The sequence below is a fragment of the Chromohalobacter sp. HP20-39 genome, assembly GCF_033052815.1.
Taxonomy (GTDB): domain Bacteria; phylum Pseudomonadota; class Gammaproteobacteria; order Pseudomonadales; family Halomonadaceae; genus Chromohalobacter.
This window is the reverse complement of sequence record NZ_JAWHTP010000001.1, coordinates 1-113782: the sequence shown is the minus strand read 5'-3', so window position 1 is coordinate 113782 and position 113782 is coordinate 1. Positions and strand designations below refer to the sequence as shown.

Here is a 113782-nt window from a genome sequence, read left to right as displayed (position 1 = left end):
GGCCTCCCCCGGAATCTCGCGCACCAAGCGCGGCATCAGAAAGCCGGCGAGGTGGGTGCGTAGCGTCTCGACCAGCGATACCGCCTCGGCATCGGATACGTCGAAATGCGCAGCCCCTTCGACGGGGTCGAGCACATGCAGGTAATAAGGCAGGATCCCCACCTCGAAAAGTCGCTCGGATAACCGGGCGAGCGTCTCGACGTCATCGTTGACACCGCGCAGCAGCACGCTCTGATTGAGCAGCGTGACCCCCGCGCCGCGCAATCGCGCCATGGCCTCGGCGACGTGCGTGTCGATCTCGTTGGGGTGGTTGATGTGCACCACCATTACGGTCTGCAGCCGCGTGGCCGCCAGCCAGTCGAGCAGCGCGCCATCGACGCGGTCGGGAATCACCACCGGCAGGCGCGTATGCAGACGCAAGCGCTTGAGATGCGGAATGTCCGCGAGGCGTTCGGCCAACCAGGCCAGGCGCCGGTCCGGCGAGGCCAACGGATCACCGCCGGAGAAAATGGCCTCGTTGATCGTGGTGTCCTGGCGCAGATAGTCGAGCGTGGACGCCCACTGCGCACGTGAGGGGGAATTCTCGGCGTAGGGAAAATGCCGACGAAAGCAGTAGCGACAATTGATGGCGCAGGCCGGGCTGGCGATGAGCAGCACGCGGTTGCGATACTTGTGGATCAACCCCGGGCGTGGGCGGTGCTCGGCTTCCTCGAGTGGGTCGCTGACGAAACCGGCGACGCTGTCGCTTTCCCGCTCGAGGGGCAGTACCTGGCGTAGCAGGGGGTCGTCGGCATCGCCGTGGCGAATGCGCGATAGATAGGCGTGCGGCACGCGTACTGGAAACAGGGCGTGCCCCTCCTCGGCGCCCGGCAGCCAGGCGGGATCGAGCCCCAGGTGTCGACACAGCGCGTGGGGATCGCGTACCGCATCGCGCAACTGGGCTTGCCAGTCCTGCGAGTGCTGACGCGGGGTCAACGTGGCGCCTTCGGAGGCGTCTTCGCCGGGCGCGGCATTCTCGCTCTGCAAAGCGATGGATGTTCGGGTTATCATGGGCGGCTATTTCCTATGGGCCTCGTGATGGCGGTGGTGTCATCCCATGACGAGGCGCATCGAGCAATCTGCGTAGCGCACGCTACGACGCATGCAACTAGCGAGGCATCATGGCGACGTATTCTACCAATGAATTCAAGGGCGGTCTGAAAGTCATGCTTGACGGGGATCCGTGCAGCATCCTCGAGAACGAGTTCGTCAAGCCGGGCAAGGGCCAGGCATTCAGCCGCGTCAAACTGCGTAACTTGATCACCGGGCGTGTCTGGGACCGGACCTTCAAGTCCGGCGAGTCGCTGGAAGGTGCCGATGTGCTGGAATTGGACATGGAGTACCTCTACAGCGACGGCGACATGTGGCACTTCATGCGCACCGACGGCTCCTTCGAGCAGTATGCGGTAGACAAGAAGGCCATCGGTGATGTCGAAAAGTGGCTCAAGGAGCAGGTCGTCTACACCGTGACATTGTGGAACGACAACGCGATTGCCGTCTCGCCGCCCAACTTCATCGAGCTGGAAGTGGTCGAGACCGACCCCGGCCTCAAGGGCGATACCGCACAAGGCGGCTCCAAGCCGGCCACGCTGTCGTCCGGCGCGGTGGTACGCGTGCCGTTGTTCATCAACGAAGGCGAAGTGCTCAAGGTCGACACCCGTAACGGCGAATACGTCTCGCGGGCTTAAACTGGGCTACGAGCTACGAGCTACGAGCTACGAGCTACGAGCTACGAGCTACGAGCGCCGCTTGCTTAGTTGGCAAGCGGCGCTCATTGTTTTTGCGTCTTGTGGTTAAAGGAGTACCTCCGTGTCTATCGACTGGCAGCCCTCGGCGAGTATCGCGACGCTGCGCGAGCGGGCGCGGCTACTCTCGCGAGTGCGGGCGTTCTTCGCCGAGCGCGATGTACTGGAGGTGGAAACCCCGGTGCTTGGCCATGGCGGCAGCAGCGACCCGCACCTGGCGAGCTTGTCGCTGGAGGCCTCAACGCCGGGTGGGCGCGAACGGTTGTGGTTGCAGACCTCGCCGGAATTCCACATGAAGCGGTTGTTGGCGGCGGGTAGCGGGCCGATCTTCCAGTTGGCGCGCAGCTTCCGCGACGGCGAGGTGGGGCGTCGTCACAATCTCGAGTTCACCATGCTCGAATGGTATCGTCCGGGCTTTTCGCTTTCCGCGCTGATCGACGAGACCCAGGCGTTGATTCGCCACGTGCTGGGGCGCGACCCAGGGCCGTGTCGGCAGCGCCGCTATCGTGAGCTGTTTCGCACCCAGTTGGGGCTCGATCCCTTCACTGCATCGCTGACCACGTTACGCCAGACCACCGAACATGAGACCGGCATGGCCTTGGACGATGCCGAGCGCGATGCGTGTCTGGACGCGCTGATGGCGTTTGTTATCGAGCCGCATCTCGGCCGAGAAGGGCTGGAGGTCGTCGTCGATTATCCGGCCAGTCAGGCGGCGCTGGCGCGGCGTCATCTCGATCCCGAGGATGGCGCCGTCGTCGCCGCGCGCTTCGAGGTCTACTGGCAAGGGGTGGAACTGGCCAATGGTTACGACGAACTCACCGATGCCGAGGAGCAGGCCGCGCGCTTTGTCGAGGACAATCGAGAACGCCAGCGGCTAGGGCACAGTGAGGTGGATGTCGATGTCCGCCTGCTGGCGGCGCTCGAGGCCGGCATGCCATCCGGTAGCGGCGTGGCGCTGGGGCTCGACAGGTTGATACAGCTCGCGCTGGGCAAGGCGAGCGTGGCGGAGGTGATGGCGTTTGCTACGCCACGCTGTTAGGAAACACTGCATAAATGTCTGCACAGACGAATCGCCGCGTTACGCGGTGCTCGAAGGCTCGCCTAACCCCATGTTATGTCTCGCCTTCTGTGCTCCGGGCGCCTTGCGCTTCATTCTGCTCGACGATTTATTCAGCGCTTCCTTAGAGCCGTGCTATTGCAGAACACAGCTTTGACGGAACAAGTCGCCGCGAGGGCGCTGTAAACCATCCCTGGGCGCTACTTTTTGCCATCCCTGGCAAAAAGACCCTCGCTTCGCCTTGCCCCGCCAGTCATGGGGACTCTCTTAGGAAGCGAGCGATTGCCCCATGCTGACCATCAGGCCGTCGGTGCAGACATCGCGAAATGCGACGTCGTGGCCGAAGCACATCACCACGGTGGAACCGAGCTTGAAGCGGCCCATCTCCTGACCCTTCTCGATCACGATGGGCTCGTCGAAGCGTGTCGTCTGCACGCGGCCGCTGAGCGGTGTGATCTGGCCGGCCCACACCGTCTCGATGGCGGCGACGATCATCGCGCCCACCAATACCATCGCCAACGGGCCGTGTTCGGTGTCGAACAGGCACACCAGGCGCTCGTTGCGGGCGAAGAGCCCTGGCACGTGGTTGGCAGTGGCCTGATTGACCGAGAACAGCCGCCCCGGCACATAGATCATTTCGCGCAGGGTGCCTGTCACCGGCATGTGCACGCGATGATAGTCACGCGGCGATAGATAGACCGTGGCGAAGTGGCCGTCCCGAAAGGGCGCGGCGCGATGCGTATCGCCTCCCAACAGGGCGGTCAGCGAATAGGTATGCCCCTTGGCCTGGACGAGAGTGCCGTTATCGATGGCACCGAATTGCGACAGCGTGCCATCGGCGGGGGAGACGATGCCCTCGCCGATGGGCCGCGCCTCGGGGGTGAGCGCGCGGGTGAAGAAGTCGTTGAAGCAGGCGTAGGCCTCGGGATCGCTGTCGACGGCCTGGCTCATGTCGACATCGAAGGTACGAATGAAACGCTGAATGAGCAGGTCCTTGAGCCACGGCGTACGGCTCTCGGCAAGCTTGCCCACCCCACGTGAAATCAGGTGATGGGGCAGGGGGTCTTGAATTCTGGCGAAGAGTTCGTCGCGATCCACGGGCATATCCACGGCAAGGTCGAAAGGCATGCCACGATAGGGGCGTGGCGTCATGGGCGCAATAGCTCCCGGTATGCACGGGGCGCGCGGTGCTTACTTCTCTATCGGTGTATCGTCGCGGTTGCCCCATTCCTGCCATGAGCCGGGGTAGGCGCGCATCTTCTCGAAGCCCAGGGCTTTGCCCACCAGCCAAGTGAAGCCACTGCGATGATGGGTCTGACAATGGGTGACGATTTCCATGTCTGGCGTCAGGCCTTTCGCCTCGAGCTCGGCGATGAGTTCGGCGTAATCGCGCAGGCGCAGGTGGCGTTCGGGGTCCATGGCATCTGTCCACTCGAAATTGACGGCGCCGGGAATATGTCCCATATGGGTGTTCTTGCCTTTTTCTCCGCGATATTCGTCCGGCGAGCGAGCATCCCAGACCGCGAGCTCCCGTTCACCCAGGCGGTCAATGAGTTCTTCACGGCGGATCTGAGCCTGGGGTTGGTGGATCGTCGCCTGGTAATCACTGGGCGTGGGCGTGCTTGGTTCGCGCTCGAAGCGCTGCCCGTCGCCGCGCCAGGCATGAATGCCGCCGTTGAGATAGGAATACCGGGTGTGGCCGATGAGCTCCAGCGTCCATAGCAGGCGCCCGGCCCAGCCGCCGCCTTCGTCGTCATAGGCCACCACGTGAGTGTCGCGGGTCAGGCCAAGTTCGGAAAACAGCGCGGAAAGCGCTTCTTCGTTGGGGACGTCGTTGGGTACCGGGCCATCGCCCGCGAGCAGGCGACGATGGTCGAGAAACACCGCGCCAGGCACATGGCCGTCGGTGTAGCTGTCGGCCTTGAGCGGTACATCGACGATCAATAGTTCAGGGACGCCGAGATGCTCGGCGAGCTGCTCGGGCTCGACGATCAGCGGCAGCAGGTTGTCTTCGGAACTCATGGTCTTCTCCCGCGTGGACGTGGTGCACGTGAATGCTTGTCAGATCATGGCACAGGCCAGAGGCTTTTTGCAGCCATGGCGTGGCAAGCACTGATCAGGCCAGGGGATGAGCATGTCGACCAGCATTGGCTATACTGCGCGACGTTTCATTCCAACCCAACCTGTGTGGAGAACGCGACGTGTTCGAACGACTTTTCGGCATCCGGGCCCAGGGGAGCACCCCGCGCACCGAGATCTTGGCGGGGATCGCAACCTTCCTGGCCTCGATGTACATCATCGTCGTCAATCCGACGGTGCTGAGCGATGCTGGTGTGCCCTTTTCCAGTGCCTTGACCGCCACCGTGCTGGTCAGTTTCTTCGGCAGTGTGATGATGGGATTTTACGCCAAGAATCCGATCCTGGTGGCGCCTGGCATGGGCATCAACGCGCTGTTCGCCTACACCATGGTATTGGGGGCGGGCATGGAATGGCAGACCGCGCTGGGCTGCGTGTTCTGGGCTGGAGTCATCTTTGCGCTGCTGGCGGCGTTCAATGCGCGCCAGTTGGTGATCGATGCGATACCGGCGCAATTGCGTTACGCCATTGCCTGCGGTATCGGGCTGTTCATCACCACCATCGGCCTGGTCAACGCGCAGTTCATCGTGCCCAACCCGGTCACAGTGGTGGGCATGGCCTCGCTCGACCCGGTGCTGGTGACCTTTCTCATCGGCTTCGCGGTCACTGCTTGGCTGGTGGTGCGCAATGTGCCCGGCGCGCTGATTCTGGGGATCGTCTTCACCACGTTGGCCAGCGTGCCGATCGGCCGCCTGTGGGGCGACGGCAGCCGTTACTTTCCCGAGGACATGGCGTCGTCGACGCTGGTCAATTTCAACGGGATCTTCGCCATGCCGGATCTCAGTGGTTTGATGGCACTCGATTTGTGGGGCTCATTATCGGTGGCCTATTGGCCGTTCATCTTCGTGCTGCTGTTCACGACTTTTTTCGATGCGCTTTCCACCTTTATGGGGGTATCCGAGGCGGGTAACCTGAAGGATGCCGATGGCAATCCGCGCAACATTCGGCGCTCGATGATCGTCGATGCCAGCGCCGCGCTGATCTCCGGGCCGCTGGGAACCAGCCCGGCCAATGCCTATGTAGAATCCGCTGCGGGGATCAGTCAGGGCGGCCGTACTGGGCTCGTCGCGGTGGTCGTGGCGGTGTTGTTCCTGCCGTTTCTGTTCCTCTCGCCGCTGCTGTCGTTGGTGCCGGCGATTGCCACGGCGCCGGCCCTGATTCTGGTCGGCGTGTTCATGATGGACCCCATTCGCAAGATCCATTGGCACCAGTTCGACGATGCCATCCCGGCCTTCGTCGCCATGGTGCTGATTCCCTTTACCTATTCGATCACGCACGGGATCGCCTTCGGCTTTCTCACGTTCGTGATCGTCAAGCTGGCGGCGGGTAAGACTCAGGAAATCAAGCCCACCATGTGGGTGCTGTTCGCGCTATCGCTGTTGTTGCTTTTTGAAGGTTGATGTTTGAAGAGCCAACGAAAAAGGCGACCCGATGGGTCGCCTTTTTCTTACGGTTCAAGCTAAATGTTTAAACGTCTAACCAGCCATCGTCGCCGGCGTCATCCCATTCGCCATCGTCCCAGTGGCCATCTTCGTTGGCATCATATGTCGTGTAGATGCCGTCATAGAATTCACCTGAGTCGAGGTAACCATCGGAGTTGGCATCCCAGGTATCATAATCCCAGTCATAACCGAGTTCATTGAACTCGTCTTCATCGATCAGACCATCGCCGTTCAGATCCCAATCGGAAAATTTCCCTTGATCGGAAACCGCGCCATAGAATTCGTCTTTGCTGACCTTGCCGTTACCATCAGCGTCTTGGCTGCTGAATGATGCGAATGCACCGGTAGAGGCAAGTGCCAGTGCGATGCCGAAAATCATTTCCTTGCGCATAAAGAACTCCTTTGTTCCATGTCTCTAGGACATTAAAGCGTTGCGACTGTTATGTCGCTTCTTTCCTAAAGCGACACCCTCATTTGTAGAATTCTTGGAACGCACTGTCAAACTATAGGCCCGAAACTCGATGAGTAAATCTGCTGTCGTAGCCTCGATTTATTAGCCTCTATATTAGGAATAATGATGTTTTTAATCCAGGTTATATAAGTTCAATGCTTCATGGCGGCCGCGTGGTGTTCCATTCGTGCCAGGAAGACATCCATGACGCGTGTGTACAATCGTGAACCAAGATAAGCGTCCTCGACACCGGCATCCAGATTGGGGTTGTCGTTGACCTCGATGACCACGACCCGCTCGCCGATTTGCTTTAGATCGACCCCGTAGAGGCCATCGCCGATCAGGCGCGTGGCCTTCAATGCGGCCTTGAGAATCGACTTGGGTACGTCCGATGGTGGGTGCGTGGTGAAGCTGCCGCTACGCACCTTCGGGCGTGAGTGATCGTAGATCTGCCAGTGCCCGCGTGCCATGTAGTAGCGGCTGGCAAACAGGACCTCGCCATCCAGAATGCCGATGCGCCAGTCGAAATCGGTGGGCAGCCATTCCTGCAGCAACAGCAGCGCGGAGGAGGCGAATAGGCGCGAGGCCTGTTCCTTGAGCTCGTCGAGCGAGGTGATCTTGACCACGCCTTTCGAGAACGCGCCGTCGGGCACCTTGAGCACCATCGGGAAGTCGAGGCTGGTGACCTTGTCCGACAGCTGGACCAGGTCGTCGCGACTCAGGAGTACGCCACGCGGCGCGGGGACGCCACGTGCACCGAGCAGTGCATGCAGGTAGATCTTGTTGGTACAGCGCAGGATCGACTGAGGGTCGTCGATAACCACCAGGCCTTCGTGCTCGGCACGCTTGGCCATGCGGTAGGTGTGATGGTCGAGCCGCGTGGTTTCGCGAATGAACAAGGCATCGAACTCGGCCAGACGGCCTTCGTCCTTGCGGGTAATGAGGCTGACATCGATGCCGCGTCGCCGACCGGCGCGAATGAATTGCTTGAGTGCGCTCTTGTTGCTGGGCGGCATGGCCTCCTGGGGGTCAATGAGGATCGCCAGGTCGAAACGGTAGCGACGTCGCGCCTTGGGCGTGCGCCATACCTTGCGCGAATGACGGTTCAAGGCCGCCGCGAAACGGTCCTGGTCGCTTTCCTGCAAGGCATTGAGGGCCAGGGGCTTCAAGCGCATCAGGCGCCATGTTCCATGACGTTTTTGGAACTTGGCTTCCAGCAAGGGGCACGGCAGACGCTCGAAGAGGCGCCGGGCCAGGCGCCCCAGGCCGTCGTGGTCGGATTCGCCGAACAGCACCGTCAGGCTTAGCTCATCGCCGCTCAGCGCGCCGCGTTTTTCGAGATCGCGCATCATGGGTTCCAGCGATTCGAGCTGAAGGTCGATCAGTGCCTTGCGTGAAAGCTGGTTGAGTGTTTCGACAGAGGGCAGGACACGCTGACCGCGCGCCTGGGCGAGCAACGAGACGTAGTACCCCGTTTCCAGGTAGTCGAGCCGTCGGCAGAGGTTGATGACATTCGTGGCATCGCGTGTCTTGTCGGGCGCGGCCGACTCCAGGGCCAGAAAATCGGCGGCGCTGATGACGTCATCGCTGGGATAGTAGGGCAGCCAGTCGTCGAGGCGGTCGACGACGATACGCAGGCGGGACATAGACCTTCCTTGTGAAGAAAAACCTCAATCGACCTTGAAGCAAGCGTGTCGAGAATGTGCTGTGGACTGCGTCTCGACAATAGCCTCGCCTTGAAATAATTTCTATACACGATTCGCGCCATCCTGTTCGCGCCATTCTGGAGACATTTGCATGTCCTGCTCCCTGCGCGCCGCCACCGTCACCGACCTCGATGCACTCTGCCATCTTGAGGAAATATGTTTCGATGGCGACCGCTTCACACGCCGTCAACTGGCCTATCTATTGGCGCGGGCCAACGCGTATACGCTCGTCGCGTATGCCACGCCGGGCGACGAAGTGGTCGGCTATGCCACGCTGCTATTCCGGCGCAATAGTCGCTTGACGCGTCTTTATTCGTTCTGCGTGGCCCCGCAAGCCCGCGGCGGTGGAGTAGGACGTGCCCTGATCGAAGCGCTGGAGCGTGAGGCCAGGCGGCGTGACATGACGCGCCTGCAACTGGAAGTGCGTGCCGATAATCGCGTTGCGTTGGGGCTTTATCGGCGCATGGGATTTTCCGTGCTGCGCTGGCTCGAAGGCTATTACGTCGATGGCTGCGCGGCCTGGAAGATGGACAAAGCGTTGCCTTCGGCGGGGCAGGCCCAGGTACCACAGGACAAGCTGGGCGAAGGGGAAAGCCGGGACGATGAGTGTCGTGAGCATGCTAGAATCGCGCCCGATCTTAGCCCAGCGAGGAAGTGAACATGCCATCTTTCGATATCGTTTCCGAGTTCGACAAGCACGAGGCCAGCAACGCCGTCGATCAAGCCAATCGCGAGATCCAGACCCGTTTCGATTTTCGGGGCGTGACCGCGAGCTTCGCCTTGGAGGGCGAGACGGTGATCCTCGAAGCCGAGGTGGATTTTCAGCTCAAGCAGATGCTCGATGTGCTGCGCAACAAGCTCATTGCCCGTGGCATCGATGCTCGCTGCATGGACATCAAGGATCCCGTCACCAGCGGCGTGCGTGCCCACCAGGACGTAGTGCTAAAGCAGGGGCTGGAACAGCCGGAGTGCAAGGACATCGTCAAGCGTCTGAAGGAGGCCAAGCTCAAGGTGCAGGCACAGATCCAGGGCGACAAGGTGCGTGTCACCGGCAAGAAGCGCGACGAACTGCAGCAGGCAATCGCCTTGTTGAAGAGCGATGCCGGCCCTGAGCTGGCCCTGCAGTACACGAATTTTCGCGATTGAAGAGGATTCGTCCCGCTACCTTGATACGCATCATCCTTGTGGTCGGCTAGCGTTGCCACCCATGTCTGTGCGCTCGATCCTGTCGCTAAAACAACCGCGACAACACAATAAGACGAGCGACAGGAGAACGATGATGTTTGATCTGGGACGCGGCTTTCTTGCCACGGTCGAGCGGCGCCCGCACGCCGTTGCCATCAGCGATGGCGAGATGCACAAGACCTACGCACAGTGGTATGCGGACATCCAGAGCGTGGCGCGCCACCTCCGGCGGCTGGGGCTCGTCAAGGGTGACCGCCTGCTGGGGGCCATGCACAACCGCTGGCAGATGGCCACCTTGTACTGGGCTTGCCAATTCGCAGGCATCATCGTCACGCCGGTGAACTGGCGTTCGACGACCTTGGATATTCGCTACTACCTGAAGAACTCGGGCGCCGGGGCCATCGCCTATGACGATGCGACCGCCGAGGCGGTGCAGGGGTGCGCCGAGGCGCATCAAATACCGCGGATCGTGGTCGGCGATGTAACGCCCCTGGGGGCGATTGCCTTCGATTCGTTGCTCGGATCGACCGGCGAAACACTGCTGATGGCGACGCCCGACGATTACTCGATGATGCTTTACACCTCGGGGACCACCGGCAGACCCAAGGGTGTACCGCGCCGGCATCGTGTCGAGCGGGCCGCGACGGCCGCGTACGTAGCCCAGAATCTGTATCGTCACGATGAGACCATGCTGGGCGTGATGCCGCTTTATCATGCGACGGGCGTGCGCGCGTTGCAGGCGATGGCGATGGTGGACGGGCGTTTCGTGTGCATTCCCAAGTTCGAGCCAGAGGCGACGCTCGAAGCCATCGAGCGTGAGCGAGTCACCAGCCTTAACCTGGTACCAACGCTCTATCATATGCTGCTCGAAGCGCCGGGATTCGCCCCGCATCGGGTAGCCAGCATCGACAAGATAGGCTTTGCAGGCGCGCCCATGAGCGCGGGCTTGATCGCGCGCGTCGAGGCGGCCTTCCAGCCGAGTCTGTTCGTCAATCAGTATGGTTGTTCGGAACTCTACGCATTGACCGTCGACCAGCATGCCAACCATAAGCCTGGTTCATCGGGACGCGCGGCGCTCAATCAGCGATTGCGGGTAGTCAAGGTGGGCGCCACGTCACCGGAGATGTGCGTGCCGTCAGGCGCGGAAGGCGAAGTCATCGCCGACATGAACGGAGACGAGGCCTTCGAGGGTTACTGGCAGTGTCCCGAGGCCGATAGCAAAGCCGTCAGGGACGGCTGGTACTTCACCGGGGACACCGGGTATTTCGATGACGAGGGAGATTTGTTCGTCACCGGGCGCGTCGATGATCTGATCAACTCTGGTGGCGAAAACATCAGTCCGCTGGAAATCGAGAACGTGCTGTCGTTGCATCCGCAGGTCGAGGAAGTGGCGGTAGTGGGACTGCCAGACGACAAGTGGGGCCAGGTGGTGACGGCGTTCATCAAGGCGCGTAGCGCCATCGATGAGCGGGAGCTCGGGCGTCATTGCCTGGACGCCGGGCTGACGCGTTTCAAATGCCCACGCGGCTACCGTTTCATCGAGGAGTTGCCCAAGTCGCCGGTGGGCAAGGTCTTGCGTCGCATGCTGCGTGTCCCGTCGACTGCGACGCCTAGTGTGCAGGGAGCGCCGACCCGGGAGGCCAACGCCACCATGGGATAATGCCGAGTGCAAGATGAGGGTCGCGGGACACATGACCGGGCGCTGCTGAGACCGCGTCTTGGTCTTGGCCCCTTGCTTTGCGCTAGAATGAATTCACGTGTCCAGTTCTTGGCGATAATCGCCTCGATAGTAAGGGACGATTTCTCCTGGATACGCTATTCGGGCTTCAATGAAAGAGGTAGCGTCGGGCTTCGCTACGCCTGCCAGCGATCTCGCGTGAAGTCCGGCGTTTCCCTCTATCACGGCAAGGTGGCGCAGCGCATGTACGATATACGCAAGCTATTGTTCATCTGCTTGGCTGGCGTCAGCTTCTCTCTGGGCGTGATCGGATTGTTCCTGCCGGTCATGCCCACGACGTGTTTCATGCTGGTGGCGGTCTGGGCGGCTTCGAAAAGCTCACCGCGTTTCGCCAACTGGATTCGTCGTCATCCGCGCTTTGGCCCTTCCATTCTCGCCTGGGAGCGAGAACGCGCCATTCCCCGCCACGCCAAGTGGATGGCGTGCGTCATGCTGGCTGTCTCGATGGGCGTGATCGCTTTCACGGTCGATTCCCTCGCGCTGCGTGTGGCGTTGATCATTGGTCTGACGGGCATTGCGGTGTGGATTTTGACCCGCCCGACGCCGTCGTTGGGACGCTGCCCGGTGTTGTCCTCCTTCGAGGAGTCCTCTTCCAGCCAGCGCCAGGAGTCTCGCTGAGCGCGTGATAGAAGTGTGATGAGCGCAGCGTTGCCCGCACTTTTGAGCCGACTCCACCGGACACCGTACAATGCTTGGCATGTGCCTCGCGTTTTGTGTGCGAGGCGGTGTCTTGGGGGCGAGTGTATGCCCCGATCTCAAGGAGCGTCGATCGATGTCCGAACCGCAAGCGACTCATCTCAAGGATTACTTGCCGCCCGCCTATCGGGTGACGCATACCGAGCTTACATTCGACCTGGCCCCCTCGGCGACGACCGTCACGGCGCGCCTGCATGTCGAGCGCCACCCTGCGCGTGAGGCGGGGCTCCCGCTGCGTTTCGCCGGCGACAAGCTGTCGCTGGTGCGCATCGCCGTGGATGGACAGGAGTTGGAAGCCGATGAGTACGAAGTCGATGACGAGGGCCTGACCATCGCTAGCGTGCCGGAACGCTTCCTGCTGGACACCGAGGTGTCGATCGACCCCGCCGCCAACACCGCCCTCGAAGGGCTTTATGTTTCCAGCGGCATGTTCTGCACTCAGTGCGAGCCAGAAGGCTTTCGCCGCATCACCTTCTATCCCGACCGCCCGGATGTGATGGCGACCTTCTCCACCACGGTGGTAGGCGACAAGACCGAGGCACCGGTGCTGCTCTCCAACGGCAACCCAGTGGAAAGCGGCGAGCTTCCGGGTGGCCGGCATTTCGTCACCTGGGAAGACCCGCACCCCAAGCCGAGTTATCTGTTTGCGCTGGTGGCCGGGAAATTGGAAAAGGTCGAAGACCGCTTCACGACCATGAGCGGACGTGATGTCACGCTGCAGCTTTGGGTCGAGCCGGAGAATCTCGACAAGACCGCGCATGCCATGGCCTCGCTCAAGCGCGCCATGCGCTGGGATGAAGAGACCTACGGCCGTGAATACGATCTTGACCGCTTCATGGTCGTCGCCGTCAACGACTTCAACATGGGCGCCATGGAGAACAAGGGGCTCAACATCTTCAACTCGGCGGCGGTGCTGACGCATCCGCAAACCGCCACCGATGCGGCCTTCCAACGGGTGGAAGGGATCGTCGCCCACGAGTACTTCCATAACTGGTCGGGCAACCGCGTGACCTGCCGCGATTGGTTCCAGCTCTCGTTGAAGGAAGGCTTCACCGTCTTCCGCGATCAGAGCTTTTCCGCCGACGTCAATTCAGCACCGGTCAAGCGCATCGAGGACGTCTCGTTCTTCCGTACGGCGCAGTTCGCCGAAGATGCCGGCCCGACGGCACACCCCGTTCGGCCCGATCATTACATCGAAATTTCCAATTTCTACACCCTGACGATTTACGAGAAGGGTGCCGAGATCGTACGCATGCTGCGTCATCTCCTGGGGTGGGAGTCGTTCCGCCAGGGCTCGGATCTGTACTTCGCGCGTTTCGACGGTCAGGCGGTAACCATCGAGGATTTCGTCGACTGCATGGCGGAAGTTTCCGGGCTCGATCTGAGCCAGTTCATGCGCTGGTATTCCCAGGCGGGTACGCCGGAGATCGACGCCCATGGCGAATACGACTACGCCAAGTGCGAGTATCATCTGCGGCTCTCCCAGCGCACGCCACCCACTCCCGGCCAGGCGGAAAAACAGCCGCTGCACATTCCGGTGCGCATGGGGCTGGTGGGCACCAAGTCGGGGAACGACATGGCGTTGACGCTGGACGGTGAGTCGCTGGGCCACGAGACAGTGCTACACCTGCGCGACACAGAACAGACCTATGTCTTTACCGGGATTGAAGAAGCGCCGACGCCGTCGCTGCTGCGCGGTTTCTCGGCACCGGTCTATCTGCGCTATCCGTATTCGCGCGAAGAGCTATCGTTCCTGCTGACCCATGATGCGGACGATTTCAACCGTTGGGATGCGGGACAGCGGTTGACCATGCTGGCCCTCGACGACCTGATCGCGGCGCATCGCAATGGGGTTGAAAAGGTCATGGATAGCCGCGTCATCGACGCGTATCGGCGCCTTTTGACCACCGAGACCGACGACAAGGCGGTGCTTGCCGAGATGCTGACGCTTCCCTCCGAGGCCTACATCGCCGAGCAGCAGCCGATGGTCGACGTGGATGCCATCCATGCAGCGCGTGTCTTCGTCAAGCAGTCGCTTGCCACGGCTTTGCGCGATGAGTTCCTGGCCATTCATGAAGCCCATCGGAGCGACGAGCCCTACGCGCCGGAGCCGGATCAGATCGCGCGGCGTCGGGTGAAGAATGTGGCGCTCGAATACCTGATGAGCATCGAGGACGACGAGGGTGTGGCACTGGCCGAGGCACAGGTCGTTGCCGAGGACAACATGACCGATGTGCGCGCCGCCTTGACGCTGCTGGTACACAGCTCGCGCAGCGACATCGCCGAGCCGGCGCTCAAGGCATTCGGCGAGAAGTGGGCGCATGATCCGCTGGTGATGAATCAGTGGTTCACCATCCAGGTCACGCGTCCGCAGGAGGATGTGCTGGAACGCGTCAAATACCTGATGGCGCATCCGCTGTTCTCGCTCAAGAACCCCAACAAGGTGCGCGCGCTGATCGGTGCTTTCGCGGCGCAGAACCGCGTCAACTTCCATCGCCTCGACGGCGAAGGCTATCGCTTGCTGGCCGATGTGGTGATCGAACTCAACAGCCTCAATCCCGAGATCGCTGCGCGTATCATCACCCCGCTGACGCGCTGGCAGCGTTTTGACGAGCAACGTCAGGCGTTGATGAAGGCTGAGCTCGAGCGCATTCGTGCCGAGGAACTCTCACCCAACGTCTTTGAAATGGTCGAGCGGGCGCTGGCCGAGGCCTGATAGTCGACGTTGCAAGAAAGTAACGCAAAACGCCGCTGCCTTGGCAGCGGCGTTTTGCGTGGGTGGGTGTCGTATGAGCCGTTGCAGCAAAGCGCCTCAGCGGATGAGCCAGCCGAGCACCAGCAAGCCGAGGAACAGCCATACGAGACCGCCGACGAAGCCACGCCGGAGAAGCGCGCGAATCCCCCTGTAAAGCATCCACACGCCGATGATCAGCACCATCAGGTTGATGAGCGAGGAGGAGACGCCCAGCGAACCGGCGAGGCCGTCGAAAAACCGCTCGATGGCTACCCCCAATCCCGCGAACAACGCCGATAGGGCATCGACGATGACGCGCAAGGCATCGCCGAGAAACTCGCCGAGCCAGTGGAAGAATCTGTCGATCTGCATGTCACATCCTTTTTGTGAGCGTGCTTATGTGGGCGTGGCGCCCATGTGCTATTGAGTGCATGGTTGTGGATTGCGAAAGTTTATCGGGAGTCGGCCGATAACCAAAGAGCGTAAAGCGCATTCATTCACTTGAAGGGAGAAGCTTCATGGATTCATCCGTGAATGCAGCAGTAGGCGCTGCGATGGCGTTGCAGCAGCACAACGCCGCTCAGGAGTCGCAGATGAGCCTGCTCAAGGAGTCGCTCAACAACCAGGCGTCACACGTGTCGCAACTGATGGAAGCGGTTTCCCCCCAGCAGTCGCTGGCCGTGACGGGCACTGTGGGTACGCAAGTCAATACCTACGCCTGAGCCTAGGGGGACTGGTCAAGAATGCCGTGGCGCCAAGCGTCGCGGCATTTTTCATGGCAGTGAGAGCCCGTCGTTGATCCCGCGCAGGCGCTGCATGGCGTGGTTGGGAGAGAACGGTGGCTTGCGCGGGGGATCGTAGACCTCGCCGCGGGTGCCGTTGACGATCAGGTCGATGGCATAGCAGGTGTCGTCGATTACAGCTCGGTAGCCCGTAATCTGTTGAAAGTGGCTCATGCCGGCGTCATCGAGCGTGAAGGCCTGGAAATCATGGCCATCGATACGCGCCGTGGGCTGTGAATGAGCGTTGGGTGGCGGTGTCAGGCAGTTGGAGATCGCGTCGACATCGCGGCTCGCGCCCATACGCCAGTGTGCGGTCGTGACGTCGTTGGACCCCGGCAGTGCCAGCGTAATCAGACGCTCGCCAGATGCTTCATCCGCAATCTGCCAACTGCCGGTATCGAAGTAATCCGATTGTGGCGCGGTGACGCGCTCGAGCGAGGCATCGGCGCGTAGTGTGACCGGGTAGGGTGCCAGCGTATAGTTCGTGGTGTCTTCGTTGGCTGGAATAGACGGCGTTTCACGGGGCCCGGGCGTGCAAGCCGCAAGCGATATGGCGGCTCCGAGCGTGGCTAATATCGTGGTGGCGATGAATATCCGTTTCATGCGCGCATTTCCTTGTGTAATAGCGAACATCTATACCGTATCAGTCTATTGGTCGCCCTTGTAGCGTGACACGGTCTCCTTGGCGGCCTGATGCAATAGGCTGATGTCGATACCCACGGCGATGAAGTCGAATCCCCAGTCGGCATAGCGTCTGGCGTCCGCCTCGATGGGGGCCAGGATGCCGGCGGCCTTTCCTGCGGCGTGAGTGGCGTCCAGTGTGTGTCGAATCATTGCCTGGACCTCGGGGTGATTGGGGTTGCCGATATGCCCGATGTCGGTGGATAGATCGAAGGGGCCGACGAACACGGCGTCGATGCCGGGGGTGGCGGCGATGGCCTCGGCATTGTCTACTCCGCTGCGGGATTCCACCTGCACGATCAGGCACAGCTCTTCATGAGCCGTCGCCATGTAGTCTTCCACTTCCCCCCAGCGCGTGGCGCGCGTCAGGCCACCTCCCACGCCGCGAAAACCCTGCGGCGGGTAACGTGTGGCGGCGACCAGTTGAGCTGCCTGCTCGGCGTTATCGACCATTGGAATCATCAGCGTCTGGGTGCCGATGTCGAGCAATTGTTTGATCAGCGCCGGATCATGGTTGACGGTGCGTACGACCGGGGCACAAGAGTAGGCGGCCACGGCCTGCAATTGAGCGAGGATAGTTGGCACGGTGTTGGGCGCATGTTCGCCATCCACCAGCAACCAGTCGAATCCCGTGGTTGCGAGGATCTCCGTGGCGTAGCCAGTGGCGAAACCGGCCCAGCATCCATAGCGTGTATCGCCGGTCAATGACGCCTTGAAGAGGTTGCGGGGCAGTTGCATGGCGCGTGTCCTTTTCTTTAGATGACTATTGCATACAAAAAACGTAACAGTCTTTCGAGTCACCGGCTATTGCACCAGCGTCTAATACGCGGGGACGGGGCGGTGCTCGAGAACTCGGCGCAGGACGAAGCTCGAGTGCGCGCCGGTGACGCCTTCGATACGCGTGATCTGATTGAGCAGCAGATTCTGGTAGTCATCCATGTCATGGACCACGACCTTGAGCTGGTAATCGGCCTCCTGGCCGGTAATCAGCAGGCATTCCTGCACCTGGGGTAGTGCCGCGACCTTGGCTTCGAAGTTGGCGAAACGCTCCGGTGTGTGGCGATCCATGGAGATATGCAAGAGCGCTGTGAGGCTATGCCCCAGCCGTTTGGCATCCACCAGGGCACGATAGCCAGTGATCAGGCCGTTGTCTTCCAGGGCACGCACACGCCGCAGGCAGGGTGAAGGCGACAGGCCGATGCGCTCAGCCAGTTCTTGATTGTTGATACGCCCATGACGCTGGAGTATATCGAGTATCTGGCGGTCATAGCGGTCGAGCGTCCTCATGTCGGCTGGCGTGCTATCTTTTGGCATTATCACTCTCTTTTAGGTTTTATATTGGAATTATATGCTAAAAATTAGCTTGGTCGAGGCTGAGTTTGCAATCGCCTGCGGGCTGGGGCGGCGTAGAATGTGATCATTGCCGCACGCAATGGGCTCGTTCATTCATTTTCACAGGACTGTTGTCATGAGTTGCTTCGACCATCGCAAGTATCGCCCGGCACCGCGTGTGCCTGCCTTCGACCGCCAGTGGCCGGATCGCGACCTGGCGGCGGCGCCGACCTGGGTCAGCGAAGATCTGCGCGATGGTAACCAGGCGCTACTCGAGCCGATGAGCGTCGAACAGAAGCAGCGTTTGTGGCACCAGATCATCAAGGTCGGCATCAAAGAGGTCATGGTCGGCTTTCCGTCGGCCAGTCAGCCCGATTACGATTTCGTGCGCTGGCTGATTGAGGAGGACCAGATCCCCGACGATGTGACCATCGCGGTATTGGTGCAGTGCCGCGAGCATCTGATCGAGCGGACCTTCGCGTCGCTGGTGGGTGCCAAGCGCGCTATCGTACATCTCTACAATTCCACCTCGACCGTGCAGCGTGAGCGCGTGTTCGAGATGGATCGCCAGGGCATCGTCGATATCGCCGTTCAGGGGGCGAGCTGGGTCAAGGCGCATGCCGCGCGTTATCCCGAGGTCGAGTGGCGCTTCGAATACACGCCCGAGAGTTTCTCCAGCACCGAGATCGATTTCTCGCTGGCGATCTGCGAGGCGGTGATGGATGTCTGGCAGCCGACGCCGGAGCAAAAGTGCATTCTCAACCTGCCCACCACGGTCGAGGTGGGCGGCCCCCATCATCATGCCGATCAGATCGAGTATTTCTGCCAGCATATTAGCCGCCGTGACAGCGTGATCATCTCGGTGCATACGCATAACGATCGCGGCGGTGCGGTGGCATCCGCCGAACTCGCCTTGCTGGCCGGCGCCGAGCGTGTCGAAGGCACGTTGCTGGGCAATGGCGAGCGCACCGGCAATATGGACATCGTTACTCTGGCGATGAATCTCTACAGCCAAGGCATCGATCCCGAGCTCGACTTGTCACGTCCCGACGAGATCATCGAGGTGGTGCAGGAATGCACCGGTATTCCCATGCATCCGCGCCATCCCTGGGTGGGGGAAATGGTCTACACCGCGTTTTCCGGCAGTCACCAGGATGCCATTCGCAAGTCGCTCAAAAAGCAGCAGTCGGACGAGCCGTGGCAGGTGGCGTACCTGCCGATCGATCCGCGCGACATCGGGCGCGATTACCAGGCGGTCATTCGCGTCAACAGCCAGTCCGGCAAGGGTGGCATGTCGTTCCTGCTCGAACGTGATTACGGCATCAGCCTGCCGCGCTGGATGGCGCTGGAGCTGGCGCCGGCAGTACAGGCGGTAAGCGAGACGGTAAGTGGCGAACTCTCTAGCCAGCGTATTCGCGAGGTGCTGACCGAGACGTTCACGCAGCGTACTCCGTTGACACTCATCGGCTATCGCCTGGATCGCGACGCCGACGAATGTGTGACGGTGTCGCTAGACGATGCCGGTCGGGCGGTGCGTTTGAGTGGTCAGGGCAACGGGGTTATCTCTGCGTTCATGACCGCTTGGCAAGCCCATACCGGGCAATCGGTGAGCGTCGTCGACTATAGCGAGCACGCATTGGGCGAGGGCAGTGATGCCGTGGCAATTGCCTTCGTGCAACTCAATGTCGCGGGACAGCGTATCAGTGGCATGGCCGAAGACGGTGATACTGTCAGTGCGTCGCTCAAGGCCGTGTTGAGCGCGCTCAATCGCGCGGGACATCAGGGCGCGATGTCAGGGCTGGCGGCCGAGGCCCAGGCCCCGGCGTAGCACGGCAGTTGGTAATGGCCACGACCGCATGAAGAGGAAGGCGGTCGTGGCGCGTCGAATGACGGCTACTGCTTGGCGAGGCCGATACCCTTCATGATCTCACCGAACTTGGCGTCGCTTTCCTTCATGTAGGTACCGAAGGCCTGTGAGTCCTTCCACTGCACACCGTAGCCTTGTTTGGCCATGAATGACTGATACATCTCGCTTTGGTAGGCATCATGCAGGGCGCTTTCCAATTTGGCGACGAGCTCCTCTTCCATGCCTTGGGGGCCGACGACACCGCGCCAGGCACCAGTGGTGAAGTCACTGTCAACCTGCGAGGCCACGGTGGGGACCTCGGGGAAGCGCTCCAGGGGCTCCTCGGCCATCACGCCGAGGCTGCGTACACGTCCGGCTTCGATCATCGAGCGTGCCTCGGGCAATGACGTAGCGGCCATGTCAATGCCGCCGGAGGCAAGTTCGGTCATGGCGGGCGCGGCTCCCTGACTGGGAACCCAGGTAACCTTGTCGGCGGGCATGCCGAGATCCATCAACAACCCGCCCAGAGCGACATGCCAAATACCCCCCAGGCCAGTGCCAGAGGCAGTGAAGGTGCCTGCCGGGGCTTCGCGGATGGCCGTCATCAAATCGTCAAGGTTTTGGTAGTCGGCGTCCTTGGCGACGCTGAGGCTGGCGGCATCGAAGTTGATCTGGCCGATCGGTGTAAAATCCTCGTAAGTGAGGTCGGTCAAGCCCTGCCAGTGCATCATGTTGATCTCGACCGTGCCGAGGCCGAGCGTATAGCCATCCGGCTTGGCGCGTGCAATGGCCGTGTGTCCGACCACACCGCTGCCGCCCGTGCGGTTGACGACATTGATGGTCTCGCCGAGCTCTTCCTCCAGGGCCTTGGCAATGATGCGCGCTGTGGCATCGGTCCCGCCGCCGGCGGCCCAGGGGACGATCAGCGTGATGGGTTTCTCGGGATATTCGGCGAGCGTGGGGGTAGCGAGCCCCATGGCCAGTGCGGCGGCAAGCCAATACGGTGTACGTGGTGTGGCGCGTCCCATTGTTATTGTCCCTCGTCATGGATCCGGTCAGGCCGGATGGGTGGTGTAAGCCATTTAAGCTTTAACAGGCACTCGGGTGCTTCGCTAATGTCGAAACTCTATACGTCGATAACGTTTAGTTATCATTCCGCGCCGCTGAGCGCTATTCGGCGTCTCGCCCGTGAGGGGAGTAAAACGGCATAGACAAATGGACAAGCTCGGCACGCTGCGTGACACGGCGTGCCAAGCGGGTACTCGCTCAGGTGTCGCTGCGAACCTGCGCGTGGCTGATGAGGGCAAAGATGAAGGTGCCGCCGATCAGGTTGCCGGCCAGCGTCGGCAAGGCGAAGTGGAAGAGATATTCTCCTGGGCTGGCCTGGCCGGCGAACATCAGGTACATCACTTCCGTAGACCCTACGATGATATGCGTGAACCCGCCCAGCGCGACGAGGTAGGTGACGATCAGGATGACCCAGATCTTGGCGCCGCCGGCGGCGGGAAGCAGCCAGACCATGGTGGCGATCATCCAGCCGGCGATGATGCCCTTGGCGAACATCTGGCTGCCGGTATTCTCCATGATGTGATGGCCCAGGCTGAGGAAGGCTCGGTGTGTCTCGGCGTCGAACAAGGGCATATAGAGGATTGCATACGCGGAGATTGCCACGCCCACGAGGTTACCGATGAGCACGACGCCCCATAGCCTCAGTAATTTGAGAAAGCGCATGATACGTGGTGTGCTCATGACCGGCAGCACTGCAGTGACGGTGTTTTCGGTAAAAAGCTGCTGGCGAGCGAGGATGACGACCAGAAAGCCGACGGTGTAGCCGAACGACTCGACGAGGTAGCCGATATCGCTATTCGGTAGGCGTGCGTGCAGCAGTCCCTTGGCGAGCATCGAGAAACTCATTGACAGGCCGGCGGCAATCGCCGACCAGAACAATGCCGAAACGGCGCGCTTGAGTTCCGTCTCGCCTTCTTCCCGGATCGATTCATGGACGGCTGCCGCGCGCGACGGCCTGGGACCGCCGTTGAGATGCAGGTCGTGTTCGTCTTCCTCCACCCGGCTGGGTGGCGTGAGATTGGAGGGCTGGCTCACGCGCACAATCCTTCTGTCGAAATATGAAAAACCGCCGTGGATTCGGTGGTATACAGCGGCAGCCGCTATGCTGACACGATAGACGAAAATGCAGGAGAGGGAAGAGGCGAATGCTGGTGGACACAGGGGTGATACTGATGCACTTGGGTACGGCCTGGCTGGCCGGAAGCCTGATCGGGTTGGAGCGTACCTTTCATGGACGTCCCGCAGGGTTTCGCACGCATGCGTTGGTCTGTGTGGCCTCGGCGTTATTGATGTTGGTGACGGTCTATCAGTGGCAGTGGCTGGGAAGCAGTGTGCCGGAGGAGACGATTAGAACCGACCCCACGCGCATGGCACAGGGCATCATGACCGGCATCGGTTTCCTGGGCGCCGGTGTGATTTTCAAGGAAGGGCTGACGGTGCATGGCCTGACAACGGCGGCATCGATCTGGATAACCTCGGCGCTTGGCATACTCTATGGTATTGGCTTTTGGCTGCCGGGGGCGGTGGCTACGGTGCTGACACTGCTGACGCTATCGTTGTTTCGGCTGGTCGAGGCACGCATGCCGAGCCGAATCTTTGCGCGGTGCATCTTGCGCTTCGATAGTCAGCGGGTACTTGACGAGGCGGAGGTCCATGAGCTGATGCGCGCGCATCGGTTTCACATCGAAAGTCTCAGCTACCGCACGCGCGACCAAGGTCGCCAGTTCGAATATCACATGATGCTACGAACGCACGATCATCATTACATCCCGCCGCTGGCCGCTGACCTGCGCGATAACGAGATGCTGCTGGAGTTTCAATTATCGCCGACCAGCGATTGAAGATACCGAAGTTGCCAGCATCGGCGACTGGATGCTGGCAGGCGAGCCCCACTGCGAAGCCCAGGATGCCACCCACCACAAGGAACGCGATGCTATGCCCGAGCCACGCTTACCAGGTGGAGGGCAGCAATGCCCTGAGGTCGTTGTTCAGGGGGACCTCGAAACTCGAGGCGCCCAGGACATGGCGGTCCGCGATGCGTACCAGGCGGGCGTTGACGAATAGGGAATTCTGGCCCCGTGCATAAGTGCCCAACAAGACCGCCTGGGCATCGTGATTGGCACTAAGGCGTTGTACGTTGCGCGATAGGATCAACTCACCGGTATTTTGTTCGATATAGAGGCTATTGCGCATCTTGACCTCGATAACGTTCATGCCGCCCTGGACGAGCTGTGAGGTAAACATTTCCGACAGTGTGCGCCCGAGCGTCGACGATTGGTCCAGTTGGTCAACGTCGACGAAGGTTGTGGCAATGATCGGCGCTTGCTCGCCGAGGTGCTCGCTGGCGGTGGACATCAACTCGTCGGCGGCCTTGTCAACGCGCGTCAGCATACTGGGCTCTGTGGTCGTCGCCTGACGGTTCTGGAGGAGGCTGCAACCGGAGAGAACCAGCAACAGGATGGCCAATGTCAGGAGGCGTAATGTAAGGCGCTCGGTGCGGCGTTGGGTAGATGACATGTCGAGCGATCTCCTCACCAGTCGGATGATAGCGGCAGGCCGGTGTGGCCGTCGGTTTGAGACGCGCCGTAATGCTCACTATCGCCCGCGTTGATGTAATACATGTTCGAGGACGAATAGCGCAGCGTGTCGTACTGACTGACTTGGGTCGTGATGATTATCTCCTGCTGGCCGGTAGTGGTCCAACTACCGCTGAAGGTATCGGCCAGGGCGGCGGCAGGAATTAGGCTCAAGGCGGGTTCGGTCCAGTGATTGAAAGGAATGGTGGCCACGGCGATGCCAGCGGCCAGCGCGGTCAGTGCACCTTGGGGAGGCCGTATGAAGCCGCGATCATCGTAGCTGATGACCTGAACGTCGAAGCTGACATGCGCACTGCCGTCCGGTTGGGTACGAACGATGGCGCCTTGCTCGACCAGCGCACTGGTGAGCAGCGACCGAAACCCACGGCTGAAGGGAGTCTCCTGATCATGCTTCTCGACATAGAGCGGTTTGCCCCACAAGTCGCGCTTGGCGATGATCTCGCGTGCTTCGTGTTGGGCAAGTACATCCCAATGATGCGCGGCCTGCATGCGGTGCTGCTCACTGATCGGATAGGTCGTGGCGATGGGGGCCTGCGAGGTATTGACCTCGAAGCAGCCGCCCAATAGGACGGCGCTTAGCACGACCCCCCAAGTGCGGAATGACATGGCGTTTCCTGTGCGATGGATGATCGGCGGGCATGAGGCGTTGCGTGGCGCATTGCCTGAACCCTTGAACCCTGAAAGAAAGTATCGGCGGCATTGGCTCGTTCTTTAGCCTGGGTCTGAAAAGTGTCTACGGCTGGCGACCGGAGGGCGATGCCTCGGCGGGCAATGGAGTAGGTCATCGACGAGTTGCATCTTGGTGTGTTCGGGGTAAGGTGGCGTTCTTTTTTGCGGCTGCGGAGGTTCCATGTCGGGTGCCCGTTTGCTTCCCTTGCTGGTGGGCTGCGTGATGTTGTCGCCGCTGGCGATCGATATCTATCTGCCGTCGTTGACGGTGATGGCTGAGGCGTTCGATGCTCCGTTCAATCGGTTGCAATTCACAGTGACATTGTTGCTGTTGAGCGTAGGATTGGGGCAGATAATGGTTGGCCCGCTGACCGACCGCTTTGGGCGTCGTCCGGTGCTACTATGCGGTGTGATGGTCTATATGCTGGGTGCGTTGGTGGGCATGACGGCGACGTCACTCGGGCCGCTTTACGTCTCGCGTGTACTGCAGGGCCTGGGGGCTTGCGCGACCATGACGGTTGCCTTCGCGGCCGTCCGTGACTGCTTCACCGCCGAGCAAGGTGCGAAACTATACAGTTATCTCAACGGTGCACTGTGTATCATTCCCGCGTTGGCGCCGGTCATCGGGGGAAGCCTGGCGGTGACCTTCGGTTGGCGCAGCAATTTTGCGTTCATGTTCGCCTTCGCGACGGTGCTGGGCGTGGCCGCCTTATGGCGCTTCGTCGAGACGCGGCCTCGGGATACGGTCATCGAACGTCGCCTCTATCATTGGGCCCGTTATCGGCCGGTGCTGACCAGCGTTCGTTTCGTCTATTTTGCCGGTCTGGCGGGGGTCATCATGTCGACGATCCTGGTCTACGTGTCGAGCGCGCCGGTCATATTGGTGGATCGCCTGGGGCTTTCGGAGCTGGCGTTCAGCGGTTGGTTCGGCGCCAACGCTCTGGTCAACATCGTGGCGTTTTTCTTCGCGCCTCGTATCATCCATCATCTCGGACGTGTCGGAACCGTGCGCCTGGGGCTGGGTCTGATCATCGTCTCGGGTATCTTGCAGGCGCTGATCGTCACGACGCTGCCGCTTTCGGCCATCGGCTTCATGGGCCCGGTAGGTGTGCTCTCCGTGGGGTTTTCATTGGCGCTGGGGGCGGCCTCGAGCCTGGCACTCGAGCCATTTCGTGAACGCGCCGGGACGGCGGCAGCCTTGCTAGGCGCCTTGCAGTTGGGCGGTGGTGCGTTGTTGGCTACATTATTGCTGGCGACGCCGCTGGCGCCGCAATGGGCCTTGGCAATGATTGCCATCGTGCTGGTCTCACCCTTGCTGTGGCTTTCCTGGCGAGTGGCGCCGGCGGCATGAGTTTGTAAGGATACGAGTGGCAAAGAGGCGTGCCCGAGGCAGAGATCAAGGAGCAGGCATGTTCATCGTATCATTGGAGTATGTGGTCGACCCTGACGCGGTCGAGCCGTATCGCATGGCGCACATGGCCTGGGTGCGTCAAGGATTCGAGCGCGGCGTATTCATTGCCTCGGGGCGTAAATCGCCGCCAAGCGGCGGTATCATTCTGGCTCGGGCGGCCTCGCGGGAGCGTTTGACGACCTGGCTTGATGAGGACCCTTTTATCGTCGCTGGTGTGGCGCAATATCATGTCGAGGAATTCCTGCCGACGACGGTAGGTGATGGTTTCGAGGTGCTCAAGGGAATATGAGGCCCCGGTGGTGCACGATGCACATGACGAGACGAGAGGCAGGTGTGTCTCAAGGAACGAGGATGATGATGCGATGAGTGAAGTAATCCAGCCTGACGCACGTGATGGCGACGCATGGCTGATTCTAAATGGTAAATCCGCTCAGCTTCCGGATGTTCGTGGGGCGGTGGAGCGCGTACGTGAAGAAGGTCACCACTTAGCGGTGCGGGTGACTTGGGAGGCCGGAGATGGTGTGCGTCTGGCGCGGGAGGCCAGTGAAGCGGGTATTCAGCGCATCATTGCCGGTGGCGGCGACGGAACGGTCAACGAGATCGTCGGTGGCTTGATGCAATTGGTTCAGGAGGCACGGCCGACCCTTGGCATTCTACCGCTGGGAAGTGCGAATGATTTCGCGCGCGGCCTGGAGCTGCCTTTAGAGCCACTCGAGGCGCTACGCGTGGCACTGGATGCCAAACCCCACCTGGTAGATGTCGGCAGCTTGGGTGGCGATTATTTCATCAATCTAGCCTCCGGTGGCTTCGGCGCTCAGATCACCAACTCGACACCGGCTCCGCTCAAGCGACTTCTGGGAGGCGGCGCCTACTCGTTGATGGGCATGCTCAAGGCTTGGAATTATCAGCCCTACCGGGGGCGTTTGCGGCTCCCCGAGGGCGAGCGGAATATTCCCTTGTTCTTGCTTGCGCTCGGCAATGGGAGCCAGGCAGGGGGCGGTCAGCAGCTGGCGCCCCTGGCCAAGGTCGATGATGGTTTAATGGAATTACTCATCGTGCGCCATTTTACTTCGCTCAGGGAAATGAAGCAGCTGATCGATGAACTCGAGAACCTTCCCGAAAGCGGTGATTTCGTCGAATACATGCAGGTGCCTTGGGTAGAATTCGAGGGCGAGGCTGCCTTGCCGCTGAATCTCGACGGCGAGCCGTGTTTCCACAAGCATTTTCGTGCCGAGTTGGTGCCCGGGGCCCTTTCCCTGGCGGTGCCCGCCTCCTCCGCACTGCTCTCTCATGGGAGCGTTGGCGGCTGAGACATGCCACATGCACGAGGCGTTCCACGGCGCCGGCGGTTGGAAAGCAGGCTCATGAGCCCCACGTTAAAGTGTAGTGTTACGCTCACGGATACGATGACCCAGAGTGCAAGGCACTGATGAAGCGGTGCGTCACCGAGCAGCCCCAGATCGGGTATGAAGATATTGGCAAGTCCGTTATATAGGGCTTGCTAACCCATGTACCATGAGACCGGATAGCCTCATGGACTTAAGGAGAGAGCCGTCCTGCGGCACAAATGAGCGACTCAAGGAGAGAAATGATGACGTGTAAACAAGGGATGATGAGTGCGTTGGCATTGGTGATGTCACTTGGCCTGACGGCCTGCGATAGCGGTGACGACCCCGCTCAGGAGGCGGCCGATAGTAGTGAACAGGCCGTTGAAGAAACCCAGCAAGCCGCCGATGAGGCTGGCGATCAAATGCAGGAAATGAGCGACAACGCGGCGGAAGAAACGTCCGAGGCCATGAACGAGACGGGAGACGCGCTCGAAAACGCTCAGGAAAATACGGCGGAAGCGGTTGAGCAGGCCGGCGATGAACTGAGTGACGCTGCTGCAGAAACGCAAGCGGCAGCCGATAACATGACCGATCAGGCGGCCCAGGAGATGAATGAGGCCGCCGACGAGATGGACAAGACGGGCGACACTGCGAATTAATCCCCAGGTTGGATAACGCGGATACAAAAGAGCCCACCGTCAGGTGGGCTCATGCGTTCGGAGTCCGGTATCGGTCTCACGACCGCTTGGGCGTCGGTATTAGTCGACCACCTTGATGTTGGACGCCTGCAGGCCTTTCTTGCCCTGTGTGACCTCAAAGCTCACTTTTTGGCCATCCTGCAGCGTTTTGAAGCCTTCAGCCTGGATCTCGGAGAAGTGTGCGAACAGATCATCGCCACCATCTTCCGGAGAGATGAAGCCGTAGCCTTTGGTGTCGTTGAACCATTTGACAGTGCCAGTTGCCATTTCGAATTCCTTAACTTGCGAAGTAGTGATGCAGGCCGACCCATTGGCGACCATGGTACGTGGGTAATACAAGGAGGGAATGCGCAAGGGACATCGAGAATTCGATTAGCAGCTGACGACATTCGACTTGCAAACCTACGCAACGGAGAATGCATGAGCCCCGGGTATGCGTCAAGCTTCTTACTGAAGGGCTTTTCCCGGTATCATGCACCGCATATGCACCATAGATCGAAAACTCGGGGGCGTCCAGAACGTCGGTGCGGTACGCCGTGGGTAACACGCGATGTCTTGATAGAAGGCATTATGTCGGCGCCAAGGACTCGCATGGCGAGTCCGTGCTTGCCAGGCGGCAAGCGTCAACGGCGCGGCGGGAACCTTGGCGTGATCTGGGCGTCTGTCATGGCGATTTCGCACCTTGGAGAAGGGGGCGTATCGAGCTAGTCCCATTTTGGAGGAGTTGTCACGTGTCCCATACCGCCGTCGCTGCGAACGATACGCATAGCAAGGTCGTGGGCTATCTGTTGTGGGTGTTTGGCTTTACCGGCTCGCACCGCTTTTACTATGGCAAGCCCATCACCGGCACGATCTGGTTTTTCACGCTAGGCCTGCTGGGCATTGGCTGGTTGATCGACTTCTTTCTGATTCCGTTGATGGATCGTCAGGCGGATCTGCGTTTTCAGGTGGGCCCTACCAGCTACACCCTTGCCTGGATACTACTGACCTTTTTGGGGATCTTCGGTCTGCATCGCATGTATATGGGGAAATGGTTGACCGGATTATTGTATCTCGTTACCGGTGGGCTGTTCTTGCTGGGTGTTCTGTACGATTTTTGGACGCTCAATGAGCAAATCTCGATGAAGCATGCCAAGCGTGGTCTGTTCGGCTGACAGTATGTTGCCCATCGCTGTCAGCGGACGTTATCGGTCGCATTCAAGGAGTAGTCGCGCATGGAATCGCGCACCAGTCTGACCCAGTTACTAGAAACGCTCGACGAGGCCAATGGTGGCAAGACCATCCGCCTGCAGGATGTCGTAGAGACGTTTCGCTCGCGGGGCTTCGGCCCCTTGATTACATTGCCAGCGTTGATTGCTTTGTTGCCGACGGGTGCCATCCCAGGCGTTCCGTCCCTATGTGGTATGTTCATCACGTTGATCGCCGTGCAGCAATTGTGCGGACGGCGATCTCCGTGGCTGCCGAAAAAACTCCGTGAGCGGGGTGTCAGCCATGCCAAGCTGCATCGCGCGGTGGCGTGGGCGCGGCCCTGGACGCAACGTATCGACAAGCTGCTGGCGCAACGCTTGACAATCTTGCAGCAACCCGCCGCGCACCGACTCGTTGCGGTTATCGTGATGGTATTGGCGCTGGGCATGATCCCCCTGGAATTACTCCCTTTCGCAGCGGCATTGCCGGCGTTGGCGATCACGATTCTCGGGCTGGGCATGGCCGCAGACGATGGCCTGTTGCTGTTGGTCGGATTGCTGGTCACGTTGGGCGTGGCCATATGCGCCTTCTGGCTCTGGTAGAAATGCGTCCCGCATAGTATGTCCGGTACCAGGCGTCGCTATCGCGGCTTTCCACGCTTCCATTTGGGAAACAGGTATGTTCTTCGACACCCAGTTCTGGCCTTTTTTGGTCGCTATCACATTACTTACCCTGACGCCGGGCGTGGACACATTGCTCGTCATCCGCAATACCTCGCGCGGCGGGGTGCGTGATGGCGTGCTGACCAGCATGGCGATCTGCTCCGGGTTGTTCGTGCATGCCACTGTCTCGGCGCTTGGCATCTCGTTGATCCTGTTGCAATCGGCATGGGCCTTTAACGCGCTCAAGCTGCTCGGCGCGGGGTACTTGATCTGGTTGGGAGTCAGGAGCTTGGCCAGCGCTCGCCGAGGTGGTGGCTTGCCGGTGGCCGACATGGGCGTGCACAAGGAGCGAGTCAGTACTTGGGTGTCATTGCGTGAAGGCTTTCTTTCCAATGTGCTCAATCCCAAGACGGTGGTGTTCTACATGGCGTTTCTGCCACAGTTCATTGCGCCAGGCGACCCTGCGCTGGCCAAGTCGTTGTGGCTTGCGAGCGTGCACTTCGTGATCGCCAATATATGGCAGTTGGGGATGGTGCTGATGGTGGGGAGTGCCGCTAGATGGCTGGCCAAACGTTGGGTTTCACGCATGATGGAAGGGGCCACCGGCACGGTGTTGGTACTCTTCGGTGTCAAGCTGGCACTGGCACAGCGTCCCTGAGCACGCCTGAGTCAAGCACCGACGCCCCGCAAGGCAGGGCGTCGGCGCATGCATTCAAGGATTGCGCGCCAAGAGTGTGGCGTCGTAGGCGCCTTCGCGTTCGGCCTGGGTCAATAGAGCAACGCCTTGCGTATCGCCGTGCTTGGCAAGGCTCTCGAAAATGACACGATAGGTTAGTACGGCTTGTACATAGGCGCGGGTTTCGTGAAAGGGAATGCTTTCGACGAAGAGGTCGAAAGCATCGGGCGAATCGCGCAGCCAGCGATCGACTCGGCTGGGACCGGCATTGTAGGCTGCTGCCGCTGCGATGCGGTTGCCCCGATAACGTTCCAGCATGTCGCGAATGTAGGCGCTTCCCAAGCGGATGTTGGTAGCCGGTTCGAAGAGTTCGCCAAGGCTGGGCGCTTCGATATCCAACTGGCGGCTGACATGGTCGGCGGTACTCGGCATCAATTGCATGAGTCCACGCGCGCCGACTGGCGAGACCGCTTGGCGATTGAAGGCACTCTCACGCCGTGAAATCGCCATCAGCAGGTAAGGGTCGACACCATTGCGCTGCCCCCACTGCGTAAAGGCTGCTTGATAAGCGGGAGGAAAGCGCCAAGCGAGCGCATCCCACTGTTCAGCGATAATCGCGCCGTGTATGGAGAGGTTATACCAACCTTTATCGAGTGCATATGCATTGAGCACGGCAGCCTCGGTCGCACTTGCTCGATTAATGGCATGGAACCATTCGCTACGTGCAAGACCAAGTTCGCCAATACGTCGCAGCGCTTCGCTGCGTTTGACGACAGGTCGCATGGCGACCAGTTCTTTTTGCAGTGGCGTCAAGTCAGGCATATTCATGTCGAGGTCATACGGTTGACCGAGCTTGTCGGCAGCGGCGTAAGCGAAGAAGCTGCGGGCGTTGGCGGCAAGCTGCCAAGCGGCACGTGCGGCAGCGGTGTTGCCGCGTTGGTTGAGCGCGCGGCCCAGCCAGTATTGCCAATGCGCTTCCTGGCGGGTGGCTTCCGGCATGGCATCGATCCAGTCGATGACCTCGCCCCAGTCCCGTGCCGCTAGTGCATTGCGTACACGTAGCTCGAAGAGATCGGCATCCGCGAGGCGAGGGAGGATGCTATCGACCCAGCCCGCGTTGTTGTCGATATTGCGGACCATGGAGTAAAACGCCAGGTCATGCTCTATCTCATGGCGCTGCGCATCGTTGAGGGGGATGTGTGGGCTGATTTTGCGCCAGGCTTCGAGAGCAGCTTCCGTGTCGGCGCGCGTGAAGTTATGCATGGCGGCGGTGAACAGCGCGCCGCTGCCTTGTCCTTGGGGACCGATAGCGGTGGGGATCTCGGTGATGGCCGCGTAATTGCTGCGTAGGCGCTCGAGGGCACCGATGCCGGCTTGCCACTGAGGCCCTAGAAGGCCGCTCAGATAATCGACCAACCCACTTTCGCCGTTCTGCCAGGCGAGCGTCAGCCGCGTCCAGATGTCGCCTTCGTCGATGTCGCCGCGTGCGCGCAGCGTATCGAAAAGCGGGTTACATTCACTGGGCTGCGAGTGTCCAACCTGCCATAGCGACCGCCCGCCTTCTGCTGCTTTCTCGGGGGCACGGTCGAGTAATGCCGTGTAGTAGTAACATTGACGGATGGTGCCCGGCGGTTCGCCATCGCTGATGGCCAGCAGGTCAGCGAAGCGCCCATCGCGGCCGAAGGCGATCTGTGCCTGACCACGCATCCAGCTCGATAAGGGCGAGTCGGCATAGCGCGAAAGATAACGCTGTATTTCTAGCGCCGTAACATCCGGCAAACGCGATTTAAGGCGATGGTATTCCACGTAACCCGCCAACACGTGATTGTCGACGGCCGCGTCATCGATGCGTGACCAGCGATGCTCGCGGGCGGCATCGAGCGCGTCCTTCATGGCCCGGTCCTCGGGCACAAGCGTTTGCGTGTCGGGTTGTGCCTGGGCGCTTATGGTGTGAAATGCCAGACTCAGCGTGGTCGCCGAGAGTAGTGCCATCCAACGGCGACGAAATCGCGATGCGAGCATCTTGCATGTCTCCTTGCTTGCCTGGCGGGATAATGATCTGATCATCCTCGCTCAGTGAACACGTCTTGGGTAGTGTTGCCGAAAGACGACACCCGCATGATGACGCCAGCAAGAAAGCAACGCCAAGGAGGCATGCCATGAAATTCATGCGAGAACTGGCCCGCTGGTCGCGGTTCAAGCAACGCAGTGGGGCGCTGATGCGTATCGCCCGCGCGCTGCGAGTATTCGTCCCCATGCTGAGAGACGTGACTGCCGGTCGCTATCGCCCCGTGCCCTGGACGGCGTGTGGTTGGATGGCGGCGGCGCTGGCTTATCTGATCATGCCTTTCGATATCATTCCCGATTTTCTGATGCTCATCGGGGTGGTCGATGACGTCTTCATCGTCGGCTGGTTACTGACTCGCGTCGACGATTCGCTAGCGCCTTATCGCCGCTGGAAGGGCATTGATCCACCCGATACCGCGCCCTGAAGATGAAGTGGCATTACCTCGACCCCATACCCGTCGCGCACGTCTGTGCATTCCCCCCAAGCGCTTGAAAAGTCTCGCGCGGCCCCCATATCGATGCGCATGACGACATCTATCGTCACATTCTTCACCGTTTAACATGCATGCGTTATGGCCACAGGGGAATTTCGACCATGACTACCGCCGCTCAAGCCGAAACAATGGGCTTTCAGACCGAAGTCAAACAGTTGTTGCAGCTGATGATTCACTCCCTGTATTCCAACCGGGAGATCTTTCTGCGCGAGCTGATTTCCAATGCCGCGGATGCCTGCGACAAGTTGCGCTACGAAGCGTTGGACAATGACGCACTGTACGGCAATGACAGCGAGTTGCGCGTCGAGATCGAGCACGATGCCGAGGCGGGCACCGTCACCGTGCGTGACAACGGCATCGGGATGAGCCGCGACGAGGTAATCCAGAACCTGGGCACTATCGCACGCAGCGGCACGGCGGAATTTCTCCAGCAGCTCTCCGGCGAGAAACAGAAAGATGCCAAGCTGATCGGGCAGTTCGGTGTGGGCTTCTATTCCGGCTTCATCGTCTCCGACGAGATCACCGTGCGCACGCGCCGGGTCGATCATCAACAGGGCGTAGAATGGCATTCCCGGGGTGAGGGCGAGTTCGATATCGCCGATATCGACAAGCCTGAGCGTGGCACCGAGATCGTGTTGCACTTGAAGGAAGACGCCAAGGAATTCGCCGACGCCGAACGCCTCAAGCATCTTGTGCGTACCTATTCCGATCACATCGAAGTGCCGGTGCGTATGCCCAAGGTCGAGAAGGCCCACGATGAAGAAGGTAACGAGATCGAGGGCAGCGAAACCGTCACCTGGGAAACCGTCAACGAGGCGACCGCGCTGTGGGTACGGCCCAAGGAAGAAATCAGCGACGACGAATACAAGGCGTTCTACAAGCACGTGGCGCATGATTTCAGCGATCCGCTGATCTGGAGCCATAACAAGGTCGAAGGCACGCTCGAATATACCAGCCTGCTTTACGTGCCGGGGCGTGCGCCGTTCGACCTCTATCAGCGCGAAGGCGTGCGCGGGCTCAAGCTCTACGCGCAGCGCGTGTTCATCATGGATGACGCCGAGCAGTTCCTGCCGCTGTACCTGCGCTTCATCAAGGGCGTGATCGATTCCAAGGATCTGTCGCTGAACATCTCGCGCGAGCTGTTGCAAAAAGATCCCCAGGTCGACAAGCTCAAGTCCGCCCTGACCAAGCGTTCGTTGGACATGCTCAAGAAGCTGGCCAAGGACGAGGCCGCCTATCAGACGTTCTGGAATGCTTTCGGTAACGTACTCAAGGAAGGGCCGGCGGAAGACTTCGCCAACCGCGACAAGATCGCCGAGTTGCTGCGCTTCTCCTCCACGAACACCGACAGTGCCACGCAGGATCAGTCGCTGGCCGGCTATGTGGAGCGCATGAAGGAAGGCCAGCAGAAGATCTATTATCTGGTGGCCGATGGTTTCAATGCGGCCAGCCATAGCCCGCACCTGGAAATCTTCCGCAAGAAGGGCATCGAGGTGCTGCTGTTGCACGATCGTATCGATGAGTGGCTGATGAGCCATCTCACCGAATACGACGGCAAGTCATTCGCCGATGTTGCCAAGGGCGATCTCGATCTCGACGAGATGGCCGACGAGGAAGAAAAGAAAGCGCAGGAAGAGACGGCCAAGGCCAAGGCGCCGTTGCTCGAGCGCGTCAAGGCGGCGCTGGGCGATGAGGTGCAGGAAGTGCGTATCACTCACCGCCTGACCGATTCGCCGGCCTGCGTGGTGCTTTCCGAACACGACATGGGCTATCAGATGCGGCGTCTCATGGAAGCGGCGGGGCAGCCGTTGCCGGAGGTCAAGCCGATCCTCGAGCTCAACCCCGAGCATGGGCTGGTGACACGCCTGGAAGGCGCCGACGAGTCCAGGTTCGACGACCTCGCGCGGGTTCTTCTCGATCAGGCGATCATCGCCGAAGGGGGACACCTCGAGGACCCCGCCACCTATGTCCAGCGTCTCAACAAGCTCTTGAGCAGCTGATTGGAGTTGGCGTTCGCTTACCGGGCCGGCCGCATGAGCCGGCCCGGTTCGTTTTGATGCCAGCAATATTGACTCAACAAGAACGCGCGTTGTTGCTAGACTGACGTCTTCATGTTCAAGGAGTCGTCGTATGCCCATTCGGCACGACTTGTTCTTTTTCCGGCGCTGGCGTGGCGTTATTGCGGTGGCATTGCTGGGGGCGCTTGGCGTGGCGGCGATGCCGCCGCCTCTGGATGCCTATGCCGCTTCCCCCTCGCAAGACGGGCAGACACTCGAAAGCAACGCCGATACGCCGGCCCTCGATCCCGTCGAGGAGATGCCGGACCTGCGCGAATATGTGGCGGGCCCCGAGCGCAAAGCGGCGTTTTTCGAGTTGCTGGTCCCGTTGGTCGAAGCCGAAAACGCTAAGATTCAAGCTCAGCGTGACTGGCTGCTTGAGGTACGTGAACGTCAGGAGGCGCTGAGTGACGCTGAAAAGGCTCACCTGCAACGACTATGTACCGATTACGAGATCGAGTGTGGCACGCCCAATACGTTCGAGTACCTTCTCTCTCGTGTCGACACAGTGCCGCTGGAGCTGGTCGCCATCCAGGCCGTGGAGGAATCGGGCTGGGGGACATCGCGCTTCGCTCGCCAAGGCAATAATTTGTTCGGCTTACGTTGCTTCAGTGATGGTTGCGGCCTGGCGCAAGAAGGGAGCGAGCGTCGCTATCAGCAGTTTGCTAGTGTTCAGGAAAGCATCGAACATTACCTGCATAACTTGAATACGCACCAAGCCTATCTAGCGTTACGCCAAAAGCGTGCCGCTTTGACCGCCAATGGTCAGCCCGTCACCGCCAAGTCGTTAATTCATACGTTGGACAACTACTCTGTCAGTGATGACTATTTCGATATTCTGCTGGCGTTATTGCGTACCAATGGTGACTTGATTCGTCAGCACAGAGATGACGATGACAGCCCAGCCTGAGACATTGCTTCCGTCATGTTCCGACGCCGCTTGCGGGCGGCATTTCAAGTTGTCCAGCACGCTTTTATCGGGCGTTACCGAGCGTGTAAAGTAGGTAGACATGCCCCTTCGCGAGGTCACCATGACGCTCGATGCGCTGCGCTTCGACAATGCCTGGGCGCGTCTGCCCGACGATTTCTTCACTCGGGTCAGCCCCACCACCTGGAAAAACACGCGACTGGTGGACATCAGTCCACATGGTTGTCGCATGCTAGGCCTCGATACCGAGCTTTTCAACGACGATTCCCCTTCGCGAGAGACTCTACGCCAAGTGTTGGGGGGCGAAACCGTATTGCCGGGGATGGATCCTCTGGCGCAGAAATACACCGGCCACCAGTTCGGTGTCTATAATCCCGCCTTGGGGGATGGGCGCGGACTGCTGCTGGGAGAAGTGGCGACTGACGACGGCTTCTGGGACCTGCACCTAAAGGGGGCCGGGCAAACGCCGTATTCGCGTTTCGGCGATGGCCGCGCCGTGCTGCGTTCGACGATTCGCGAATATCTCGCCGGAGAGGCGATGGCGGGGTTGGGCATCCCCACGACGCTGGCCCTGGCCCTGGCGGTCAACGACGAGAAGGTTCAGCGCGAGCGGGTCGAGCCCGGCGCGACCCTGTTGCGCCTGGCCCCCAGTCATGTGCGCTTCGGACACTTCGAATGGTTGTATCAGGCGCGCCGCAACGATGACTTGCGGCGTCTCGTCGAGCATGTCATCACGCGTCACCGCCCGGCCTTGGCGGAATGCGAGGCACCGACGGAGGCGCTGTTCGGCGATACGGTTGCGCGTACGGCACGCCTGATCGCCGCCTGGCAGGCATACGGGTTCGTGCACGCGGTGATGAACACCGACAACATGTCTATTCTGGGATTGACGCTGGACTACGGACCTTATGCCTTCATGGATCGTTACGAGCCCACTCTGGTGCCCAACCATACCGATACCGCGGGCCGTTACGCCTTCGATCAGCAGCCCGGGGTAGGGTTGTGGAATCTCTCGGTGCTGGGTCAGTCGCTGACGCCGTTGGCGGATCCGGAAGCGTTGCGCGCTCAGTTGGCGGAGTACGAACCGGCGCTGCAACAGGAGTATGCGCGCCTGATGCGCGCTCGCCTGGGACTCGAGCAGGTGCAAGAAGGCGATGCCCAACTGGTTCAAGATTGGCTGACGCTGCTGGCCGATGCGGGCGCTGACTATCACCGTGCCTTTCGCGCCCTGGGCGAATGGGCCGTCGATGATGGCGCGTGGCTGCATGACGAGGTTCCGGCCGAAGGCTTGGCAGCCTGGCTGTCGCGCTATCGCCAACGCCTCGATGATGAGCCACGCGATGACGCATCACGGCGTGAGGCCATGCAGTCGGTCAATCCGCTCTATGTGCCGCGTACTCATCTCATTCAGCAGGTTATCGAGGCGGCAGAAAAGGGCGATATGGCGCCATTGGCCGAATTTCGGGCCTTGCTCGCCGACCCCTTTACGTCGCAGCCGGGTATGGCGCATTGGGCGGCCGCCCCGGCGCCGGAAGCCTCTGTGATCTGCCTTTCCTGCTCATCGTGACACCGCAAGTCGTCGTATGACGGCGTCTTGCGACAGCCGTTTCTCGATCAACGCGTGGACTGCTAGCGCTTCTCGAATATAAGGGATCGTAGCGATGAACGTGCAGGCGTGGTGTCGAGATTGTTGAATATCGCTATCCTCAAGCCAGCGTGCATGCTTTCAATATGCGCTAGTATTAACTAAGCGAAGTCGTGAATAATGTATCGTTTATGGCCCGTATAAGGTAATAAGTAGGTCGTAGTCGTGCCGTTAATTCAAATTAAAACAAGGGCTTGTGGGCCATTTTGAAGCATAAGAGCTGTGTTATGGCTATCATAAACCAATGATTATGATGGAAATTTTTGATTTTCCTGTTGATTTTTAAAATGTTTTTCATTAAATAAGCAAGACCATTGATACGAGGTGTATCAGCATTACGGAGCGTGACGCGGCCGTTAATATGGCCGCGTTCCAATGTTCGGTATGACACAGGATTTCATGATGGAGAACCCTATGCGACCAGCCAGGAGCCAAGGATGAACATCAAGAAATATGCGACAAGCGATGCTTGGCAAGGTGCCATCCGGCACGAAACAGGAGGTGTGGCATGAAGATAGGGGCTCCCAAGGAGCGTGCCCAGGGCGAGGCGCGCGTGGCGCTGACGCCGGAAAGTGCCCAGCACATCCAGAAGCTCGGCCATGAATGCGTCATCGAGTCAGGCGCCGGGCGGGCGGCCGGTTTCGACGACGAGGCATATCGCGACGCAGGTGTTGAGGTCGTCGATGGCGGCGCGGCACTGTGGTCGGCAGCCGACGTCGTCATCAAGGTACGCGAACCCGACGAAGAGGAAGTCGGCTATTTGCGCGAGGGGCAAACGCTGATCACCTTCTTCTGGCCGGCCCAGAACGAGGACCTGCTCGAGCGCTGCAAGGCGACCGGTGCCACGGTAATCGCCATGGACATGGTGCCGCGTATCTCGCGCGCCCAGAAGATGGATGCGCTTTCCAGCACCGCCAACATTGCTGGCTATCGTGCAGTGATCGAAGCTGGCAATCAGTTCGGGCGCTTCTTCACCGGCCAGGTCACGGCGGCGGGCAAGGTGCCGCCGGCCAAGGTGCTGGTCGTGGGCGCGGGCGTCGCCGGGCTCTCGGCCATCGGCACCGCAACCAGCCTGGGCGCCGTGGTGCGTGCCTTCGATGTACGCCCGGAAGTCGCCGAGCAGATCGAGTCGATGGGCGCCGAGTTCCTGTTTCTCGACTTCGAGGATAGCCAGGATGGCTCGGGCTCCGGCGGTTATGCGGCCCCCTCGAGCCCCGAGTTTCGCGAGAAGCAGTTGGCGCTATTCCGCGAGCAGGCGCCCGAGGTGGATATCGTCATCACCACCGCGCTGATCCCGGGCAAGCCGGCACCCAAGCTGTGGCTCGAGGATATGGTCCAGGCCATGAAGCCGGGCTCGGTGATCGTTGACCTGGCGGCCGAGAAGGGCGGTAATTGCGATCTCACCGTACCCGACCAGCGCATCGTCACAGACAACGGTGTGGTTGTGGTCGGCTATACGGACTTCCCTTCACGTATGGCGACGCAGGCGTCGTTGCTCTACGCCACCAATATCCGTCACATGCTCACCGATCTGACGCCGGAAAAAGATGGCGTGATCGTTCACGACATGGAAGACGACGTGATTCGTGGCGTCACCGTGGCGCACCATGGCGAGATCACCTTTCCGCCGCCGCCGCCCAAGGTCAAAGCCATCGGACAGTCGGCGCCCAAGGAGAAACCCAAGGAACCGACCCCGGAAGAGAAGAAAGCGGCTGAGCATGCGACCTTCCTCGCCCAGACCAAGCGCCAAGTGGGCATGTTGGTAGCTGGCGGCGTGGTGATGGGCCTGTTGGGCCTGGTGGCACCGGCGTCGTTCATGCAGCACTTCATTGTTTTCGTGCTGGCCTGCTTCGTGGGTTTCCAGGTGATCTGGAACGTCAGCCACTCATTGCATACGCCGCTGATGGCGGTGACCAACGCTATTTCAGGCATCATCGTGCTTGGTGCGGTGTTGCAGGTCGGCTCGGGTAGTTGGCTGGTGGGCTTGTTGGCAGGTATTTCGGTGCTGATCGCCACCATCAATATCGTGGGTGGCTTCTTGGTGACGCGCCGCATGCTCGCCATGTTCCAGAAATCCTAACGCGGCGGAGAAAAGACGATGTTGAGTCAAGGATTGGTGTCCGCCGCAGCGGTGGCGGCAAGTGTATTGTTCATCCTCTCGCTGGGAGGGTTGAGTAATCAGGAAAAGGCCAAGCGTGCCGTCTGGTACGGCATCGTAGGTATGGGGTTGGCGGTGATCTTCACCATGCTTGGCCCCAATGTCGGCGGGTACTGGTGGATGATACCGATGATGGTGATCGGTGCCGGTATCGGCGTCTACCTGGCCAAGAAGGTCGACATGACCGAGATGCCCCAACTGGTCGCGGCGCTGCATAGCTTCGTCGGCTTGGCGGCGGTGTTCATCGGCTTCAATGCCGACTTGGAGCGCCGCCGGGTCATGGCCGCGCAGCTCGCCGGGGAGGCCAGCGAAGGGTTTTCGGCCTTCGCCGCGCTGGTGGCCGAGAAGACGCCGGCCGAGCTGACGTTCCTGCAGGTCGAGGTAGTACTGGGCGTGTTCATCGGCGCGGTGACGTTCACCGGTTCGGTGGTTGCCTTCGGCAAATTGGCAGGCAAGGTGGACGGCAAACCACGCCAACTGCCGGGCGGCCATCTGCTCAATGCCGGGGCGGCAATCATGTCGCTGCTGTTGGCGATCGCCTACCTCAATGGCGCGGGCTTCTGGACGCTGTTGCTATTGGCGCTGCTGGCCTTCTTCATCGGTTATCACTTGATCATGGGCATCGGCGGTGCCGACATGCCGGTGGTGGTCTCGATGCTCAACAGCTATTCCGGCTGGGCGGCGGCGGCCATCGGTTTCACGCTGTCCAACGATCTGTTGATCGTGACCGGGGCGCTGGTGGGTTCGTCCGGGGCGATTCTGTCCTACATCATGTGCAAGGCGATGAATCGCAATTTCGTCAACGTGATTCTGGGCGGCTTCGGGGGTAGCAAAGGACCGGCGGCGGAGATCGAGGGCGAGCAGATCGCCATCGATACCGGTGGCGTGGCCAGTGCACTCAACGATGCCGATAGCGTGATCATCGTGCCAGGTTACGGCATGGCGGTGGCGCAGGCGCAGAATGCGGTCAGTGAGCTGACCCGCAAGTTGCGTGCCGCCGGCAAGACCGTCCGCTTCGGTATTCATCCCGTGGCGGGGCGCCTACCGGGGCACATGAATGTGTTGCTGGCCGAGGCCAAGGTCCCGTACGACATCGTGCTGGAGATGGACGAGATCAATGACGATTTCGCCGAAACCGACGCGGTGATCGTCATTGGCTCGAATGACATCGTCAATCCGGCCGCCGAGGAAGACCCCAACAGCCCCATAGCCGGCATGCCGGTACTCAAGGTGTGGGAGGCCAAGCAGGTCTTCGTCTGCAAGCGTGGCCAGGGCACGGGGTATTCGGGCATTGAGAATCCACTGTTCTTCAAGGACAACACACGGATGCTGTATGGCGATGCGAAGTCGAGTATCGATGCCTTGCTGCCGTTGGTGGATTAAACGAGCTCCCTCGGAAGGTCGAGGAAGAAAGTAAATGCGATGACACCGCCCACGGGCGGTGTCGTCGTTTGCAGGCAGTAGATGATCGGGCGTGCGTGACACGTCAGGTTCGCTACAATGGCGTCATTTCGCAGGCCACCAGGAAACGTCCATGACCGACGAACGTCTTCAAGTCGCCGTGCTTGGCGGCGGCAGCTTCGGTACCGCCATCGCCAGCATCGCCGCCGACAACGGAGCCCGTGTGCGCCAGTGGATGCGCGATCCGGCCCTGATCGAGCAGATCAACCGCGAACACCGCAATTCACGCTACTTGCCGGATTACGCCATGAATCCCTCGGTAGTCGCTTCGGACGATATGCGCGCCGTGTTGGAAGGTGCCGAGGTGGTCTTCATTGCCATTCCCTCGAGCGCTTTTGCCGTCGTTGTCCGTCAGGCTCGGGAGTGGCTAGCGCCTTCTCAAATCCTGGTCAGCACCACCAAGGGGATCCATGAAGAAGGCTTCAAACTGATGAGCCAGATTCTCGAGGAGGAGACCGGCTTTCCGCATATCGGTGTGCTGTCGGGCCCCAATCTCGCCTCCGAGGTTGCCGAGAAACAGCTCACGGCGACGGTCATCGCCAGTGACGATCCCTATACCCGGGCACGGGTACAGTCGGCACTCGGCTGCGATTATTTTCGTGTTTATGCCAGCAACGACCGCTATGGCGTCGAATTGGGCGGTGCGCTGAAGAACATCTATGCCATCGCTGCGGGGATGGCAGCGGCGCTGGGCATGGGCGAAAACACGCGCAGCATGTTGATGACACGCGCGCTGGCGGAAATGAGCCGTTTCGCGGTGGCGCTGGGCGCCAATCCGCTGACCTTCATCGGACTGGCGGGCGTGGGGGATCTCATCGTGACTTGCTCGTCGAAGCTCTCGCGCAATTATCGTGTCGGGTTTGCGCTGGGAGAGAACAGGACGCTCGAAGAAGCCATCGAATCGCTGGGTCAGGTGGCGGAAGGCGTCAACACCGTCAGTCTGGTACGCGAGAAAGCGCGCCGTGAAGACATTTACATGCCCTTGGCCGAAGGGCTTTATCAGGTGCTGTTCAACGGCGTGCCGGCGCGACAGATGGCACAAATGCTCATGCAGCAGGAGCAGAGCAGCGACGTGGAGTTCGTCCTGCCACGACAGGATGTATTCGAGGCGCGTCGGATGGAACCCGGGGCCGAGGAGACTTGAACGTGTCGAGACTTTATATCATGCGGCATGGCGAAGCCGCGCCGGGCATGCCAGATAGTGAGCGGTCACTCACTAAGCAAGGAGAGGCAGAAGCGCGTGCCATGGGGACATGGCTGGACAGCATGCTTGCCGATGACGTGCGCAGGACGCTACGTGTCGTCGCCAGCCCTTACCGGCGGGCTCAGCAGACCGCACAGTGGGTGGCCACTCCCATGGGGCGCCATATCGAGACGCTACCGATCATCACCCCGGACGATCCGCTGGAGCCGCTCATCGACTGGTTGCAGCAAGAAGCCGCACACACGCCGTGTCTGATGGTCAGCCACATGCCGTTGGTCGGTGCGCTGGTCGGGCGACTGGTAGAGGGTGATATGCGTGCGTCGCAGCCCATGCCAACGGCCACCATCGCTACGCTGGAAGCCGATATCTGGGCGGCGGGTTGCGCAACGCTTAAACACTGGCAGTCGCCCCGTGAACTGCTTGGCTAAGGAGAGGAGCGAATGAGTTTTATCGTCATCAACCGTGTTTTCGTCAATTCGGGGTATGAAGCCGAGTTCGAGCGCCGGTTTCAGCAACGCGCCAGCGAGGTCGACAAACAGCCGGGCTTCAAGGCCATGCGAGTCTTGCGGCCTCAGGGCAACCAAACGCCTTATCTCGTCGAGACGGAATGGGAAGATCAGGATGCCTTCCGTGCCTGGGTGGGAAGTGATGACTTCAAGCAAGCCCACGCCAATCCCATGCCCGCCGAAGCTTTTTCCGAGGGCGGTGGTCTCGAGCAATTCGAGATCGTCGAGGGCACCCAGGCTTAATCCTTCAATTACCCGCCGCTACCTCCTTCCCCGGTAGCGGCGACTCCCTATGCTGGGCTTTGTTCTTTATACCTTAGTTCTATCGACTATTGTTGATGTTGTATGACAGCCGGCGCATGCCTATCTTTCTGCTTGTATGATGTATGACATAAAAGCTTGATGTCATTACGCTAAACAAGACAGATGCGGGGGGCTGATGGCGGGCTATGTACGTAAACCGCTGGTGATGCCCACGCCGAATAAAGACAAACAATTCAATGATCTGATCGAAATGACAAGAAACGTATAACGACAATGCTATATCGATAGGAGGCATGTCATGCAATTAAAGAACAATCTGAAGCTGAAAAACTGCCTGTCCGTTGCTGCGGTGGCTAGTGCCGTGGCTCTGATGTCTTCACCTGTTCAAGCCGAACAATGGCGTGGCTGGAATATTCACCCCCCGGGTTATCCAAATAGCGAGGCCTTGGAAAGCTTCGCAAAGGAGGTCGCCCAGAAAACCGATGGACGGGTTGAGCCCAAGATGTACCACAACGCTGTACTCGGTGATCAGCCGGACGCTATCGAGCAAGTACGCAGTGGTGGGTTGGATTTTGCCAACTTCAACATGGGACCGATGGGGCCGATTGTACCGGCGACCAACGTACTGTCGTTGCCATTTATCTTTAATAGTGTTGACGATATGTATCGCATCATGGATGGCGATATCGGAGACCGGTTTGCCGATGCTTTGGAAGAAAAGAATTTAATCGCACTGTCTTGGTTTGGGTCTGGCGCTCGCAGCCTCTATAACACTGAACACCCGGTGGAGACGCCCGATGATGTCAAAGGTCTCAAGTTCCGTGTGATGAACAACGACCTCTATGTTCAGATGATCGATGAAATGGGTGGCAATGCGACACCGATGGCCTATAGCGAGGTTTATCAATCACTCAAGACCGGCGTCATTGATGGTGCGGAAAATAATTATCCATCCTACGAGTCAAGTGGTCATTATGAAGTTGCGAAGTACTATTCGCTTACCGAACACTTGATCCTGCCGGAATGCCTGTGTGTGGCGAAGTCAAGTTGGGAAGAACTCAGCAAAGAAGATCAGAAGGCTGTTCGCAAAGCAGCCGAAAATGCTGCCAAGGAGCAGCGGCAACTCTGGGAAGAGCGCGTTCAAAAGAGCAGGCAGATAGTTCTTGATTCCGGCGTGAAGATTAACAAGGTGGATAGCAAGTCTGCGTTTCAGGAAAAGATGCAACCTATCTACGATGAGTTTATTAAACAGCACCCTGGGCTTGAGTCGCTGGTTCATGATATCCAGGCTGCACAATAATCATGTAAAAATATGAATACCCCGGGTCGGTGTCGACCCGGGGATTTCTTGAAAGGACTAGCTGCTGTGAGCACCTTTTCCGATGAACTCAGTGGTCAAGACGCAGAAAAAAAGCCTCGAACGCTACTTGACAAAGTTTTAGATGGTCTTGCTCGACTTTGTATTATTGTGGCGGGCGTTTTGATGGTTTTCCTGATCATAACTTTTGGCTGGCTAGTGTTTGGTCGTTATGTTCTCAATGATACGCCAACTTGGGTCGAGCAATCTTCTTTGGTGATAGTTGTTTATATAACCTGCCTCGGCGCTGCAGCGGGAGTTCGTAATAACAGTCATCTAAGTATCGATTTCGTACGCGAGGGGTTGCCGGCATTGCCGCGTGAAATCATGCGCTATATCGCTGACCTGTTCGTCATCGTCTTCGGTGGGTTCATGGCATGGCAGGGCTGGATCATGGTGATGGACAATCTCGCCCGTCCCGTTCCCATCATCGGAATTTCCGAAAGCTGGCGTGCCGCCCCTCTGGTGGTCTGCGGTTTTCTCATGGTGCTGTTCGCCGGGATCAATATCATCGAACGTGCCATCGGCACGGCGCAAGGGGAGCATTGACGCTATGGGGCTGACTATTCTCTTTGGCCTGTTCTTCCTGGGGTTGATCGTAGGTGCTCCTGTGGCCTTTGCCGTCGGGCTGGCCGCCGTTGGCACCTTTCTTTACGAAGGGCTGCCTTTGTTCGTTGCCTTCCAGCGTATCCTCTCGGGAATTTCGGTGTTTTCACTGCTGGCGATACCGTTTTTTATCTTTGCGGGAGAGCTAATGCTGCATGGCGGCATCTCAGATCGCCTGGTCAAGCTGGCTTCCGCTGCCGTGGGGCGCGTGCGTGGCGGATTGGGCATGGTCAACGTGAGTTCGTCGATGTTGTTTGGAGGTATTTCGGGGTCGGCGGTTGCCGACACGTCGGCGCTTGGTTCTATCCTCATCCCGGTCATGAAGGAAAAAGGCTACGATGCTGACTATGCGGTCAATGTGACCGTGACTTCGTCGATCGCCGGGGTGGTGATCCCGCCCAGCCACAATATGATTCTTTATGCTGTCGCTGCGGGTGGTGGTATCTCTATAACTCAATTGTTCCTGGCCGGTATCGTACCGGGTATATTGATGTGTCTTGCATTAGCTTTTGCTGCGTATGTCGTAGCAGTCAAGCGTGGCTACAAGGGAGAACCATTTCCAGGATGGTCGGCACTGGCCATTAGTTTCGTGGCAGCTCTTCCAGGATTATTGACGGCAGTAATCATTGTAGGTGGGGTTTTGTCCGGCATCTTGACAGTAACTGAGTCCGGCGCCTTTGGTGCGATTTATGCCATTATCGTAACCGGACTGGTCTATCGTGAATTGCGTTGGGAGTCCTTCAAGAAAGCGGTCGCGCAGTCTGTTCGCACCACGTCATTGGTGATGATCCTGGTAGGCTGTGCCTCGGCGTTTTCTTACCTGTTGGCGCTGTATAGCGTTCCTCAATTGATAACCGACTCGCTTCTGGAAATTTCTGATAATCCCTATGCCATCTTGTTAATACTTAACCTGGTGTTACTCGGGCTGGGGATGATTATGGACATGGCAGCACTGATCCTTATTTGTACGCCCATTTTCCTCCCTGTGGCGATGCAGTTTGGTATGAGCCCAGTTCAGTTCGGCATTGTCATGATGATGAATCTGGGGCTGGGCCTATGTACACCGCCGGTTGGTTCCTGTCTGTTTGTCGGCAGCGTGATAGGCAAAATAAAGATCGAAAAGGCGGTCAAGACGATTTGGCCTTTCTATCTCGCACTTTTTCTAGTGTTGATGTTGGTGACCTATGTGCCAGCCATTTCCATGGCACTCCCCAATTTCTTGGCCGACTGACTTTAGATAGGGGCGATCAATGAAAATAGAAGCCGTTAACGTTCACTTGCTGGATCATCAGCTCGACCACGCTTTTGAAAGCGCTTCCATGCGTTTCGATAGGCGCCAGCATTGCCTAGTCGAAATTGTCTGTGATGATGGCACTATTGGCTGGGGCGAGTGCCTGGGACCCGCCAAGCCCAATGCTGCCGTGGTCAGGGCATACGCCGTAGCGCTTATCGGGTGCAACCCGCTGGAAACGGAAAAGTTATGGCTCGAGCTTTACAACCGCCTGCGTGATCAAGGGCAGCGCGGCCTTACCGTGACGGCATTGAGCGGCATCGATATCGCTCTGTGGGATATCAAGGGCAAGCACTATGGCGCGCCGATATCCGAGCTGCTCGGAGGGCGCTTTCGTGAATCCGTACGCGCTTATGCCACCGGCTCGTTCAAGCGCGATGGAGTCGATCGTGTCCAGGATACGGCCGAGGAAGTGGCCGGTTATGTTCGCGAGGGCTTTCATGGTGTGAAGATCAAGATCGGCTTCGATGTCGAGGAAGACCTGAAGGTCATCACCGCCGCGCGCGAGTCGTTGGGCCCTGAAGGACGCCTGATGATCGATGCCAACCATGGGTACGATTTGCTTGAGGCGCTGGAAGTGGGCAAGCGCGCTTCGGCATTGGACGTGGATTGGTTCGAGGAACCGGTGTTACCCGAGCAGATTTCTACTTACCACGCAGTGCGTGACGGACAGCCGATCCCCGTGGCCAGTGGCGAAAACTGGCATGGCCGCTACGCCATGCTGGAGCCGCTGCAAGCCCGTGCGGTGGATATCGTGCAGCCGGATATCTGCAGCGTGGGCGGGTTTTCCGAGATGCGCCGCGTCGTCGATATGGCGGCGATGTTCGGGGTGCGCCTGGTGCCGCATGTCTGGGGCACGGCAGTGTGCATTGCTGCCAGCCTGCAAAACATGGCGGCAATGCCGCCCAACCCTCCCCGTCGTCGCCCTCGAGAACCGATCATGGAGTTCGACAGAACGCATAATCCTTTCCGCCAGGCGGTCGTCAAAACGCCGTTGGAACATGCCGGCGGTGTCATGCAGATTCCCGATGGCCCCGGTCTGGGCATCGAGATCGATCGTGATGCATTGCGCCAATTCGCATTGAAGGAGGCCTAAGCGTGTCAGAGATTCCCGCCAACACCCGCCCGCTCGACGGCCCGGCACCCAGGCTCGAGGCGCCGGCCGGGGCGACCGACTGCCACATTCACTTGTACCTGCCGGGCTTCGAAGCCCAGCCCGGCGGTCCGAAGATTCCCGAGCTGGCCACGGTCGAGGACTACCGCAAGCGCCAGCAATGGCTATCGCTCGAGCGGGTGGTGGTCACCCAGCCCAACGCCTACCAGCGTGATAACAGCGCCCTGCTTGCGGCACTGGAGCAGTTGGGCCCCGAAACCGCACGTGGCGTTGCCGCGGTGACGCCCGATACGCCGGACGATGACCTGCAGGCCTGGCATGCCAAGGGCGTGCGCGGGGCGCGGATCATGAACCTGCCGGGCGGCGCGGTTAGCCACGAGCAGATGCTCGATGTCGAGCGGCGCATCCGCCCGCTGGGCTGGCACCTGATGGTGCAGTTCAACGGCTGCAAGCTAAACGACTACCTCGACGGCCTGCGGCGTATCGAAGGCGAGTACATCATCGACCATATCGGTAAGTTCATGCCGCCGGTGCCCGCGGACGACGCCCGGGTTGGCGAGATCCTGCGGCTGCTCGATCGCGGCAATGCCTGGTTCAAGATCTGCGCCGGCTACGAAGCCAGCCAGACCGGCGGCCCCGACTACACGGATATCGGGGCGATCGCCAAGCGGGTCATCGCGCATGCCCCCGAGCGCATCATCTGGGGCTCCAACTGGCCCCACGTCGGCGTACCGCGCGAGCACTATCCCGACGACGCCGAACAACTCGATGTGCTGCTCGACTGGGCATCGGCCGAGCAACGCCAACGGATTCTCGTGGACAACCCGGCACGACTTTACGGCTTCTAGATGTCGCTATCTTATTGAACGAACGCGCATGAATGCGATGACGGTGATCTTGCGCGTACTGAATATTGAAGGAGTGTATGCATGTTGAATCGAATTCTGGTGACAGGCGCGGCCGGTGGCGTGGGGCGCGCGATTCGGCCGCATCTGGAAACGCTGGCGCACAAGGTGCGTCTATCGGATATCGCCGATCTCGGTCAAGCAGCGTCGCATGAGGAACTGGTCCCCTGCGATCTCGCCGATGCCGGGTCTGTGCACGAACTGGTCAAGGACTGCGACGGGATCATTCATCTCGGCGGCGTCTCGGTGGAACAACCCTGGAACGATATTCTCCAGGCCAACATTATCGGCGCTTATAATCTTTACGAGGCGGCCAGGAACCTCGGCAAACCACGCATCGTATTCGCCAGCTCCAACCACACCATCGGCTTCTACCCACGTACTACACGCATCGATACCGAAGTGCCGCGTCGTCCCGACTCGCTATATGGCCTGTCCAAGTGTTTCGGCGAAGACCTGGCGAGCTTGTATTACCACAAATTCGATATCGAGACCCTCAGCGTGCGTATCGGTTCTTGTTTCCCCAAGCCGAAAGATACGCGAATGATGGCCACCTGGTTGAGCGTCGAGGATTTCATGCGCCTGATGACTCGCGCCTTCGTCGCCCCCAAGCTGGGCTGCACCGTGGTCTACGGCGCATCGGCGAATACCGAGTCGTGGTGGGATAACAGTAAATCAGCGTTTCTCGGCTGGGCCCCGCAGGATAGTTCGGAACCTTGGAGGATCGAGGTCGAGGAAGAAGCTGGTGCGCTCGATCCAAATGATCCATCGGTCATCTATCAGGGCGGCAAATTCGTTGCGGCCGGGCATCCAGATGACAACTGAAAAACTCCGTGGTGATTTGCCAGCCGTGGGAGGCTCGTATGAGTGATCAGACAAGGTTATCTCTCGAGGAAGCATGGACGCTGAGTGTCGATGTTCTTGAGCAAAATGGCTTCTCCAAGGATCAAGCGGCCGCCATTGCTCGCAGTGTGGTGGCGGCTCAGCGCGATGAATGCCACTCGCACGGTCTGTACCGACTCCTTGACTGCGTACGCACCGTTCGTTTTGGCGGTGTCGATCCGCATGCTGTCCCCGAGGTGGCAGATCAGGCCACGGGCGTGGTGAATGTCGATGCACGAGGTGGCTGTTCGCTACTGGCTTTCGAGACCGCGCGGCAGCCTCTGATCGAGAAGGTGCGTGCCAGCGGTGTGGCGGTTCTGGCTGTCAAAAACGCCTTTCACTTTTCGGCGTTGTGGCCCGAGGTGGAATCCTTGGCCGACCAAGGCTTAGTTGCGTTGGCGATGACCCCGAGCCATGCCTACGTCGCTCCAGCGGGTGGCCACTCGCCATTGTTGGGGACGAACCCCATCGCGTTTGCCTGGCCGCGGCCGGAGGGCACGCCGTTCGTCTTCGACTTCGCTACCAGCGTGGTCGCACGCGGCGAGGTTGAACTGCACCGCCGGGCCGGTGAGTCGATCCCCGAAGGCTGGGCGCTCGACGAGGCGGGTCAGTCAACGACTGATCCAGAGGCGGCGTTGGCCGGGGCGCTTCTCCCGTTCGGTGGTCATAAAGGTGCAGCATTGTCGATCATGATCGAACTTCTGGCCGGGCCACTGATCGGCGACCGCCTAGGGCATCAAACTCGTCCGGCGGATGACAGTGGAGAAGGGGCGCCGCAGCATGGTGAATTCATCCTGGCCATGGATCCTCACGTCTTTCTCGGCGCCGATGCCGAAGCGCGCCTACAACAGGCTGAAGCTTTGTTCGAAGGTATCACTGCCCAAGGAGCTCGCCTGCCATCGCAGCGTCGATATGCGGCTAGGGTACGCAGTCAAAGCGAGGGCGTGACAATTCCCGCTGCGTTGTATGCGGAATTGGTGCAGTTGAGAGACGGTGACAGAGTTTGAGTGCACGACAGGGCCTTTGGCCCGATGATGAGTGAGCTAAAGGCGAAACCATCACGAAGCCCTCTCATTGATCCAACGAACGTGTTGTACTGCATAGGCTGCATCCGCCTTTTTTGCGGCTAGTTGCTTTCCAACGACTACCTTGTTTTTCTTGGCCTTTAATACTTTTGTTTTATCGACCATTGTCGGTGTTGTATGACAGCCAGTGCGTGTCTATCTTTTCACTTGTATGATGTATGACATATAGGGTATATGTCATCACGCTCAACAAGACATAAGCGAGGGACATGACGGTGCAATTTTCCAAAGCAGAAACGATAGAAGCGGTTGGCGATGGCCTGCTGTCTTTTCCGGTTACGGATTTCGATTCTGCAGGTCGCTTCGATGAAGAGAGTTATCGTAAACGGCTTGCATGGTTCGTCAGTCATGATATCTCCGCCGTCTTCGTGGCAGGTGGAACTGGCGAATTCTTTAACCTCTCTTTGGATGAGTTTCGTCACATCGTGCGCGTTGCGGTCGATGAAATCGGCGGCAAGGTACCGATCATCGCGAGCGCAGGCTTGAGTGTGGAAAGCGGCAAGGCCTTTGCCAGCGCTGCGGAAGAGGCCGGTGCCGATGGCATTCTATTGATGCCGCCCTATCTGACCGAATGCCCACAGGATGGGCTGGTCGAGTACGCTCGCCAAATCTGCGACAGCACGTCGATCAATGTCATTTACTACAACCGTGGCAATGGTGTACTCGAAGCCCCGGCCGTCCAGCAACTTGCCGAAAAATGCCCCAACTTGATCGGGTTGAAGGACGGCAAGGGAGACATGCAACTCCTCAACAAGATCGTCAAGACGGTAGGCAACCGCCTGATCTATGTCGGCGGTGTCCCGACGGCTGAAATCTTCGCCGAAGCGTATCTCTCCATCGGCGTCAACACCTACTCTTCCGCTGTCTTTAACTTCGTGCCGGAGTTGGCATTGAAGTTTTACAGCGCATTGCGTGCCGGCGATAGCGCCACGGTGAAGAAGATCACCCAAGAGTTTTTTATTCCTTTCGTCGATCTGCGTGATCGGAAAAAGGGATATGCCGTCAGCCTCATCAAGGCAGGAGCTGACATCATTGGTATGCCGGCGGGGGATGTACGTAAACCACTGGTGATGCCAACCTCGGATGAGCGCGATGTCTTGGAAAAAATCATTGGGAAAGCCAACGAATTATGAGGATATGGCTGGATTCGTAAGGAGTAACGAAGAACGAATCTAGCCATTAGCCGGAGGTCTTGCTAAGGGGTTACAACTAAAAAGACCTTTGATACGCCAAGCCAAGAGGAAAGAAGCCTTATGAAAACCATGACAACGCACTTAAAGAAACTTGCATTGGCGGTGGCTGTTGCAGGAACCGCAAGCGCTTCCATGTCCAGTTTTGCTGCAGAGAATTGCCCGATCCCTGAGAATGTTCGTGTTGTTATCGGCTCGACTTCAACGGGGGGAGACACCTATCAGAATTCGAGTCTGGTGACTGACTATTTGTCCAAGCATCTGGATATCAACATGAAGGTGGACGCTGTCGGTGCGATCCCAGCATTTCGTGCCTTGGAGCGCAGTCCCAATGGCAATACCATCATGATCTTCCATGACATGGCATATCTTGGCAATCTTTATGACGTCAATGGATATGGCAACGTCTTCGAGAAATTTAAGATAGGACCTACTATCGCAATTAATCCAGGTAATGCGTATCTAGTGCCTAAAGATTCTCCATATCAATCGATTGGGGAAATCATTGACGCTGCAGGTAATGGCGAAGAAATTAAGGTTGCCATTCAGCCGGGAGGGGTTTCCGAGATTGGCTTCAGTGCCTTGAAGAATGCCGTGAAGCGCGAATATCCTGGTAAAGAAAAGAATGTTGTGGCAGTTAATACTGGTTCTCAAGCCGATAAGAATCAACTGCTTTTCAATGACTATGCCGATGTCATCAATGGCAGTGTTCAGGCTAATGAACAGTACACACGTCTCCCGAAGAGCGATCAAAAGGCGATGCGCTTCGTGTGGTTGACTGCACGCAATGAAACAATTCAGCAGGCGAACCCAGAAGGAATGGGGGAAACCACGCGGGAAGATCTTCTAGAGTACGTGACGCCCAACGCGTCAGTCCCAATGACTGACGATAAGAACTTTACTTTCGATAAAGAATTCTTCTTTGTTTACAACAAGCAAATGGATCAGGATATTGTGAAGTGTATCGATAAGGCGCTCAAGGAAGTTTACGCCAAAGGTGAGATACAGAAAAGGCAGAAGGAGCTGTTCTTTATTCCTAACTACATGCCTTCTTCCGAAGCTGGCAAGCATCTGGAAGACAAGATGACTGAATATAAAGATATTATCAATAATATTCAGTCATGATGCTTCGGGGCGGTGTCGAGTGATGCCGCCCCTTTACAAGTTTCGGTGTTTCAAGGCTGTGTTCTTGGCCCAACCTTGCGGAAAGTAAAAATGGGTTAAACATGGAAAATGGTTTCTTGTCATTATTTGACGTGTCGATCAGCTTCGAGCAATCGCACCTGTTTTTTCCAAGGATAATAACTTGGGTGTTGGTTGTAATGCTGGGGGTGATCTTGATTAAAGAACGTCGCGCTATCTTGCCTGGCCTAAGAAAGGCGGGAGAAGCAGTGTTCACAAAAGGGGGGAGTTTTGACAGGCTTCGTTTTTTCGGCACTATCGTCTTGACGACAGTATATTTTTACTCGATGTACGTCGTAGGACGACAGTTTCCTAACACTGGGTATGGATTTTTGTTAATGTCTATTCCCTTTATCTTTCTGCTTTCATTGTTGTATGTCGAGAAGCGAACTCGAAAAAATATAGCGATAATTTCTGTTACTGCTGTTATAGCACCATTGCTGGTATGGTTTCTATTAGCCCGGCTTTTCGGTATTACACTGCCCTGATGGCGGAGAGATAATTATGGATTTCCTCTCACAATTGACGCCGATGTTCTTTCTGTTAGTAGCGGTTGGAACCTTGGTTGGTATTATTTTTGGCTCGATCCCTGGCATGACAGCCACAATGGCAGTAGCAGTTTGCCTGCCCTTGACCTACGCACTTGGATTAAACGGTGCCTTGGCTTTGTTGTTGGGCCTATATGTTGGGGGTATTGCCGGCGGGATGGTGCCAGCGGTTCTTTTGAACTTACCGGGTACGCCTTCTTCGATATGTACTACCTTTGATGGCTATCCCATGGCCCAGGCTGGTAACGGCGAGAAAGCGCTAAAAATCGGGGTGGTGGCCTCGTTATTTGGTGGTCTTTTCAGTGCGGCCGCTCTCTTTTATCTCGCGCCAGTTTTGGCTGAGTTTGCTATAAAGTTTTCGTACGTTGAAAAGTTTTTGGTCATTCTTTTAGCGCTAAGCGTCATTGCCTCACTATCCAACAGCCTATTGATGGGCATGTTTAGTGGTGTCTTAGGAATATGGTTGAGCCTAGTGGGTGTTTATCCTATCACTGTGGGTGGTAATGGTGAGGTGCGGTTAGTACCGAGTTTTCTCGAGGATACAATGTATAGTGGGTTTACTTTGTTGCCTGTCCTGATAGGTATATTCGGGTTGGCAGTGATCCTCGGGGATGCCGCGACAGGGTTGAAGGGTGAGGCCTCAAAGAGTGTCAAGCTGTCTAAGGGGGAGAGATTTTCTTTTAGTATCTTCAAAGGCAAGCTTGTCAATCTGTTGCGTTCATCGACTATCGGTACCTTTGTGGGTATTCTACCTGGTGTTGGTGGAAGTACCTGTTCCATTCTGGCTTACACACAGGAAAAGAATTTCTCGAGAGATCCTTCCCAGATGGGTAAAGGCGCTCCTCAAGGCATTGTCGCTTCCGAGTCTTCGAACAATGCTTTGACGGGTGGCGCACTTGTTCCCTTGCTTTCGTTGGGGATTCCAGGTGACTCTACTACGGCTATATTGATTGGTGCTTTTACGCTTCAGGGTATTCAGGTGGGGCCGCTTTTCATCAATAGTAATATTGATACTTGGTATATCATAATCACGGCGCTTGTGGCGGCCAATATTGTCATGTTCTTTGCCATGTATTTTGCTATACGCCACATTGCAAAAGTGGTGGAAGTGCCAAAACACCTTCTTTATCCAATTATTGTGATGATGTGTGTTGTCGGTGCTTATGCCATTAATTACGGCGTTATGTTCGATGTGTGGGTGTTGTTAGTTTTTGGGATTCTTGGCTATCTTCTCACCAAAGTTGGGGTTGAAATTGTGCCCCTTATTATTGGCTTTATTTTGGGCGGCTCCGCTGAAGTCTATTTTGTAAAAAGTATAGAATCCTTTGGCAACCTCACAGTCTTCTTTACCAAGAGTCCTATTGCGGTTGTCCTTTGGGTTTTGATCGTTGTCTCCTTGGCCTTCCCTGTGTATATGCGAATGCGTACACGTAATAGCCAGGATACGGCTTCTTCACGCTGATCTTCGGCAATTGAGGTAATTAATCGAGGTGAATGGTATGGGGCGAGATCAGGAGAAAAACCGGGTCATCAGGGTACATGCACAGGACAATGTTGCTGTCGTGGTCAGCCAGGGTGGGGTGGTTGTCGGTGAACATCTCGATAATGGAGTTGTGTCCGAGGCCAACATCCCACAAGGGCATAAAGTTGCTCTTGTGGCTCTCTCTGAGGGGGATGCGGTGATTCGCTACGGTGAGGTCATCGGAACAGCGGTTACGCCGATCCCATGCGGTGGTCACGTCGACGAGAATAACCTGCGTATGCCCACGCCGCCGGCGTTGGATGACCTACCGCTGGCCACACTCTCGGTTCCAGTGTCGGAACCGCTGGAGGGGTACACCTTCGAGGGGTTCCGCAACACCGACGGCAGTGTCGGTACCAAGAACGTTCTCGGCATTACCACTAGCGTACAGTGTGTGGCGGGAATCGTCGACCATGTGGTCCAGCGCATTAAGAGAGAGCTTTTACCACGCTTTCCCAATGTCGATGATGTGGTGGGGCTCAACCACAGCTATGGCTGTGGCGTGGCAATCAATGCACCAGCTGCCGTGGTGCCAATCCGTACCCTTAAGAACCTGGCCCGGAACCCCAACTTTGGCAATGAAGTCATGGTGGTTGGCCTTGGCTGCGAGAAGTTGCAGCCCTCGACTTTGGTCGAGGATCAACCGGTCAAAATCTACGAGAATACCGAGGACGCTGATCCTGAAGCCAATGTGCTAAGTCTTCAGAACGAGTCCTTCGAGAGCTTTGCCGATATGGTCGAAGGCATCATGGCCATGGCGGAGCGGCACCTAGAGCGTCTCGACAAGCGCCAGCGTGAAACTTGCCCGGTTTCCGAGCTGGTAGTGGGCATGCAATGCGGGGGTAGCGACGCCTTCTCCGGGCTGACAGCCAATCCCGCCGTTGGCTTCGCCACTGACTTGATCGTGCGCGCGGGGGGCAGCGTGATGTTCTCCGAGGTGACCGAGGTGCGCGATGCCATTCATCTGCTGACGCCGCGTGCTGTGAATGCTTCGGTCGGCCAGGCGCTGATCGACCAGATGGCTTGGTATGACGATTACTTGTCCCAAGGCCAGGCGGATCGCAGCGCCAATACGTCGCCAGGTAACAAGAAGGGTGGGCTCTCCAATATCGTCGAGAAGGCGCTTGGCTCGGTGATCAAGTCCGGCAATTCGCCAATCGTCGATGTCATCGGCCCTGGTGAGCGGCTGCGCAAGCGTGGTCTGACCTTCGCCGCCACCCCGGCCAGCGACTTCATTTGCGGCACCCTGCAGGCTGCTGCGGGCATGAACCTGCAGGTCTTCACCACCGGCCGTGGTACGCCCTATAACCTGCCGATGACGCCGGTGATCAAAGTGTCTACTAACTCTACTTTGGGAAAGCGGTGGCACGATCTTATCGATCTCGATGCCGGGCGTATCGCGACCGGTGAAGTTTCTATCGAGGAGGTGGGCTGGGAGCTGTTCCACCTGATTCTCGATGTGGCTAGCGGCCGCCACAGGGTCGCTGCTGATCGGCTCGGCTTGTACAACGATTTGGTGCTGTTTAACCCAGCACCGGTGACATGAACTTAGTTTGACTTTTCACAAAAGGTGACCTCCATGTTCCCAACCATCACTAACATGCGCATCGTGCCCGTGGCCGGCTACGATGGCTTTCTGCTCAACCTGAGCGGTGGTCATGCACCTTGGTTCATCCGCTGTATCGTCATCCTCGAAGACGATGCCGGTAACCAGGGTGTGGGCGAAATTCCTTCTAGCGCTGGCATTCTCAAGGGGTTGGAGCAGTGCCGGGGACTGGTCGAGGGAACGCGTGTCACTGATATCAAGAAGACGCTAAATCAAGCGAAAAAGCGCCTGGCAAAAAACGGTCGTGAAGAGCGCGGCCGCCAGACCTTCGACCTGCGCGTGGCGGTGCATGTGCTGACGGGTGTCGAGTCTGCTTTGTTCGACCTGCTGGGGCAAGCGATGGGTATGCCGGTGGCAGATCTTTTAGGGCAGTACGGTCGCCAGCGTGATGAAGTCGAGGCGTTGGGGTATCTCTTCCTGCTGGGCGACCCGGACAAGACCGACTTGCCTTATCCCAAGGCCGAGAACCCGCAGGATGCTTGGGATGAAGTGCGTCGCAAGGAGGCGCTGACGCCTGAGGCCGTTGCCAATCTGGCCAAGGCCGCTTTCGATCGTTACGGCTTCAAGGACTTCAAGCTCAAGGGCGGCGTACTACCTGGCGAGGAAGAGGCTGAGTGCATTCGAGCGTTGCACGAAGCGTTCCCCGAGGCACGTTTGACTCTGGATCCCAATGGTGCCTGGTCGCTCGATGAGGCTGTGAGAGTGCTGGATCCCATCAAGCATCTGCTCAGCTACGCCGAGGATCCCTGTGGACAGGAGGGCGGGTTCTCCGGTCGCGAGACCATGGCGGAGTTCAAGAAGCGCACCGGCCTTCCCACTGCGACGAATATGATCGCCACCGACTTCAAACAGCTACAGTATGCCGTGCAGCTCAATTCAGTTGACATTCCGCTTGCCGATTGTCATTTCTGGACGATGCAGGGCGCGGTGATGGTCGGCGAGCTGTGCAATGAGTGGGGCATGACCTGGGGCTCGCACAGCAACAATCACTTTGATATCTCGTTGGCGATGATGACACATGTGGCAGCGGCCTGCCCGGGTGAGATCACCGCCATCGATACCCACTGGATCTGGCAGGATGGGCAGCGCATCACCAAAGAGCCGTTCCTGATCCGCGATGGTAAGCTCAAAGTGCCATCTACTCCGGGGCTCGGCATCGAGCTGGACGAGGAGAAGTTGATGGAAGCGCATCAGCTTTATAAGGGCCTCGACGTGACCCAACGCAACGACGCCATGGCGATGCAGTATCTCATCTCGGGTTGGGAATTCGATCCCAAGCGACCGGCACTGGTACGTTGAATGAACAATGAGTGGATATCCATGCAAACGACACATGAATTATGAACTCACTTGGCGTTAAGCGTGTCTCCCAGCAAGGGAGCTTGTCCCGTCAGGTCTCCCAGCAGCTCGAAGCGATCATTGCGCAGGGCGAAATCTCCGTGGGTGACAAGCTGCCCCCGGAAAATGGCTTGTGCGAGATGTTTGGCGTCAGTCGCACGGTCGTTCGTGAGGCGATTACTCATCTCAAGTCGCGGGGCCTGGTGGAGACGCGGCGTGGTATCGGCACACGGGTGCTCCGCGCCGCGCCTGAGGAAGCATATCCCGCCAAGCGGATCAGCTTGACCACGGTCGAGGATATCCTGGGGATTCTCGAATTGCGCCTGACGTTGGAACCTGAAGCCGCTGCCCTGGCGGCATTGCGGCGCGACGAGACGGATATCGAGCGGCTTCGTCAGGCGCATGCGCGATTCATCGAGGCGTTCCAGCATCAGTCCCAGGCGCGGGAAGAAGACTTCTCTTTTCACTTCGCGGTGGCACAGGCCACGCATAACCCGGCATTCACGACGGTATACGAGCAGTTGAACCTGGGCGCGATTCCGCGTGCCAAGCTGCTTTCCGTCGAGCTCGATACGGCGGCGACGCATCGTTATCTGGAGCGTGTCGCCGAAGAGCATGCAGATATTCTCGAGGCGATTATCGCCGGCGACGCGGACGCGGCCCGCGATGCGATGCGCCATCATCTGAGCCGTGCGAGCAATACCTACGCCTCCTATCGGGAGTGACGGGTATTGCTTATATACGTATTTAATCCGCACAAGGAGTAGATCATGACACTGGAAGGTAGCTTATTGATCGGCCAGCAGGCCGTGCGTGGCCCCGGGGCTGCGATTCATGCCGTCAATCCGGCGACGGGCGAGACACTGGATCCGGCTTATCCGGGCGGTACGCAAGTGGAAGTCGAGCGTGCCTGCGAACTTGCCTGGAACGCCTTCGATACCTACCGCGAGACCTCGCTCGAGGATCGCGCCAAGTTCCTCGAAACCGTCGCCGATGAGATCGAAGCGATTGGTGACGATCTGATCGAGCGCGCCGTGGCCGAGTCAGGTCTGCCTCAGGCGCGCATTCAGGGCGAACGCGGCCGTACCTGCGGTCAGCTACGCATGTTCGCTCGCGTCGTGCGTGACGGTGAATGGCTTGACGTCCGTGTCGACCCGGCATTACCTGAACGGACCCCGATGCCGCGTGTCGATTTGCGCCAGCGTCACATTGGTCTGGGGCCGGTGGTCGTGTTCGGGGCAAGCAATTTCCCGCTAGCGTTTTCCGTCGCCGGTGGCGATACCGCCTCCGCGCTGGCAGCAGGCTGTCCGGTCATCGTCAAGGCGCATGCCGCCCACCCGGGCACCAGCGAGTTGGTTGGCCGCGCGATTCAGTCCGCAGTCAAGAAGTGCGGTCTTCCGGAAGGCGTCTTCTCGCTGATATTCGGCTCTGGCCGCGAGGTGGGTACTGCCTTGGTCACGGATTCTCGCATCAAGGCGGCTGGCTTCACCGGATCACGCAGCGGCGGTCTGGCTTTGTGGAAAGCCGCCCAGTCGCGCGCTGAGCCGATCCCGTTCTATGCCGAGATGAGCTCGATCAATCCGGTCTTCCCACTGCCGGCAGCGCTCAAGGCACGCGGCGAAGAGATGGGTAAGGCATTCGTGGGATCGCTCAACATGGGCGCGGGTCAGTTCTGCACTAACCCGGGATTGGTCATCGCGCTCAAGGGGCCCGAACTCGATGCGTTCCTTTCTGCCGCTGGTGACGCGGTCAAGGGCAGTGCGCCGCAAACCATGCTGACGCCGGGCATCCATGAAGCCTACGAGAGCGGTGTCGGTGCGCTGGTGAGTAATGGTAAGGCGAAAGAAGTGGCGCGCGGCGAGAAGGGCGAAGGCCCAAACCAGTGCCAAACCGGCCTGTTCGTGACCTCGGCGCAGGACTTCTTGAGTGATGAAGCGTTGCAGGGCGAAGTTTTTGGTGCCACCTCGCTGGTCGTCGAATGTGCCGATGTGGCCGAACTGGCGAAGGTCGCCGAGCACCTGGAAGGACAACTCACCGTTACGCTGCAGATGGACGATGCCGACCTCGATGTGGCGCGCCAGCTGTTGCCGACGCTTGAGCGCAAGGCGGGTCGTATTCTGGTCAACGGCTGGCCGACAGGTGTCGAGGTGTGTGACGCGATGGTCCATGGCGGGCCGTTCCCGGCAACGTCAGATTCACGCACTACGTCCGTGGGGACTGCGGCGATCTATCGCTTCCTGCGTCCGGTCTGCTACCAGAACCTGCCCGACGGTCTGTTGCCGGAAGCGCTCAAGCAGAGCAATCCGTTCAAGCTGGATCGACTGGTCGACGGTAAACGCGAGAGCTGATTCCCGGCGCCGCTAACGGCGCCTTTCGGGTACTCAAGGCCACTCTTCGGAGTGGCCTTTTTTGCTGGCGTATCACGTACCAGAGTGTGTGTCGCTCTTCGCAACCGTGGGGCCTGCAATCGTTCGGACCTGACTAAAGATAGTTCTGTGACGTTTTGGTAGATGGATTTTCAGGCACTCTTTCGCGCAATTAGAGGATGGCGCTGACGTTGGTCGTTGCCAGCGCGTACAATGCCGCCTCGACATAGGTTGGGGCTCGTACCGCCGGGTCCGCCGTCGCTTCATTCACGCCGTTTCCCGCGAGAACCCCGATTTTGCTCTCTACCGCCAACATTACCATGCAGTTCGGTGCCAAGCCGCTATTCGAAAATGTCTCCGTCAAGTTTGGGCAGGGCAACCGCTATGGCCTGATCGGTGCCAATGGTTGCGGTAAGTCTACCTTCATGAAGATTCTGGGGGGTGACCTGGAACCTACCAATGGCCAGGTCATGAAGGACGCCACTACACGGCTCGGCAAGCTGAGTCAGGACCAGTTCGCGTTCGAGAACGAGCGTGTCATCGATACCGTGATCATGGGTAATACAGAGCTGTGGGAGGTGACCGCCGAGCGCGAGCGTATCTATTCGTTGACTGAAATGTCCGAGGAAGATGGCATGAAAGTCGCCGACCTGGAGGTGCGCTACGCCGAGCTCGACGGCTATACGGCAGAGGCACGCGCGGGGGAGTTGCTGCTCGGCCTCGGCATCCCACTCGCGCAGCACACCCAGCCGATGAGCGTGGTGGCGCCGGGCTGGAAATTGCGCGTACTGCTGGCCCAGGCACTGTTCAGCGATCCCGACGTGCTGCTGCTCGACGAGCCGACCAACCATTTGGATATTAATACGATCCGGTGGCTGGAGGAGATTCTGCGTTCACGTAGCTCGACCATGATCATCATTTCTCACGATCGCCACTTCTTGAATAGCGTCTGCACCCATATGGCGGATCTTGACTACGGCGAACTGACGCTGTTTCCGGGGAATTATGATGAGTATATGACCGCGGCTACCCAAGCGCGGGAGCGCTTGCATGCCGAAAACGCCAAGAAGAAGGCAGAGATCGCCGAGCTGCAGCAATTCGTCAGCCGCTTCTCGGCCAACGCCTCCAAGGCCAAGCAGGCCACATCACGGCAACGCAAGATCGACAAGATTCAGCTCGATGAGGTCAAACCGTCGTCACGGGTCAGCCCGTTCATTCGCTTCGAGCAGGCCAAAAAGATACACCGCCATGCGCTGAACGCGGAGAAGCTCTCCAAAGCATGGGGGGACAACGTGCTGTTCGAGCGCTTCGATTTGCAGGTCGAAGCCGGCGAGAGGGTCGCTATCATCGGACCCAACGGGATTGGCAAGACTACCCTGCTGAACTGCCTGGTTGGCACTATGGCGCCGGATTCGGGCGAGGTGAAATGGACCGATGCGGCGGAAGTGGGCTACTTCGCCCAGGATCATGCCGATGATTTCGAAGGCGGTGAGACGCTTTTCGAGTGGATGGGGCAGTGGACCACGGAAGGAGAGCAGGCCGTACGCGGTGCGCTGGGCCGTATGCTGTTCTCCAGCGATGATATCGGTAAGTCGGTCAAGGTAATCTCCGGAGGCGAACAGGGACGGATGCTGTTCGGTAAGCTGGCGTTGCAGAAACCCAACGTGCTGGTGATGGATGAGCCCACCAACCACCTTGATATGGAGTCGATAGAAGCGCTCAACTTGGCGTTGGAGAACTATCCCGGCACCTTGATCTTCGTTAGCCATGACCGCGAGTTTGTCGGTTCCTTGGCGACCCGAATCATCGAGATGAAGGACGACGATATCGTCGACTTCAGTGGTAGTTACGATGATTATCTGCGCAGTCAGGATATCTACGCTTAAACGCAACGGCCGCCATTCTCAAACCAGCGGACACGACAGTTCTAAAAGTCAGTTCCTGACCCACGCGTGCTAAAGCAGCACGCGTGGGTAGTATGTTTATTCGAATGCTTGTGGGTAGCGGCGTCTGGCGCGGGCCAGCCGATGGATGGTGATGGCATTGGTAACGAATACCAGCGCCTCGGCCAGCATGCCGCCCACTGAGCCCACCAAGGCATGACTTAGAAACCATGACAATGCGGCGAGCCCCAAGCAGATGCGCATGGATATGCCGTGAAATAGAAACATACCCACCGTTCCCACCGTCATCGCCACGATGGCAGGCAAGTCCGCCCAGCCTTGCCAGGTCAACAGAGCCGCCATACCGCTTGCGACAAGCACGCCCGACATGACCTTTTTACTACCCGGGTAACGTCGCGCCAGCGCGATGCGCACGATCACCAGCACCGTCAGTGCTGCTGCCGTCCAACTCTCGAAAAGGATGAACTGCAACGCGAAGGCCACATTGGCGGATAGCAATAGGCCCATCAGCCGCTCATCCCGCTTGCTGGCGAAGGCCAGCAGGCAGAGTAGCAGCGAGATCACGCCAAAGAATTGCCCGGCGAGTGCGCTATAGCTATCAAGCATGATGCGTTTATCCCATGTCGGTGGCGAGGGAGTCAGAGTATGCCAGTAGCCAGTCGCGGAAGGTCGCCAATGGAGGGAACTTGGATTTCTCTGGCGGGTACAGTAGGGAGTAGTGGCGCCGACTGTCCAGGCCTGCATTCAATGGAAGGACCAACCGTCCGTCTTGAAGCTCCTCTGTGACCAGGCAGCGAGCGACAAGTGCGATACCGATCCCGGCGGTGGCCGCCTGAATCATGTGTGCTGAAAATTCGAAATGTGGACCAAGCCGCATGTAGCCTGATGGTAATCCTTGGGCCGTGAACCAATGGTGCCAAGCTTCGGAGCGTACAGCGATTTGTAGTAGCAGATGACCGCAGACATCAACTGGTTCTCGGATGGGCTGACGTGCCAGGGCATCAGGACTAGCGACCAATACCATTTCCTCATCCACGAGAGGGTGGCTGATCAGGCCAGGCCAAGGATCGACACCAACGTTAATGGCGGCGTCCATGCCTAACTCGGTAATGTCATACTCACCGATGCGGGTGTGTAAATGCAGCATCACGCCGGGGTGGTGGCGATAGAACATCCCTAGCTTTGGCATCAGCCAGCGCTCCCCAAAGGTTGGCAGAATTGCCAGGTTCAGAGAGCTTACCCCTTTGCGAAAAGCACCGACTCGAGCGCTGGCCCCGCTGATCCGGGCCAGCGCGGGGGCAATGTCCTGAGCGTACATGACGCCGACCTCCGTAAGCCGGATATGGCGTCCATCGCGTTCGAATAGCTTGACTTCGAGAAGCTCCTCAAGGGCTTGGATCTGCCGGCTTACGGCACTCTGAGTTAGGCTAAGTTCGTCGGAAGCGCGGGTGAAACTGCAATGACGTGCAGCAGCATCGAAGGCCAGCAGCATTGACATGGAAGGTGCGAGCCGGTGGATATTCATTCGTAAAACTCATTCAAAGGCTGAGTAATCGTCGATTGAGACGGCATTTAAGTGGCGTCAGACTTCCTTAACATCATCCGAGGTCAAGAGGAAGCACGCGATGGTCACCGAGATGCTATCACCGACTCCTGTGGGAGAATGCCCGCCGCCTAGGGCTTCCTGGCTAGCGGCAAGACGTTTGGCCCGTATCTTCTGCCTGAATGACTTCGAACCCGCTGCTAGACGACACCTACCGAGGCCACTTTTTGGCTACGTTGCGGGTGCGGCAGAGACCAATGCATCGTATTGCGATAACCGCAACGTGTTCGACGAGTACGGTTTCCGACACCGCGTGTTGCGTGATGTCAGTGGTCGCGAGCAGTCAATCAATTTGTTGGGACGGCGCTACGCGTCTCCATTTGGTATCGCGCCCATGGGTATCTGCTCACTGACTGGTTATCGTAGCGATCTGGCTCAAGCTCGGATGGCCGAGCGAGCAGGGATTCCCATGATTCTTAGCGGCTCATCGCTGATTCGACTCGAGGAGGTCGTCAAGGCCGCGCCGAGTACCTGGTTTCAAGCCTATCTACCCGCCGACTCGGAACGCATTGCCGCGCTAGTCGATCGAGTGGCCAAGGCTGGGGTGGAGACGCTTGTGGTAACGGTGGATTCGGCGGTCGTTCCCAATCGTGAGAATAATCTGCGTAATGGCTTCAGGACGCCGCTGAACCCAGATCTGCGGCTACTCTGGCAGGGGATGACACATCCCACCTGGAGTATAGGTACTTTTTTTCGTACTTTGCTGCGCCACGGCATGCCTCATTTTGAGAACAATGCTGTCGAACGTGGAGCTGCTATCTTGTCGCGGAACGCTACGCGTGACTTTTCGGGGCGAGAGCATCTCGACTGGCGGGAATTGGAACGCATTCGCTGCCAGTGGCAGGGGCGCTTGGTGATCAAGGGAGTATTGCATCCAGAGGATGTCGCTGCTGCCCGAGCGCTGGGGGCCGATGGGGTGATTCTTTCCAATCATGGCGGGCGACAACTCGACGGTGATGTTTCGCCAATGCGAGTTCTGCCGCAAGCGAAAGAAGTTGCAGGGGAGATGGCTGTCATGATTGACAGCGGCTTCCGGCGTGGCACCGACGTGATCAAGGCACTCGCCTTGGGGGCTAACTGTGCCTTTATCGGCCGCCCTTTCAATTATGCTGCCGCCATTGGCGGAGAGGCTGGAGTGGATCACGCCATACGACTGCTGGCGTCGGAGATCCGTGCGGATATGGGGATGTTGGGCATTAATCGCTTGTCGGAGCTGGACCCCGTGATGCTGATGGATCGAGGCTAGCGTGAATGAATGCTCAATCTCGGTTTGCGACAAGGGCCGCAAATTCTTGGCAAATACGGTGAGGCTTCGTGGTGAGAGCGGAGTTAGATCCAGCCCACTAGTTTCAGTATGAATACCCCGGCGCTGAGGGTGAACAGCGAGGCGACGGTGGTAATGACGATGATGTTGGCGGCGAGCTTGGCATTGGCATGCGCAGCCTTGGCCATGACGAAACTCGCTGCAGCGCCGGGGGTACCGAAGAAGAGAAAGAGGATGCCCAGCTCGCGCCCACGATAGCCCAGCGCGAAGGCGCCCAGCACGCCGAGAAGGGGGAGCCATACGACCTTCCAGAGGCTGGCATCCAGTGCCAGGCTGCTACTTCGCTTGACGGACGTGAACGACAGCGTGCCGCCGATGCAGACCAGGGCCAGCGGTAGGGACATCGCACCGAAATAATCGCCCGAGGTGAGCAGCCATGCGGGCAGGTCGATATCGAAATACGCAAAGGGAATAGCCAGCAAGACGCCCAGGATGAGCGGATTCTTGGCGATATGCTTGAGGATCGCGGCGATGCCCGATCGCGCACCTGCACTGTAATAGGCCAGAATGATCGCCGACAGTACGTTGTAAACGATAATGATCCCGCCGACCAGGATGCTCCCCAGCGAGAGGCCGTAGTCGCCGTATTGGTTGGCGGCAAGCGCCAGGCCCACGATCCCGCAGTTGCCACGAAAAGCCCCTTGCGTGAAGACGCCGCGCTCTTCATAGGGGCAGCGCCAGATGGCCCAGCCCCAGGCGAGAAAGAAGCTTAGTACCGAAAAGCCCAGGAAATAGACGATCAGCCCCGGTTGCAGGGCGACGTCCAGATCGGCGCGAACGATACTCAGGAAAATCAGTGTCGGCATGGTGGCGCGAAACACCAAGGCCGAGGCCATGGAAATGAAATGCGCATCGATCCAGCCGATACGCTTGAAGACGATTCCCAGAAACACCATGGCGAAGACGGGCAGCGTGACTTGCAGCGTATGCGAGAAAACGGCCAGCAGGTCCATGCGCGATCAGTTTCCTTGTCTTGCGAGGACGAAGCCCACGATGATGGCGGCGGCCACGACGAGCCAGAAGAGGGTGTTGCGCAGGCGAGTAGGGCGGGGCGGTCGAGATCTTGGCACGCAGGATTCCTTGTTCCTTGGTCGGCTTGGGTAACGAAAAGGTTTATGGTAAACCCGTTAGCCTGCTAGGCCCAGTGCCGCGCTTCAAACGTCCCATGACCGATTAAGACGGCAGCGTGGCGAGCGGGCCCTCGATCGATCAACTGTGGGAGTCTTCATGCGCGAACCCGAAACTCTGAATCTGGCCCATGGGCGCCTCGCGGCCCTGGCCTGGGGCGACGCCGACGCGCCCGTGTGGTTGGCGCTGCATGGCTGGCTGGATAACGCCGAGAGCTTTTCGCGCTTGGCACCGTTGTTGGTCGAGCGTCTGGGGATTCGCATCGTCGCGATCGACTTCCCTGGTCACGGACGCTCGCAGCCGCGCGCCGAGGGTGGCGACTATCCGATCTGGGAATATACGCTGGACGTGTTGGACGCGCTCGACGCATTGGGACTCGAGTGCGCGCCGCTACTGTCGCATTCGATGGGCGCGGCTGTCGCGTGTCTGGTGGCGGCGGCGATGCCGGAGCGTGTCGCTCGGTTGGTGCTGATCGATGGTTTGGGCACCTTGACCACCGAGGTCGACGACACCGCCAAGCAACTACGCATGGGCTTGATTCAGCGCCGTCGCTCACGTTCCACGGTGCCGCGCTACCCCGACGAGGCCACTGCCATCGCGGCGCGTGTGGCGGGTGGTGTGACGCCTATCGATGCGGATACGGCCGCCCCCTTGGTACGCCGCAATTTGGATGTGGAAGACGATGGCCACGTGCGCTTGCGCTCCGACGGTCGCTTGCTGCGTCCATCGCTGGTGCGCTTTACCACCGAGCAGATGCTGTCACTACTGCGTAGCATCGAAGCCCCGGTACTGTTGATCGAAGGCAAGCAGGGCATTCTCGCCCAGCGTGCCTACGCCCAACGGGCCCGTGACGCCATCGCTCGGCTCACGCGCGTGATGCTGCCCGGTGGACATCATCTGCATCTCGAAGCGCACGCCGTCGATGCCGTGGCCGAGGCCATCGTCGCCGACTCGAATGAGATGACGAGGCGTCATGCGTGAAGGAGAAAACTGACATGGGCAAGCGAGTTGCGTTGGTGCTGGGCAGTGGTGGCGCGCGGGGCTATACGCATATCGGCGTGATCGACGAGCTAGTGGCCCGCGGATACGAGATCGCCGCCATTTCGGGCTGCTCGATGGGAGCTTTGGTGGGCGGTATTTATGCAGCAGGTCAACTTGATCGATACCGCGAGTGGGTGTGCCAGTTGGATTACTTCGATGTACTCAAGCTGGTCGACGTTACCTGGAGCCCGATGGGGGCGATGCGTGCCAGCAAGGTGATGAACAAGCTCGAGAGCCTGATCGGGGATACCCGCATCGAGGACTTGAGCATCCCGTTGACCACCGTGGCCACCGACCTTAATCGGCAGAAGGAAATCTGGTTCCAGAGCGGTCCGCTTTTGCGTGCGATCCGTGCCTCCATTGCGGTCCCCGGCATCATCACGCCGGTGCATCTGGATGGACATGTTCTCGTCGATGGCGGTTTGCTCAACCCGTTGCCGATCATTCCCACCGTGGCGGTACACGCCGACCTGGTAGTCGCGGTCAACTCCACCGCGCAGACCTCTCGGCAGGTGACACTCGAGGAAATGCTGCCTCCCGAGGAAGCGGCCCAGGAAGAGGCCCGCGAACGCGAGCGCGAATCGCGCGGACAAGGGTTCGGCGGCTGGCTGGGCGGTGTACGCGAGCGTGTGCAGCACATGTTCGGCAACGGCCAGGAAGACGGCGAGGACAGCGAGGCCTCCGAGCAAGCGGCTACCGAACGTGCCTGGAGCAAGCTCGACATGATGCTGGCGTCGTTCGATATCACTCAGGCGGCGCTAGCCAAATACAAGGTGGCCGGGTATCCCCCCGATATCTTGATCGAGGTGCCCAAGAGCGTGTGTGGTGCCTATGAGTTTCACCGTGCCGAGGCACTGATCCAATTGGGGCACCACCTGGCCGCGCAGGCCATCGACCGTTACGAAGGGGATCGTGACATGACCGTGACCGGAGGGGACGTGACTGAAGCCAAGCAGCATCCGCTGATGACGCCCGCTAGGCGCAAGCCGAGTTGAAGCTTAGGTAGTCGTGGTGGCCGGTGGCGGTCGGTTATACGGCATCGCCGCGCCGACGGAGCAGGATATAGACCGCCCCGGTGCCACCATCCGCATCGCGCGCCGAGCAGAAGGCAAGTACCGCGGGCCATTCGCGCAGCCAGGCATTGACGTGACTCTTGATGACGGGATAGTCATCGTCCTTGCCGAGCAGCGATGCGCGGGCCTTGCCGTGTACCACGAGCACACAACGCCAGCGCTGCCCGTGGGCGTCGTGAAGGAAGGTCTCGAGTTGCTCGCGTGCTTCGCTGACGGTGTAGCCGTGGAGGTCCAGGCCGGCTTCCCATTCGATATTGCCGCGCTTGAGTTGTGTCCGCGTTCGGTAGGGAAGGTCGGGCACCGCGAATTCCAACGCCTCGCTGGGGCGCACCGGCTCGACGCGACCATCACTGGTGCGGCTGGTAGGGGCTTGTGTGTCGGCGCTGGTGGCGGCGGCGCGGCGCTCCGCCACGGCATCGTCGTCGCGGCGGCGCGGGCGCCCGGTATCGGCGCGGTTGGTATGCAGGCGATGCACACCGGCGTCTTCCAGCGCTTGACGAAACACGTTGATATCGGCGTCGTCGGGCTGGCCACGGCGTCGGCTCATGACGATACTCCCCAGGCGGCACGGTCGGTTGAAAGGCCACCCAGTATAGCGACTTGCCCACGGCTGTGAACCGGCGCGCGCTGCGGGTACAATCGCCGATTCCATGAAGCCGTTAAACAGGACGCATCGTGCCCGCTTCTCGACCGACCGACGTTTCTACACTGACCCTCGACGACGCGTCCCTGGCCGAAGGGCTGGTGTCGCTGCGTGATTGCCTACGCTGGGCCACCAGTGAATTCAATGCCCACCGCCTGCACTTCGGGCACGGCACGGCCAGTGCGTGGGACGAGGCGGTGGCGCTGGTGCTGGGCGCGTTGCACCTACCCTGGGATGTCGATCCGGCGGTGCTCGACGCTCGCCTGTTGCCGATCGAGCGTCGCCGGGTCGTGAGTCTGGTACGCCAGCGCATCGAGCAACGCACGCCACTGCCGTACTTGCTGGGTGAGGCCTTTTTCGCTGGTCATCCCTTCCAGGTTGACGAGCGGGTACTGATCCCGCGCTCACCGATCGCGGAGTTGGTCGAGGACGGCTTCGCAGCCTGGTTCCCCGAATGGCCGCCGACGCGGGTGCTGGACTTGTGCGCCGGTTCCGGTTGCATCGGCATCGCCACGGCGCTGTACCTGCCCACGGCTGAGGTAGATCTGGTGGATATCAGCCCCGAGGCGCTGGCGGTGGCCAAGGCCAACATCGTACATCACGATGTTGGCAAGCGCGTGCGCGCGGTGACCTCGGATCTATTCGCCGGCGTTGCCGGTCAGCGCTATGACATCATCGTCTCCAACCCGCCCTATGTGGACGCGCGTGACCTGGCGGGCATGCCCGCCGAGTTCCGCCACGAGCCGAGCCTGGCCCTAGCGGCGGGCGACGATGGGTTGGATATCGTGCGCCGCATGCTGCGCGAGGCGCGCGAGCATTTGACCGACGATGGCGTATTGATCGTCGAAGTGGGCAATTCCGCACGGCATCTCGACGCGGCGTTTCCCGAAGTCCCGTTCTTGTGGCTCGAGTTCGAGCGGGGTGGTGAGGGCGTGTTCGCGCTGACCGCCGCCGAGCTCGACCAATATGCGGCATCGTTCGCCTGATCGTTGAGGAGCGCGGAATGTCTGGCAATACCTTTGGCAAGTTGTTCACCGTCACCACCTTCGGCGAGAGTCACGGCGAAGCGTTAGGTGCCATCGTTGACGGATGCCCGCCGGGGCTCGAGCTCGATGCTTCGGATTTACAGCATGACCTGGATCGGCGGCGGCCGGGTACCTCGCGGCATACCACGCAGCGCCGCGAACCCGATCAGGTGCGCATCCTCTCGGGCGTTTTCGAGGGTGTTACCACGGGGACGCCGATTGGCCTGTTGATCGAGAATACCGACCAGCGTTCCAAGGACTATTCGAAGATCAAGGATCAGTTCCGCCCCGCGCATGCCGACTATACCTACCATCACAAGTACGGGATTCGTGACTATCGCGGCGGTGGGCGTTCGAGCGCCCGCGAGACGGCCATGCGCGTCGCCGCCGGGGCTATTGCGCGTAAGTACCTGGCGTCGAAGGGTATCCGCGTGCGCGGCTACATGAGTCAGTTGGGCCCCATCAGCATCGACTTCAAGCAGTGGGAAGCGGTTGATAGCAACCCCTTCTTTTGCCCCGACCCGGACAAGGTCCCCGAGCTCGAGGCCTTCATGGATCAGTTGCGCCGCGACCAGGACAGTGTCGGTGCGCGGATCACCGTCGTCGCCGAGGGCGTGCCGGTGGGGCTTGGTGAGCCGGTCTTTGACCGTCTGGACGCCGAACTGGCGCATGGTTTAATGAGTATCAACGCCGTCAAGGGCGTGGAGATCGGTGACGGCTTTGCCGCCGTGGCAAGCCGCGGCAGCGAGCACCGCGATGAGATGACGCCCGAGGGGTTCCTCTCCAATCATGCCGGGGGCGTGCTGGGTGGTGTCAGCTCCGGCCAGACGCTGGTCGCGCACCTGGCGCTCAAACCGACCTCCAGCATCACCCAGCCGGGGCGTTCGATCGATATCCACGGCGATCCGGTCGAGGTCGTCACCCGGGGGCGCCATGACCCTTGCGTGGGAATTCGGGCCACGCCCATCGCCGAGGCGATGATGGCGCTCACATTGATGGATCACTTCCTGCGCCAGCGCGCCCAGAACGCGGATGTCGAGGTGGACACGCCCCGCCTGAGGTAAGCGTTTTCTTTTAAGCGTCGCTGTATCGAAAAGCAGCTTGATCAGCGTCATGCATGAAAAAGCCCGCCTTATCCAGGCGGGCTTTTTCGTCGGGACGGCTCTCGTTTCTCGCGAGGCTGGCTACACTGTAAGGAGCCAGCAACGGGAGCGTCTCATGAAAGTCCATGTCGAATTCGATCTGACCCCCGCAGAATTCCGTCAGGCGATGGGGTTGCCGGATGTCGAAGTCTTTCAACAGGAGTTGATGGCTCACATCCGCCAGCAGATGGAAGCCGGGGTGGAGGGCTATGATCCCTGGAGTCTCATGCAACCTTTCCTGCAGCAGGGGATGGCGCAGGGCGTCGCTAGCTTCGGCCACTACCAGCAGATGTTGATGGATATGCTCCGCCAGGCCGATACACAAAGTGACGGAGAGACCCACAGTTCGAAACGAAAAAAGACCTAGAGTCTTGACATATGGCAATTGCAAGCTCAACGGGGTGGGGCTATTCTTTGTGCAGTGCAGCATAACTGCACTGGCCTTGCCTTAGATCCTCCAGGAGGAATCCGTCATGCAGGACAAAATGTTTAGTGCCTTTTCCGAACAGACGCGCGGCTTTTTCGAGCCGATGCGCAAATTCAACGGCCTGATGCTGGACAACATGGAGCGGATGACCGAGTACCAGCTCGATGCCATGAAACGCTACAGCCAGTTGGGCGTGGAGCGCATGCGGTCGGCCTCTGAAATCAAGGATGCCGACGACGTGCGCGATTTCACCACCCAGCAGGCCGACATGCTGAATTCGCTTTCCAAGCAAATGTTGGAAGATGCCCGCGCAATGGCCGATATTAGCCTCAAGTTCAAGGCTGATCTGGAAGAGATGATGTCCGAAACGGGGCAACAGGCTGCCGATCAAGCCTCTGAGAACATGAAGGCGGCGTCCGAACCCGCCAAGGCGGCGAGCAGCAACAGCCAGTCGTCTTCTTCACGCAGTAGCAGCAGTAGCAATAGCAGTAAAGACAAAGCGTAGAACAGCAGACATCATGCGCCGACCCCGGCAGTCGTGAAGACAGGCGGCTGCCGAGGCGTAGAAGTGCGTGAACCGTTTTGTGATGCGGGGAGATAACGTATGTGGCCAGGGCCCGAGGAAGGCGATGACGCCTTAGGTGACCCGCACGCCTGGCAGCGTCAGGTGAGCGCGTTCGGTGAGCAATACCAATCCCTCATGCAGGAAGCCTTCAATCGGTTGTGGCCCAGTGACGCGGGTGCTTCGGTGTATGCCGACATGCAGGAGAGTCTGCGTATCGGCGCCGAGGCCATGGTCTTCAATGCGCCGACGGTATATACCGTGCAGATGCGTCTGGCGCAGGATCAACTGCGTGTCTGGCAGAATGCCCTGCGGGAGATCATGGGTGAGAGTGTGCCTGCAGTGATCGAGCCGAGTCCCGAGGATCGACGCTTTCGCGATGATGCCTGGCACTCGCATCCCTTCTATCGCTATATTCTTCAGCAGTATTTGCTCTTCGTACGCGCTGTCGACGAGTTGTTGGCAAATCTCGGTGGGCTGACGCCGCAGACACGCCATCAGCTGGAATTCTACGCGCGGCAGTATGTCAATGCGCTCGCGCCGAGCAACTTCGTGTCCACCAATCCAGAAGTGGTCCGCAAGACACTCGAAACCCGCGGGCAAAATCTTGTCGAGGGCCTCAAGCGTTTGCGCGAGGACCTGGCCAATTCCGCCGAGGGGCTCAACGTCGCGATGAGCGACCGCAGTGCCTTTCGATTGGGCGAGAACCTTGCCATCACGCCGGGCGAGGTGGTCTTCGAAAACGATTTGATGCAACTGATTCAGTACCATCCGAGCACCGACAAGGTCTTCAAGACGCCGCTTCTGATCGTGCCACCCTGGATCAACAAGTATTACGTGCTCGACTTGCGTCCGGATAACTCGTTTGTGAAATGGCTGGTGGCGCAAGGGCATACGGTGTTCATGATTTCCTGGCGCAACCCCGGTCCCGAGCAGCGCCATCTGACCTGGGCCGATTACATGCAATTGGGGCCGATCGCTGCGATGGGGGCCATCGAGCAAGCCTGTGGCGAGAAATCCGTCAATCTGTTGAGTTACTGCATCGGTGGCACGCTGGCGGCGACCACGGTGGCGTATCTGACCAGTAGTCTGCGTGGTCGCAAGGTACGTTCTGTGACCTACATGGCGACGCTGCAGGATTTCAGTGACCCCGGCGAAATCGGTGTATTCCTCAGTGAACCGGTATTGGCTGGCATCGAGCGCCAGCTCGCGCGTGACGGCTATCTCGATGGCCGTGCCATGGCCTTCTCGTTCAACTTGTTACGCGAGAACGACCTTTTCTGGTCATTCTATATAAGCAATTATCTCAAGGGCGAGGCGCCGGCGGCATTCGACCTGCTGTATTGGAACAGCGATGGCACCAACCTGCCGGCGGGCACTCACGGTTGGTACCTGCGCCATATGTATCGCGAAAATCGTCTCGTCCAACCCGGCGGAATAGAACTCGATGGTGTCAAGATCGACCTGCGCAAGATCTCGACGCCGAGCTATTTCGTCTCCGCGCACGACGATCACATCGCCAAATGGCGAGGCAGCTATCTGGGGGCCCGCTTGCCTAAGGGCCCCGTGACTTTCGTGCTGGGCGGGGCCGGGCACATCGCGGGGATCGTCAATCCACCGACGAAACGTAAATACGGTTATTGGACCCACGACGAGATCCCCGACGATCCCGATGCCTGGTTCGAGGCGGCGACGTTTCAGGAAGGATCCTGGTGGCCGCACTGGCAAGCATGGATGACCGACAACCGCTATGCCGATCCCGATAAAACAGTCGCGGCGCGTCATCCGGGAGAGGGCGAACTGAAGCCCATCGAACCCGCTCCTGGCCGCTACGTTCGTCAGACCATTCCCGAGGTGCTGGGCACCGAGTCGACCGACGAAGGCGAAGCCGGGTCTTGAGATCGGCCGATCTCCACGGAGGTTGGTGTCGCTCATGACACCATTACTGGCGATAGTCGGGGTCGTCGCGGTCCAGCAGTCGCATCAGTGCGGCCAGATGCATCGTGGCGGCGCCCTCGCGTACGCTCTCTTCCCATTGCTGGGCGGTCTTGCGCGCGACCTCATCGGGGACCGCCTTGAGGGGCAAACCACTGGCACGTGCCACGAGATAAGAACGGCACGCTCGTTCGAAGTAATAAAGGCTATCGAACGCCTCGGCGACATCGGCGCCGGTGGCAATCACGCCGTGATTCCCTAGCAAAAGAATGGGTGCCTTGCCCGCGAGGTTGCCGAGACGTTCGGCTTCCTCGCCGAGGCCCATGCCATCGAAGCCTTTATCGACATGTACGCGCTCGAAAAAGCGCATCGCGCTCTGCTCGACCGGGGGGAGCGACGGCGATTCCAGACACGCCAAAGCTGTGGCATAGAGTGAATGAGTGTGCATGACGCAGCCCACATGGTGGCCCTGACGATGCATGGCACCATGGATCGCCCAGGCGGTGGGCTCGACATCGTCGGGACGCTGGACGGTGCTGGCGTCGACTTCGAGCAGGTCGCTGGCGCGCAGTTCCGCATAGTGGCGACCTTGTGGATTGATCAAGAAACGTGAGCCGTCGTCCGTCGTGGCGAGGCTGCAATGATTGGCGACGCCTTCATGCATGTCGAGGCGAGCCAGCCACCGAAACGCGCAGGCCAGTTGTTCACGTGGGCTGCCGAGATCCAAAGCAGTCATTTGTCCTCCTCGTTGTATAAATTGTGTGCACTCCATAATGATGCTAGTGCGATACGGTTCAATTCAGCCAGTGCCTGGCGCGTTGGTCGCGGGCATTATCGAGCATGCCGAGCATGGCCCTGGCGGCGTTGGAGAGGGTGCGACTCTTGTGAAATAGATAGCCCAGCGGACGCTGGATGGGGCGGTGGTCGATGGGCAGGATCTCGATGTCGTCGTCGATCATGGTGTCGGGTAGCACGCTCCAGCCCAACCCGATGGCGACCATCATCTTGAGCGTCTCGAGGTAGTTGGTGGACAGCGAGACGTTTACCTTGAGGCCGTCGCGGGCGAAGGTATCCACTACGATGCCGCGGGTGAAGGTCAAATGCCCGGGCAGTACGGCGTCGTAATCGGACAGCGCCGACAAGGCGAGTTCCTCGCGACCGGCGAGGGCATGCTCGCGCCCGCATACGAAACGCAACTGGTCGATCCACACCGGCACGACTGTCAGTGCTGGGTCGGGCACCGGCGCCAGCGTGACCACGGCAAGTTCCAGTTCGCCATCCAGAACCCCCTGATAGGCCTGCTCGGAATCCAAAAAGCGCATGTCCATGCGCACCTCGGGATGCGCTTGGGTGTAAGCTTTGAGCAGCGGCGGCAAACGATGCAGGCCGATATGGTGGCTGGTCGCCATGGTCAGGCTGCCGCTGACGTCGCCGGCGAGGTTGGAAAGCGCGCGACGGCTGTCGTCGAACATCACCAGAATCTCGCGGGCGCGAGGTAATAAGGTGCGTCCTGCCTCGGTGAGCGTCACGCGGCGGTTGAGTCGGTCGAATAACTGCGCGTCGACTTGAGTTTCGAGCCCTGCGATACGCTTGCTGACCGCAGGCTGGGTCAAATGGAGCTGCTCCGCGGCGAGCGAAAATGAGCCATTGTCGGCCACGGCGAGGAAGGCTTGTAGACTTTGTGTATCCATGAACGCGCTCTAGTGGCCATGTATTCTATTGAGGAATGCAAAGCATAAATAACATGAATTGCTTTTATCCATAACCCCCCTTAGGCTCGGGGATATCAACGTTGCGTCGGTTATTACGGCGCTTAGCAAGGCGACATGTTTCAAGACGACATAGAGCGTCATCGCCCAATCTTCCCGGTCGGGGAGGCACGAGTGGAGGAGATTCCATGGCAGGCCAGACTCTTTACGACAAGCTCTGGTCGCGGCACCTGGTAAAGGAACGCGACGATGGCACGGCGTTGATCTACATCGACCGTCACCTGCTGCACGAGGTGACCTCACCCCAGGCCTTCGAAGGGCTGCGTCTCGCCGGGCGCAAGCCATGGCGGTTGGATACCAACCTCGCCACGCCGGACCATAACGTGCCGACCACGCTCAAGGAGCGTGCCGAGGGCAACGCGGGTATCGTCGATCCGGTCTCGCGCATTCAGGTCGAGACGCTGGATGACAATTGCACCAGCTTTGGCATCGAGGAATTCCGCATCAACGACGCGCGCCAGGGAATCGTGCACGTCGTGGGGCCGGAACAGGGCGCCACGCAGCCCGGCATGACGGTCGTCTGCGGCGACTCGCATACCGCCACGCACGGTGCCTTCGGCGCCTTGGCGCACGGCATCGGCACCTCCGAGGTCGAGCACGTGCTGGCGACCCAGTGCCTGATCCAGCGCAAGATGAAGAACATGCAGGTGCGCGTCGAGGGTGAACTGGGCCTCGGCGTGACGGCGAAGGATATCGTGCTGGCGGTGATCGGTAAGATCGGCACGGCTGGCGGCACTGGTTATGCCATCGAGTTCGCCGGTAGCGCGATTCGCGACTTGTCCATGGAAGGCCGCATGACCATCTGTAATATGGCCATCGAAGCCGGTGCACGCGTGGGCCTGGTGGCGGTCGACGAGACCACGGTCGAGTACCTGCGTCGGCGTCCCTTCGCGCCCAGCGAGGAGTACTGGGATGCGGCGGTCGCCGACTGGCGCGATCTGGTCTCCGATGGCGATGCGGATTTCGACAAGGTCATCGAGCTCGATGCCGCCGCGATCGAACCACAGGTCACCTGGGGCACCAGCCCAGAAATGGTCGCGGGCGTCGGCGCACAGGTGCCGGACCCAGCCGCTGCCGGTGACGAGACCGTGCAGCAAGGCGTGTCGCGCGCGCTCGAGTACATGGGGCTTCAGGCGGGGCAGCAGATCACCGATATCCAGCTCGACAAGGTCTTCATCGGCTCGTGCACCAACTCGCGCATCGAGGATCTGCGCGAGGCGGCCAAGGTCGCCAAGGGCCGCAAGGTGGCGGATACCATCCAACTGGCGATGGTCGTGCCTGGTTCGGGGCTGGTCAAGCGCCAGGCCGAAGAGGAAGGGCTGGACAAGATCTTTCTCGAGGCGGGCTTCGAATGGCGTGAGCCGGGGTGCTCCATGTGCTTGGCGATGAACGCCGATAAGCTGGGTGCCGGTGAGCATTGTGCCTCGACCTCGAATCGCAACTTCGAGGGGCGCCAGGGCTATGGTGGCCGCACGCATCTGGTGAGCCCCGCCATGGCGGCGGCGGCGGCCATCGCCGGTCATTTCGTCGATGTGCGCGACTTCGGTGCCGAGCGCGCCGCCAACGACGACAGCCAAGTACAGGAGGCGTGAGCATGCGCAAGTTCGACCGCCATCAGGGCCTCGTGGCGCCCATGGATCGTGCCAACGTGGACACGGACCTGATCATTCCCAAGCAGTTTCTGAAGTCGATCAAGCGTACCGGCTTCGGCCCCAATCTGTTCGACGAGCTGCGCTATCTGGATGAAGGCTATCCAGGGCAAGATGTCGCCAATCGTCCGCTCAATCCGGATTTCGTGCTCAATCAGCCGCGTTACCAGGGAGCCAGCGTGTTGCTGGCGCGCCGCAACTTCGGCTGCGGTAGTTCGCGCGAGCATGCGCCCTGGGCGCTGGAAGATTTCGGCTTCCGCGTGATCATCGCGCCGAGTTTTGCCGATATCTTCTTCAACAATGCCTTCAAGAATGGTTTGTTGCTGATCACCTTCGACGAAGCCACGGTGGATCGCCTGTTCCAGGAAACCGAGGCCGAGGAAGGCTATCGTCTGGATGTCGACCTGGAGAGCCAGCAGGTCACCACGCCCCATGGCGAGACGCTTACCTTCGAGGTCGATGCGTTTCGCAAGCACTGCTTGCTCGAGGGCCTGGACGATATCGGGCTGACGCTCAAGGACGCCGATGCCATTGCGGATTTCGAGCAGCGCCACCGCCAGGCGCGGCCATGGCTGTTCCGCCAGGCCGGATGACGCTGGTGGCCTTCAAATAACAACAACGCTGGACACAACCGATAGGGAGGCCTGGCTCAATGAGTCGGGATGGCAGGGAGCGCCCATCTTCTCGCGGTCGGCGTCGCGGCGCCGGCCGCCCACGAACCATCAGTCACGTCATCCACGATGATGTGTCGAGTAGCGAGAGAGTACGCCATGAGTCGCAAGATTCTCGTTCTGCCGGGCGACGGGATCGGCCCGGAAATCACCCGCGAGGCCGTCAAGATCCTCAACGCGTGCCGCGAGACAGGGCTGGATATCGACCTCGAGGAAGGTCTAGTCGGCGGAGCGGGGATCGACGCCCATGGCGTACCGCTGCCCGATGAGACGCTAGCGAGCGCCAAGGCCGCCGATGCCGTATTGCTGGGCGCTGTGGGTGGCCCGAAGTGGGACAAGATCGAGGATCTGGCCAAGCGGCCCGAGAAAGGCTTGCTGGGCCTGCGCAAACATCTCAACCTGTTCGGCAATCTACGCCCGGCGCTGCTTTATCCGCAGCTGGCCTCGGCCTCGAGCCTCAAGCCCGAGATCGTTGCAGGCTTGGATATCATGATCGTGCGCGAATTGACCGGCGGTATCTACTTCGGCCAGCCGCGCGGCATAGAAGAGCGCGATGGCGAGAAAGTCGGCTTCAATACCTACGTCTACGCCGAGCACGAGATCGAACGCATCGGGCGGGTGGCCTTCGAGATGGCGCGTGCGCGGAGCGGCAAGCTTTGCTCGGTGGACAAGGCCAACGTGCTCGAGGCCACCATCTTGTGGCGCGAGGTCATGGAGCGCCTGGCGCCGGAGTATCCTGACGTCGAGTTGTCGCATATGTACGTCGATAACGCTGCCATGCAACTGGTGCGCGCGCCCAAGCAGTTCGACGTCATCGTTACCGGCAACATGTTCGGTGATATCCTCTCCGATGCGGCGGCGATGCTGACGGGCTCGATCGGGATGTTGCCGTCGGCATCGCTCAACGAACAACGTCAGGGTATGTACGAACCCTGCCATGGCAGTGCGCCGGATATTGCCGGGCAAGGCATCGCCAATCCGTTGGCGACGATCTTGTCCGTGGCCATGATGCTGCGTTATTCCCTTGAGGCACCGGCGCTGGCCGAGCGCATCGAACGCGCCGTGGGATCGGTGCTCGATCAGGGACTGCGTACCGCCGATATCGCCTTCGAGGGCACGACGCCCGTTTCGACCCAGACGATGGGCGATGCCGTGTTGGCGGCATTCCAGGCGCAGTGAGCGCGGCTCACGTATCATGGCCATATGCCCATTCGTAGATTTCAGGAGGACGACACATGCTTAGAGTCGGTTTTGTCGGTTGGCGGGGAATGGTGGGGTCCGTCCTCATGCAACGCATGCGCGAGGATGGCGATTTCGCCGGCCTCGAACCCGTGTTCTTCACCACTTCCCAGGTGGGTCAACCTGGCCCCGACATCGGGGTCGAAGTGCCGCCCCTCAAGGATGCCCGCGATCTGGAGGCCCTCAAGAGCCTCGACGTGGTGGTAACCGCTCAGGGCGGCGATTACACGGAAAGCGTCTACCGTCCGCTTCGCGAAGCCGGTTGGCAGGGTTATTGGATCGACGCTGCTAGCACGCTGCGTATGGCGGACGAGGCGACGATCGTGCTCGATCCGGTCAACCGCCACGTCATCGAGCGCAGTCTCGCCAACGGCGGCAAGACGTTCGTGGGCGGCAATTGCACCGTCAGCCTGATGCTGCTGGGCCTGGGTGGTTTGTTCGAGGCCAACATGGTGGAGTGGATGACCTCCATGACTTACCAGGCCGCGTCGGGCTCGGGGGCCAAGCACATGCGCGAGCTGCTCTCCCAGATGGGCGCCCTGCATGGCGCGGCGTCGTCGGCGCTGGCCGATCCCGGCAGTGCGATCCTGGATATCGACCGTCAGGTGACGCAGGCCATGCGCGGCGGTGATTTTCCCACCGAGCAGTTCGGTGAGCCGCTGGCCGGCAGCCTGCTGCCGTGGATCGACAAGGTGATGGACAACGGCCAGAGCAAGGAAGAGTGGAAAGGCGGGGTCGAGAGTAACAAGATTCTCGCTACCGGAGACTCGCCGATCCCCATCGACGGCTTGTGCGTGCGCATCGGCGCGATGCGTTCGCATAGCCAGGCGTTCACGATCAAGCTCAAGCAGGACGTACCTCTCGACGAGATCGAGGATCGTCTGGCCAAGCACAATCAGTGGGCGAAGGTGATTCCCAATGAAAAGGACGCTACCTTGCAAAGCCTGACACCGGCGGCCGTGACCGGGACGCTGGATGTACCGGTGGGACGCCTGCGCAAGCTGGCCATGGGCGGCGAATACCTCTCCGCCTTTTCGGTGGGCGACCAACTGCTGTGGGGCGCGGCGGAGCCGCTCAAGCGGATGTTGGGCATCCTGCGCGAGCAGCGCTAAATCGTACGCCTTGTAACGACACACATGAAAAAGCAAGACCAAGGGCGCCGCATGGCGCCCTTCGTGTTTTTGAGTTTCGTATCGCGAGGTTAGCTAGAATTGCGCTTCCTCGGTGGAGCCCTTGAGCGCGGTCACCGATGATACGCCACCTTGGATGATGTTGGTCATGTCGTCGAAGTAGCCGGTACCGACTTCCTGCTGATGGGCGACGAAGGTGTAGCCACGTTCGGCCGCCTCGAATTCCGGCTGCTGGACCTTCTCGACATAATGCTTCATGCCTTCACCCTGAGCGTAGGCATGGGCGAGATCGAACATGTTGTACCACATGTTGTGAATGCCGGCTAAGGTGATGAACTGGTAGGTGTAGCCCATGTCGGCCAGGGCCTTCTGGAAGCCGGCGATCTCGGCGTCGTCTAGATTCTTCTTCCAGTTGAACGACGGCGAGCAGTTGTAGGCCAGCAACTGATCGGGGTATTCGCGATGGATCGCATCGGCGAAGCGCTTGGCCTCGGCAAGGTCCGGCTTGGCGGTTTCGCACCAGATTATGTCCGCGAAGGGCGCGTAGGCCAAGCCTCGCGAGATGGCCTGATCGAGGCCGGCATTGACCCGGTAGAAGCCTTCGGCGGTGCGTTCGCCGGTGATAAAGGGCTTGTCGTAATCATCCACGTCGGCGGTGATCAGGTTGGCGGCATTGGCGTCGGTGCGCGCGATGACCAGCGTCGGTGTGCCCGCCACATCGGCGGCCAGACGCGCGGCGACCAGTTTCTGCACGGCTTCCTGGGTGGGCACCAGCACTTTGCCGCCCATGTGGCCGCATTTCTTGACCGCGGCGAGCTGATCCTCGAAATGCACGCCGCTGGCGCCGGCGCGAATCATCGCCGTCATCAGTTCATAGGCGTTGAGCACGCCGCCGAATCCCGCCTCGGCATCGGCGACGATGGGCGCGAAGTAATCGACGAAGTCGGCATCGCCGGGATTGGCGCCCTTCTGCCACTGAATCTGGTCCGCGCGGCGGAAGCTGTTGTTGATGCGTTCGACGACCTTGGGCACCGAATCCACCGGGTAGAGCGACTGGTCGGGGTACATCGACAGGTAGCTGTTGTTGTCGGCGGCGACCTGCCAGCCCGACAGGTAGATCGCCTCGATGCCCGCCTTGACCTGCTGCATGGCCTGGCCGCCGGTCAGCGCACCGAGACAGTTGACGTAGCCCTTGCGGGCGTCGCCGTTGACCAGGCGCCAGAGTTTTTCGGCACCTATCGTGGCGAGCGTATGTGCTTCATTGACGCTACCGCGAAGTCGGACCACCTCCTCGGCGCTATACGGACGCTTGACGTTCTTCCAGCGCGGATTCTCTTTCCAATCCTTTTCCAGTGCGGCGATTTGCTGTTCGCGTGTCTGGGACATCTCGTTTACCTCTTGGTCGTCGTGAGCATTCAGAGCGTGCCCGATAGGGCATTTCACGTTCAGCCGAAGTGCAATCTTTTCCGCTGCGATGCGCGTAATGGCGCGGATGCTGCGCTGCAGTAAAACAAGCGTTTTAAATTCGGCTTTACGAAAAATATGGCGCACTCAAGCGAGGCGAACAATACCTAGTTAGGCGCAGGAAACGTTGTAGTTTGACTACATGACGCCCGAATCACGCGGCACCATGTAGTGTTTTTCCGAGAGGTGAGAAAAGCCCGAGACAACTTATTGAAAAAGAAGGTTATTGAAAATGCAGGCTCATATGGTAATGGGGGATATTGGCATCGAGGAATTCATCGCCATGGGCGATAAAGCCCAGACGTTCGTAGAAGGGGCTCGCATGGGTTTGTGCATCCAGATGCACGGCGTGGTGGCCGGCTTCGCGGGCCGCCACCAGCGTCGCTTCCATCAGATGCAGGCCAAGCCCTTGGCCACGGGCCTCCTCGAGGATCGCGACGCGTCCGATATGGCCGTCCGGCAAGAGACGCGCTGTGCCCACTGGGCGGTCATCGACGTGCAGCAAAAAATGCAGACATTGTGGGTCGCGGCCATCCCATTCTTCCGCCTGGGGGACGTTTTGTTCCTCGATGAATACGACCTTGCGGATCGCGCTGCACTCAGTGCCCAGCGTTTCCCAGTCGCCGCGGGTGATATGCCACTCACGCATCGCCGTCTTCCTGTGTTTCGTCTTGCCAGTGGAGGCTGCCATGATTGACCAGTTCGGCGAGCAGCGTCAGGGCCTGATCGTCCAGGTGTGATGCCAGCGTGGCGGCATGCAGTGGCGTGGTGTCGGCCAGCAGCCGCGCAAGCCCTGGCGGGCAGGCATGGCCGTCGCCATCCGCGAACAACGTGGTGTGGCCGTTATCTTCGTGAAACGCGAAACGCGAGCCCAGAGCGCGTTCCAGGTAGTGTCCCTTCGCCAATGCCTCGGTGATGGCCTCGCTGTCGGTGGGTGCTTCGAGCGGCGCGAGCTGATCGGCATACTTGGGCTGGGTCATGACGCGTCCGAACCATTGCGTCATCTGCGCGGGATCGTCGATTACCGAGAGCATCAAGGTGCGCAGACGTGCGATGGCGTCGTCATCGAGGCGGCCGGCGTGTTCGATGGGGCGCAGGTCCGGGTCGGTGTAGCGCGAGGTCTCGGGCTGCATTTCACCGAGATAGTCGGCGAACGAGGTGATGATCTCGTCGGAGGACGGTGCGCGAAAGCCGATCGAATAGGTCATGCAGTCGGCGCTCTGGCTGACGCCGTGATGGGCGATGCGCGGCGGCAAGTACAGCATGTCGCCGGGCTCGAGCACCCAGTCTTCGTCTGGCGTGACCTCGAAGCGTTCGAGCATGCGCAGGTCGACACCCGAGACGATGGGGGCGTCGTCTGGCTGCTCGCCACCGAGCTGCCAGCGGCGTTGGCCGCTGCCCTGAAGCAGGAAGACATCGTAGCTGTCGACATGGGGGCCGACGCTGCCTTCGGGGGGCGCGTAGCTGACCATGACGTCGTCGAGGCGCCAGCGTGGCAGGAAGTCGAAGGCATCGAGCAGGGCTGCGACCTCGGGCACGTAATGGTCGACGGCCTGAACCAGCAGGGTCCATTCTCGGTCGGGCAGGCGCGCGAAGGTGGCGTCATCGAAAGGCCCGTGGCTGACCTGCCAGGGCTTGTCGGGGCCCTGAGCTTCGACAAGTCGGGCCTCGATGCCGTCTTCGCAGGCCAGGCCGGCGAGTTCCTCCGGTGCAAGCGGCGACTCGAAGTCGGCGAAGGCACCGCGAATCAGCAGCGGTTTTTTTTGCCAGTATTCACGCAGGAACTCGGCGGCGGTTAAACCGCCGAGTATCGCGAGGGGCGTATCGGTTGACATAAGGATATTGGGACTCGAAAGGGATGAGTGAGCAATCGGGCCATAGTGTAAAGTTGGAAGAGCCGGGCTTCGCCCGAAGCTGGAAGAAAAGACTTGATGCCTTGGATGGCGAATTCATGCTGCCTTCCAGCTTCCAGCTTCCAGCTTCCAGCTTCCAGCTTCCAGCTTACAGCCCGCGCGCTTGTTCGGCGGCATTGCCGATATAGGCAGCCGGCGTCAGCGTCTTGAGTTCGGTCTTGATGTCGTCGGGCAGTTCCAGAGTGTCGATGAAGGCCGCGAAGCCGGCCTGATCGACGCGCTTGCCACGCGTCAGCGTCTTGAGCTTCTCGTAGGGTTTCTCGATGCCGTAACGGCGCATCACGGTCTGGATCGGCTCGGCGAGGACTTCCCAGTTCTGGTCGAGGTCCTCGTCGAGGCGGGCCGGGTTGGCTTCCAGCTTGCCGACGCCCTTGAGCGTGGCCTGATAAGCGATCAGACCGTACGCCAGCCCCACGCCGAGATTGCGCAGCACCGTGGAATCGGTCAGGTCGCGCTGCCAGCGAGAAATCGGCAATTTCTCGGCGAGATGGCCAAGCAGGGCGTTGGAGAGCCCGAGATTACCCTCGGAGTTCTCGAAATCGATGGGGTTGACCTTGTGGGGCATGGTCGAGGAGCCGATCTCGCCCTCGACGGTCTTCTGCTTGAAGTAGCCCAGCGAGATATAGCCCCAGACGTCGCGATCGAAGTCGATCAAGATGGTGTTGAAGCGCGCGATGGCGTCGAACAACTCGGCGATGTAGTCGTGCGGTTCGATCTGCGTGGTGTAGGGGTTGAAACTCAGCCCCAGGCCTTCGACGAAGGTGCGGGCGTTGGCTGCCCAGTCGATTTCCGGATAGGTGGTGAAGTGGGCGTTGTAATTGCCGACCGCCCCGTTGATCTTGCCGAGAATCTCGGCAGCCTCGATCTGCTTGAGCTGGCGGCGCAGGCGGTACGCCACGTTGGCCATTTCCTTGCCCAGCGTGGTGGGGCTGGCGGTCTGGCCGTGGGTGCGCGAGAGCATGGGCTGCTCAGCGTGCTCGTGGGCCAGACGCTCGACTGCAGTGACGATCTCGCGCAGCGTGGGCAGCAAGGTGTCGAGGCCACCGCGAAGCATCACGCCGTGGGACAGGTTGTTGATGTCCTCACTAGTGCAGGCGAAATGGATGAACTCGGTGATCGCATGCAGTTCCGGGAAGTCGGCGACCTTTTCCTTCAGGAAGTACTCCACTGCCTTGACGTCATGATTGGTGGTGCGCTCGATCTCCTTGATGCGCTCGGCGTCGGCGACCGAGAACTCACTCACCAGTTGGCCGAGAAAGGCCGTGGCCTGTGCTGAAAGCGGGGGCACTTCGGCAATCTGTGGATGCGCGGCGAGGCGCTCCAGCCAGCGGACTTCGACGGTCACGCGGGCACGGATCAGGCCGTACTCGCTGAAATGCTTGCGCAGGGCTGCGGCCTTGGCGCCATAGCGACCATCGACGGGAGATAATGCGGTGAGAGCGGAAAGTTCCATGGATGTTGTCTTCCGGGTCGTGGATCGAATCGCGCGGCGAGGACCGTCAGCGGTCGTCGAGGGCATTGAGTGATTTCTTGATGGCCTGACGCTGAAACAGCAACTTCCAGCGTCGGCCTCCTTGCTGGTGCCAGAGCAGGGCGAAGCGGACGCCTGTCAACAAGGCGGTACGCACGCGCTCGGGCATCATTCGGCTTTGCAGCAAGCTGGGGTCGCCCTGCACGACGATACGGTAACGAAACGTGGACAGCGTGTCCTGGTAGAGCTGACCGAGGCTGGCAATCACGTTTTCGTGCGTCTCGCCGAAGTGCTCGGCCTGGCCCTGAACGCGCGTCAGGCGCTCTCCCAGCGAGGCTAGCATGGCATCGTCCTTGCGCAGCTTTTGCATCAATAGCACCAAAGAGAAACCGTAGCGCATCACGGCGGGATCATTGCGCTGGCGATTCATCACCCCGCTGAGGGTGTCGATGCCCAGGCGCAGGTTGTTGTGGTGGCCGCCGTAGATAGTCGCGAAGCTTTCCGGGTTGGTCTCCAGTGTGGCATGAATCAGCGTATTCCAGGCGCGTTCGTCGCACTGCCCGGTACGGGCCAGCTCGTCGACCACCGCGGCGGCCTGGAAAACGCCCGCCAGGGCGAGGGCCTGGCGGGTGACGGCGCCTTGTGGTGCGCTTTGGATCGGGGTGGGCGTCATGCGGCGTTGTCTCCTTGGCGCGCGTGTCGGTTCCATGTCTGATGAATGACGCCACCGCCCAGGCAGATGTCATCTTTATAAAGTACCAGCGATTGGCCCGGCGTGACCGCGCGCTGGGGATCGTCGAAAAATGCTTCGACACCGCCGTCTTCGAGCACGCGAATTTGGCAGGCGACGTCCTGCTGACGATAGCGCGTCTTGGCCTGGAGGCGTGCCTCTGGTGCCGGCGGTTGACCGGCGACCCACTCCACGGGCTCGGTGCTCAGGCTGTCGGTGTACAAAAGCGGATGGTGCTTGCCCTGCACGGCGACCAGGACATTGCGCTCAAGGTCCTTGGCAGCCACGTACCAGGGAGCATCGGGATGGTTGGGCAGGCCGCCGATGCCCAGGCCCTGGCGTTGGCCGAGGGTGTAATACATCAGCCCCATATGCTCGCCGATGACCTCGCCCTCGGGCGTTTCGATCGTGCCGGGCTGTGCGGGCAGGTACTGCTTCAGGAAGTCGCCGAAGCGGCGCTCGCCGATGAAGCAGATGCCGGTGGAATCCTTCTTGCGCGCGGTGGCCAGGCCATGGCGCTCGGCGATGGCGCGGACTTCGCTTTTTTCCATCTCGCCGACCGGGAAGAGGGTACGTGCGATGGCGACTTCCGGCACAGCGTGCAGGAAGTAGCTCTGGTCTTTGTTGGCATCCAGGCCCTTGAGCAGGCGCACGCGACCGTCACGCTCACCATTGCGTACGTAATGCCCGGTAGCGATGCGTTCGGCGCCGAGCATTTCGGCGTATTCGAGGAAGACCTTGAACTTGATCTCGCGGTTACAAAGGATATCCGGGTTGGGCGTCCGCCCGGCCTTGTACTCGGCGAGGAAATGTTCGAAGACGTTATCCCAGTACTCGGCGGCGAAGTTCGCGGTATGTAGCCGAATGCCGAGCTTGTCGCACACGGCCTGGGCGTCGGCAAGGTCGTCCTTGGCGGTGCAGTACTCGGTGCCGTCGTCCTCGTCCCAGTTCTTCATGAACAGGCCTTCGACCTCGTAGCCCTGCTCCAGCAGGACGAGGGCGGTCACGGACGAGTCGACGCCGCCGGACATGCCGACGATGACTTTGCACGCGGTAGCGGCCCCCGCGGTGGAGGATTCCGTGGCGTGAGACATGGTCACTCTCGAATGAGTTGAGGATGGATTGATGTTCGGGGCGATATTATACCTGAAACCGGCTTGGTGCTTCGAGCTTGAGCCATCAGCGCTTGTGAATTGAGCCATCAGCGCTTGTGAAGTGAGCCATCAGCGCTTGTGAAGTGAGCCATCAGCGGTCGTGAATCACATCGAGCGGAAACTGGCGGCCGGCGATGGCGTCGCGAATGCGCTTGAGCACCAGCGGGCTGCGCAGACGGTGCGCACGCTCCAGTGCCTCGATTTCGTCGAGCGTGAGCCAATGCGCGGCGACGATGCCACTGTCCAGCGCATTACCCAGATGCGCCAGGGGAATTCCCACGAAGGCGTGGCTGTGAAACGTCACCTCATCGGGGGCGGTATACACATAAAGCCCCAGATAGCCGGTCAACGTGATGTGCCAGGCGGCTTCCTCGCGGGTTTCGCGTTCGGCGGCCTGGGTCAGGCGCTCGCCGGGTTCGAGGTGGCCGGCGGGTTGGTTGAAGAGGCTGAACGGGCCACCCTTGTCTTCCTCGACGAGCAGGTAACGGCCGGCGCGCTCGACGACGCTGGCAACGGTGACGTGGGGTGTCCAACGACTCATCGACGACTCCGGTGGCGCCTGGCCGGCGTAGAGGCCTTGCGGCGCGGGGCATGCAGGGTTTCCTTGCGCCAAGTACCCGGCGCAAGATCGTCGAGGCGCCAGGGGCCGATGGCGACGCGAATCAGGCGCAGCGTGGGGTGGCCGACATGCGCGGTCATACGGCGTACCTGTCGGTTGCGGCCTTCGCTGAGGACGATCTCGAGCCAGATGGTGGGAATGGCCGCGCGGTGGCGTACCGGCGGTTGGCGTGGTGCGATGCCGGGCGCCTCGAGACGCCGCACTTGGGCGGGGCGCGTCGGGCCGTCTTTCAGTGTGACGCCGCTGCGAAGCGCGTGCAGGGCCGCTTCCTCTGGGTCGCCTTCGACCTGAACCCAGTAGGTCTTGGGCTGCTTGTGGTGCGGATGGCTGATGCGATGGGCCAGGGCGCCGTCGTCGGTCAGCAGGAGCAAGCCCTCCGAGTCGTAATCGAGCCGCCCGGCGGGGTATATCTCGGGGATGTCGATGACGTCGGCAAGTGTTGCCCTGCCTTGCGTATCGGTAAACTGCGAGAGCATTTGGTAAGGTTTGTGCAGCAGGTAAAGCGAACTCATGAGTGGTTTCGGACCTTTCGACAAGCGGCGTCTAGGGTCAAAGCCTACTCCGCACTCGGGGCGTGATGCCATACTTACCGGTGTCAGGCGCGGGCTTTTTAGTGGTACCTACCTTGCATCCGGGCCCTGCCGACCGCACATTGAAGAAACCGGAGATAGGCGGCGGTGTTGACCCTAAGAAGCGTCGTCCTGCCTATCCGGCGCGCACTTACGGAAATTTCCATCTATGTTTGAATCAGTAAGCTCATTCGTACTTCGAGCGCCTGATGCGGCGGTCATTCTTGGCATGACGCGACCGCCCGGCGAGGATCCCCACGAAGACCCGGAGGGCGATGTATCGGTCCAATCGGCGGACCCGGAGCTGGCCAAGCCGCCGATGTACAAGGTCGTGCTGCACAACGATGACTTCACTCCCATGGAGTTCGTCGTCGAGGTGTTGCAAACCTTCTTTGCGTTGGAGCGGGAGAAAGCCGTGCAAATCATGCTCGTCGTGCATACCCATGGTAAGGCGACCTGCGGCATCTTCACCCGTGATATCGCGGAAACCAAATGTCATCAAGTCAACGAGTACGCACGCGAATGCGAGCATCCGTTACTGTGCGATATCGACGAGGCGGACTGAGATGGCACTGCTGCGTTAAATCGTGGTCCAAGGTAGCACTTGCATAACCTCTGTTTGTGCCCGATTGTGAAAGTGCCGACAGACGCCATAGGCGGCTAAGAGGGGATTGCCATGTTGAGCAAAGAACTTGAACTCACCCTAAACACGGCTTTTACTGTGGCGCGCTCCAAGCGCCATGAGTTCATGACCGTGGAACACCTGCTGCTGGCGTTGTTGGACAATGCTTCTGCAGCCGATGTGTTGCGAGCCTGCGGCGCCAATCTCGAAAAGCTGCGCGCCGACCTGCAGGACTTCATCAATTCCACCACGCCCTTGATCCCCGACGATCAGGAAGATCGTGAAACGCAGCCCACGCTGGGCTTTCAGCGCGTACTGCAGCGCGCCGTCTTCCATGTGCAATCCTCGGGGAAGTCGGAAGTCACGGGGGCCAACGTCCTGGTCGCGATCTTCTCAGAGCAGGAAAGCCAGGCTGTCTACTTCCTCAAGCAACAGAATGTTGCGCGCGTCGATGCGGTGAATTACATCGCGCATGGCATCTCCAAGGTTGCTGGACATGGTCAGTCTCCCTCCTCGCATGAAAGTGAAGAGGCCGAAGAGGGTGTGTCGGAGGGTAGCCCCCATCCGTTGACGGGCTATGCCACCAACCTCAACGAGCAAGCGCGCCTGGGCAAGATCGATCCGTTGATCGGTCGCGACCATGAGCTAGAGCGCGTGATTCAGATCCTCGCGCGGCGGCGCAAGAACAACCCGCTGCTGGTGGGCGAGGCAGGTGTCGGCAAGACCGCCATCGCCGAAGGCCTGGCCAAGCGAATCGTCGAGGAAGATGTCCCCGATGTGATCAGCGATGGTGTCGTCTACTCGCTGGACATGGGGACCTTGCTGGCCGGCACCAAGTACCGGGGGGACTTCGAGAAGCGGCTCAAGGGGTTGCTGGCCGAGTTGCGCAAACAGCCTAACTCGATCTTGTTCATCGACGAGATTCATACCGTGATCGGTGCCGGCGCAGCATCGGGCGGCGTCATGGATGCCTCCAACCTGCTCAAGCCGCTGTTGTCCTCGGGCGAACTGCGCTGCATCGGCTCGACCACCTTCCAGGAATATCGTGGCATCTTCGAAAAGGATCGTGCCCTGGCGCGGCGCTTCCAGAAAGTCGATGTGCCCGAGCCGACGGTGGACGACACCATTCGCATCCTCAAGGGGCTGCGTGGGCGCTTCGAGGAGCATCATGCGCTCAAGTACACCGATGGCGCGCTGGACAGCGCGGTACGCCTGGCGGATCGCTATATCAACGATCGCTTCCTGCCGGATAAAGCCATCGATGTGATCGACGAGGCGGGCGCGCATCAGCGGTTGTTGCCGCCGGAAATGCGCGTCTCGACCATCGATGTCGACCAGGTCGAAGCGGTGGTGGCCTCTATCGCGCGGATTCCGCCGAAGAGCGTCTCCAGTTCGGACCGCACGTTACTGTCGAACCTCGAACGCGATCTCAAGATGCTGGTGTTCGGACAGGATGAAGCCATTACCAGCCTCTCGGCGGCGATCAAGCTGTCGCGTGCGGGTCTTAAATCGCCCGACAAGCCGGTTGGTAGCTTCCTGTTCTCGGGGCCGACCGGGGTCGGCAAGACGGAGGTGGCACGTCAGCTGTCGCAGCTGATGGGCATCGAGCTGGTGCGCTTCGACATGTCCGAGTACATGGAACGCCACACGGTGTCGCGTCTGATCGGTGCGCCTCCTGGCTATGTGGGATATGACCAAGGTGGCTTGCTGACAGAGGCGATCACCAAGCAGCCACATTGCGTACTGTTGCTCGATGAGATCGAGAAGGCGCACCCCGAGGTCTTCAACCTGCTGCTGCAGGTCATGGACCATGGCCGTTTGACGGACAATAACGGTCGTGAGGCCGACTTCCGTCACGTGATCGTGATTATGACCTCGAACGCCGGGGCCGAGCAGATCGCGCGTCGCTCCATCGGCTTCCAGACCCAGGATCACTCCACGGATGGGATGGAGGTGCTGCGCAAGACATTCTCGCCCGAGTTCCGCAACCGCCTGGATGGCATCATCCAATTCCACGGTCTGGCACCTTCGGTAGTGCGCAACGTGGTCGACAAGTTCCTGGTCGAACTGCAGGCGCAACTCGACGAGAAACGCGTTCAACTGGATGTCGACGAGTCGGCACGTGCCTGGCTTGCCGAGGAGGGCTACGACCCGGAAATGGGCGCACGTCCTATGGCACGTGTCATTCAGGAAAAGCTCAAGAAGCCGCTTGCCGAGATGATCCTGTTCGGCGATCTCGCCGAGCATGGGGGCGTGGTACACGTCACCCTCGAGGAAGGCGAGCTACACTTGGAGACGGAGGCGGCCGTAGTCTGAGCGGCCGCTCAACCCACACCCGTAACGCCGCACGCTTCACGCCCTGTCGTCATGACGGGGCGTTTTTCGTGGCCGCAGTGGCAACAAGCAAACAGCAGCGCATGGGCAAGCAAACGGCGCGTGCCGTGGTAGAAGCTCAGCGGGCGCGGTAGACGATGCGACCCTTGGAGAGATCGTACGGGGTCAGCTCGACCTTGACCTTGTCGCCGGTCAGGATGCGGATATAGTTCTTGCGCATCTTGCCGGAAATGTGTGCCGTCACGACGTGGCCGTTTTCCAGCTCGACTCGGAACATGGTGTTGGGAAGGGTGTCGACCACGACCCCTTCCATTTCAATATGGTCTTCACGTGCCATATTAGGCGTTTCCTCGTATTGCGTTGAAAGCGTCTTCGAAAGTGCGTCACCCTGGACGACGCCAGTGACCGACCGTAGTCGGTATCGGTTCTGAAGATAGCCCGATATTCTGCCGCATGCCGAGTGTTAAGGCAAAAATCATGTGCATGATATTGTGCGATCGTTATGACAAGGGCGTATCGACCGAGGGGATTTGGCGTCGCCAATATCGGCCATCGAGGTATTCGAGAGGCTGAAAGTCCTGCTTGTAGCGCATCTTGCGGCACTGACGAATCCAGTAGCCAAGGTAGACATGCGGGAGTTCGAGCCGGCGTGCCAGCTCGATCTGGTGGAGGATCGAATAGGTACCGAGAGAGCGGCGCTCGAATTCCAGCCCCGGATCGAAGAAGGTGTAAATGGCCGACACGCCATGGCTCAGCAGATCCGTCGCTGCGACGGCAAGCAGTTGGCCGTCCAGACGAAATTCGATCAAGCGTGCGTAGGGATGATCCAGGGTCAGGAAGGTACGGTACTGCTCATGGCTGGGTGGAAACATGTCGCCATCGGCGTGGCGGGTTCGAATGTAACGCGCGTAAAGCGCATAGTGTTCTTCATGAAACGCCGCGGGCCGCATGCGTATCTCGAGATCGGCATTACGCGACATCAGCTTGCGCTGCGTGCGAGAGGCCGCGAAGTCTTGCACCGGGATACGCACCGAAATACACGCCCGGCACCCCTCGCAGTGTGGGCGATAGAGATGTCGGCCACTGCGCCGAAAGCCCAGCAACGACAGCGCGTCGTAGACGCCTTGACCGGGCTGTTCCTGAGGGTCCAGAAATAGCGTGGTCGCCTCGCGATCCGGGAGATAGCTGCATCCATGCGGAACCGTGAGGAAGAAACGCAGGTCGCGCGTGAGTTGGGACGGCGTATTGCTGCTCACGTTAGTTTCGGCTCTTCGACTGAGAAATGGTTGGACGTAGCGGAAGGCCACAGCATCGGTGACACGGGTGCCTCCGTATATTGGTCAAGATAGTCGATGAACGATGAGCGAGCGATGCTTCGTGCGCCAAGACTGGCCAGGTGGGGCGTATGTACCTGACAGTCGATCATGCGCCCGCCGTGTGCCGCCAAATGCCGGGCAAGATGCACCAATGCGACCTTCGACGCATCGGCGATGCGGCTGAACATCGACTCGCCGAAGAACACGCCACCCAGGCCGATGCCATAGAGCCCGCCGACCAGGTCGCCATCGCGCCACACTTCAACCGAGTGGGCGTCGCCGTCGGCATGCAAGCGGCAATAGGCATGACGCATCTCCGGGGTGATCCAGGTACCTTCATGATCTTCGCGAAGGGTGGCACAGGCATCGATGACGGTGCTGAAAGCGTGGTCGAAGGTGACCGTGAACCCTGCGTTGCGCAGTCGTTTGGCGAGGCTGCGGCGCACGTGGATTTCCTCGGGGAACAGCACCAGGCGCGGATTGGGACTCCACCACAGAATGGGTTCGCCCGGCGCGAACCAAGGGAATATGCCGCGTCGGTAGGCGCAGCGCAGCCAGTCAGGCGACAGCTCGCCACCGGCGGCAAGCAGCCCATCGGGCTCGCGTAACGCTTGTTCGACGGGCGGGAAACCGACCCGGTGGGGAGGCAGCCAAGGCAGCATGGGGACGTGTCTCTGCTGATTAACGTTAAATCGGGACTTTCAGCGTACGCCAGTTGCAGTATTGATAACTACCCGCTTCGCCTCTTGACCGCATGGCGTCGCCCTTCGGCGACAACGAGTGAGTGTTTTTTCCCCTGTGACGCAGCGCATGGGGTGGGTATGATGGCGAACCAGAAAGCTTCGCAATAGCCCGGGCGGTGTCGACAACATTGGGCATCGCCATACGTGGCGCAAGGGGGATGGCCACTTGAGTGTCAACGGAAAACGCAACGAACGCCGACAAACGACGTCCCAGGCCAAGGAACAGGCACGTCGTGTCGTGATGCATCTGCAGGGAGTGACGCGTGAGGGGGCGGCCATCGTGCTGCTTGCGATCTGCGTCTTTCTGCTGTTGTCACTTTTCAGCTATGCGCCCGGGGATCCGGGGTGGTCGCACAGCGGCCCCGATCAAACGATCAATAACTGGATGGGGCCCGTCGGGGCATGGCTGTCGGACGTGTTGTATTCAATGTTCGGTGCCAGTGCCTTGTGGTGGCCGGGCATGTTCGGCTTCGCGGCCTGGCGAATGCTGCGCGCGCGGGAAGTCAACATCGCCTGGGACCCGACAGCGCTGTCAGTACGCACCAGCGGCCTGGTGCTGCTGCTTTTGAGCACCACCACGCTGGGAGCGCTGCATTTCTATCATCCCGACAGCGAGCTGCCTTATGCGGCGGGTGGCATCCTTGGCGAAGGATTGGTCGGCGCGCTAAAGCCGCTGCTCAATATGCAAGGCACCACGCTGGTGTCATTGGTCGCCTTCATGTGCGGCTTTACCTTGTTTACCGGCATGACCTGGCTGGCGGTCATGGATGAACTGGGGCGTGGCATGTATCGCCTTCTGTCGTGGGGGCTTACCAAGTGGCGTGGTCTTCGGCAGCGCCAGGCTCAGCGGCGTGACGCGTACGACGATGACGACATGGACGATGCCGAAGAGGCACCTGAACCGGAGGACGCAGTACCTGAGGACGATGAAAAGCGTGCCTCATGGTGGCAGCGCTGGCGCGCGTCACGACAAGCGCCCCAACTGGCGGGGGCAGCCGAGCCGGCGTACGCCACGGCCAGCGAGCGCCGCGTGGCCCCCTCCTTCGAGACCACCGAGCCCACGGTCGAGACATCGGCGTGGCGCAATGACGGCAAGACCGATATTCCCTGGGATGTTCCCGAGCACACGCCCTCCGCCAAGCGTCCGGATGCGGCCTATACGGTTCGTCAACGTGCCGATGACGAACGCTTTGCTACCGCTGACGCACCACAGCGCCGTGTGGCCACTTCCACTGCGTCGCATGGCCAGTCTCGCCACGAGCCTGGCGATAGCGAGGAGCCTCGTCCCACGGAGCGTGCGTCTGAGGAGCCTGACGCGTCGTCTCAGGCGCCATCCCAAGCGGATACGGACTCCGCGGCGTCGATGCGCGCCGACGTTACCCGGCGGCGTATCCCCGAGCCCATCCCGGAGCCGCTGACGGCCGACGATGATGACGTACCGCTCGGTGAGTGGGGCATCCAGGCACGCCGCGACGATGACGGCGTTGAGGCGGCAACGCCTCACACGACCAGCGAGCGCGAGACGAATGCCGCGGCGCTGAGTTCCGCTGAAGACCCCGCGTCGTCGCAAGCGCCCACTCCCCAAGAAGAGCCGGCGCAAACGCGCCCGCGCATCAGTTGGGACGACGACGCTTCGGAAGATGGCTCCCCCGCTGCTTCGACAGTCTCTTCCTCCGAGACTCCCGACGCCGAGCCCGATGCCGTTGAAGACGAGCCATCGGCCACGCCGCAGGCAGCTGTGCGTGGGGAGATGGAAAGAGCGCCTGGAGACACGGCGGGCGTGCGCGCTGCTGAACCATCGATGAGTGGGCCGGAGAGCGGTGACGAGGCCCCCGCGTTGTGGACGGTGGAGCACCTACAGAACCAGCGTCCCGAGGCCGTCCCATCGACCGAGCCCGAAGGGGCATTGCCCACGTTGCGACTGTTGACGCCCACCGGTGAGCAGAAACCCAACTATACCGATGAGCAGTTGGCCGATATGGCTGAGCTGCTGGAGACCCGGCTGCGTGAATATGGGGTCAAGGCCGAGGTCGTCGATACCTGGCCAGGCCCGGTGATCACACGCTTCGAAATCAAGCCTGCCGCCGGGGTGAAGGTCTCCAAGATCAGTAACTTGTCGAAGGATCTGGCGCGTTCGCTGATGGTCAAGAGTGTGCGCGTGGTGGAGATTATCCCCGGGCGTCCTACGGTAGGGATCGAGATCCCCAATCCTAATCGCGCCATGATCCGGCTACGTGAAGTACTTGACTCGGATGTCTATCAGCAGGCCGATTCGCCGCTCACCATGGGGCTGGGGCAGGATATCGGCGGCAATCCCGTGGTCGCCAACCTCAACAAGATGCCGCACCTGCTGGTGGCCGGGACTACCGGCTCGGGCAAGTCGGTGGGCGTCAATGCCATGCTTATCTCGATGCTCCTCAAGGCGACGCCGGACGAGGTGCGGATGATCATGGTCGACCCCAAGATGTTGGAGCTGTCGGTCTACGATGGCATCCCGCACTTGTTGGCGCCGGTGGTCACCGACATGAAGGAGGCCGCCAATGCGTTGCGCTGGTGCGTGGCAGAAATGGAGCGCCGCTACAAGCTGATGGCCGCGATGGGGGTGCGCAACCTGGCGGGTTTCAACGCCAAGCTCGACGAGGCCGAGCGTCATGGCGCCCAGGTTGCCGATCCACTATGGGAGCCGCAGCCGTGGGAGATGCATCAGCAGCCCCCGGTGCTCGAGAAGCTGCCGTACATCGTGGTGGTGATCGACGAATTCGCCGACATGTTCATGATCGTGGGCAAGAAGGTCGAGGAATTGATTGCGCGTCTGGCGCAAAAAGCGCGTGCGGCGGGGATTCATTTGATCCTCGCCACGCAGCGGCCCTCGGTCGACGTAGTGACGGGGCTGATCAAGGCGAATATTCCCACGCGCATGGCGTTTCAGGTGTCCTCCAGGGTCGATTCGCGCACCATCCTCGATCAGGGCGGAGCGGAGAATCTGCTCGGTCACGGCGACATGCTTTATCTGCCGGCCGGTGCCGGTATGCCGACGCGCGTGCACGGCGCCTTCGTCGATGACGATGAAGTGCATCGTATCGTCGAAGACTGGAAGCGGCGGGGTGAACCGGAATACGTCGATGAAATTCTTTCGGGAGGTGTCTCGGCCGATGCCCTGACGGGGCTTGAGTCGGAAGGTGCTGAAAACAATGATCCCGAGCGGGACGCACTCTACGATGAGGCCGTGCAATTCGTGACCGAGTCACGCCGTGCCTCGATCTCGGCAGTGCAGCGTCGTTTCAAGATCGGCTACAACCGGGCCGCGCGTCTGGTCGAGGCTATGGAGGCGGCGGGTGTGGTGTCGTCTATGGGGACTAACGGTGCCCGCGAAGTGCTGGCATCGCCGCCCGCCGCCGATCATTGAGCGCGCAAGCGCTCTTCGAGGCCAGGAAGAGGCCAGTAAAAAGTGCAAAGACGGTGAACGTTGCCTTTGCAGCGCAACTTTTTTGCCCGCGGCGGCGTCCCATCGGGTAACGCAGGATGAGCAAACAAGGAGTAGTAATGAGGATATTGAAGCTGGCGTTGGCCTTGGGAGTGGCGCTTGCATTGCCGCTGATGGCACAGGCGCAAACGGGAGATGCGGCGGCCCGCCTATCGAATTTACTGGAGCCAGTGAAATCCTATTCGGCGGACTTCGAGCAGCAAATTCTCGACGGTAGCGGTCAGCGCCTTCAGAAAGTGGAAGGTCATATGTGGCTGTCGCGTCCGGGCAAGTTTCACTGGGAAGTCGATGCACCGTACCAGCAGGTCGTAGTTTCAGATGGTAACAAGGTTTACCTTTATGACCCAGATCTGAAGCAGGTCAGTGTTCGTCCGCTCGATAAACGGGTGACGCACACGCCTGCATTGTTGCTATCGGGAAGTACCGAGGCCTTGATGAAAAATTACGAGGTGACGAGTCGGAAAAAATCCGGTATCGAAACCTTCACGCTCATACCGAAGTCGCCCGACACGTTGTTTGAGAGCCTCGAGCTCACCTTCGAGGATGGCCGCCTGGAGGGCTTGCAGATGGCCGATAGCACCGGGCAACGGACCGCTATAAGTTTCGAGAATATCGAACTCAATGGCGATATTGCGGCCTCACGTTTCGATTTCGAGATTCCCGAAGGAGCGGATGTCATCCGCGAAGGCGGTTGATCGGCGTCGTCCACTGATGCGCCAGGCCCGTTTGGCCTGGCGTTTTGCGTTTCATAACGTGCTTGCTGGGGTGAGCAAGGTCAGCGAGCGTCAAGCCGAGGAGAAAGTGTCATGCATGTCATCGTCGATTTATGCGTCGTGCCGTTAGGCGTGGGGGTTTCGGTGGGGGAGCACATCGCGGCCTGCGAGCGCGTCATCGACGCCTCGGGGCTCGAATATCGCATGCATGCCTACGGTACCAATATCGAGGGCCCGTGGGACGACGTCATGGCGGTGGTCAAGGCGTGTCATCAGCGCGTACACGAGATGGGCGCGCCGCGCATTACCACGACGCTGAAGATGGGTACGCGTACCGATCGCGAGCAACACATGGATGACAAGGTGTCTAGTGTCGAGCGGCACCTGCAGTCGCCTTGATCTGGGGCATGAGGAACGTCTAAAGAAGTGGCTGCGATTCTGGTGAGGGCGGCATGAGCCAGGCGCTGCTCATGTCGAGCAAATGGGCGGTCAAGGCATCCAGCGTCTCGCCGCCGTGACGCCAGTGATGCCAGTACAGCGGAACATCGATGTAGCTTTCCGCGTCGAGATCGACCAGACGCCCTTCGTGTAGTTCGCGCTCCACCTGCCGTTCGGGAATCAATCCGTAGCCCATGCCGGCCAGGGCTAGATGCACGAAGCCTTCCGAGGACGGACACAGATGGTGCGGAAACGATTCCCTGTAGCCTCGCATCTCCAGGTAACGATGCTGGAGCCGGTCATCGGGCCCAAACACGATGGCGGGTGCCTTGCGTAAGGCATCGTGTGTCAGCCCTGCGCTGAAATGGCGTGACACGTAGCCGGGGCTGGCGATGGCGCGGTAGCGCATGCTACCCAAAGCGTGCGCGCGGGCGCCCTGCACGGGGCGCGGTGTGGCGCAGATGCAACCGGCGACCTCGCCATCGCGCATGCGCTTGAGCGCGACATCTTGATCTTCGACAATCAAGTCCAGCAAAACGCCCTGGCGTCGACAGAAGTCGCCCGTGGTCGGTGACCACCAGGTGGCTAGACTGTCGGCGTTGATGGCCAGACGCAGGCGTTGCTCACGTTCGCCAAGTGCTGGGATCTGATCGAGCAGGTCATGCTCGAGCAGCCGAACCTGTTGCACATGATTGAGTAGCCGTCGACCCAGCGGAGTCGGGGCGAGCTTGGGCGTGCGTACCAGCACGGGTTGGCCGAGGCGTGCTTCGAGCAATTTGATGCGTTGTGATACGGCCGATTGGGTGAGTCCCAGATAATGCGCGCCGCGTTCGAATCCACCCTGATCGACCACGACGGCGAGAGCTTCGAGAAGTTTGTAATCGAGCATCAGTAAACGTTATCACCCATTTCTTGAATTAATTTAACTTATCCCTGTAGTCAAGCGTATTCTGCGTCACTTATCAACGTATCCCGACTGAAAAGGGAGAGAAGGATATGTGGGGCTCATGGCTCAATGGCCTGTTCGTGGGAGTGGGGCTGATCATTGCGATCGGTGCACAGAATGCCTTTGTGCTGCAACGTGGACTCAAGAATGAATACCCCTGGTGGGTAGCGACTGTGTGTGCGCTTTGCGATCTCGTGTTGATTGGTTTGGGGGTGCTGGGGCTTGGAGCCTTGCTGTCCACTCATGCGGGGCTCATGCAAGTGGCGCGTTGGGCGGGAGTAGCGTTCTTGAGCTGGCAAGCGTGGCAAGCCTGGCAGCGTGTGCGTCGTCCTTCCTCCCTCAAGGCCGGCGGAGAGACACGACCTCGCCTGTGGGGCGTGTTGATGGCAACGCTGGCCGTGACTTTGCTCAACCCGCATGTGTATCTGGATACGGTGATCATGCTCGGCGCCATCGGTGCTCAGCAAGCCGTGCCAGAAGCCTTCGTGGCCGGCGCGGCCATGGCGTCGGTGGGATGGTTCTTCGCTCTCGTGGGTGGCGCGGGCTGGTTGGCACCGCGTCTGGCCAACCCGCGTGCCTGGCAGGTCATCGAAGGCGGGATTTGCGCTGTCTTGCTGCTGGTGGCGTGGCAATTGGCGATGACGCCCTTGGGTGCTGCATGAGTGAAGTGCTCGAGTTCGTCGATGGCATTGTCCGTTTGAGCACTCACGTTCAAACGAACGCTTGACTTGATGTTGGGCGAGGCTTAATTTCAAACACATGTTTGACATTCCCCGGGACAACCGCTCGTAACACTCAGGAGCTTCAAGATGCCCAGCTATCAGGCGCCACTGCGCGATCTGCGTTTCGCGATGGATGAGGTCCTCGACTATCCCCGGCACTATGCGGGGCTTCCCCAGGCCGATGATGTCACCCCGGACGTGGTGAGCGCGATACTGCAAGAAGGCGCGCGCTTCACGCGCGATGTGTTGTTGCCGCTCAACCAGGTGGGCGACGAGCATGGCTGTCGTCTCGAAGCAGGCGAAGTGGTGACGCCGCCGGGATTCAAGGAAGCCTATGCACAGTATGTCGAAGGTGGATGGCCGAGCCTGGCGGGCGATCCGGTCTATGGCGGGCAAGGATTGCCGACATCGCTCGGGATGGTGTTGTCCGAGATGGTCTGTGCTGCCAACCTGGCGTGGGGCATGTATCCGGGGCTCTCACAGGGGGCCGCCGATGCGCTTCGCCATCATGGCAGCGACGAGCAGAAAGCGCAGTATCTGACCAAGCTCAATGAAGGCATCTGGACGGGCTCCATGTGTCTGACCGAGCCGCAATGTGGCACCGACCTCGGTCTGATCAAAACTCGTGCACGCCCCGATGAGACGGGCGGTTATCTCATTACCGGGACAAAGATCTTCATCTCAGCGGGCGAGCATGACCTGGCCGAGAACATCGTGCACCTGGTTCTGGCCAAGTTGCCCGATGCCCCGGAAGGCACCAAGGGGATTTCCTTGTTCGTGGTGCCCAAGTATCTGCACGATGCCGAGGGCGGCATAGGCGAGCGTAACGCGGTGAGCTGCGGTTCATTGGAGCACAAGATGGGCATCCATGGTAATGCGACCTGCGTGATGAACTTCGATGGTGCGCGCGGGTATCTCGTCGGCAAGCCCCACAAGGGCTTGGCCTGCATGTTCACCATGATGAACGTGGCGCGTATCGGTGTCGGCATTCAGGGACTGGGTCTGATGGAGGTAAGCTTCCAGAATGCCTTGGCCTATGCCCGTGAGCGCTTGCAGATGCGGGCGCTGTCCGGCGCGCGGGAAGCGGACAAACCCGCCGATCCGATCATTTCGCATCCCGATGTGCGGCGCATGCTGCTGACCCAGAAAGCGTTTGCCGAGGGCGGTAGGATGCTGGTGCTGCATGCCGCGCAGCTCGCGGATAGCGTCGAATACACGAACTCCGAGACCGAACGGGAAGCGGCCGAAACCGAGCTGGGCTTGCTGACGCCCATCGTCAAGGCGTTCTTGACGGAAATAGGCTTCGAGGCCACCAATGAGGGCGTGCAGATCTTCGGGGGCCATGGCTACATTCGTGAATGGGGTATGGAGCAGTACGTACGTGATGCCCGCATTACGCGATTGTATGAAGGCACCACGGGGATTCAGGCCCTGGACCTGCTCGGCCGCAAGGTGCTGATGAGCCAGGGTGAGGCACTCAAACCCTTCACCAAGCAGATCCACAAGTTCTGCCAGGCCCACGAGGGCGACGACGCCATGGCGGAGTTCGTCACGCCCTTGGCAAAACTCAACGCCGAGTGGGGTGATCTGACCATGGCGGTCGGCATGAAGGCCATGCAGGACCGCGAGGAGGTCGGCGCCGCGAGCGTCGATTATCTGATGTATGCCGGCTACGTTACCCTGGCATACTTTTGGGCGCGCGCCGCGCAGGCGGCGCATCAGGCCCTGGCCGACGATCCCGACGACGCGGCGTTCTATCGTGCCAAGCTCGATACCGCTCGTTTCTACTATCAGCGTCTGTTGCCGCGTACTCGCGGGCATGTCGAGATGATACGCGCGGGGCGCGAGACATTGATGGCCATGCAGGCTGAGGACTTCGGGCGCGGTTTCGACATTTGAGCGTGGTGGGGTTATCAATCTGTGGGGGCTTGGCGGACCGCTCGGGTCCGCCTTTTTCGTCTCTTGAGGCGTGTCGAGACGTTTGTGCCAACACCCCCTGCCAGGCAAAATAGGGTCTTGGTTTCGTCAAGGATGCGAACGCCCCATGTCCCCCGGACACGACCCCGGTTCTCAGAACCTCCCCCTCAACCTGATGCTGACTCTAGCGTCCTTGGTGATCATCGTTGGCGGCATGCAGGCCGGCTCCGATCTGCTGATCCCGATATTGCTGTCGCTGTTCATTGCCGTCATTTGTACATCACCGGTGCATTGGCTGCATGAGCGTGGTCTGGGCATGCGGTTGTCTGTGCTGGTCACGCTGTTGATACTCGGCGTGCTGATGACCCTGCTGGGCGCGCTACTCGGCAACAGTTTCGCGACCTTCGTGGACGCCTTGCCCAAGCTTCAAGAACAGCTGCAGTCGTATTACTTGGCAGCGTTGCAATGGCTGGCGGGGCAGGGAATATCCATTGATCCTAAAGCTGTATCGCGTCTACTCGATGCCTCACGGGCGACCGGCTGGGTGCCTGTCTTCCTGGGGAGTGTGGGTAACCTGCTCTCGCAGGGCATCGTCATCATATTGCTGGTGATCTTCATGCTGTTCGAGACGTTGGAGTTCCGCAACAAGGTCTCGCAAGCCTTGCTCAATCCAGCGCCGAGTCTCCAGCGCTTCACCGAGTTCAGTCGCAATCTCAAGCGCTATCTGGCCATCAAGACGGTGATCAGTCTGGTTACCGGGGTGCTGGTATGGGGCACATGCCTGGTGATCGGCGTCGATTTCGCGCTGTTATGGGGCACCTTGGCGTTTTGTCTTAATTACATTCCCAATATCGGTTCGGCCTTGGCGGCCGTACCCGCCGTATTGCTGACCTTGGCGATGCCGGAGGGTGGCCCCTTCAAGGCGATGCTGTTGGCTGGTGCCTACTTGGCGATCAATTTCCTCATGGGCAATATCATCGAGCCCCGAGTGATGGGGCGCACCATGGGGCTTTCCACGCTTGTGGCGTTCTTGTCGCTGGTGGTATGGGGGTGGATCTTCGGGCCGGTGGGTATGTTGCTATCGGTGCCGTTGACCATGACGCTCAAGATTGCCTTGGACAGTCACCCCGAGACACGCTGGCTGGCGAAATTGTTGAGTCCTGCCGAGCGCGTGCGGCGCCGACATGCGGAGATACCGCACGACGAGTAGTCGTACAGCGATACTCTGCGTAACGAAAATCGCCCCGCATTGAGCGGGGCGATATGGGCCATGCTTTGACGCTGTACGCGTATCGTTCAGGCGTTCTGATCGATGAATTGCGTCAGCTGTGATTTGGACTGTGCGCCGACCAAGGAGGCGACCTTGGCGCCGGACTTGAACATCATCACGGTCGGAACGCCACGTACGCCTTGCTCGGAGGCGATTTCCGGCGCGTCGTCGACGTTGATGCTGACGACCTTGAGGCCCTCGGCCTTCTCGTCGGCGACTTCATCGACCACGGGGGCCATCATCTTGCAAGGGCCGCACCACGGTGCCCAGAACTTGAGCAGTACAGGCTTCTCAGCGTTGACGACTTCCTGCTCGAAGTTCGCGGAGGTGACATCGACATTATTAGCCATTACGAATCTCCAGTATTCCGTTGCGCTTTTGCGAGCGTAGATGAGGCGATGGTAGCCGCTGACCATGGGCCCTGGCAAATGCCTCATCGATATGGTGACAATAGCATCAGCTTATCATGGCAGCGATTTTTCGCCCACGACCACCGTGCGGTGTTGCCAGGATGCCGGCTCTCTTCTACTCTCGCTTCATATGCTTTAAAGTAATCACAAATTTAAATTTTATGCCATAAAAGATTGTCAGGTCGGGAGACATCGCTCATGAAACTCCAGCAATTGCGCTATATCTGGGAAGTGACCCGGCACAACCTCAATGTCTCCGCCACCGCGCAGAGCTTATTTACTTCACAGCCGGGCATTTCCAAGCAGATACGCTTGCTGGAGGACGAGCTGGGAGTGGAAATATTCGCGCGTAGCGGTAAGCACCTGACCCGTGTGACACCGGCCGGCGAGGCCATCATCGAGCTGGCCGGCAAGGTGTTGCGCACCGTCGACAACATCAAGCACGTCTCGCAGGAGCACAGCGATGAACGGCGCGGTAGTCTATCGATCGCGACCACTCACACCCAGGCGCGTTATGCTCTGCCGCCGGTCATTCATGAGTTCCGGCAGAAGTATCCCGATGTCGCCCTGCACATGCAGCAGGGTACGCCCAAGCAGATCGCCCAGATGGTCAGTGAAGGGCAGGCCGATTTCGCAATCTGCACCGAGTCGCTGGAGCTTTTTACTGACCTGGTGCTGTTGCCATGCTATCGCTGGAACCGCTGCGTACTGGTTCCACAAGATCACCCCTTGGCGTCGGTGGAAACTCTGACGCTCGAAGCCCTGGCCGAGTATCCGCTGGTGACCTACCTGTTCGGTTTTACCGGCCGTTCGCAGCTCGACGATGCCTTCAAGGCACATGATCTGACGCCCAACGTGGTACTTACCGCTGCCGATGCTGATGTCATCAAGACCTACGTTCGCCTGGGGCTCGGCGTGGGTATCGTCGCGCACATGGCCGTCGATCCTGTCGTCGATCGCGACTTGGTGGCGCTCGACGCCAGCCATCTGTTCGAAAGCTCGACGACCAAGATTGGCATTCGCCGTGGCACCTTCATGCGCGGTTTCATGTTCGACTTCGTCAACCGCTTCGCACCGCATCTCGACCGAGATAGCGTCGAAGCCGCACTGGCGGCGGGGCCACGCCACGAGCAGACCCTGTTCGAGAGAGTCGAGCTGCCGGTGCGCTGAAAGCGGCCTGACAGCACGAGAAAGCCGATGCCCCGTGGAGGCGGCATCGGCATGACGCGGCGGTTCGTCTCATCTGTTCGATGTTTGGTGCTCAGCGCCTGGTGTGGCCTAGTGCTGAAGGTGCAGGCCGCACTCGCGCTTGTCTTCCACCTTGGTCGGGTCGAAGTAATCGAAGTTGTTGGGCAAATCGTGCTTCTGCAGGTACTGATACATGTCCTTGGCGCTCCAGTGCAGTACGGGTGCGACCTTGATCAAGCCATCCTGATTGATCGATACCGGCTGCATCTGGGCACGCTCGGCGGTGTCCTCGGCACGCAGTGCGGTGAGCCAGATACGCGGCGCGGCTTCGCGTAGCGCCCGCTGGAACGGCTCCAGCTTGACCTCTTCGGTGAATGCCGCATGACGTGGATCGTCGATGGTCGGAAACTCGCCCTCGACGGCGTCGCGATGTGCGCGTGAGCGGCGCGGATGATAGATCGTCAAGTTGAGGTTCAACTGACGACTGATCTCTTCGGCGAAGCGATAAGTCGCCTCGGTATTGTAGCCGGAGTCCATCCAGATCACGGGAATGTCCGGCTGGACCTGCGTGATCATATGCAGGATCACTGCCTCGAAGGGGCGGAAGTTGGTGGTGCAGATCGCCTTACCATCGAGTGAGAGGGCCCAGCGAACCAGGGCCTCCGGGTCGTGACCCAGCTCGCGATTGATGGTATCGATATCGAGCGACATGATGAACTCCTGTAACAGGTGGCGTGAAGCCGGTCGACTTCAGGGAATGGCCATACCCTAGCAAACCGCCGAAAAGATTCCCCAATATCGATTGGTTCGAAGCTTATATGCCTTTAGCGAAGGTGTCGGGCCCCTTGTTAGAACTTATCTGTATTAAATTCTGTGTTCACCGCCCCAGTGAGTGAATCGCCGTGAGGGGCGTGATACGCGGCGGCTCGTCGTCCGGCCATTCGATGTGCGCCTCGATGGCATAAACGTCACGCAGACGTGCATGAGTCAGGACATCGCCGGGCGCGCCGCTGGCGGCGACGCGGCCTGCCTTGAGCATCCATACATGCTGGGCGAAACGCGCCGCCAGGCCTAGGTCGTGAATGGCGATGACGACGATGATATGGCGCTCCACAGCCAAACGGGTCAGCCAGTCGAGTACTTGCAGTTGATGATGAAGATCCAGCGCACTGGTCGGCTCGTCGAGCAGCAATAGCGGCGGCTCGCGTGTCACGGCTTGCGCGATGGCGACCCGCTGTCGTTGTCCGCCCGAGAGTTGGCTCAAATCGCGCTCGGCCAGCGGTTCCAGCTCTAGCGCTTGAAGTGTCGCCTGCACCTTGCGTAGCGCACGGTCATGCGGCTCGTGAATGCAGGTGCGGCGTGCCAGCAGCACGGCCTCGAATACGCTGAGCACGGCGCGTGAGCCGAGTTCTTGCGGTAAGTAATAAAGATGTCGGGCACGCCGTTCGAGCGATAATGCCGCCAATTCCTGGCCATGCAACATGAGCGAGCCGTTGGCGCGTTGAAGGCCGGCGACGGCCTTGAGCAGTGTCGATTTACCGGCCCCATTGGGGCCGATCAGCGCGGTGACTTCGCCGGGACGCGCCTTAAGGCCAGTGATGCCTTCGAGAACGGGCGTGCCACCCAAGCGGCAGTCGAGATTTTCGAGCGTGAGCGTCATCCCCACATCTCCTTGCGGCTGCGCAGAATCAGCGAGATGAAAAAAGGCAGCCCGATGAGTGCGGTGAGCAGACCGATCGGCAGCAGAATGCCGGGCACCAGCGTTTTTGAGAGGATCGAGGTGACGGACATGATCAGCGCCCCGCTGAGGGCGGACATGGGCAGAAAGACACGCTGATCCTCGCCGACCAGCAATCGCGCGATATGCGGGCCCACCAGGCCGACGAAGCCGATCGTCCCCACGAAAGCCACGGCGGTGGCGGCCAACAGCGAGCAGCACAGCAGGATACGCAGTCGCAAGCGCGCGACATCGATGCCCATGGCCTGGGCGTGAAGATCGCCCAGGCGCAGCGCGGTGAGTCGCCAGCCAGCATGGATAAATATCGGCAGTGTCACGCAAAGCGCCAGTGTTGCCAGGCCGACCTTGCTCCAACTGGCCTTGCTGAGACTGCCCAGCGACCAGAACACTAGTTGTTGCAGGGCCTCCGCGGAGGCGACGTACTGCATCAAGCCGAGCATGGCGTTGAAGAAGAACATGATGGCGATGCCCATCAGCACCAAGGTCTGAACGCTGACACCGCGCAGGCGACTGACGCCCCAGATGAGTAGCGACGCGGCCAGGGCCAACAGAAAGGCGTTGCCGGTAACCAGCAAGGTGTCGGCGAAGGGCACGATGCCGACGCCGAGGGTGATGGCGAGCGCTGCGCCGACACTCGCCGCCGAGGAAATACCCAGCGTGAACGGGTCGGCCAGAGGATTGTTGAGGATGGTCTGCATCTCGGCGCCGGCGAGTGCCAGGCTCACACCGACGACGATTGCCATCAGGGCCACCGGCAGACGAATGTTCCACACGATGATGCGCAGCGTGTCCGATGCTTCACTCGGCACGACGAGGGTCATGAGCACATCGCGTAGTGGGTACTGGCTCGGGCCGATAGCGATGTCGACGATGACCATAGCGAATGTCAGCAAGGCAACACCGACGATGAGACGACGCTGGCGGCGGCGCCGCGTGCGATACCGGGTGACGCTGTCGGTAGGAGAGAACTCAGGCATTGCGGTTGTCATTCGCTCAGGATACGCGATTCGTTGAGCTCATGGGGCTCATCGGCATCGAGGGCTTCCATCAGGCGCGAGATCTTTGCCAGTGTCTCCTGATACTCGGCCTCCTCATCAGAATCCGCGACCAGGCCGCCGCCGCCCCACAGATGGAGTTGACCGGCATCCGCTACGGCGGTGCGAATGGCGATGGACGTATCCATTCGCCCGCGCGTATCGACGTAGCCGATGCTACCGCAATACACGCTGCGGCGACTGGGTTCGAGGTTGTCGATGAGCTGCATGGCGCGAACCTTGGGGGCGCCGGTGATCGAGCCACCGGGAAAAGCGGCCCCGAGAAGGTCCAGCGCATGCCGGGTCTCGTCGAGTTTACCCGTGACCACGCTGACCAGGTGGTGGACGTTGGCGTAGCTCTCCAGGCCGCAAAGTTGGGGGACGCGGACGCTTCCCGGCCGACAGACACGCCCCAGATCGTTGCGCAGCAAGTCGACGATCATCACGTTTTCGGCGGTATCCTTGAGGCTGTCGCGCAGCTCGCGGGCGTAGCGCCGATCCTCGATGGAGGTGTTGCCGCGCGGCCGGGTGCCCTTGATGGGGCGCGTTTCCACGCGTCCCTCGACGACTTCAAGGAAGCGCTCCGGCGACAGCGATAGAATGCCCTTGTCGTCCCAGGCGAGATAGGCGCCATAAGGAGTCGGCGTGGCTTGGCGCAGCCGCCGATAGGCGTGCCATAAATCGCCTTGGTAGTGAGCGCTGAAACGCTGGGCCAGGTTGATCTGGTAACAGTCGCCACTGCGGATGTAATGCTGCACGGCACGAAAGCGCTCGCCGTAGGCGGCGCGGTCGAGTTCGCCTCGAAAGGGGGAGAGCAGTTTGAAGTTAGAGTCCGGCGCTGGCGCGGCTTGTAGCCATGCCAGCACCTGGGCGCGGCGCCCCGGTGTGGCCACGAGCCAGGCGCAACGGGCATGGTGGTCATGGATGATAGCCCAGTCGTAGAGCCCCACACGGCTGTGGGGTAGCGTGACCGCCTCGCGTGCATGGCCCGTAAAGGCCTCCAGGTGCCGCCCGAAATCGTAGCTCCAGTAGCCGATCAAGCCGCCCAGGAACGGCAGTTCGCTCGTCACGTCGGCAGTGGGAAGACGCTCGAGCAAGGCATGCTGGGCCGCGAGCGGCTCGTCGGGAAGGTTCGCGGCGTCACTAGTGACCTGGCCGTCTCGGTCGACTTCCAGCCACGCGATGGGATCGCTGGCGAGGATGTCGTAACGCCCACCGGGGGCTGCCGGAAAGCCACTATCCAGTAGCACGGCGCCGGGACGATGGCGCAGGCGCTCGAAACGTTCCAGCGGGTCACCGTGATAGGGCAGGGGCGTGAATTCGAGTGTCGGCATCGGTGCAGCTTCCTGTCGCGGGCGGCTCATTTTAGGGAAGCCAGCCGGATTTGTCCGCCCATGAACGTGTGCGGATAATGACGGCCATTCAACGCCTCAGAGGCGCGGCACACAGAGGATGACGATTATGACAACGTCGCCGGATGAGGGCGAGATGCGGCAAGGGATATTGGCGCGTCCGGATCAGGAGTGCCATTGGCGCCGCCTCGAGCGTCGAGAAGGCGCAGGCAGTGTGGTCATGCTGCACGGTGCCGGGGTAGCGGCCGAGCTGACCTGGGGGCCGATGGTGACGCATCTCGATACCTGGCGAACGTTTCTGATGCCCGACTTGCGAGGCATGGGGGCGACGCGTGCGGCGGATGGCCGTGAGCGGCCTTTCTCGCTGGATGAAGTCGTCGCCGATGTCGAAGCTTTGCTCGATGCCCAGAAGATCGATCAATGCGATGTCATGGGCTATTCGTTTGGCGGGCTGGTGGCGATGCGTCTCAAGCAACGCTTGGGTACTCGCATTGGACGTATGATGTTGCTCGAGCCGGCACTTCTGGAGCGCGAGGATCATGCGACCATGGTGCGAGTGCGCGATGGTTATGCCGAGGCGGCGCGTGCCATCCGTGAGGCGTCGACACCAGAAGCGGGTATTGTCGCCTTCCTGGATCTGATTGCGCCACATCGCTCGCGCAACCCGCGGGCCGAGCGCATGATGATACGGCGCCTTGCACACCGCCCTCTGGGGTTTGCCAATGCGCTGGATTGCGTGACTGATGCCGTCCGGCATCTCGACCGCGAGGCCTTGCTCGAAGCGCAGCGTGACGTGACGAGTGTCGTGGGTGGCAAGAGCCTCGCGGCCATGCAAGCCTACCATTCGATATTGGCTCAGCGCCGTTCCGACTGGCGTTACATTGAACTGCCGGGCACTGACCATTCTCTGCCGTTTCAAAAACCCCGCCGGCTCGCCGGCCTGCTGCAAGAAGCATCTTCGCTTATCCAGGATGAAGGTGAGTGATTGTCGACAACTTGGTCGCCCGTGTGCGCTGCCCATGCGGCGAAAGGTGTAGGTAAGCCGGGCTTCAGGCGGTTGACCCTTTTGAGGTAGATTACTAAAGTAACACTTATTCTTTATTGTCGACAATTACATGACGCTTCCTCCTTTACCTCATAACACCGATTCTCATGATGCTTGGCAGTCGGCGACGGGACATGACGACGCTCCCGAAGTTCGCACACTCGCTGAGCGCGTCTTCCATCAGCTTCAGAGCGCCATCGTGCGGGGGGAATTGGCGCCCGGTGCCAAGATCACCGAGCCAGGTCTGGCCAAGGCGTACGGTATTTCACGCGGCCCGTTGCGCGAAGCGATGCGCCGCCTGGAAGCCCACCGCCTGATCGAGCGAATTCCGCATGTCGGCGCGCGCGTGGTCAAGCTCTCCATGCGTGAGCTGCTGGAGCTGTTCGATCTGCGCGAAGCCCTGGAGAGCATGGCGGCGCGCCTGGCGGCACGGCACATGACAGCGCCGGAAATCGCTGGGCTACGCGATGTACTGGCGGTCCACGAGCGTCAGGAGGACCTCCAGCGCGACGAAGCCTATTTCCAGCGCGAGGGTGATCTGGATTTCCACTACTGCATCGTACAGGGCAGCCACAATCGCATGCTGATGACCATGCTCTGTGACGACCTTTATTACCTGGTGCGTCTTTACCGTACGCAATTCAGTGCCAGCGGCGCGCGCCCGCAGCGAGCCTTCGTCGAGCACCATCGTATCGTCGATGCCATTGAGGCCGGGGACGAGGAGCTTGCCGAGTTGTTGATGCGCCGTCACGTCAGTGCCTCTCGCGAGAACGTCGCCAAGCACTATGCCGAGACGCTCGAAGGCGAGTCCTATCATGCCGATTCCGAGGAGAGTTCGACGTCATGAGTCATCCCACGCCTGGTACTCGTTTCCGCGCCGCGCTCGACGTGCATCGGCCTTTGCCGATCGTCGGCACCATCAACGCCTACACGGCGCTCATGGCCGAGAAGGTCGGGCACCCTGCGATCTACCTCTCGGGAGGCGGCGTGGCCAATGCGTCCTTTGGATTGCCTGACTTGGGTATGACCACGATGAACGACGTGGTTGAGGACGCCCGGCGTATTACGGCGGCCTCAGAAACACCGCTGCTGGTCGATATCGATACCGGCTGGGGCGGAGCGTTCAATATCGCGCGCACCGTCAAGGAAATGCAGCGTGCTGGCGTGGCGGCGGTGCATCTGGAAGATCAGATCGCGCAGAAGCGCTGTGGACACCGGCCCAACAAGGCCATCGTGTCGCAGCAAGAGATGGTGGACCGCATCAAGGCGGCAGCCGATGCGCGTCTGGATGACGATTTTTATCTGATCGCACGCACCGATGCTTTCCAGAAGGAAGGGCTGGACGCTGCCATCGAGCGCGCCAATGCCTGTCTCGAGGCCGGCGCCGATGCCATCTTCGCCGAGGCCGTGCATAGCCTCGAGGACTATCGCGCGTTTTGCACGGGCGTCAATGCGCCGATCCTGGCCAATATCACCGAGTTCGGCGCCACGCCGTTATTTACCCAGCAGGAACTGCATGATGTGGGTTGCCGCATGGTGCTGTATCCGCTGTCGGCCTTTCGTGCCATGAATGCCGCGGCACTCGAGGTGTATCGCAGCATTCACGACAACGGGCATCAGCGCGATGTACTCGACAAGATGCAGACGCGCGATGAGCTTTACGAGTTTCTCGATTACCACGCTTTCGAGCGCAAGCTGGATGCTCTGTTCGACGAGGACAAGTGAAAGGGCGTCGTGGCTGCGTGCTATTAGCAAGGCAACGACGATAACGATCTGGCACAAGGAGGCTCGCCATGGCGGATAAAACGCCTACCAGTACCGGCTTGCGCGGCATGAGTGCGGGTAGTACCGCGTTATGTACCGTTGGGCAGGCTGGCTCCGGACTCACGTACCGTGGCTATGACATTCACGACCTTGCCGAGCATGCGCGCTTCGAGGAAGTCGCCTATCTATTGTTCAAGGGGACGTTACCCAATCAGGCGGAGCTCGAGGCCTACGTGGTCAGGCTCAAATCGCTACGCGGACTGCCCGCATCGCTGAAGGCAGTGCTCGAACAGATTCCCGCCGATGCCCACCCGATGGATGTGATGCGCACCGGGGCGTCGATGCTGGGCAATCTCGAGACCGAGGAGGGCTTCGCCGAGCAGCAGGATAAAAGCGATCGAATGCTGGCGGCGTTTCCCTCGATCATCAACTATTGGTACCGCTTCACTCATGACGGCGTGCGTATCGATACCGAAACCGACGATGACTCGGTGGGTGGCCATTTCCTGCATTTGCTGCATGGCAAGCCGGCCTCCGAGCTGCATGCACGGGTGATGAACGTTTCGTTGATCCTGTACGCCGAGCATGAATTCAATGCTTCGACTTTTACCGCACGCGTGTGCGCCTCGACGCTGTCGGATATTCATTCCTGCGTGACCGGCGCCATCGGCTCGCTACGTGGCCCGCTACATGGCGGAGCCAACGAAGCGGCAATGGCGATGATCGAGGACTGGCAAACCCCGGAAGAGGCCGAGCGTAAGCTGCTGGGCATGCTCGAACGCAAGGAAAAGATCATGGGCTTCGGGCATGCGATCTATCGCGAATCCGACCCGCGTAACGCCATCATCAAGCAATGGTCGAAGCGACTCGCCGACGACGTGGGCGACACGCAGCTTTATCCCGTCTCCGAGCGTGTCGAGGACGTCATGTGGCGGGAGAAAAAACTCTTCTGCAATGCCGACTTCTTCCACGCCAGCGCCTACCACTTCATGGGCATTCCCACCAAACTGTTCACCCCGATCTTCGTGTGCTCACGCCTCACAGGCTGGTGTGCCCATGTATTCGAACAGCGCGAGAACAACCGCATCATCCGACCCAGTGCGGACTATATCGGGCCGGAGAAGCAGCAATGGCTACCCATTGAGCACCGTTCGTAAGGAATCCGGCCTGATATAAGCGCGCGGGTTTGGGCGCGGACAGAAAGCATCGGGCCAGAAGCAGCAATGGCTACCGGTCGAGCAGCATGAATAATACTGGCTTCGAGCTTCGAGCTTCGAGCTTCGAGCTTCGAGCTTCGAGCTTCGAGCCTGACTTCAAGGAACCGAGATGAGTGCCAACGTCGAACAGAACCAGCGTCCCGACTACGATCCCGAGCTTCAGGCGATCGCCGATTACGTGCTGGAATATCGCGTCACCGGTCAGGAAGCACTGGAAACCGCCCGTTATTGCTTGATGGATACTCTGGGGTGCGGCTTGTTGGCACTGCGTTTTCCCGAGTGCACCAAGCATCTAGGGCCGTTGGTCGAGGGGACCGTTGTACCCCACGGTGCGCGGGTACCGGGCACCCAGTTGCGTCTCGACCCGGTCAAGGCGGCCTGGGATATCGGCGCCATCATTCGTTGGCTGGATTACAACGACACCTGGCTGGCAGCAGAGTGGGGGCATCCCTCAGACAATCTGGGGGGAATCCTGGCGATTGCCGACCACCTGTCGCAAAAGCGTGTTGCTGAGGGAGAGGCGCCGCTGACCGTGCGCGATGTGCTCGAGGCGATGGTCATGGCCCATGAGATTCAGGGTGTGCTGGCCCTCGAGAATTCATTCAATAGGGTAGGGCTCGATCACGTCGCTCTGGTCAAAGTGGCGTCGACTGCGGTGGTCGCCAGACTGATGGGAGCAGATCGTGAACAGTTGCTCGCCGCGCTGTCGCATGCCTTCGTCGATGGCCAGAGCCTGCGTACTTATCGGCATGCGCCGAACGCTGGGTCGCGTAAGTCTTGGGCGGCGGGCGATGCAACCTCGCGTGGCGTACGCCTTGCCGATATCGCCATGCGTGGCGAAATGGGCATTCCCGGTGTGCTGAGCGCACCGCAATGGGGCTTCTATGATGTGCTGTTCTCCAAGACCAACAAGGATCAGCAGCTCAAGCTGGAAGAAGATCGCCACTTCCGTGTCAGCCAGGAATACGGCTCCTATGTCATGGAAAACGTGTTGTTCAAGATAAGCTTTCCGGCGGAGTTTCATGCCCAGACCGCCTGCGAGGCAGCCGTGACGCTGCATCCTCAGGTCAAGGACCGCCTGGAGGACATCGATAGGGTCGTGATCACTACCCATGAATCGGCCATTCGCATCATCTCCAAGGAAGGGCATCTGGCGAATCCTGCCGACCGTGACCATTGCCTTCAGTACATGACCGCCGTTCCCTTGATCTTCGGGCACTTGATCGCCGAGCACTACGAGGATGCTTTCCATGCGGCGAACCCGGTCATCGATCAATTGCGTGACAAGATGGAAGTCGTCGAGGACGCGCGTTACAGCCGTGAGTATCTTGAGGCCGACAAGCGTTCCATTGCCAACGCGATTCAAGTGTTCTTCAAGGATGGCAGCAAGACCGATCAAGTGGCTGTGGAATATCCCATCGGTCATCGTCGGCGCCGTTCGGAAGGCATGCCCCTTCTGGAAGAGAAGTTTCGCGCTAATCTTTCGACACGCTTCCCGGCACGTCACTGCGATGAGATTCTGACGCTGTGCGCGAATCAGGCGCGTTTGGAAAGCACGCCGGTACATCGTTTCATCGATCTTTTCGTTATCTGAGAAAAACCCCTTGCGTTCCCGCTGGTGGATCCGTAAAGTACGCATCCGCTGCCGGCGACGGGCTTCGTGGCCAGCGGTGAAAGGGTAGCGCAAGTAGCTGACTTGCT

107 protein-coding genes (1 of these 107 cut by a window edge) are annotated in these 113782 nt (G+C 59.8%); 69 read left to right on the top strand and 38 right to left on the bottom strand.

Annotated elements, in window-relative coordinates:
* A protein-coding gene (gene epmB, locus RVY79_RS00535) for an EF-P beta-lysylation protein EpmB (RefSeq protein ID WP_317462093.1) crosses the window boundary here: on the bottom strand, positions 1-1050 show its 5' portion. The gene continues 21 nt to the left of window position 1, outside the view; 1050 of the gene's 1071 nt are visible here — the first part of the coding sequence; its start codon is at positions 1048-1050; its stop codon lies beyond the left edge, outside the window.
* Positions 1051-1160: 110 nt separating this feature from the next.
* On the opposite strand from epmB, the gene efp reads away from it, so the two are divergent.
* Positions 1161-1727 (top strand): elongation factor P, encoded by a 567-nt coding sequence (gene efp / locus RVY79_RS00530; RefSeq protein WP_040242404.1) that lies wholly within the window; start codon positions 1161-1163, stop codon positions 1725-1727.
* 121 nt (positions 1728-1848) lie between these two features.
* Positions 1849-2823 (top strand): EF-P lysine aminoacylase EpmA, encoded by a 975-nt coding sequence (epmA, locus tag RVY79_RS00525; RefSeq protein WP_317462092.1) that lies wholly within the window; start codon positions 1849-1851, stop codon positions 2821-2823.
* Positions 2824-3108: 285 nt separating this feature from the next.
* On the opposite strand, the gene asd (RVY79_RS00520) is transcribed toward epmA, so the two are convergent.
* Entirely contained in the window at positions 3109-3945 is an 837-nt protein-coding gene (gene asd, locus RVY79_RS00520; protein WP_317462648.1) for an archaetidylserine decarboxylase, read from the bottom strand.
* Positions 3946-4032: 87 nt separating this feature from the next.
* On the bottom strand, positions 4033-4863 hold the full coding sequence (locus RVY79_RS00515) for a sulfurtransferase (protein WP_317462091.1): 831 nt from the start codon (positions 4861-4863) through the stop codon (positions 4033-4035).
* Between the two features lie 179 nt (positions 4864-5042).
* Here RVY79_RS00515 and RVY79_RS00510 point away from each other — a divergent pair, with 179 nt between their 5' ends.
* Positions 5043-6377 carry an NCS2 family permease gene (locus tag RVY79_RS00510; RefSeq protein ID WP_317462090.1) on the top strand — a complete coding sequence of 445 codons (1335 nt, stop codon included), beginning with the start codon at positions 5043-5045 and terminating at the stop codon, positions 6375-6377.
* Positions 6378-6444: 67 nt separating this feature from the next.
* Here RVY79_RS00510 and RVY79_RS00505 read toward each other — a convergent pair whose 3' ends face one another.
* Together RVY79_RS00505 and RVY79_RS00500 are read right to left on the bottom strand one after the other, a co-directional pair.
* A complete protein-coding gene (locus tag RVY79_RS00505) occupies positions 6445-6810 on the bottom strand; it encodes a hypothetical protein (RefSeq protein WP_317462089.1) in 366 nt (121 codons plus the stop codon).
* Positions 6811-7022: 212 nt separating this feature from the next.
* Positions 7023-8516, bottom strand: a complete 1494-nt coding sequence (locus tag RVY79_RS00500) for a RimK family protein (protein ID WP_317462088.1) — start codon at positions 8514-8516, stop codon at positions 7023-7025.
* Positions 8517-8667: 151 nt separating this feature from the next.
* Here RVY79_RS00500 and RVY79_RS00495 point away from each other — a divergent pair, with 151 nt between their 5' ends.
* The 5 genes from RVY79_RS00495 to pepN all read left to right on the top strand — a co-directional run bounded on the left by RVY79_RS00495 (position 8668) and on the right by pepN (position 14911).
* Positions 8668-9234 carry a GNAT family N-acetyltransferase gene (locus tag RVY79_RS00495; protein ID WP_317462087.1) on the top strand — a complete coding sequence of 189 codons (567 nt, stop codon included), beginning with the start codon at positions 8668-8670 and terminating at the stop codon, positions 9232-9234.
* A 2-nt stretch (positions 9235-9236) separates the two neighbouring features.
* Positions 9237-9722 (top strand): YajQ family cyclic di-GMP-binding protein, encoded by a 486-nt coding sequence (locus RVY79_RS00490; protein WP_317462086.1) that lies wholly within the window; start codon positions 9237-9239, stop codon positions 9720-9722.
* A 130-nt stretch (positions 9723-9852) separates the two neighbouring features.
* Positions 9853-11421, top strand: a complete 1569-nt coding sequence (locus RVY79_RS00485) for an AMP-binding protein (protein WP_317462085.1) — start codon at positions 9853-9855, stop codon at positions 11419-11421.
* 216 nt (positions 11422-11637) lie between these two features.
* Positions 11638-12117 carry a YbaN family protein gene (locus tag RVY79_RS00480; RefSeq protein ID WP_411161691.1) on the top strand — a complete coding sequence of 160 codons (480 nt, stop codon included), beginning with the start codon at positions 11638-11640 and terminating at the stop codon, positions 12115-12117.
* A 154-nt stretch (positions 12118-12271) separates the two neighbouring features.
* A complete protein-coding gene (gene pepN / locus RVY79_RS00475) occupies positions 12272-14911 on the top strand; it encodes an aminopeptidase N (protein WP_317462084.1) in 2640 nt (879 codons plus the stop codon).
* Between the two features lie 96 nt (positions 14912-15007).
* Here the strand turns inward: pepN and RVY79_RS00470 are convergent, their stop codons facing one another.
* A complete protein-coding gene (locus tag RVY79_RS00470; RefSeq protein WP_317462083.1) occupies positions 15008-15301 on the bottom strand; it encodes a hypothetical protein in 294 nt (97 codons plus the stop codon).
* A 146-nt stretch (positions 15302-15447) separates the two neighbouring features.
* On the opposite strand from RVY79_RS00470, the gene RVY79_RS00465 reads away from it, so the two are divergent.
* On the top strand, positions 15448-15651 hold the full coding sequence (locus RVY79_RS00465) for a putative motility protein (protein ID WP_317462082.1): 204 nt from the start codon (positions 15448-15450) through the stop codon (positions 15649-15651).
* A 51-nt stretch (positions 15652-15702) separates the two neighbouring features.
* On the opposite strand, the gene RVY79_RS00460 is transcribed toward RVY79_RS00465, so the two are convergent.
* The 3 genes from RVY79_RS00460 to RVY79_RS00450 form a co-directional block, all read right to left on the bottom strand.
* Positions 15703-16314 (bottom strand): hypothetical protein, encoded by a 612-nt coding sequence (locus RVY79_RS00460; protein WP_317462081.1) that lies wholly within the window; start codon positions 16312-16314, stop codon positions 15703-15705.
* 45 nt (positions 16315-16359) lie between these two features.
* Positions 16360-17130: an HpcH/HpaI aldolase/citrate lyase family protein gene (locus RVY79_RS00455; RefSeq protein ID WP_317462080.1), complete on the bottom strand. Its 771-nt coding sequence runs from the start codon at positions 17128-17130 to the stop codon at positions 16360-16362.
* A gap of 81 nt (positions 17131-17211) precedes the next feature.
* A complete protein-coding gene (locus tag RVY79_RS00450) occupies positions 17212-17706 on the bottom strand; it encodes an Lrp/AsnC family transcriptional regulator (protein ID WP_317462079.1) in 495 nt (164 codons plus the stop codon).
* Between the two features lie 154 nt (positions 17707-17860).
* On the opposite strand from RVY79_RS00450, the gene RVY79_RS00445 reads away from it, so the two are divergent.
* Complete coding sequence (locus tag RVY79_RS00445) at positions 17861-19552, top strand: 2-isopropylmalate synthase (protein ID WP_317462078.1); 1692 nt, start codon at positions 17861-17863, stop codon at positions 19550-19552.
* A gap of 65 nt (positions 19553-19617) precedes the next feature.
* Here the strand turns inward: RVY79_RS00445 and RVY79_RS00440 are convergent, their stop codons facing one another.
* Both RVY79_RS00440 and RVY79_RS00435 read right to left on the bottom strand, forming a co-directional pair.
* On the bottom strand, positions 19618-20598 hold the full coding sequence (locus tag RVY79_RS00440; protein ID WP_411161690.1) for a tripartite tricarboxylate transporter substrate binding protein: 981 nt from the start codon (positions 20596-20598) through the stop codon (positions 19618-19620).
* Positions 20599-20836: 238 nt separating this feature from the next.
* Entirely contained in the window at positions 20837-21673 is an 837-nt protein-coding gene (locus RVY79_RS00435; RefSeq protein WP_317462077.1) for a formate/nitrite transporter family protein, read from the bottom strand.
* Between the two features lie 110 nt (positions 21674-21783).
* Between RVY79_RS00435 and RVY79_RS00430 the strand changes: the two genes are divergently transcribed.
* On the top strand, positions 21784-22479 hold the full coding sequence (locus RVY79_RS00430) for an MgtC/SapB family protein (protein WP_317462076.1): 696 nt from the start codon (positions 21784-21786) through the stop codon (positions 22477-22479).
* A gap of 109 nt (positions 22480-22588) precedes the next feature.
* On the opposite strand, the gene RVY79_RS00425 is transcribed toward RVY79_RS00430, so the two are convergent.
* The gene (locus RVY79_RS00425) at positions 22589-23155 is read right to left on the bottom strand and encodes a FlgO family outer membrane protein (protein ID WP_317462075.1); all 567 of its coding nucleotides are present in this window, start codon (positions 23153-23155) and stop codon (positions 22589-22591) included.
* Positions 23156-23169: 14 nt separating this feature from the next.
* Entirely contained in the window at positions 23170-23841 is a 672-nt protein-coding gene (locus RVY79_RS00420; RefSeq protein ID WP_317462074.1) for a hypothetical protein, read from the bottom strand.
* A 244-nt stretch (positions 23842-24085) separates the two neighbouring features.
* Between RVY79_RS00420 and RVY79_RS00415 the strand changes: the two genes are divergently transcribed.
* The 4 genes from RVY79_RS00415 (at position 24086) to RVY79_RS00400 (ending at position 27302) form a co-directional block, all read left to right on the top strand.
* Positions 24086-25255 carry a multidrug effflux MFS transporter gene (locus tag RVY79_RS00415; protein WP_317462073.1) on the top strand — a complete coding sequence of 390 codons (1170 nt, stop codon included), beginning with the start codon at positions 24086-24088 and terminating at the stop codon, positions 25253-25255.
* 58 nt (positions 25256-25313) lie between these two features.
* A complete protein-coding gene (locus RVY79_RS00410; RefSeq protein ID WP_317462072.1) occupies positions 25314-25604 on the top strand; it encodes a YciI family protein in 291 nt (96 codons plus the stop codon).
* Between the two features lie 73 nt (positions 25605-25677).
* Positions 25678-26625, top strand: coding sequence for a lipid kinase YegS (yegS, locus tag RVY79_RS00405; RefSeq protein ID WP_317462071.1), 948 nt, complete (start codon positions 25678-25680; stop codon positions 26623-26625).
* Positions 26626-26906: 281 nt separating this feature from the next.
* Positions 26907-27302, top strand: coding sequence for a hypothetical protein (locus RVY79_RS00400; protein ID WP_317462070.1), 396 nt, complete (start codon positions 26907-26909; stop codon positions 27300-27302).
* Positions 27303-27401: 99 nt separating this feature from the next.
* On the opposite strand, the gene RVY79_RS00395 is transcribed toward RVY79_RS00400, so the two are convergent.
* Positions 27402-27608 (bottom strand): cold-shock protein, encoded by a 207-nt coding sequence (locus tag RVY79_RS00395; protein ID WP_133697939.1) that lies wholly within the window; start codon positions 27606-27608, stop codon positions 27402-27404.
* A gap of 464 nt (positions 27609-28072) precedes the next feature.
* Between RVY79_RS00395 and RVY79_RS00390 the strand changes: the two genes are divergently transcribed.
* The 3 genes from RVY79_RS00390 (at position 28073) to RVY79_RS00380 (ending at position 29849) form a co-directional block, all read left to right on the top strand.
* The gene (locus RVY79_RS00390) at positions 28073-28495 is read left to right on the top strand and encodes a TM2 domain-containing protein (protein ID WP_317462069.1); all 423 of its coding nucleotides are present in this window, start codon (positions 28073-28075) and stop codon (positions 28493-28495) included.
* Positions 28496-28555: 60 nt separating this feature from the next.
* On the top strand, positions 28556-29131 hold the full coding sequence (locus RVY79_RS00385) for an exopolysaccharide biosynthesis protein (protein ID WP_317462068.1): 576 nt from the start codon (positions 28556-28558) through the stop codon (positions 29129-29131).
* A 76-nt stretch (positions 29132-29207) separates the two neighbouring features.
* Positions 29208-29849 (top strand): LysE family translocator, encoded by a 642-nt coding sequence (locus RVY79_RS00380; protein ID WP_317462067.1) that lies wholly within the window; start codon positions 29208-29210, stop codon positions 29847-29849.
* A gap of 54 nt (positions 29850-29903) precedes the next feature.
* On the opposite strand, the gene RVY79_RS00375 is transcribed toward RVY79_RS00380, so the two are convergent.
* Complete coding sequence (locus RVY79_RS00375) at positions 29904-31889, bottom strand: transglycosylase SLT domain-containing protein (protein WP_317462066.1); 1986 nt, start codon at positions 31887-31889, stop codon at positions 29904-29906.
* A 137-nt stretch (positions 31890-32026) separates the two neighbouring features.
* Between RVY79_RS00375 and RVY79_RS00370 the strand changes: the two genes are divergently transcribed.
* The 25 genes from RVY79_RS00370 (at position 32027) to RVY79_RS00250 (ending at position 61529) form a co-directional block, all read left to right on the top strand.
* Entirely contained in the window at positions 32027-32359 is a 333-nt protein-coding gene (locus RVY79_RS00370) for a YkvA family protein (protein ID WP_317462065.1), read from the top strand.
* Positions 32360-32529: 170 nt separating this feature from the next.
* Positions 32530-34428: a molecular chaperone HtpG gene (gene htpG / locus RVY79_RS00365; protein ID WP_317462064.1), complete on the top strand. Its 1899-nt coding sequence runs from the start codon at positions 32530-32532 to the stop codon at positions 34426-34428.
* Positions 34429-34558: 130 nt separating this feature from the next.
* Positions 34559-35395 (top strand): protein bax, encoded by an 837-nt coding sequence (locus tag RVY79_RS00360; protein WP_317462063.1) that lies wholly within the window; start codon positions 34559-34561, stop codon positions 35393-35395.
* Positions 35396-35495: 100 nt separating this feature from the next.
* Complete coding sequence (locus tag RVY79_RS00355) at positions 35496-36980, top strand: protein adenylyltransferase SelO (protein ID WP_317462062.1); 1485 nt, start codon at positions 35496-35498, stop codon at positions 36978-36980.
* 586 nt (positions 36981-37566) lie between these two features.
* Positions 37567-39138 (top strand): Re/Si-specific NAD(P)(+) transhydrogenase subunit alpha, encoded by a 1572-nt coding sequence (locus RVY79_RS00350; protein WP_317462061.1) that lies wholly within the window; start codon positions 37567-37569, stop codon positions 39136-39138.
* A gap of 18 nt (positions 39139-39156) precedes the next feature.
* Positions 39157-40599, top strand: coding sequence for an NAD(P)(+) transhydrogenase (Re/Si-specific) subunit beta (locus RVY79_RS00345; RefSeq protein ID WP_317462060.1), 1443 nt, complete (start codon positions 39157-39159; stop codon positions 40597-40599).
* A gap of 151 nt (positions 40600-40750) precedes the next feature.
* Positions 40751-41821, top strand: a complete 1071-nt coding sequence (locus tag RVY79_RS00340; protein WP_317462059.1) for an NAD(P)H-dependent glycerol-3-phosphate dehydrogenase — start codon at positions 40751-40753, stop codon at positions 41819-41821.
* A gap of 2 nt (positions 41822-41823) precedes the next feature.
* Positions 41824-42309 (top strand): phosphohistidine phosphatase SixA, encoded by a 486-nt coding sequence (sixA, locus tag RVY79_RS00335; protein WP_317462058.1) that lies wholly within the window; start codon positions 41824-41826, stop codon positions 42307-42309.
* A gap of 12 nt (positions 42310-42321) precedes the next feature.
* Positions 42322-42630 carry an antibiotic biosynthesis monooxygenase gene (locus RVY79_RS00330; RefSeq protein ID WP_317462057.1) on the top strand — a complete coding sequence of 103 codons (309 nt, stop codon included), beginning with the start codon at positions 42322-42324 and terminating at the stop codon, positions 42628-42630.
* A gap of 319 nt (positions 42631-42949) precedes the next feature.
* Positions 42950-43951, top strand: a complete 1002-nt coding sequence (locus RVY79_RS00325) for a TRAP transporter substrate-binding protein (protein ID WP_317462056.1) — start codon at positions 42950-42952, stop codon at positions 43949-43951.
* A 66-nt stretch (positions 43952-44017) separates the two neighbouring features.
* Positions 44018-44557: a TRAP transporter small permease gene (locus tag RVY79_RS00320; RefSeq protein WP_317462055.1), complete on the top strand. Its 540-nt coding sequence runs from the start codon at positions 44018-44020 to the stop codon at positions 44555-44557.
* 4 nt (positions 44558-44561) lie between these two features.
* Complete coding sequence (locus tag RVY79_RS00315; RefSeq protein ID WP_317462054.1) at positions 44562-45845, top strand: TRAP transporter large permease; 1284 nt, start codon at positions 44562-44564, stop codon at positions 45843-45845.
* Between the two features lie 19 nt (positions 45846-45864).
* The gene (locus RVY79_RS00310; RefSeq protein ID WP_317462053.1) at positions 45865-47001 is read left to right on the top strand and encodes a mandelate racemase/muconate lactonizing enzyme family protein; all 1137 of its coding nucleotides are present in this window, start codon (positions 45865-45867) and stop codon (positions 46999-47001) included.
* Between the two features lie 2 nt (positions 47002-47003).
* Positions 47004-47867, top strand: coding sequence for an amidohydrolase family protein (locus RVY79_RS00305; RefSeq protein WP_317462052.1), 864 nt, complete (start codon positions 47004-47006; stop codon positions 47865-47867).
* 81 nt (positions 47868-47948) lie between these two features.
* Positions 47949-48749, top strand: coding sequence for an NAD(P)-dependent oxidoreductase (locus RVY79_RS00300; protein WP_317462051.1), 801 nt, complete (start codon positions 47949-47951; stop codon positions 48747-48749).
* A gap of 38 nt (positions 48750-48787) precedes the next feature.
* Entirely contained in the window at positions 48788-49813 is a 1026-nt protein-coding gene (locus tag RVY79_RS00295; protein ID WP_317462050.1) for an Ldh family oxidoreductase, read from the top strand.
* Between the two features lie 287 nt (positions 49814-50100).
* A complete protein-coding gene (gene kdgD, locus RVY79_RS00290) occupies positions 50101-51024 on the top strand; it encodes a 5-dehydro-4-deoxyglucarate dehydratase (protein ID WP_411161689.1) in 924 nt (307 codons plus the stop codon).
* A 120-nt stretch (positions 51025-51144) separates the two neighbouring features.
* A complete protein-coding gene (locus RVY79_RS00285; protein WP_317462049.1) occupies positions 51145-52206 on the top strand; it encodes an ABC transporter substrate-binding protein in 1062 nt (353 codons plus the stop codon).
* A gap of 101 nt (positions 52207-52307) precedes the next feature.
* Complete coding sequence (locus RVY79_RS00280) at positions 52308-52751, top strand: tripartite tricarboxylate transporter TctB family protein (RefSeq protein ID WP_317462048.1); 444 nt, start codon at positions 52308-52310, stop codon at positions 52749-52751.
* 16 nt (positions 52752-52767) lie between these two features.
* Positions 52768-54273, top strand: coding sequence for a tripartite tricarboxylate transporter permease (locus RVY79_RS00275; protein WP_317462047.1), 1506 nt, complete (start codon positions 52768-52770; stop codon positions 54271-54273).
* A 37-nt stretch (positions 54274-54310) separates the two neighbouring features.
* Positions 54311-55879, top strand: a complete 1569-nt coding sequence (gene garD, locus RVY79_RS00270) for a galactarate dehydratase (RefSeq protein ID WP_317462046.1) — start codon at positions 54311-54313, stop codon at positions 55877-55879.
* Positions 55880-55912: 33 nt separating this feature from the next.
* Complete coding sequence (locus tag RVY79_RS00265; RefSeq protein ID WP_317462045.1) at positions 55913-57238, top strand: enolase C-terminal domain-like protein; 1326 nt, start codon at positions 55913-55915, stop codon at positions 57236-57238.
* Between the two features lie 41 nt (positions 57239-57279).
* On the top strand, positions 57280-58002 hold the full coding sequence (locus tag RVY79_RS00260) for a FadR/GntR family transcriptional regulator (RefSeq protein WP_317462044.1): 723 nt from the start codon (positions 57280-57282) through the stop codon (positions 58000-58002).
* Positions 58003-58047: 45 nt separating this feature from the next.
* Complete coding sequence (locus tag RVY79_RS00255; RefSeq protein ID WP_317462043.1) at positions 58048-59625, top strand: aldehyde dehydrogenase (NADP(+)); 1578 nt, start codon at positions 58048-58050, stop codon at positions 59623-59625.
* A 314-nt stretch (positions 59626-59939) separates the two neighbouring features.
* Positions 59940-61529 carry an ABC-F family ATPase gene (locus RVY79_RS00250; protein ID WP_317462042.1) on the top strand — a complete coding sequence of 530 codons (1590 nt, stop codon included), beginning with the start codon at positions 59940-59942 and terminating at the stop codon, positions 61527-61529.
* A 96-nt stretch (positions 61530-61625) separates the two neighbouring features.
* Here the strand turns inward: RVY79_RS00250 and RVY79_RS00245 are convergent, their stop codons facing one another.
* Positions 61626-62153 carry a YgjV family protein gene (locus tag RVY79_RS00245; RefSeq protein WP_317462041.1) on the bottom strand — a complete coding sequence of 176 codons (528 nt, stop codon included), beginning with the start codon at positions 62151-62153 and terminating at the stop codon, positions 61626-61628.
* A gap of 7 nt (positions 62154-62160) precedes the next feature.
* Complete coding sequence (locus tag RVY79_RS00240; protein WP_317462040.1) at positions 62161-63072, bottom strand: LysR substrate-binding domain-containing protein; 912 nt, start codon at positions 63070-63072, stop codon at positions 62161-62163.
* A gap of 100 nt (positions 63073-63172) precedes the next feature.
* Between RVY79_RS00240 and RVY79_RS00235 the strand changes: the two genes are divergently transcribed.
* The gene (locus RVY79_RS00235; RefSeq protein ID WP_411161688.1) at positions 63173-64396 is read left to right on the top strand and encodes an alpha-hydroxy acid oxidase; all 1224 of its coding nucleotides are present in this window, start codon (positions 63173-63175) and stop codon (positions 64394-64396) included.
* Between the two features lie 83 nt (positions 64397-64479).
* On the opposite strand, the gene RVY79_RS00230 is transcribed toward RVY79_RS00235, so the two are convergent.
* Positions 64480-65427, bottom strand: coding sequence for an AEC family transporter (locus tag RVY79_RS00230; protein WP_317462039.1), 948 nt, complete (start codon positions 65425-65427; stop codon positions 64480-64482).
* 274 nt (positions 65428-65701) lie between these two features.
* Here RVY79_RS00230 and RVY79_RS00225 point away from each other — a divergent pair, with 274 nt between their 5' ends.
* Complete coding sequence (locus RVY79_RS00225) at positions 65702-66583, top strand: alpha/beta hydrolase (RefSeq protein ID WP_317462038.1); 882 nt, start codon at positions 65702-65704, stop codon at positions 66581-66583.
* 14 nt (positions 66584-66597) lie between these two features.
* Positions 66598-67638: a patatin-like phospholipase family protein gene (locus tag RVY79_RS00220; RefSeq protein WP_317462037.1), complete on the top strand. Its 1041-nt coding sequence runs from the start codon at positions 66598-66600 to the stop codon at positions 67636-67638.
* A 34-nt stretch (positions 67639-67672) separates the two neighbouring features.
* Here the strand turns inward: RVY79_RS00220 and RVY79_RS00215 are convergent, their stop codons facing one another.
* On the bottom strand, positions 67673-68263 hold the full coding sequence (locus RVY79_RS00215; protein WP_317462036.1) for a Smr/MutS family protein: 591 nt from the start codon (positions 68261-68263) through the stop codon (positions 67673-67675).
* 128 nt (positions 68264-68391) lie between these two features.
* Here RVY79_RS00215 and prmB point away from each other — a divergent pair, with 128 nt between their 5' ends.
* The 5 genes from prmB to phaC all read left to right on the top strand — a co-directional run bounded on the left by prmB (position 68392) and on the right by phaC (position 73414).
* Positions 68392-69345, top strand: coding sequence for a 50S ribosomal protein L3 N(5)-glutamine methyltransferase (gene prmB, locus RVY79_RS00210; RefSeq protein WP_317462035.1), 954 nt, complete (start codon positions 68392-68394; stop codon positions 69343-69345).
* Between the two features lie 17 nt (positions 69346-69362).
* The gene (aroC, locus tag RVY79_RS00205; protein ID WP_317462034.1) at positions 69363-70448 is read left to right on the top strand and encodes a chorismate synthase; all 1086 of its coding nucleotides are present in this window, start codon (positions 69363-69365) and stop codon (positions 70446-70448) included.
* Between the two features lie 37 nt (positions 70449-70485).
* Positions 70486-70893, top strand: a complete 408-nt coding sequence (locus RVY79_RS00200; protein ID WP_317462033.1) for a hypothetical protein — start codon at positions 70486-70488, stop codon at positions 70891-70893.
* 106 nt (positions 70894-70999) lie between these two features.
* Positions 71000-71458: a phasin family protein gene (locus RVY79_RS00195; protein ID WP_317462032.1), complete on the top strand. Its 459-nt coding sequence runs from the start codon at positions 71000-71002 to the stop codon at positions 71456-71458.
* A 99-nt stretch (positions 71459-71557) separates the two neighbouring features.
* Complete coding sequence (gene phaC, locus RVY79_RS00190; RefSeq protein WP_317462031.1) at positions 71558-73414, top strand: class I poly(R)-hydroxyalkanoic acid synthase; 1857 nt, start codon at positions 71558-71560, stop codon at positions 73412-73414.
* Positions 73415-73457: 43 nt separating this feature from the next.
* Here phaC and RVY79_RS00185 read toward each other — a convergent pair whose 3' ends face one another.
* Together RVY79_RS00185 and RVY79_RS00180 are read right to left on the bottom strand one after the other, a co-directional pair.
* Positions 73458-74186: a class II aldolase/adducin family protein gene (locus RVY79_RS00185; protein WP_317462030.1), complete on the bottom strand. Its 729-nt coding sequence runs from the start codon at positions 74184-74186 to the stop codon at positions 73458-73460.
* 58 nt (positions 74187-74244) lie between these two features.
* Positions 74245-75141 (bottom strand): LysR family transcriptional regulator, encoded by an 897-nt coding sequence (locus RVY79_RS00180; RefSeq protein ID WP_317462029.1) that lies wholly within the window; start codon positions 75139-75141, stop codon positions 74245-74247.
* A 206-nt stretch (positions 75142-75347) separates the two neighbouring features.
* Here RVY79_RS00180 and leuC point away from each other — a divergent pair, with 206 nt between their 5' ends.
* The 4 genes from leuC (at position 75348) to asd (RVY79_RS00160) (ending at position 79890) form a co-directional block, all read left to right on the top strand.
* A complete protein-coding gene (leuC, locus tag RVY79_RS00175; protein ID WP_317462028.1) occupies positions 75348-76811 on the top strand; it encodes a 3-isopropylmalate dehydratase large subunit in 1464 nt (487 codons plus the stop codon).
* A 2-nt stretch (positions 76812-76813) separates the two neighbouring features.
* Complete coding sequence (gene leuD, locus RVY79_RS00170; RefSeq protein WP_317462027.1) at positions 76814-77461, top strand: 3-isopropylmalate dehydratase small subunit; 648 nt, start codon at positions 76814-76816, stop codon at positions 77459-77461.
* 177 nt (positions 77462-77638) lie between these two features.
* Entirely contained in the window at positions 77639-78718 is a 1080-nt protein-coding gene (gene leuB / locus RVY79_RS00165) for a 3-isopropylmalate dehydrogenase (protein WP_317462026.1), read from the top strand.
* A gap of 56 nt (positions 78719-78774) precedes the next feature.
* Positions 78775-79890, top strand: a complete 1116-nt coding sequence (gene asd / locus RVY79_RS00160; protein ID WP_317462025.1) for an aspartate-semialdehyde dehydrogenase — start codon at positions 78775-78777, stop codon at positions 79888-79890.
* Positions 79891-79983: 93 nt separating this feature from the next.
* Here the strand turns inward: asd (RVY79_RS00160) and aceA are convergent, their stop codons facing one another.
* From aceA to RVY79_RS00120, 8 genes are all read right to left on the bottom strand, one after another.
* A complete protein-coding gene (gene aceA / locus RVY79_RS00155; protein ID WP_317462024.1) occupies positions 79984-81294 on the bottom strand; it encodes an isocitrate lyase in 1311 nt (436 codons plus the stop codon).
* Positions 81295-81595: 301 nt separating this feature from the next.
* On the bottom strand, positions 81596-82021 hold the full coding sequence (locus RVY79_RS00150) for a GNAT family N-acetyltransferase (RefSeq protein WP_317462023.1): 426 nt from the start codon (positions 82019-82021) through the stop codon (positions 81596-81598).
* Positions 82014-83207: a cupin domain-containing protein gene (locus tag RVY79_RS00145; RefSeq protein WP_317462022.1), complete on the bottom strand. Its 1194-nt coding sequence runs from the start codon at positions 83205-83207 to the stop codon at positions 82014-82016. Before RVY79_RS00145 ends, RVY79_RS00150 begins: the two co-directional genes overlap by 8 nt.
* 166 nt (positions 83208-83373) lie before the next feature.
* Positions 83374-84738, bottom strand: coding sequence for an adenylosuccinate lyase (gene purB / locus RVY79_RS00140; RefSeq protein WP_317462021.1), 1365 nt, complete (start codon positions 84736-84738; stop codon positions 83374-83376).
* 46 nt (positions 84739-84784) lie between these two features.
* Positions 84785-85429, bottom strand: a complete 645-nt coding sequence (gene hflD, locus RVY79_RS00135) for a high frequency lysogenization protein HflD (protein ID WP_317462020.1) — start codon at positions 85427-85429, stop codon at positions 84785-84787.
* Entirely contained in the window at positions 85426-86580 is a 1155-nt protein-coding gene (gene mnmA, locus RVY79_RS00130; RefSeq protein ID WP_317462019.1) for a tRNA 2-thiouridine(34) synthase MnmA, read from the bottom strand. Before mnmA ends, hflD begins: the two co-directional genes overlap by 4 nt.
* A 151-nt stretch (positions 86581-86731) precedes the next feature.
* Positions 86732-87181 (bottom strand): NUDIX hydrolase, encoded by a 450-nt coding sequence (locus RVY79_RS00125; protein WP_317462018.1) that lies wholly within the window; start codon positions 87179-87181, stop codon positions 86732-86734.
* Positions 87178-87771: a pseudouridine synthase gene (locus RVY79_RS00120; protein ID WP_317462017.1), complete on the bottom strand. Its 594-nt coding sequence runs from the start codon at positions 87769-87771 to the stop codon at positions 87178-87180. Before RVY79_RS00120 ends, RVY79_RS00125 begins: the two co-directional genes overlap by 4 nt.
* 286 nt (positions 87772-88057) lie before the next feature.
* On the opposite strand from RVY79_RS00120, the gene clpS reads away from it, so the two are divergent.
* Positions 88058-88393, top strand: a complete 336-nt coding sequence (gene clpS / locus RVY79_RS00115; protein ID WP_243833191.1) for an ATP-dependent Clp protease adapter ClpS — start codon at positions 88058-88060, stop codon at positions 88391-88393.
* Between the two features lie 111 nt (positions 88394-88504).
* Positions 88505-90766, top strand: a complete 2262-nt coding sequence (clpA, locus tag RVY79_RS00110) for an ATP-dependent Clp protease ATP-binding subunit ClpA (RefSeq protein ID WP_317462016.1) — start codon at positions 88505-88507, stop codon at positions 90764-90766.
* Between the two features lie 136 nt (positions 90767-90902).
* Here the strand turns inward: clpA and infA are convergent, their stop codons facing one another.
* From infA to aat, 3 genes are all read right to left on the bottom strand, one after another.
* Positions 90903-91121: a translation initiation factor IF-1 gene (gene infA / locus RVY79_RS00105; RefSeq protein WP_011507732.1), complete on the bottom strand. Its 219-nt coding sequence runs from the start codon at positions 91119-91121 to the stop codon at positions 90903-90905.
* A gap of 163 nt (positions 91122-91284) precedes the next feature.
* Entirely contained in the window at positions 91285-92040 is a 756-nt protein-coding gene (locus RVY79_RS00100) for an arginyltransferase (RefSeq protein WP_317462015.1), read from the bottom strand.
* Complete coding sequence (gene aat / locus RVY79_RS00095; RefSeq protein WP_317462014.1) at positions 92037-92762, bottom strand: leucyl/phenylalanyl-tRNA--protein transferase; 726 nt, start codon at positions 92760-92762, stop codon at positions 92037-92039. Before aat ends, RVY79_RS00100 begins: the two co-directional genes overlap by 4 nt.
* Positions 92763-93009: 247 nt before the next feature.
* Between aat and RVY79_RS00090 the strand changes: the two genes are divergently transcribed.
* The 3 genes from RVY79_RS00090 to RVY79_RS00080 all read left to right on the top strand — a co-directional run bounded on the left by RVY79_RS00090 (position 93010) and on the right by RVY79_RS00080 (position 97439).
* Positions 93010-96249 (top strand): DNA translocase FtsK 4TM domain-containing protein, encoded by a 3240-nt coding sequence (locus tag RVY79_RS00090; protein ID WP_411161687.1) that lies wholly within the window; start codon positions 93010-93012, stop codon positions 96247-96249.
* Between the two features lie 137 nt (positions 96250-96386).
* Entirely contained in the window at positions 96387-97022 is a 636-nt protein-coding gene (lolA, locus tag RVY79_RS00085) for an outer membrane lipoprotein chaperone LolA (protein WP_317462642.1), read from the top strand.
* A 111-nt stretch (positions 97023-97133) separates the two neighbouring features.
* A complete protein-coding gene (locus tag RVY79_RS00080) occupies positions 97134-97439 on the top strand; it encodes an MTH1187 family thiamine-binding protein (RefSeq protein ID WP_317462013.1) in 306 nt (101 codons plus the stop codon).
* A 19-nt stretch (positions 97440-97458) separates the two neighbouring features.
* Here RVY79_RS00080 and RVY79_RS00075 read toward each other — a convergent pair whose 3' ends face one another.
* Complete coding sequence (locus RVY79_RS00075; RefSeq protein WP_317462012.1) at positions 97459-98367, bottom strand: LysR family transcriptional regulator ArgP; 909 nt, start codon at positions 98365-98367, stop codon at positions 97459-97461.
* A gap of 107 nt (positions 98368-98474) precedes the next feature.
* Here RVY79_RS00075 and RVY79_RS00070 point away from each other — a divergent pair, with 107 nt between their 5' ends.
* From RVY79_RS00070 to RVY79_RS00060, 3 genes are all read left to right on the top strand, one after another.
* Positions 98475-99086 carry a LysE/ArgO family amino acid transporter gene (locus RVY79_RS00070; RefSeq protein WP_317462011.1) on the top strand — a complete coding sequence of 204 codons (612 nt, stop codon included), beginning with the start codon at positions 98475-98477 and terminating at the stop codon, positions 99084-99086.
* Positions 99087-99233: 147 nt separating this feature from the next.
* Positions 99234-101045, top strand: a complete 1812-nt coding sequence (locus RVY79_RS00065) for an acyl-CoA dehydrogenase C-terminal domain-containing protein (protein WP_317462010.1) — start codon at positions 99234-99236, stop codon at positions 101043-101045.
* 145 nt (positions 101046-101190) lie between these two features.
* Positions 101191-102273 (top strand): AI-2E family transporter, encoded by a 1083-nt coding sequence (locus tag RVY79_RS00060; RefSeq protein WP_317462009.1) that lies wholly within the window; start codon positions 101191-101193, stop codon positions 102271-102273.
* An 86-nt stretch (positions 102274-102359) separates the two neighbouring features.
* Here RVY79_RS00060 and trxA read toward each other — a convergent pair whose 3' ends face one another.
* Entirely contained in the window at positions 102360-102683 is a 324-nt protein-coding gene (trxA, locus tag RVY79_RS00055) for a thioredoxin (protein WP_317462008.1), read from the bottom strand.
* A gap of 258 nt (positions 102684-102941) precedes the next feature.
* Between trxA and cysB the strand changes: the two genes are divergently transcribed.
* Complete coding sequence (gene cysB, locus RVY79_RS00050; protein WP_317462007.1) at positions 102942-103913, top strand: HTH-type transcriptional regulator CysB; 972 nt, start codon at positions 102942-102944, stop codon at positions 103911-103913.
* Between the two features lie 108 nt (positions 103914-104021).
* Here cysB and RVY79_RS00045 read toward each other — a convergent pair whose 3' ends face one another.
* The 4 genes from RVY79_RS00045 to pabB all read right to left on the bottom strand — a co-directional run bounded on the left by RVY79_RS00045 (position 104022) and on the right by pabB (position 108037).
* Complete coding sequence (locus RVY79_RS00045) at positions 104022-104642, bottom strand: phosphoadenosine phosphosulfate reductase family protein (protein WP_317462006.1); 621 nt, start codon at positions 104640-104642, stop codon at positions 104022-104024.
* 166 nt (positions 104643-104808) lie between these two features.
* Complete coding sequence (locus tag RVY79_RS00040; RefSeq protein WP_317462005.1) at positions 104809-105591, bottom strand: ABC transporter ATP-binding protein; 783 nt, start codon at positions 105589-105591, stop codon at positions 104809-104811.
* Positions 105588-106646, bottom strand: a complete 1059-nt coding sequence (locus RVY79_RS00035) for an iron ABC transporter permease (protein WP_317462004.1) — start codon at positions 106644-106646, stop codon at positions 105588-105590. The genes RVY79_RS00040 and RVY79_RS00035 overlap by 4 nt, the downstream gene beginning before the upstream one ends.
* A gap of 8 nt (positions 106647-106654) precedes the next feature.
* The gene (gene pabB / locus RVY79_RS00030; protein WP_317462003.1) at positions 106655-108037 is read right to left on the bottom strand and encodes an aminodeoxychorismate synthase component I; all 1383 of its coding nucleotides are present in this window, start codon (positions 108035-108037) and stop codon (positions 106655-106657) included.
* Positions 108038-108164: 127 nt separating this feature from the next.
* Between pabB and RVY79_RS00025 the strand changes: the two genes are divergently transcribed.
* The 5 genes from RVY79_RS00025 to prpD all read left to right on the top strand — a co-directional run bounded on the left by RVY79_RS00025 (position 108165) and on the right by prpD (position 113675).
* Positions 108165-109040, top strand: coding sequence for an alpha/beta hydrolase (locus RVY79_RS00025; RefSeq protein ID WP_317462002.1), 876 nt, complete (start codon positions 108165-108167; stop codon positions 109038-109040).
* 130 nt (positions 109041-109170) lie between these two features.
* Positions 109171-109947, top strand: coding sequence for a GntR family transcriptional regulator (locus RVY79_RS00020; RefSeq protein WP_317462001.1), 777 nt, complete (start codon positions 109171-109173; stop codon positions 109945-109947).
* The gene (prpB, locus tag RVY79_RS00015) at positions 109944-110825 is read left to right on the top strand and encodes a methylisocitrate lyase (RefSeq protein ID WP_317462000.1); all 882 of its coding nucleotides are present in this window, start codon (positions 109944-109946) and stop codon (positions 110823-110825) included. The genes RVY79_RS00020 and prpB overlap by 4 nt, the downstream gene beginning before the upstream one ends.
* A gap of 68 nt (positions 110826-110893) precedes the next feature.
* On the top strand, positions 110894-112021 hold the full coding sequence (gene prpC, locus RVY79_RS00010; RefSeq protein WP_317461999.1) for a 2-methylcitrate synthase: 1128 nt from the start codon (positions 110894-110896) through the stop codon (positions 112019-112021).
* Between the two features lie 169 nt (positions 112022-112190).
* Positions 112191-113675: a 2-methylcitrate dehydratase gene (gene prpD / locus RVY79_RS00005; protein ID WP_317461998.1), complete on the top strand. Its 1485-nt coding sequence runs from the start codon at positions 112191-112193 to the stop codon at positions 113673-113675.
* Positions 113676-113782 lie beyond the last annotated feature (107 nt).

What these genes read in the sequence shown, in the direction of transcription:
- efp (WP_040242404.1), top strand. Translation starts at nt 1,161, where the DNA reads ATGGCGACGTATTCTACCAATGAATTCAAGGGCGGTCTGAAAGTCATG.
- asd (WP_317462648.1), bottom strand. Translation starts at nt 3,945, where the DNA reads ATGCCCGTGGATCGCGACGAACTCTTCGCCAGAATTCAAGACCCCCTG.
- RVY79_RS00515 (WP_317462091.1), bottom strand. Translation starts at nt 4,863, where the DNA reads ATGAGTTCCGAAGACAACCTGCTGCCGCTGATCGTCGAGCCCGAGCAG.
- RVY79_RS00505 (WP_317462089.1), bottom strand. Translation starts at nt 6,810, where the DNA reads ATGCGCAAGGAAATGATTTTCGGCATCGCACTGGCACTTGCCTCTACC.
- RVY79_RS00500 (WP_317462088.1), bottom strand. Translation starts at nt 8,516, where the DNA reads ATGTCCCGCCTGCGTATCGTCGTCGACCGCCTCGACGACTGGCTGCCC.
- RVY79_RS00495 (WP_317462087.1), top strand. Translation starts at nt 8,668, where the DNA reads ATGTCCTGCTCCCTGCGCGCCGCCACCGTCACCGACCTCGATGCACTC.
- RVY79_RS00490 (WP_317462086.1), top strand. Translation starts at nt 9,237, where the DNA reads ATGCCATCTTTCGATATCGTTTCCGAGTTCGACAAGCACGAGGCCAGC.
- RVY79_RS00485 (WP_317462085.1), top strand. Translation starts at nt 9,853, where the DNA reads ATGATGTTTGATCTGGGACGCGGCTTTCTTGCCACGGTCGAGCGGCGC.
- pepN (WP_317462084.1), top strand. Translation starts at nt 12,272, where the DNA reads ATGTCCGAACCGCAAGCGACTCATCTCAAGGATTACTTGCCGCCCGCC.
- RVY79_RS00470 (WP_317462083.1), bottom strand. Translation starts at nt 15,301, where the DNA reads ATGCAGATCGACAGATTCTTCCACTGGCTCGGCGAGTTTCTCGGCGAT.
- RVY79_RS00465 (WP_317462082.1), top strand. Translation starts at nt 15,448, where the DNA reads ATGGATTCATCCGTGAATGCAGCAGTAGGCGCTGCGATGGCGTTGCAG.
- RVY79_RS00460 (WP_317462081.1), bottom strand. Translation starts at nt 16,314, where the DNA reads ATGAAACGGATATTCATCGCCACCACGATATTAGCCACGCTCGGAGCC.
- RVY79_RS00455 (WP_317462080.1), bottom strand. Translation starts at nt 17,130, where the DNA reads ATGCAACTGCCCCGCAACCTCTTCAAGGCGTCATTGACCGGCGATACA.
- RVY79_RS00450 (WP_317462079.1), bottom strand. Translation starts at nt 17,706, where the DNA reads ATGCCAAAAGATAGCACGCCAGCCGACATGAGGACGCTCGACCGCTAT.
- RVY79_RS00445 (WP_317462078.1), top strand. Translation starts at nt 17,861, where the DNA reads ATGAGTTGCTTCGACCATCGCAAGTATCGCCCGGCACCGCGTGTGCCT.
- RVY79_RS00440 (WP_411161690.1), bottom strand. Translation starts at nt 20,598, where the DNA reads ATGGGACGCGCCACACCACGTACACCGTATTGGCTTGCCGCCGCACTG.
- RVY79_RS00430 (WP_317462076.1), top strand. Translation starts at nt 21,784, where the DNA reads ATGCTGGTGGACACAGGGGTGATACTGATGCACTTGGGTACGGCCTGG.
- RVY79_RS00425 (WP_317462075.1), bottom strand. Translation starts at nt 23,155, where the DNA reads ATGTCATCTACCCAACGCCGCACCGAGCGCCTTACATTACGCCTCCTG.
- RVY79_RS00420 (WP_317462074.1), bottom strand. Translation starts at nt 23,841, where the DNA reads ATGTCATTCCGCACTTGGGGGGTCGTGCTAAGCGCCGTCCTATTGGGC.
- RVY79_RS00415 (WP_317462073.1), top strand. Translation starts at nt 24,086, where the DNA reads ATGTCGGGTGCCCGTTTGCTTCCCTTGCTGGTGGGCTGCGTGATGTTG.
- RVY79_RS00410 (WP_317462072.1), top strand. Translation starts at nt 25,314, where the DNA reads ATGTTCATCGTATCATTGGAGTATGTGGTCGACCCTGACGCGGTCGAG.
- yegS (WP_317462071.1), top strand. Translation starts at nt 25,678, where the DNA reads ATGAGTGAAGTAATCCAGCCTGACGCACGTGATGGCGACGCATGGCTG.
- RVY79_RS00400 (WP_317462070.1), top strand. Translation starts at nt 26,907, where the DNA reads ATGACGTGTAAACAAGGGATGATGAGTGCGTTGGCATTGGTGATGTCA.
- RVY79_RS00395 (WP_133697939.1), bottom strand. Translation starts at nt 27,608, where the DNA reads ATGGCAACTGGCACTGTCAAATGGTTCAACGACACCAAAGGCTACGGC.
- RVY79_RS00385 (WP_317462068.1), top strand. Translation starts at nt 28,556, where the DNA reads ATGGAATCGCGCACCAGTCTGACCCAGTTACTAGAAACGCTCGACGAG.
- RVY79_RS00380 (WP_317462067.1), top strand. Translation starts at nt 29,208, where the DNA reads ATGTTCTTCGACACCCAGTTCTGGCCTTTTTTGGTCGCTATCACATTA.
- RVY79_RS00375 (WP_317462066.1), bottom strand. Translation starts at nt 31,889, where the DNA reads ATGCTCGCATCGCGATTTCGTCGCCGTTGGATGGCACTACTCTCGGCG.
- RVY79_RS00370 (WP_317462065.1), top strand. Translation starts at nt 32,027, where the DNA reads ATGAAATTCATGCGAGAACTGGCCCGCTGGTCGCGGTTCAAGCAACGC.
- htpG (WP_317462064.1), top strand. Translation starts at nt 32,530, where the DNA reads ATGACTACCGCCGCTCAAGCCGAAACAATGGGCTTTCAGACCGAAGTC.
- RVY79_RS00360 (WP_317462063.1), top strand. Translation starts at nt 34,559, where the DNA reads ATGCCCATTCGGCACGACTTGTTCTTTTTCCGGCGCTGGCGTGGCGTT.
- RVY79_RS00355 (WP_317462062.1), top strand. Translation starts at nt 35,496, where the DNA reads ATGCCCCTTCGCGAGGTCACCATGACGCTCGATGCGCTGCGCTTCGAC.
- RVY79_RS00350 (WP_317462061.1), top strand. Translation starts at nt 37,567, where the DNA reads ATGAAGATAGGGGCTCCCAAGGAGCGTGCCCAGGGCGAGGCGCGCGTG.
- RVY79_RS00345 (WP_317462060.1), top strand. Translation starts at nt 39,157, where the DNA reads ATGTTGAGTCAAGGATTGGTGTCCGCCGCAGCGGTGGCGGCAAGTGTA.
- RVY79_RS00340 (WP_317462059.1), top strand. Translation starts at nt 40,751, where the DNA reads ATGACCGACGAACGTCTTCAAGTCGCCGTGCTTGGCGGCGGCAGCTTC.
- RVY79_RS00330 (WP_317462057.1), top strand. Translation starts at nt 42,322, where the DNA reads ATGAGTTTTATCGTCATCAACCGTGTTTTCGTCAATTCGGGGTATGAA.
- RVY79_RS00325 (WP_317462056.1), top strand. Translation starts at nt 42,950, where the DNA reads ATGCAATTAAAGAACAATCTGAAGCTGAAAAACTGCCTGTCCGTTGCT.
- RVY79_RS00315 (WP_317462054.1), top strand. Translation starts at nt 44,562, where the DNA reads ATGGGGCTGACTATTCTCTTTGGCCTGTTCTTCCTGGGGTTGATCGTA.
- RVY79_RS00310 (WP_317462053.1), top strand. Translation starts at nt 45,865, where the DNA reads ATGAAAATAGAAGCCGTTAACGTTCACTTGCTGGATCATCAGCTCGAC.
- RVY79_RS00300 (WP_317462051.1), top strand. Translation starts at nt 47,949, where the DNA reads ATGTTGAATCGAATTCTGGTGACAGGCGCGGCCGGTGGCGTGGGGCGC.
- RVY79_RS00295 (WP_317462050.1), top strand. Translation starts at nt 48,788, where the DNA reads ATGAGTGATCAGACAAGGTTATCTCTCGAGGAAGCATGGACGCTGAGT.
- kdgD (WP_411161689.1), top strand. Translation starts at nt 50,101, where the DNA reads ATGACGGTGCAATTTTCCAAAGCAGAAACGATAGAAGCGGTTGGCGAT.
- RVY79_RS00285 (WP_317462049.1), top strand. Translation starts at nt 51,145, where the DNA reads ATGAAAACCATGACAACGCACTTAAAGAAACTTGCATTGGCGGTGGCT.
- RVY79_RS00280 (WP_317462048.1), top strand. Translation starts at nt 52,308, where the DNA reads ATGGAAAATGGTTTCTTGTCATTATTTGACGTGTCGATCAGCTTCGAG.
- RVY79_RS00275 (WP_317462047.1), top strand. Translation starts at nt 52,768, where the DNA reads ATGGATTTCCTCTCACAATTGACGCCGATGTTCTTTCTGTTAGTAGCG.
- garD (WP_317462046.1), top strand. Translation starts at nt 54,311, where the DNA reads ATGGGGCGAGATCAGGAGAAAAACCGGGTCATCAGGGTACATGCACAG.
- RVY79_RS00265 (WP_317462045.1), top strand. Translation starts at nt 55,913, where the DNA reads ATGTTCCCAACCATCACTAACATGCGCATCGTGCCCGTGGCCGGCTAC.
- RVY79_RS00260 (WP_317462044.1), top strand. Translation starts at nt 57,280, where the DNA reads ATGAACTCACTTGGCGTTAAGCGTGTCTCCCAGCAAGGGAGCTTGTCC.
- RVY79_RS00255 (WP_317462043.1), top strand. Translation starts at nt 58,048, where the DNA reads ATGACACTGGAAGGTAGCTTATTGATCGGCCAGCAGGCCGTGCGTGGC.
- RVY79_RS00245 (WP_317462041.1), bottom strand. Translation starts at nt 62,153, where the DNA reads ATGCTTGATAGCTATAGCGCACTCGCCGGGCAATTCTTTGGCGTGATC.
- RVY79_RS00240 (WP_317462040.1), bottom strand. Translation starts at nt 63,072, where the DNA reads ATGAATATCCACCGGCTCGCACCTTCCATGTCAATGCTGCTGGCCTTC.
- RVY79_RS00235 (WP_411161688.1), top strand. Translation starts at nt 63,173, where the DNA reads ATGGTCACCGAGATGCTATCACCGACTCCTGTGGGAGAATGCCCGCCG.
- RVY79_RS00230 (WP_317462039.1), bottom strand. Translation starts at nt 65,427, where the DNA reads ATGGACCTGCTGGCCGTTTTCTCGCATACGCTGCAAGTCACGCTGCCC.
- RVY79_RS00225 (WP_317462038.1), top strand. Translation starts at nt 65,702, where the DNA reads ATGCGCGAACCCGAAACTCTGAATCTGGCCCATGGGCGCCTCGCGGCC.
- RVY79_RS00220 (WP_317462037.1), top strand. Translation starts at nt 66,598, where the DNA reads ATGGGCAAGCGAGTTGCGTTGGTGCTGGGCAGTGGTGGCGCGCGGGGC.
- RVY79_RS00215 (WP_317462036.1), bottom strand. Translation starts at nt 68,263, where the DNA reads ATGAGCCGACGCCGTGGCCAGCCCGACGACGCCGATATCAACGTGTTT.
- aroC (WP_317462034.1), top strand. Translation starts at nt 69,363, where the DNA reads ATGTCTGGCAATACCTTTGGCAAGTTGTTCACCGTCACCACCTTCGGC.
- RVY79_RS00195 (WP_317462032.1), top strand. Translation starts at nt 71,000, where the DNA reads ATGCAGGACAAAATGTTTAGTGCCTTTTCCGAACAGACGCGCGGCTTT.
- phaC (WP_317462031.1), top strand. Translation starts at nt 71,558, where the DNA reads ATGTGGCCAGGGCCCGAGGAAGGCGATGACGCCTTAGGTGACCCGCAC.
- RVY79_RS00185 (WP_317462030.1), bottom strand. Translation starts at nt 74,186, where the DNA reads ATGACTGCTTTGGATCTCGGCAGCCCACGTGAACAACTGGCCTGCGCG.
- RVY79_RS00180 (WP_317462029.1), bottom strand. Translation starts at nt 75,141, where the DNA reads ATGGATACACAAAGTCTACAAGCCTTCCTCGCCGTGGCCGACAATGGC.
- leuC (WP_317462028.1), top strand. Translation starts at nt 75,348, where the DNA reads ATGGCAGGCCAGACTCTTTACGACAAGCTCTGGTCGCGGCACCTGGTA.
- leuD (WP_317462027.1), top strand. Translation starts at nt 76,814, where the DNA reads ATGCGCAAGTTCGACCGCCATCAGGGCCTCGTGGCGCCCATGGATCGT.
- leuB (WP_317462026.1), top strand. Translation starts at nt 77,639, where the DNA reads ATGAGTCGCAAGATTCTCGTTCTGCCGGGCGACGGGATCGGCCCGGAA.
- asd (WP_317462025.1), top strand. Translation starts at nt 78,775, where the DNA reads ATGCTTAGAGTCGGTTTTGTCGGTTGGCGGGGAATGGTGGGGTCCGTC.
- aceA (WP_317462024.1), bottom strand. Translation starts at nt 81,294, where the DNA reads ATGTCCCAGACACGCGAACAGCAAATCGCCGCACTGGAAAAGGATTGG.
- RVY79_RS00150 (WP_317462023.1), bottom strand. Translation starts at nt 82,021, where the DNA reads ATGCGTGAGTGGCATATCACCCGCGGCGACTGGGAAACGCTGGGCACT.
- RVY79_RS00145 (WP_317462022.1), bottom strand. Translation starts at nt 83,207, where the DNA reads ATGTCAACCGATACGCCCCTCGCGATACTCGGCGGTTTAACCGCCGCC.
- purB (WP_317462021.1), bottom strand. Translation starts at nt 84,738, where the DNA reads ATGGAACTTTCCGCTCTCACCGCATTATCTCCCGTCGATGGTCGCTAT.
- hflD (WP_317462020.1), bottom strand. Translation starts at nt 85,429, where the DNA reads ATGACGCCCACCCCGATCCAAAGCGCACCACAAGGCGCCGTCACCCGC.
- mnmA (WP_317462019.1), bottom strand. Translation starts at nt 86,580, where the DNA reads ATGTCTCACGCCACGGAATCCTCCACCGCGGGGGCCGCTACCGCGTGC.
- RVY79_RS00125 (WP_317462018.1), bottom strand. Translation starts at nt 87,181, where the DNA reads ATGAGTCGTTGGACACCCCACGTCACCGTTGCCAGCGTCGTCGAGCGC.
- RVY79_RS00120 (WP_317462017.1), bottom strand. Translation starts at nt 87,771, where the DNA reads ATGAGTTCGCTTTACCTGCTGCACAAACCTTACCAAATGCTCTCGCAG.
- clpS (WP_243833191.1), top strand. Translation starts at nt 88,058, where the DNA reads ATGACGCGACCGCCCGGCGAGGATCCCCACGAAGACCCGGAGGGCGAT.
- clpA (WP_317462016.1), top strand. Translation starts at nt 88,505, where the DNA reads ATGTTGAGCAAAGAACTTGAACTCACCCTAAACACGGCTTTTACTGTG.
- infA (WP_011507732.1), bottom strand. Translation starts at nt 91,121, where the DNA reads ATGGCACGTGAAGACCATATTGAAATGGAAGGGGTCGTGGTCGACACC.
- aat (WP_317462014.1), bottom strand. Translation starts at nt 92,762, where the DNA reads ATGCTGCCTTGGCTGCCTCCCCACCGGGTCGGTTTCCCGCCCGTCGAA.
- lolA (WP_317462642.1), top strand. Translation starts at nt 96,387, where the DNA reads ATGAGGATATTGAAGCTGGCGTTGGCCTTGGGAGTGGCGCTTGCATTG.
- RVY79_RS00080 (WP_317462013.1), top strand. Translation starts at nt 97,134, where the DNA reads ATGCATGTCATCGTCGATTTATGCGTCGTGCCGTTAGGCGTGGGGGTT.
- RVY79_RS00075 (WP_317462012.1), bottom strand. Translation starts at nt 98,367, where the DNA reads ATGCTCGATTACAAACTTCTCGAAGCTCTCGCCGTCGTGGTCGATCAG.
- RVY79_RS00070 (WP_317462011.1), top strand. Translation starts at nt 98,475, where the DNA reads ATGTGGGGCTCATGGCTCAATGGCCTGTTCGTGGGAGTGGGGCTGATC.
- RVY79_RS00065 (WP_317462010.1), top strand. Translation starts at nt 99,234, where the DNA reads ATGCCCAGCTATCAGGCGCCACTGCGCGATCTGCGTTTCGCGATGGAT.
- RVY79_RS00060 (WP_317462009.1), top strand. Translation starts at nt 101,191, where the DNA reads ATGTCCCCCGGACACGACCCCGGTTCTCAGAACCTCCCCCTCAACCTG.
- trxA (WP_317462008.1), bottom strand. Translation starts at nt 102,683, where the DNA reads ATGGCTAATAATGTCGATGTCACCTCCGCGAACTTCGAGCAGGAAGTC.
- cysB (WP_317462007.1), top strand. Translation starts at nt 102,942, where the DNA reads ATGAAACTCCAGCAATTGCGCTATATCTGGGAAGTGACCCGGCACAAC.
- RVY79_RS00045 (WP_317462006.1), bottom strand. Translation starts at nt 104,642, where the DNA reads ATGTCGCTCGATATCGATACCATCAATCGCGAGCTGGGTCACGACCCG.
- RVY79_RS00040 (WP_317462005.1), bottom strand. Translation starts at nt 105,591, where the DNA reads ATGACGCTCACGCTCGAAAATCTCGACTGCCGCTTGGGTGGCACGCCC.
- RVY79_RS00035 (WP_317462004.1), bottom strand. Translation starts at nt 106,646, where the DNA reads ATGCCTGAGTTCTCTCCTACCGACAGCGTCACCCGGTATCGCACGCGG.
- pabB (WP_317462003.1), bottom strand. Translation starts at nt 108,037, where the DNA reads ATGCCGACACTCGAATTCACGCCCCTGCCCTATCACGGTGACCCGCTG.
- RVY79_RS00025 (WP_317462002.1), top strand. Translation starts at nt 108,165, where the DNA reads ATGACAACGTCGCCGGATGAGGGCGAGATGCGGCAAGGGATATTGGCG.
- RVY79_RS00020 (WP_317462001.1), top strand. Translation starts at nt 109,171, where the DNA reads ATGACGCTTCCTCCTTTACCTCATAACACCGATTCTCATGATGCTTGG.
- prpB (WP_317462000.1), top strand. Translation starts at nt 109,944, where the DNA reads ATGAGTCATCCCACGCCTGGTACTCGTTTCCGCGCCGCGCTCGACGTG.
- prpC (WP_317461999.1), top strand. Translation starts at nt 110,894, where the DNA reads ATGGCGGATAAAACGCCTACCAGTACCGGCTTGCGCGGCATGAGTGCG.
- prpD (WP_317461998.1), top strand. Translation starts at nt 112,191, where the DNA reads ATGAGTGCCAACGTCGAACAGAACCAGCGTCCCGACTACGATCCCGAG.